The 112,181-nt window shown below is 63.5% G+C and carries 113 protein-coding genes, 2 tRNA genes and 6 pseudogenes (2 of these 121 cut by a window edge); 46 read left to right on the top strand and 75 right to left on the bottom strand.

Annotation, left to right across the window (positions count from 1 at the left end; translation table 11 throughout):
* A protein-coding gene (gpt, locus tag HAP54_RS29050) for a xanthine phosphoribosyltransferase (protein WP_166306300.1) crosses the window boundary here: on the bottom strand, positions 1-465 show its 5' portion. It extends 63 nt beyond the left edge of the window; 465 of the gene's 528 nt are visible here — the first part of the coding sequence; the start codon lies at positions 463-465; its stop codon lies beyond the left edge, outside the window.
* A gap of 6 nt (positions 466-471) precedes the next feature.
* A complete protein-coding gene (locus tag HAP54_RS29045; RefSeq protein WP_166306297.1) occupies positions 472-1,224 on the bottom strand; it encodes a competence/damage-inducible protein A in 753 nt (250 codons plus the stop codon).
* A 225-nt stretch (positions 1,225-1,449) separates the two neighbouring features.
* On the opposite strand from HAP54_RS29045, the gene HAP54_RS29040 reads away from it, so the two are divergent.
* The 7 genes from HAP54_RS29040 to HAP54_RS29010 all read left to right on the top strand — a co-directional run bounded on the left by HAP54_RS29040 (position 1,450) and on the right by HAP54_RS29010 (position 8,121).
* Positions 1,450-2,868, top strand: a complete 1,419-nt coding sequence (locus HAP54_RS29040) for a circularly permuted type 2 ATP-grasp protein (RefSeq protein WP_166306294.1) — start codon at positions 1,450-1,452, stop codon at positions 2,866-2,868.
* 176 nt (positions 2,869-3,044) lie between these two features.
* The gene (locus HAP54_RS29035) at positions 3,045-3,986 is read left to right on the top strand and encodes an alpha-E domain-containing protein (protein ID WP_166306291.1); all 942 of its coding nucleotides are present in this window, start codon (positions 3,045-3,047) and stop codon (positions 3,984-3,986) included.
* Between the two features lie 161 nt (positions 3,987-4,147).
* Positions 4,148-4,990: a transglutaminase family protein gene (locus HAP54_RS29030; RefSeq protein ID WP_166306288.1), complete on the top strand. Its 843-nt coding sequence runs from the start codon at positions 4,148-4,150 to the stop codon at positions 4,988-4,990.
* A 189-nt stretch (positions 4,991-5,179) separates the two neighbouring features.
* Entirely contained in the window at positions 5,180-5,590 is a 411-nt protein-coding gene (locus HAP54_RS29025; RefSeq protein WP_166306285.1) for a carboxymuconolactone decarboxylase family protein, read from the top strand.
* A gap of 155 nt (positions 5,591-5,745) precedes the next feature.
* Positions 5,746-7,080 (top strand): IS1182 family transposase, encoded by a 1,335-nt coding sequence (locus HAP54_RS29020; RefSeq protein ID WP_166202952.1) that lies wholly within the window; start codon positions 5,746-5,748, stop codon positions 7,078-7,080.
* Between the two features lie 152 nt (positions 7,081-7,232).
* Positions 7,233-7,451 carry a hypothetical protein gene (locus tag HAP54_RS29015; RefSeq protein WP_166306282.1) on the top strand — a complete coding sequence of 73 codons (219 nt, stop codon included), beginning with the start codon at positions 7,233-7,235 and terminating at the stop codon, positions 7,449-7,451.
* Positions 7,452-7,827: 376 nt separating this feature from the next.
* Positions 7,828-8,121, top strand: coding sequence for a GYD domain-containing protein (locus tag HAP54_RS29010; protein WP_029081559.1), 294 nt, complete (start codon positions 7,828-7,830; stop codon positions 8,119-8,121).
* 134 nt (positions 8,122-8,255) lie between these two features.
* Here the strand turns inward: HAP54_RS29010 and HAP54_RS29005 are convergent, their stop codons facing one another.
* Together HAP54_RS29005 and HAP54_RS29000 are read right to left on the bottom strand one after the other, a co-directional pair.
* The gene (locus tag HAP54_RS29005) at positions 8,256-9,230 is read right to left on the bottom strand and encodes an ABC transporter substrate-binding protein (protein ID WP_312022847.1); all 975 of its coding nucleotides are present in this window, start codon (positions 9,228-9,230) and stop codon (positions 8,256-8,258) included.
* Positions 9,231-9,378: 148 nt separating this feature from the next.
* Positions 9,379-9,690: pseudogene (locus HAP54_RS29000) on the bottom strand (ABC transporter substrate-binding protein); the annotation flags it as partial.
* A gap of 464 nt (positions 9,691-10,154) precedes the next feature.
* On the opposite strand from HAP54_RS29000, the gene HAP54_RS28995 reads away from it, so the two are divergent.
* Positions 10,155-10,916 (top strand): proteasome-type protease, encoded by a 762-nt coding sequence (locus tag HAP54_RS28995; protein WP_166306279.1) that lies wholly within the window; start codon positions 10,155-10,157, stop codon positions 10,914-10,916.
* A gap of 12 nt (positions 10,917-10,928) precedes the next feature.
* Complete coding sequence (locus HAP54_RS28990; protein WP_166306276.1) at positions 10,929-11,690, top strand: SDR family oxidoreductase; 762 nt, start codon at positions 10,929-10,931, stop codon at positions 11,688-11,690.
* Positions 11,691-12,010: 320 nt separating this feature from the next.
* Here HAP54_RS28990 and HAP54_RS28985 read toward each other — a convergent pair whose 3' ends face one another.
* From HAP54_RS28985 to HAP54_RS28975, 3 genes are all read right to left on the bottom strand, one after another.
* Positions 12,011-13,234 (bottom strand): MFS transporter, encoded by a 1,224-nt coding sequence (locus HAP54_RS28985; RefSeq protein WP_166306273.1) that lies wholly within the window; start codon positions 13,232-13,234, stop codon positions 12,011-12,013.
* Between the two features lie 501 nt (positions 13,235-13,735).
* A complete protein-coding gene (locus HAP54_RS28980) occupies positions 13,736-15,079 on the bottom strand; it encodes an IS1380-like element ISBdi2 family transposase (protein ID WP_166306270.1) in 1,344 nt (447 codons plus the stop codon).
* A 220-nt stretch (positions 15,080-15,299) separates the two neighbouring features.
* On the bottom strand, positions 15,300-16,139 hold the full coding sequence (locus HAP54_RS28975) for a peptidoglycan-binding domain-containing protein (RefSeq protein WP_175619501.1): 840 nt from the start codon (positions 16,137-16,139) through the stop codon (positions 15,300-15,302).
* Between the two features lie 334 nt (positions 16,140-16,473).
* Between HAP54_RS28975 and HAP54_RS28970 the strand changes: the two are divergent.
* Positions 16,474-17,726, top strand: a pseudogene (locus HAP54_RS28970) (NupC/NupG family nucleoside CNT transporter).
* A 244-nt stretch (positions 17,727-17,970) separates the two neighbouring features.
* Here HAP54_RS28970 and HAP54_RS28965 read toward each other — a convergent pair.
* Together HAP54_RS28965 and HAP54_RS28960 are read right to left on the bottom strand one after the other, a co-directional pair.
* Positions 17,971-18,546 carry a cupin domain-containing protein gene (locus HAP54_RS28965; protein WP_166306267.1) on the bottom strand — a complete coding sequence of 192 codons (576 nt, stop codon included), beginning with the start codon at positions 18,544-18,546 and terminating at the stop codon, positions 17,971-17,973.
* A gap of 112 nt (positions 18,547-18,658) precedes the next feature.
* Positions 18,659-18,949 (bottom strand): usg protein, encoded by a 291-nt coding sequence (locus HAP54_RS28960; protein WP_166306264.1) that lies wholly within the window; start codon positions 18,947-18,949, stop codon positions 18,659-18,661.
* Positions 18,950-19,330: 381 nt separating this feature from the next.
* Between HAP54_RS28960 and groES the strand changes: the two genes are divergently transcribed.
* Positions 19,331-19,645 carry a co-chaperone GroES gene (gene groES, locus HAP54_RS28955; RefSeq protein ID WP_029081568.1) on the top strand — a complete coding sequence of 105 codons (315 nt, stop codon included), beginning with the start codon at positions 19,331-19,333 and terminating at the stop codon, positions 19,643-19,645.
* A gap of 58 nt (positions 19,646-19,703) precedes the next feature.
* Entirely contained in the window at positions 19,704-21,344 is a 1,641-nt protein-coding gene (gene groL, locus HAP54_RS28950) for a chaperonin GroEL (protein WP_029081569.1), read from the top strand.
* A gap of 81 nt (positions 21,345-21,425) precedes the next feature.
* On the opposite strand, the gene HAP54_RS28945 is transcribed toward groL, so the two are convergent.
* The 5 genes from HAP54_RS28945 to HAP54_RS28925 all read right to left on the bottom strand — a co-directional run bounded on the left by HAP54_RS28945 (position 21,426) and on the right by HAP54_RS28925 (position 27,720).
* Entirely contained in the window at positions 21,426-24,785 is a 3,360-nt protein-coding gene (locus tag HAP54_RS28945; protein WP_166306261.1) for an adenylate/guanylate cyclase domain-containing protein, read from the bottom strand.
* A 247-nt stretch (positions 24,786-25,032) separates the two neighbouring features.
* Positions 25,033-26,196, bottom strand: coding sequence for a slipin family protein (locus tag HAP54_RS28940; RefSeq protein ID WP_166306258.1), 1,164 nt, complete (start codon positions 26,194-26,196; stop codon positions 25,033-25,035).
* A 337-nt stretch (positions 26,197-26,533) separates the two neighbouring features.
* Positions 26,534-26,599 (bottom strand) — tRNA-Arg (locus tag HAP54_RS28935).
* Between the two features lie 3 nt (positions 26,600-26,602).
* A tRNA-Phe gene (locus HAP54_RS28930) sits at positions 26,603-26,673 on the bottom strand.
* 207 nt (positions 26,674-26,880) lie between these two features.
* On the bottom strand, positions 26,881-27,720 hold the full coding sequence (locus HAP54_RS28925) for a LysR family transcriptional regulator (RefSeq protein WP_166306255.1): 840 nt from the start codon (positions 27,718-27,720) through the stop codon (positions 26,881-26,883).
* 128 nt (positions 27,721-27,848) lie between these two features.
* On the opposite strand from HAP54_RS28925, the gene HAP54_RS28920 reads away from it, so the two are divergent.
* The 5 genes from HAP54_RS28920 to HAP54_RS28900 all read left to right on the top strand — a co-directional run bounded on the left by HAP54_RS28920 (position 27,849) and on the right by HAP54_RS28900 (position 30,624).
* Positions 27,849-28,442, top strand: coding sequence for a cysteine hydrolase family protein (locus HAP54_RS28920; RefSeq protein WP_166306252.1), 594 nt, complete (start codon positions 27,849-27,851; stop codon positions 28,440-28,442).
* A 10-nt stretch (positions 28,443-28,452) separates the two neighbouring features.
* Positions 28,453-29,082 carry a glutathione binding-like protein gene (locus HAP54_RS28915; protein ID WP_166306249.1) on the top strand — a complete coding sequence of 210 codons (630 nt, stop codon included), beginning with the start codon at positions 28,453-28,455 and terminating at the stop codon, positions 29,080-29,082.
* A gap of 441 nt (positions 29,083-29,523) precedes the next feature.
* The gene (locus HAP54_RS28910; protein ID WP_224741746.1) at positions 29,524-29,955 is read left to right on the top strand and encodes a phasin family protein; all 432 of its coding nucleotides are present in this window, start codon (positions 29,524-29,526) and stop codon (positions 29,953-29,955) included.
* A gap of 217 nt (positions 29,956-30,172) precedes the next feature.
* Positions 30,173-30,385 (top strand): hypothetical protein, encoded by a 213-nt coding sequence (locus HAP54_RS28905; RefSeq protein ID WP_166206734.1) that lies wholly within the window; start codon positions 30,173-30,175, stop codon positions 30,383-30,385.
* 41 nt (positions 30,386-30,426) lie between these two features.
* A complete protein-coding gene (locus tag HAP54_RS28900; RefSeq protein ID WP_166306246.1) occupies positions 30,427-30,624 on the top strand; it encodes a hypothetical protein in 198 nt (65 codons plus the stop codon).
* A gap of 16 nt (positions 30,625-30,640) precedes the next feature.
* On the opposite strand, the gene HAP54_RS28895 is transcribed toward HAP54_RS28900, so the two are convergent.
* The 8 genes from HAP54_RS28895 to HAP54_RS28860 form a co-directional block, all read right to left on the bottom strand.
* Complete coding sequence (locus HAP54_RS28895) at positions 30,641-31,420, bottom strand: Crp/Fnr family transcriptional regulator (protein ID WP_166306243.1); 780 nt, start codon at positions 31,418-31,420, stop codon at positions 30,641-30,643.
* 318 nt (positions 31,421-31,738) lie between these two features.
* Positions 31,739-33,235 (bottom strand): AMP nucleosidase, encoded by a 1,497-nt coding sequence (locus tag HAP54_RS28890; protein WP_166306240.1) that lies wholly within the window; start codon positions 33,233-33,235, stop codon positions 31,739-31,741.
* A 160-nt stretch (positions 33,236-33,395) separates the two neighbouring features.
* Entirely contained in the window at positions 33,396-34,523 is a 1,128-nt protein-coding gene (locus tag HAP54_RS28885; RefSeq protein WP_224741747.1) for a tlde1 domain-containing protein, read from the bottom strand.
* Between the two features lie 424 nt (positions 34,524-34,947).
* Positions 34,948-35,643 (bottom strand): DUF899 family protein, encoded by a 696-nt coding sequence (locus HAP54_RS28880; protein WP_166306237.1) that lies wholly within the window; start codon positions 35,641-35,643, stop codon positions 34,948-34,950.
* Between the two features lie 76 nt (positions 35,644-35,719).
* Complete coding sequence (locus HAP54_RS28875) at positions 35,720-37,222, bottom strand: glycosyltransferase family 39 protein (RefSeq protein ID WP_166306234.1); 1,503 nt, start codon at positions 37,220-37,222, stop codon at positions 35,720-35,722.
* 7 nt (positions 37,223-37,229) lie between these two features.
* The gene (locus HAP54_RS28870) at positions 37,230-38,363 is read right to left on the bottom strand and encodes a glycosyltransferase (RefSeq protein ID WP_166306231.1); all 1,134 of its coding nucleotides are present in this window, start codon (positions 38,361-38,363) and stop codon (positions 37,230-37,232) included.
* A 251-nt stretch (positions 38,364-38,614) separates the two neighbouring features.
* Positions 38,615-38,821, bottom strand: a complete 207-nt coding sequence (locus HAP54_RS28865; protein ID WP_166306228.1) for a hypothetical protein — start codon at positions 38,819-38,821, stop codon at positions 38,615-38,617.
* A gap of 67 nt (positions 38,822-38,888) precedes the next feature.
* Positions 38,889-39,260 carry a hypothetical protein gene (locus tag HAP54_RS28860; RefSeq protein WP_166306225.1) on the bottom strand — a complete coding sequence of 124 codons (372 nt, stop codon included), beginning with the start codon at positions 39,258-39,260 and terminating at the stop codon, positions 38,889-38,891.
* Between the two features lie 141 nt (positions 39,261-39,401).
* Here HAP54_RS28860 and HAP54_RS28855 point away from each other — a divergent pair, with 141 nt between their 5' ends.
* The 4 genes from HAP54_RS28855 to dapD all read left to right on the top strand — a co-directional run bounded on the left by HAP54_RS28855 (position 39,402) and on the right by dapD (position 43,318).
* Positions 39,402-40,229, top strand: coding sequence for a DUF72 domain-containing protein (locus tag HAP54_RS28855; RefSeq protein WP_166306222.1), 828 nt, complete (start codon positions 39,402-39,404; stop codon positions 40,227-40,229).
* A gap of 9 nt (positions 40,230-40,238) precedes the next feature.
* Positions 40,239-40,700, top strand: coding sequence for a DUF488 family protein (locus HAP54_RS28850; protein ID WP_166306219.1), 462 nt, complete (start codon positions 40,239-40,241; stop codon positions 40,698-40,700).
* A gap of 61 nt (positions 40,701-40,761) precedes the next feature.
* Positions 40,762-42,111: an IS701 family transposase gene (locus tag HAP54_RS28845; protein WP_166295887.1), complete on the top strand. Its 1,350-nt coding sequence runs from the start codon at positions 40,762-40,764 to the stop codon at positions 42,109-42,111.
* A gap of 235 nt (positions 42,112-42,346) precedes the next feature.
* Entirely contained in the window at positions 42,347-43,318 is a 972-nt protein-coding gene (gene dapD, locus HAP54_RS28840) for a 2,3,4,5-tetrahydropyridine-2,6-dicarboxylate N-succinyltransferase (protein ID WP_166306216.1), read from the top strand.
* A gap of 139 nt (positions 43,319-43,457) precedes the next feature.
* On the opposite strand, the pseudogene HAP54_RS28835 reads toward dapD, so the two are convergent.
* The 3 genes and pseudogenes from HAP54_RS28835 to HAP54_RS28825 form a co-directional block, all read right to left on the bottom strand.
* Positions 43,458-44,389: pseudogene (locus HAP54_RS28835) on the bottom strand (PhzF family phenazine biosynthesis protein).
* A 99-nt stretch (positions 44,390-44,488) separates the two neighbouring features.
* Positions 44,489-45,388 (bottom strand): amidohydrolase family protein, encoded by a 900-nt coding sequence (locus HAP54_RS28830; protein ID WP_166306213.1) that lies wholly within the window; start codon positions 45,386-45,388, stop codon positions 44,489-44,491.
* A 15-nt stretch (positions 45,389-45,403) separates the two neighbouring features.
* On the bottom strand, positions 45,404-46,009 hold the full coding sequence (locus HAP54_RS28825) for an MFS transporter (protein ID WP_312022848.1): 606 nt from the start codon (positions 46,007-46,009) through the stop codon (positions 45,404-45,406).
* 79 nt (positions 46,010-46,088) lie between these two features.
* On the opposite strand from HAP54_RS28825, the pseudogene HAP54_RS28820 reads away from it, so the two are divergent.
* Positions 46,089-47,154: pseudogene (locus HAP54_RS28820) on the top strand (IS630 family transposase).
* A 15-nt stretch (positions 47,155-47,169) separates the two neighbouring features.
* Here HAP54_RS28820 and HAP54_RS28815 read toward each other — a convergent pair.
* From HAP54_RS28815 to HAP54_RS28785, 7 genes and pseudogenes are all read right to left on the bottom strand, one after another.
* Positions 47,170-47,769: pseudogene (locus HAP54_RS28815) on the bottom strand (MFS transporter); the annotation flags it as partial.
* Between the two features lie 46 nt (positions 47,770-47,815).
* Positions 47,816-48,544, bottom strand: a complete 729-nt coding sequence (locus tag HAP54_RS28810; RefSeq protein ID WP_166306210.1) for a GntR family transcriptional regulator — start codon at positions 48,542-48,544, stop codon at positions 47,816-47,818.
* A gap of 75 nt (positions 48,545-48,619) precedes the next feature.
* Positions 48,620-49,936 carry an adenylate/guanylate cyclase domain-containing protein gene (locus tag HAP54_RS28805; protein WP_166306208.1) on the bottom strand — a complete coding sequence of 439 codons (1,317 nt, stop codon included), beginning with the start codon at positions 49,934-49,936 and terminating at the stop codon, positions 48,620-48,622.
* Between the two features lie 127 nt (positions 49,937-50,063).
* Entirely contained in the window at positions 50,064-51,227 is a 1,164-nt protein-coding gene (locus HAP54_RS28800; protein ID WP_166306205.1) for an ABC transporter permease, read from the bottom strand.
* Between the two features lie 6 nt (positions 51,228-51,233).
* Entirely contained in the window at positions 51,234-52,193 is a 960-nt protein-coding gene (locus HAP54_RS28795; RefSeq protein WP_166306202.1) for an ABC transporter ATP-binding protein, read from the bottom strand.
* Positions 52,190-52,975 (bottom strand): HlyD family secretion protein, encoded by a 786-nt coding sequence (locus HAP54_RS28790; RefSeq protein ID WP_166306199.1) that lies wholly within the window; start codon positions 52,973-52,975, stop codon positions 52,190-52,192. The genes HAP54_RS28795 and HAP54_RS28790 overlap by 4 nt, the downstream gene beginning before the upstream one ends.
* Complete coding sequence (locus tag HAP54_RS28785) at positions 52,972-53,697, bottom strand: TetR/AcrR family transcriptional regulator (RefSeq protein ID WP_414646150.1); 726 nt, start codon at positions 53,695-53,697, stop codon at positions 52,972-52,974. The genes HAP54_RS28790 and HAP54_RS28785 overlap by 4 nt, the downstream gene beginning before the upstream one ends.
* A 415-nt stretch (positions 53,698-54,112) precedes the next feature.
* On the opposite strand from HAP54_RS28785, the gene HAP54_RS28780 reads away from it, so the two are divergent.
* Positions 54,113-54,772 (top strand): DUF4239 domain-containing protein, encoded by a 660-nt coding sequence (locus tag HAP54_RS28780; protein ID WP_224741750.1) that lies wholly within the window; start codon positions 54,113-54,115, stop codon positions 54,770-54,772.
* A gap of 240 nt (positions 54,773-55,012) precedes the next feature.
* Here HAP54_RS28780 and HAP54_RS28775 read toward each other — a convergent pair whose 3' ends face one another.
* The gene (locus HAP54_RS28775) at positions 55,013-55,423 is read right to left on the bottom strand and encodes a DUF2000 family protein (protein WP_166306196.1); all 411 of its coding nucleotides are present in this window, start codon (positions 55,421-55,423) and stop codon (positions 55,013-55,015) included.
* Between the two features lie 497 nt (positions 55,424-55,920).
* Between HAP54_RS28775 and HAP54_RS28770 the strand changes: the two genes are divergently transcribed.
* Positions 55,921-56,610 carry an alpha/beta hydrolase family protein gene (locus HAP54_RS28770; RefSeq protein ID WP_248114435.1) on the top strand — a complete coding sequence of 230 codons (690 nt, stop codon included), beginning with the start codon at positions 55,921-55,923 and terminating at the stop codon, positions 56,608-56,610.
* A gap of 250 nt (positions 56,611-56,860) precedes the next feature.
* Positions 56,861-57,337 (top strand): tetratricopeptide repeat protein, encoded by a 477-nt coding sequence (locus tag HAP54_RS28765; protein WP_166306193.1) that lies wholly within the window; start codon positions 56,861-56,863, stop codon positions 57,335-57,337.
* A 208-nt stretch (positions 57,338-57,545) separates the two neighbouring features.
* Here HAP54_RS28765 and HAP54_RS28760 read toward each other — a convergent pair whose 3' ends face one another.
* Positions 57,546-57,884: a DUF4189 domain-containing protein gene (locus tag HAP54_RS28760; protein ID WP_224742035.1), complete on the bottom strand. Its 339-nt coding sequence runs from the start codon at positions 57,882-57,884 to the stop codon at positions 57,546-57,548.
* Between the two features lie 213 nt (positions 57,885-58,097).
* On the bottom strand, positions 58,098-59,432 hold the full coding sequence (locus HAP54_RS28755) for an IS1182 family transposase (RefSeq protein ID WP_166202952.1): 1,335 nt from the start codon (positions 59,430-59,432) through the stop codon (positions 58,098-58,100).
* A 134-nt stretch (positions 59,433-59,566) separates the two neighbouring features.
* Between HAP54_RS28755 and HAP54_RS28750 the strand changes: the two genes are divergently transcribed.
* From HAP54_RS28750 to HAP54_RS28740, 3 genes are read left to right on the top strand one after another with little or no spacing between them, the layout of a single operon-like run.
* The gene (locus HAP54_RS28750) at positions 59,567-61,003 is read left to right on the top strand and encodes an IS701 family transposase (RefSeq protein ID WP_166307160.1); all 1,437 of its coding nucleotides are present in this window, start codon (positions 59,567-59,569) and stop codon (positions 61,001-61,003) included.
* Positions 61,004-61,028: 25 nt separating this feature from the next.
* On the top strand, positions 61,029-62,033 hold the full coding sequence (locus HAP54_RS28745) for a recombinase family protein (protein WP_166306187.1): 1,005 nt from the start codon (positions 61,029-61,031) through the stop codon (positions 62,031-62,033).
* Positions 62,006-63,289, top strand: coding sequence for an IS256 family transposase (locus HAP54_RS28740; protein ID WP_166298302.1), 1,284 nt, complete (start codon positions 62,006-62,008; stop codon positions 63,287-63,289). The genes HAP54_RS28745 and HAP54_RS28740 overlap by 28 nt, the downstream gene beginning before the upstream one ends.
* 348 nt (positions 63,290-63,637) lie before the next feature.
* Here the strand turns inward: HAP54_RS28740 and HAP54_RS28735 are convergent, their stop codons facing one another.
* The 16 genes from HAP54_RS28735 to HAP54_RS28660 form a co-directional block, all read right to left on the bottom strand.
* Positions 63,638-64,615, bottom strand: coding sequence for an acyltransferase family protein (locus HAP54_RS28735; protein WP_166306185.1), 978 nt, complete (start codon positions 64,613-64,615; stop codon positions 63,638-63,640).
* A 176-nt stretch (positions 64,616-64,791) separates the two neighbouring features.
* Positions 64,792-65,166: a Gfo/Idh/MocA family protein gene (locus HAP54_RS28730; protein WP_175619499.1), complete on the bottom strand. Its 375-nt coding sequence runs from the start codon at positions 65,164-65,166 to the stop codon at positions 64,792-64,794.
* Positions 65,167-66,009: 843 nt separating this feature from the next.
* Positions 66,010-66,831, bottom strand: coding sequence for an urease accessory protein UreD (locus HAP54_RS28725; protein ID WP_224741754.1), 822 nt, complete (start codon positions 66,829-66,831; stop codon positions 66,010-66,012).
* Positions 66,828-67,478 carry an urease accessory protein UreG gene (gene ureG / locus HAP54_RS28720; RefSeq protein WP_166306182.1) on the bottom strand — a complete coding sequence of 217 codons (651 nt, stop codon included), beginning with the start codon at positions 67,476-67,478 and terminating at the stop codon, positions 66,828-66,830. Before ureG ends, HAP54_RS28725 begins: the two co-directional genes overlap by 4 nt.
* Positions 67,475-69,181 (bottom strand): urease subunit alpha, encoded by a 1,707-nt coding sequence (gene ureC / locus HAP54_RS28715; protein WP_166306179.1) that lies wholly within the window; start codon positions 69,179-69,181, stop codon positions 67,475-67,477. Before ureC ends, ureG begins: the two co-directional genes overlap by 4 nt.
* 2 nt (positions 69,182-69,183) lie before the next feature.
* On the bottom strand, positions 69,184-69,882 hold the full coding sequence (gene ureB / locus HAP54_RS28710; protein ID WP_166306176.1) for an urease subunit beta: 699 nt from the start codon (positions 69,880-69,882) through the stop codon (positions 69,184-69,186).
* 16 nt (positions 69,883-69,898) lie between these two features.
* Positions 69,899-70,579, bottom strand: coding sequence for an urease accessory protein UreF (locus HAP54_RS28705; protein ID WP_224741755.1), 681 nt, complete (start codon positions 70,577-70,579; stop codon positions 69,899-69,901).
* Positions 70,566-71,036: an urease accessory protein UreE gene (gene ureE / locus HAP54_RS28700; RefSeq protein WP_166306173.1), complete on the bottom strand. Its 471-nt coding sequence runs from the start codon at positions 71,034-71,036 to the stop codon at positions 70,566-70,568. Before ureE ends, HAP54_RS28705 begins: the two co-directional genes overlap by 14 nt.
* A 16-nt stretch (positions 71,037-71,052) precedes the next feature.
* Positions 71,053-71,355, bottom strand: coding sequence for a putative quinol monooxygenase (locus tag HAP54_RS28695; RefSeq protein ID WP_029082582.1), 303 nt, complete (start codon positions 71,353-71,355; stop codon positions 71,053-71,055).
* A complete protein-coding gene (locus tag HAP54_RS28690) occupies positions 71,355-72,869 on the bottom strand; it encodes an amidase (protein WP_166306170.1) in 1,515 nt (504 codons plus the stop codon). Before HAP54_RS28690 ends, HAP54_RS28695 begins: the two co-directional genes overlap by 1 nt.
* Positions 72,870-72,956: 87 nt before the next feature.
* Positions 72,957-73,658 carry an ABC transporter ATP-binding protein gene (locus HAP54_RS28685; protein WP_166306167.1) on the bottom strand — a complete coding sequence of 234 codons (702 nt, stop codon included), beginning with the start codon at positions 73,656-73,658 and terminating at the stop codon, positions 72,957-72,959.
* Positions 73,655-74,383: an ATP-binding cassette domain-containing protein gene (locus tag HAP54_RS28680; RefSeq protein WP_166306164.1), complete on the bottom strand. Its 729-nt coding sequence runs from the start codon at positions 74,381-74,383 to the stop codon at positions 73,655-73,657. The genes HAP54_RS28685 and HAP54_RS28680 overlap by 4 nt, the downstream gene beginning before the upstream one ends.
* Before the next feature lie 2 nt (positions 74,384-74,385).
* A complete protein-coding gene (locus HAP54_RS28675; protein ID WP_166306161.1) occupies positions 74,386-75,450 on the bottom strand; it encodes a branched-chain amino acid ABC transporter permease in 1,065 nt (354 codons plus the stop codon).
* Positions 75,450-76,316 carry a branched-chain amino acid ABC transporter permease gene (locus HAP54_RS28670; protein ID WP_166306158.1) on the bottom strand — a complete coding sequence of 289 codons (867 nt, stop codon included), beginning with the start codon at positions 76,314-76,316 and terminating at the stop codon, positions 75,450-75,452. The genes HAP54_RS28675 and HAP54_RS28670 overlap by 1 nt, the downstream gene beginning before the upstream one ends.
* Positions 76,317-76,373: 57 nt before the next feature.
* Positions 76,374-77,624: an ABC transporter substrate-binding protein gene (locus HAP54_RS28665; RefSeq protein ID WP_166306155.1), complete on the bottom strand. Its 1,251-nt coding sequence runs from the start codon at positions 77,622-77,624 to the stop codon at positions 76,374-76,376.
* 54 nt (positions 77,625-77,678) lie between these two features.
* A complete protein-coding gene (locus HAP54_RS28660; protein WP_166306152.1) occupies positions 77,679-78,728 on the bottom strand; it encodes a substrate-binding domain-containing protein in 1,050 nt (349 codons plus the stop codon).
* A 231-nt stretch (positions 78,729-78,959) separates the two neighbouring features.
* On the opposite strand from HAP54_RS28660, the gene HAP54_RS28655 reads away from it, so the two are divergent.
* Positions 78,960-79,433 (top strand): MarR family transcriptional regulator, encoded by a 474-nt coding sequence (locus tag HAP54_RS28655; protein ID WP_175619497.1) that lies wholly within the window; start codon positions 78,960-78,962, stop codon positions 79,431-79,433.
* On the opposite strand, the gene HAP54_RS28650 is transcribed toward HAP54_RS28655, so the two are convergent.
* Positions 79,420-79,701, bottom strand: coding sequence for an ATP-binding cassette domain-containing protein (locus HAP54_RS28650; RefSeq protein ID WP_166306149.1), 282 nt, complete (start codon positions 79,699-79,701; stop codon positions 79,420-79,422). The two genes, HAP54_RS28655 and HAP54_RS28650, sit on opposite strands and share 14 nt — an antisense overlap.
* Before the next feature lie 581 nt (positions 79,702-80,282).
* Between HAP54_RS28650 and HAP54_RS28645 the strand changes: the two genes are divergently transcribed.
* Positions 80,283-80,486 (top strand): hypothetical protein, encoded by a 204-nt coding sequence (locus tag HAP54_RS28645; protein ID WP_166308511.1) that lies wholly within the window; start codon positions 80,283-80,285, stop codon positions 80,484-80,486.
* An 11-nt stretch (positions 80,487-80,497) separates the two neighbouring features.
* Here HAP54_RS28645 and HAP54_RS28640 read toward each other — a convergent pair whose 3' ends face one another.
* Positions 80,498-81,886 carry a tyrosine-type recombinase/integrase gene (locus HAP54_RS28640; protein WP_166306146.1) on the bottom strand — a complete coding sequence of 463 codons (1,389 nt, stop codon included), beginning with the start codon at positions 81,884-81,886 and terminating at the stop codon, positions 80,498-80,500.
* A gap of 274 nt (positions 81,887-82,160) precedes the next feature.
* On the opposite strand from HAP54_RS28640, the gene HAP54_RS28635 reads away from it, so the two are divergent.
* Both HAP54_RS28635 and HAP54_RS28630 read left to right on the top strand, forming a co-directional pair.
* Positions 82,161-82,385: a hypothetical protein gene (locus tag HAP54_RS28635; RefSeq protein WP_166306143.1), complete on the top strand. Its 225-nt coding sequence runs from the start codon at positions 82,161-82,163 to the stop codon at positions 82,383-82,385.
* A 33-nt stretch (positions 82,386-82,418) separates the two neighbouring features.
* Positions 82,419-82,817: a hypothetical protein gene (locus HAP54_RS28630; RefSeq protein WP_166306140.1), complete on the top strand. Its 399-nt coding sequence runs from the start codon at positions 82,419-82,421 to the stop codon at positions 82,815-82,817.
* Between the two features lie 59 nt (positions 82,818-82,876).
* On the opposite strand, the gene HAP54_RS28625 is transcribed toward HAP54_RS28630, so the two are convergent.
* Entirely contained in the window at positions 82,877-83,035 is a 159-nt protein-coding gene (locus HAP54_RS28625; protein ID WP_166306137.1) for a hypothetical protein, read from the bottom strand.
* Positions 83,032-83,493: a group III truncated hemoglobin gene (locus HAP54_RS28620; RefSeq protein ID WP_166306134.1), complete on the bottom strand. Its 462-nt coding sequence runs from the start codon at positions 83,491-83,493 to the stop codon at positions 83,032-83,034. Before HAP54_RS28620 ends, HAP54_RS28625 begins: the two co-directional genes overlap by 4 nt.
* A gap of 84 nt (positions 83,494-83,577) precedes the next feature.
* Here HAP54_RS28620 and HAP54_RS28615 point away from each other — a divergent pair, with 84 nt between their 5' ends.
* Together HAP54_RS28615 and HAP54_RS28610 are read left to right on the top strand one after the other, a co-directional pair.
* Positions 83,578-84,003 carry an RrF2 family transcriptional regulator gene (locus tag HAP54_RS28615; RefSeq protein WP_166306131.1) on the top strand — a complete coding sequence of 142 codons (426 nt, stop codon included), beginning with the start codon at positions 83,578-83,580 and terminating at the stop codon, positions 84,001-84,003.
* Entirely contained in the window at positions 84,000-84,290 is a 291-nt protein-coding gene (locus tag HAP54_RS28610) for a DUF6522 family protein (protein ID WP_166306128.1), read from the top strand. The genes HAP54_RS28615 and HAP54_RS28610 overlap by 4 nt, the downstream gene beginning before the upstream one ends.
* Positions 84,291-84,383: 93 nt before the next feature.
* On the opposite strand, the gene HAP54_RS28605 is transcribed toward HAP54_RS28610, so the two are convergent.
* Positions 84,384-85,055 carry an SET domain-containing protein gene (locus tag HAP54_RS28605; protein ID WP_166306125.1) on the bottom strand — a complete coding sequence of 224 codons (672 nt, stop codon included), beginning with the start codon at positions 85,053-85,055 and terminating at the stop codon, positions 84,384-84,386.
* A 193-nt stretch (positions 85,056-85,248) separates the two neighbouring features.
* Here HAP54_RS28605 and HAP54_RS28600 point away from each other — a divergent pair.
* Positions 85,249-85,820 (top strand): annotated as a pseudogene (locus HAP54_RS28600) (hypothetical protein).
* Positions 85,821-85,842: 22 nt separating this feature from the next.
* On the opposite strand, the gene HAP54_RS28595 reads toward HAP54_RS28600, so the two are convergent.
* Positions 85,843-86,565, bottom strand: coding sequence for a TetR/AcrR family transcriptional regulator (locus HAP54_RS28595; RefSeq protein ID WP_166306122.1), 723 nt, complete (start codon positions 86,563-86,565; stop codon positions 85,843-85,845).
* A 112-nt stretch (positions 86,566-86,677) separates the two neighbouring features.
* Between HAP54_RS28595 and HAP54_RS28590 the strand changes: the two genes are divergently transcribed.
* The 4 genes from HAP54_RS28590 to HAP54_RS28575 all read left to right on the top strand — a co-directional run bounded on the left by HAP54_RS28590 (position 86,678) and on the right by HAP54_RS28575 (position 90,067).
* Positions 86,678-88,081, top strand: coding sequence for a carotenoid oxygenase family protein (locus HAP54_RS28590; RefSeq protein ID WP_166306119.1), 1,404 nt, complete (start codon positions 86,678-86,680; stop codon positions 88,079-88,081).
* A gap of 322 nt (positions 88,082-88,403) precedes the next feature.
* Positions 88,404-88,979 carry a hypothetical protein gene (locus HAP54_RS28585; protein ID WP_166306116.1) on the top strand — a complete coding sequence of 192 codons (576 nt, stop codon included), beginning with the start codon at positions 88,404-88,406 and terminating at the stop codon, positions 88,977-88,979.
* A gap of 57 nt (positions 88,980-89,036) precedes the next feature.
* Positions 89,037-89,591, top strand: a complete 555-nt coding sequence (locus tag HAP54_RS28580; protein ID WP_166306113.1) for an inner membrane-spanning protein YciB — start codon at positions 89,037-89,039, stop codon at positions 89,589-89,591.
* 179 nt (positions 89,592-89,770) lie between these two features.
* Complete coding sequence (locus tag HAP54_RS28575; RefSeq protein ID WP_029085432.1) at positions 89,771-90,067, top strand: hypothetical protein; 297 nt, start codon at positions 89,771-89,773, stop codon at positions 90,065-90,067.
* Positions 90,068-90,147: 80 nt separating this feature from the next.
* Here HAP54_RS28575 and HAP54_RS28570 read toward each other — a convergent pair whose 3' ends face one another.
* The 4 genes from HAP54_RS28570 to HAP54_RS28555 all read right to left on the bottom strand — a co-directional run bounded on the left by HAP54_RS28570 (position 90,148) and on the right by HAP54_RS28555 (position 93,795).
* On the bottom strand, positions 90,148-90,729 hold the full coding sequence (locus tag HAP54_RS28570; protein WP_166306110.1) for a hypothetical protein: 582 nt from the start codon (positions 90,727-90,729) through the stop codon (positions 90,148-90,150).
* A 25-nt stretch (positions 90,730-90,754) separates the two neighbouring features.
* Positions 90,755-91,288, bottom strand: coding sequence for a hypothetical protein (locus HAP54_RS28565; RefSeq protein ID WP_166306107.1), 534 nt, complete (start codon positions 91,286-91,288; stop codon positions 90,755-90,757).
* Positions 91,289-91,455: 167 nt separating this feature from the next.
* On the bottom strand, positions 91,456-92,130 hold the full coding sequence (locus HAP54_RS28560; protein WP_166306104.1) for a DUF429 domain-containing protein: 675 nt from the start codon (positions 92,128-92,130) through the stop codon (positions 91,456-91,458).
* A gap of 9 nt (positions 92,131-92,139) precedes the next feature.
* On the bottom strand, positions 92,140-93,795 hold the full coding sequence (locus tag HAP54_RS28555; protein ID WP_166306101.1) for a fumarate hydratase: 1,656 nt from the start codon (positions 93,793-93,795) through the stop codon (positions 92,140-92,142).
* Positions 93,796-94,028: 233 nt separating this feature from the next.
* Between HAP54_RS28555 and HAP54_RS28550 the strand changes: the two genes are divergently transcribed.
* Both HAP54_RS28550 and HAP54_RS28545 read left to right on the top strand, forming a co-directional pair.
* Complete coding sequence (locus HAP54_RS28550) at positions 94,029-94,343, top strand: Kazal-type serine protease inhibitor family protein (RefSeq protein ID WP_166306098.1); 315 nt, start codon at positions 94,029-94,031, stop codon at positions 94,341-94,343.
* Positions 94,344-94,715: 372 nt separating this feature from the next.
* Positions 94,716-95,177 (top strand): hypothetical protein, encoded by a 462-nt coding sequence (locus tag HAP54_RS28545; RefSeq protein WP_166306095.1) that lies wholly within the window; start codon positions 94,716-94,718, stop codon positions 95,175-95,177.
* 4 nt (positions 95,178-95,181) lie between these two features.
* Here the strand turns inward: HAP54_RS28545 and HAP54_RS28540 are convergent, their stop codons facing one another.
* Both HAP54_RS28540 and HAP54_RS28535 read right to left on the bottom strand, forming a co-directional pair.
* Positions 95,182-95,622 (bottom strand): SRPBCC family protein, encoded by a 441-nt coding sequence (locus HAP54_RS28540; RefSeq protein ID WP_166306092.1) that lies wholly within the window; start codon positions 95,620-95,622, stop codon positions 95,182-95,184.
* Positions 95,622-95,948 carry an ArsR/SmtB family transcription factor gene (locus tag HAP54_RS28535; protein WP_029085424.1) on the bottom strand — a complete coding sequence of 109 codons (327 nt, stop codon included), beginning with the start codon at positions 95,946-95,948 and terminating at the stop codon, positions 95,622-95,624. Before HAP54_RS28535 ends, HAP54_RS28540 begins: the two co-directional genes overlap by 1 nt.
* A gap of 150 nt (positions 95,949-96,098) precedes the next feature.
* Between HAP54_RS28535 and HAP54_RS28530 the strand changes: the two genes are divergently transcribed.
* Together HAP54_RS28530 and HAP54_RS28525 are read left to right on the top strand one after the other, a co-directional pair.
* Positions 96,099-96,773 carry a methyltransferase family protein gene (locus HAP54_RS28530; RefSeq protein ID WP_166306089.1) on the top strand — a complete coding sequence of 225 codons (675 nt, stop codon included), beginning with the start codon at positions 96,099-96,101 and terminating at the stop codon, positions 96,771-96,773.
* A gap of 9 nt (positions 96,774-96,782) precedes the next feature.
* Positions 96,783-97,142 carry a GFA family protein gene (locus HAP54_RS28525; RefSeq protein WP_166306086.1) on the top strand — a complete coding sequence of 120 codons (360 nt, stop codon included), beginning with the start codon at positions 96,783-96,785 and terminating at the stop codon, positions 97,140-97,142.
* Positions 97,143-97,193: 51 nt separating this feature from the next.
* Here the strand turns inward: HAP54_RS28525 and HAP54_RS28520 are convergent, their stop codons facing one another.
* A complete protein-coding gene (locus tag HAP54_RS28520; protein WP_166207212.1) occupies positions 97,194-97,901 on the bottom strand; it encodes a glutathione S-transferase in 708 nt (235 codons plus the stop codon).
* Between the two features lie 154 nt (positions 97,902-98,055).
* On the opposite strand from HAP54_RS28520, the gene HAP54_RS28515 reads away from it, so the two are divergent.
* Entirely contained in the window at positions 98,056-98,451 is a 396-nt protein-coding gene (locus HAP54_RS28515; protein ID WP_166306083.1) for a DUF3606 domain-containing protein, read from the top strand.
* A 60-nt stretch (positions 98,452-98,511) separates the two neighbouring features.
* Here HAP54_RS28515 and HAP54_RS28510 read toward each other — a convergent pair whose 3' ends face one another.
* The 8 genes from HAP54_RS28510 to flgC all read right to left on the bottom strand — a co-directional run bounded on the left by HAP54_RS28510 (position 98,512) and on the right by flgC (position 106,376).
* Positions 98,512-99,189: a lectin gene (locus tag HAP54_RS28510; RefSeq protein WP_166306080.1), complete on the bottom strand. Its 678-nt coding sequence runs from the start codon at positions 99,187-99,189 to the stop codon at positions 98,512-98,514.
* A 151-nt stretch (positions 99,190-99,340) separates the two neighbouring features.
* Complete coding sequence (locus HAP54_RS28505; RefSeq protein WP_166306077.1) at positions 99,341-100,303, bottom strand: Tim44 domain-containing protein; 963 nt, start codon at positions 100,301-100,303, stop codon at positions 99,341-99,343.
* Between the two features lie 312 nt (positions 100,304-100,615).
* Positions 100,616-103,192, bottom strand: coding sequence for a cell cycle histidine kinase CckA (gene cckA / locus HAP54_RS28500; protein ID WP_166308508.1), 2,577 nt, complete (start codon positions 103,190-103,192; stop codon positions 100,616-100,618).
* A 140-nt stretch (positions 103,193-103,332) separates the two neighbouring features.
* Entirely contained in the window at positions 103,333-104,406 is a 1,074-nt protein-coding gene (gene flhB / locus HAP54_RS28495) for a flagellar biosynthesis protein FlhB (RefSeq protein ID WP_166306074.1), read from the bottom strand.
* A 9-nt stretch (positions 104,407-104,415) separates the two neighbouring features.
* On the bottom strand, positions 104,416-105,186 hold the full coding sequence (gene fliR, locus HAP54_RS28490) for a flagellar biosynthetic protein FliR (protein ID WP_166306071.1): 771 nt from the start codon (positions 105,184-105,186) through the stop codon (positions 104,416-104,418).
* Positions 105,187-105,204: 18 nt separating this feature from the next.
* The gene (fliQ, locus tag HAP54_RS28485; RefSeq protein WP_024580945.1) at positions 105,205-105,468 is read right to left on the bottom strand and encodes a flagellar biosynthesis protein FliQ; all 264 of its coding nucleotides are present in this window, start codon (positions 105,466-105,468) and stop codon (positions 105,205-105,207) included.
* A gap of 135 nt (positions 105,469-105,603) precedes the next feature.
* Positions 105,604-105,924, bottom strand: coding sequence for a flagellar hook-basal body complex protein FliE (gene fliE, locus HAP54_RS28480; protein WP_029085414.1), 321 nt, complete (start codon positions 105,922-105,924; stop codon positions 105,604-105,606).
* 26 nt (positions 105,925-105,950) lie between these two features.
* Entirely contained in the window at positions 105,951-106,376 is a 426-nt protein-coding gene (flgC, locus tag HAP54_RS28475) for a flagellar basal body rod protein FlgC (RefSeq protein WP_166306068.1), read from the bottom strand.
* A 186-nt stretch (positions 106,377-106,562) separates the two neighbouring features.
* On the opposite strand from flgC, the gene HAP54_RS28470 reads away from it, so the two are divergent.
* Positions 106,563-108,035, top strand: coding sequence for an IS701 family transposase (locus tag HAP54_RS28470; protein ID WP_224741992.1), 1,473 nt, complete (start codon positions 106,563-106,565; stop codon positions 108,033-108,035).
* A gap of 105 nt (positions 108,036-108,140) precedes the next feature.
* On the opposite strand, the gene HAP54_RS28465 is transcribed toward HAP54_RS28470, so the two are convergent.
* From HAP54_RS28465 to flgB, 3 genes are all read right to left on the bottom strand, one after another.
* Positions 108,141-109,484: an IS1380-like element ISBdi2 family transposase gene (locus tag HAP54_RS28465; protein WP_166204320.1), complete on the bottom strand. Its 1,344-nt coding sequence runs from the start codon at positions 109,482-109,484 to the stop codon at positions 108,141-108,143.
* A 153-nt stretch (positions 109,485-109,637) separates the two neighbouring features.
* Positions 109,638-110,738 carry an IS1182 family transposase gene (locus HAP54_RS28460; RefSeq protein WP_166306065.1) on the bottom strand — a complete coding sequence of 367 codons (1,101 nt, stop codon included), beginning with the start codon at positions 110,736-110,738 and terminating at the stop codon, positions 109,638-109,640.
* A gap of 57 nt (positions 110,739-110,795) precedes the next feature.
* Entirely contained in the window at positions 110,796-111,206 is a 411-nt protein-coding gene (gene flgB, locus HAP54_RS28455) for a flagellar basal body rod protein FlgB (RefSeq protein WP_166306062.1), read from the bottom strand.
* Between the two features lie 369 nt (positions 111,207-111,575).
* Between flgB and HAP54_RS28450 the strand changes: the two genes are divergently transcribed.
* Positions 111,576-112,181, top strand: partial view of a flagellar biosynthetic protein FliO gene (locus tag HAP54_RS28450; RefSeq protein WP_166308505.1) — the 5' portion only. 336 nt of this gene lie beyond the right edge of the window; the window shows 606 of its 942 coding nt (coding positions 1-606); the start codon lies at positions 111,576-111,578; its stop codon lies off the right edge, out of view.

Here is a 112,181-nt window from a genome sequence, read left to right as displayed (position 1 = left end):
CCAGGTGTCCTGCGAAACCTCGGTGATGTAAGTGTCGACCAGCGGCCGTCCTTTCGGCTTGGCGTAGACGGTTGCGAAATGCGCGTCGGGCAGCATCTCGCGCACCAGCTTGCCGGTCTTGCCGGTGTCGACGAGGTCGTCGACGATCAGAAGCCCCTTGCCGGTCCCGCCGCCGAGCTTGGCGGTCTGCTCGGAAATGCCCTTGAGCACTTTCAGGTCGCCCTGCTTGTCATGGTCGTAGCTGGCGACGCAGACCGTGTCGATGATCCGCAGCCCGAGTTCGCGCGCCACGATCGCGGCCGGCACCAGCCCGCCGCGGGTGATGGCGATCACCGCATGGAACGGGCCAACCTCGTTGAGGCGCCAGGTCAGCGCCCGGCAATCCCGGTGGAATTGATCCCACGAGACCGGGAACGGTCTGCCGGCCCGCTCCTGCGCACTCGGTTCAGAATTTCGCTCGACCATATCGCTTCAACCTGCCGGCTTTTTCTGCGCGGCCTGCACCTGCTTCAGCATTTCCTTCACCGCGGCCATCGCCGCGGCGAGCTTCTCCGGATCGCGCGAGCGCACCACCAGATTGGTGTTCGGCTTCTGGTTCTCATCCTGGAACGGATAGCTGCCGATGATGGTGTCGGGATGGGCCTCCGCGATCGCCCGCAGCGGACCACCGATATCGCCTTCCCGCGCGTCGGCGCGGACCGAATCCGACAGCATCCGCTGGCCGGATTTCAAGGTCGGCGCCACGATGTCCATCATCGCCTGCATGATGGTGGGGATGCCGGCCATCACGATGACATTGCCGAGCTTGAAGCCCGGCGCCAGGATGGTCGCGCTCTGGATCAGCTCGGCGCCGTCGGGCACGCGGGCCATCCGGAGCCGCGCCTCGTTGAGGTCCTGCTCACTCCAGCGCTCCCTGAACCGCGCCACCACGTCAGGATGATGGTGGATCTCGACCCCGAACGCCTTCGCCACGCTGTCGGCGGTGATGTCGTCATGGGTCGGCCCGATGCCGCCGGTGGTGAACACGTAAGCGTATCTATGCCGCAGCGCATCAAGGGCTGCGATGATGTCGGCCTCGTCGTCGGCGACGACGCGGACCTCCTTGAGGTCGATGCCGATATTGGTCAGGTATTCGGCGATGAAGCCGATGTTCTTGTCCTTGGTCCGGCCGGACAGGATCTCGTCGCCGATCACCAATATCCCCGCCGTGACGATCTCGCTCATGGTCTCATTCCCTAACTTGATCCCCTGACATTGCCGACCCAATGCCTTGATGTCACGAGGTTTTGCCGCCGAATTAAGCAGACCTCAGCCGGTTTTTCGGGCAGGCCTTCCGTCTCTCCCTTAGCAAATGCCATAAGCCAATGCATATCGCGCTGGCCCGCCCCTTGCTACCATCCCATCAAGTCATGCACTGTGTCACATGGCTTTGGAGGGCAGTCGGGATATATGGCAGTCGCGTTCGATGAGATGAACGGCCTTGGCGAGGACCTTCGCCCGGCCTACCAGGAGCTTTCCCGCTGGCTCAAAGAGACGCCGCCGGATGCGCTCGAACATCGACGCCAGGAAGCGGAGCTGCTGTTCCGCCGGATCGGCATCACCTTCGCGGTCTATGGCGATACCGAAGCCCAGGAGCGGCTGATCCCGTTCGACGTCATTCCGCGCATCATGTCCGCGAACGAATGGACGCTGCTGGAGAAAGGCCTCAAGCAGCGCGTGCTCGCGCTCAACATGTTCCTCAAGGACATCTATCACGGCCGCGACATCCTGCGCGCCAACGTCATCCCCGAGGATTTGATCTTCCAGAACCCGGTGTTCCGTCCGGAGATGAACGGCCAGGACGTGCCGCACGACATCTACGTGCACATCGCCGGCATCGACATCATCCGCACCGATCCCGACAACTTCATCGTGCTGGAGGACAATGCACGCACGCCGTCCGGCGTCTCCTACATGCTGGAAAACCGCGAGATCATGATGCGGCTGTTTCCGGACCTGTTTGCGCGGCACCGCGTAGCGCCAGTGGAGCGCTATCCGGATGAGCTGCTGTCGGCACTGCGCTCGGTGGCGCCGCACAGCGCGTCCGCCGAGCCGACGGTGGCGCTGATGACGCCCGGCGTCTACAACTCCGCCTATTACGAGCACTCGTTCCTCGCCGACAAGCTCGGCATCGAGCTGGTCGAGGGGCGCGACCTCATCGTCAAGAACGACGAGGTGTTCATGCGCACCACCGAGGGGCTGAAGCGGGTCGACGTGATCTACCGCCGCGTCGACGACGATTTCCTCGACCCCCTCACCTTCCGCCCGGATTCCGCGCTCGGCGTTCCCGGGCTGATGTCGGCCTATGCGGCCGGCAACATCACGCTCGCCAACGCGGTCGGCACCGGCATCGCCGACGACAAGGCGATCTATTCCTACATGCCCGACATCGTGAAGTTCTACCTCAGCGAGGAGCCGATCCTGAAGAACGTGCAGACCTGGCGCTGCCGCGAAGCGCAGGATCTGTCCTATGTGCTCGACAACCTCGCCGACCTCGTCGTCAAGGAGGTGCACGGCTCCGGCGGCTACGGCATGCTGATCGGCCCGGCCGCCACCAAGGCCACGATCGAGGCGTTCCGCGACAAGCTCAAGCGCGAGCCCGAAGGCTTCATCGCCCAGCCGACGCTGGCGCTGTCGACCTGCCCGACCTGCACCGACAAGGGCCTGGCGCCGCGCCATGTCGACCTCCGCCCGTTCGTGCTGACCGGCAGCAGCCAGACCACCATCGTGCCCGGCGGGCTGACCCGCGTCGCGCTGAAGGAAGGCTCGCTCGTGGTCAATTCGAGCCAGGGCGGCGGCACCAAGGACACCTGGATTCTGAGTGAGTGATTTGAAGCCCAACGCGCTGCGCAAGCCCTCCCTCCCCCTGCAAGGGAGAGGGTCGGGGTGGGGGTCGGCCACTTGCGCCGAACGGAGAGAAGACCCCCACCCGCCGCTGCGCGCCGACCTTCCCCTTTTAGGGGGAGGTGAATTCAGAACATTTTTCGTCTTGTAGGGACTATCGCATGCTGTCGCGCACCGCCGAAAATCTGTTCTGGCTCGCCCGTTACGTCGAACGTGCCGAATATCTGGCGCGCACGATCGACGCCACGCTACGCGTCACCGCGCTGCCCGCGGCCTATATCGGCAAGACCAATGAATGGGATTCCGCGCTGCTCACCGCCGGCGTCGGCGCGAGCTTCTACGATCACTACCCGGAAGCCAACCAGCAGAACGTCGTCGAATATCTTTCCTTCTCGTCGGAGAACCCCTCCTCGATCAAGAACTGCATCGAGGCGGCGCGGCTGAATTCACGCTCGGTGCGCACCGCCCTGACCTCGGAAATGTGGGACACCATCAATTCGGCCTGGATCGAGTTGCAGGCGGTGTGGGGCGGGACCGGCAGCCGCGAGGAACTGGCCAAATTCCTGCGCTTCGTGCAGGAGACCTCGCTGCGCTTCGACGGCTCGGCCTACCGCACCATGCTGCGCAACGACGCCTACTGGTTCTCGCGGCTCGGGGTGCATCTCGAGCGCGCCGACAACACCGCGCGCATCCTCGACGTGAAGTATCACATGCTGCTGCCCGAAGAGGAGCATGTCGGCGGCCCGCTGGATTACTACCAGTGGACCTCGATCCTGCGCTCGGTGTCGGCAACGACCGCCTATCACTGGGTCTACCGGGAAACCCTGAAACCCTGGCTGATCGCCGACCTTCTGATCCTCAACGACACGCTGCCGCGGTCGCTCGCCAGCTGCTACAGCAACCTCGTGCGCAATCTGGACCAGATCGGCGTCGCCTATGGCCGCCAGGGCGCCGCCCAGCGCCACGCCCGCGGCATCAGGAACCGGCTCGAGCACAGCCATATGGACGATATCTTCCAGCACGGCGTGCACGAATTCATCCAGGAATTCATCGCGGACAACTCACGGCTCGGTGAGATCGTCACCAAGCAGTACCTGATTTGACCGGTTTTGACGCAAAATCCCGTCATGACCGGGCTTGACCCGGCCATCCACGTCTTGCTTTGAAGGACGATAAGGGCGAAAGACGGACGCCCGGGACATCTGGCGAGGACGCGCTTCGCGCTTTTGCCCTGATATAACGATCCCAACTGTGTTGGTCGACCATGCGCCTGCGGATAGCCCACACCACCACCTATCGCTACGAGCCGGCGGCCTCGGGCGTGATCCAGATCCTGCGCATGACGCCGGGCAGCCATGACGGCCAATATGTCGCGGATTGGCAGATCGACGTCTCGACCGATTCCCGGCTCGACACCCATGAGGACGCTTTCGGCAACGTTACCCATGTGCTGACCCACGGCTCGATCAGCGACCTCACCATCCATTGCGAAGGCCTGGTCGAGACCCAGGACACCGGCGGCGTGCTGCGCGGCAGCGACGAGCGGTTTCCGCCGAGCCTGTTCCTGCGGCCCACGCCGCTGACCGACCTCAACCCGGCCATGACCGCCTCCGTGCGCGAGCTGCGCGCCGAGGCCGGCGCCGACGTGCTCGGCTTCCTGCACGCGCTGATGGTGCAGATCTACGAGCACATGACGTTTGACGAGGATCCGACCAACAGCGCCACCTCGGCCTCCGAGGCGTTCGCGCTGAAGCGCGGCGTCTGCCAGGATTACGCGCATATCCTGATCGCGTGCGCACGCGCCGGCGGCGTGCCGGCGCGGTTCGTCTCCGGCCACTTCCTGCGCTCCGACGGCATGGTCAACCAGCAGGCCGGTCATGCCTGGGCCGAGGCGTTCGTGCCCAATCTCGGCTGGGTCGGCTTCGACGCCGCCAACGGCATCTGCACCACCGACGCCCATGCCCGCGTCGCGATCGGCCTCGACTATCTCGGCGCCGCCCCGGTCCGCGGCACCCGCTATGGCGGCGGCAGCGAGACGCTGACAGTCGCGGTCAAGGTCGATCAGGCCGGGCGCCCCGGACAGTGGCAGAGCCAGACGCAGTCGTAGACTGCCTCCTCGCCATCGTCATTCCGGGGCTCGCGAAGCGAGAGACCGGAATCCATCGCGCCCCCGGCTGTGCGGAGAAATGGATTCCGGGCTCGCGCCAAGAGGCGCGCCCTCAGGTGCGCAATTGCGCACCGGGGAATGACGATGGTGATATGATCGCGGCTCCAATCCGAACCAGCGAGACAAGCCATGGCAACCGTAAAACTGCTTTCCGATGACGAACTCTCGCCGGAAGCACGCGCTGTGTTCGAGGATATCCGCACGATTCGGAAGTCGGACTTCGTCAACAATTTCTGGCGCGCGCTCGCGCATGATCCCAAGACGCTGCGGCGGACCTGGGAGAGCATCAAGGAGGTGATGGCACCGGGCGCGCTCGATCCAAAGGTCAAGGAGATGCTTTACGTTGCAGTCTCGGTGGCCCATGGCTGCAGCTACTGCATTCACTCGCACACCGCGAGCGCCCGTGCCAAGGGCATGACCGAGGCAGAATATCTGGAAATGCTCGCGATCGTCGGCATGGCCGCCGAGACCAACCGGCTGGTCACGGCGCTCGGCGTGCCGGTGGACGAGGCGTTCCTCGTCGATGCGCGGGATGCGTAGGGTGAGCAGGGCGCACAGCGCCGCCTGCTCGCTCCTGGAGCGGTTCTGCGTCCCAGGTTCTGCTATTTGGTGTTCGAGCCGCGACGATGCAATACTAGGAGCTTGTCTGGATAGTCGCTGTTCAAATCTGGTCGGGTCTGATTCAACATTGGGCGATGAGCAAGTATTTTCGGCCTTGGAACATCGATCAGACGCTGCTTCTGCCGCCGAATGTGCAGGACTTCGTGCCGAAAGGCCATGTCTCGCGGTTTATGGTTGATCTGGTGCGGGAGAGCCTCGATCTCAGGGAGATCATGGGCAGCTATGTGAGCGGGCTTGGGCAGCCGCCGTTTGATCCGCGGATGATGGTGGCGCTGCTGCTGCATAGCTATGCGAGTGGGCTGTATTCGTCGCGTCGGATTGCCAAGGCCTGCCGGGAGCGGAACGATTTTGTGATGATCGTGGCGCTGGATGCGCCGGATTTTCGGACGATCAGCGACTTTCGCAAGCGACATTTGAAGGCGCTCGGCGCGCTATTCGTGCAGGTTCTGAAGTTGTGCGAGACGGCCGGGCTGGTCAAGCTCGGTCATGTCGCGCTGGATGGTACGAAGATCAAGGCGAACGCGTCGAAACACAAGGCGATGAGTTATGAGCGCATGAAGAAGCGCGAGGCGGAATTGAAGGCCGAGGTCGCTCGCATGCTGGCGGCCGCCGAGGCGGCGGATGCCTCGGAGGATGAGACTTTCGGCAACAGCGACGAACTGCCGGACTGGACCGTCGACAAGCAGAAACGGCTGGCGAAGATCCAGCAAGCGATGGCGGCGCTGGAAGCGGACGCCAAACTGGCGGCGGAGGAAGAGCGCCGCATCGAGGCCGAAAAGGAACAGCAGCGCCAGGCCGAAGGCCGCAAGAAGCCGGGCAAACCGGCGGCGCTGCCATCGGAGGAACCCAATCCCAAGGCGCAACGCAACTTCACCGATCCGGAAAGCCGCATCATGAAGTCGAAGGATGGCTTCGTTCAGGCCTATAATGCCCAGGCGGCCGTCGATGCACATGCCCAGATCATTGTCGCGCAAGAACTGACCCAGCACGGCAGCGATCAGGGCCAGTTGGTGCCCCTGATCGAGGCCATCGAGAGCAATCTTGGCCGCAAGCCGCGGCAGGCCTCAGCGGATTCCGGCTACTGCAGCGAAGCCAATCTCGAAGCGCTCGACACACGCAGCATCGATGGCTATGTCGCGCCCGGACGCGCCAAGCACCCGACAGTAGCGAACGGAAAAGTCGGCGGCCCGCTGACACAGGCCATGCGAAAGAAGATCGACGATGGCGGCTTCGAAACACCCTACCGATTGCGAAAGCAAGTGGTGGAGCCGGTGTTCGGCCAGATCAAACAGGCAAGAGGCTTCCGCCAGTTCCTGTTGCGGGGCATCGAGAAAGTGCGCGCCGAGTGGACAATGATCTGCACCGTCCATAACCTCCTCAAGCTGTTCAACCTCGCAAACGCAGCCTGAGCCTGCTACTCTACAACAAATGCCCGTCACGAAAACATATCTGGACGGGCTCCTAGGCCAGCTCGCTTTTGGCGCCTGCGTCGGCGGCCGGATCGCTGGGATCGATCGAAGGGATCCGTGGAAACAGCGCCGCGATAGCGGTATAAGAGAGCATGGCAAATGGTCAGGTTGTCCTCGTAACAACTGAGCCGTTGGACGGCGGCCCGCCTATTCGCTCGGTCTTCTTCGTGGCTGAAGGAGATGCGGCAAAGGCCACGGCAATTATTGCGGAAATGATGGCCCCGAATGAAAGGGTCGAAGCGTGGGGCCAGCTTCCCGAAGCAGCTGTCAAAGCGCTCGGATTGAAACCGGGTGATTACACCCACACCTGACTTACACCAGATGGCAGCCCGGCACGCGAAGGCTTTCTGCGGCTCTTATGCGTGCGCAGAGGTGTGACCTCGACGCAGCGTCTCTCCTACGCGAATTCCAGGTGATCGCCGAACCCCGTCACGGCGTTTGCGATCACAACGCGGGGAGCCGTCTTTCTCCAGCAAATGACATGGCGTAATCTGCAGCGAGCTGCTCTTTGAGACGGGACGGGCCGACGTCGCCGTCGGATGGAACAGGCAGCGGTCAGGCCGTCGGCAGGCATCGCAGTCTGAAAGCAGCGCCTGCCTTATGGGGCGTTCCCTCAACTTCAACAAGAAGCACGTTGGCCTGCCGCGCGCGGCAGACAAGGGCAGTGCGTAACCCTTGGAGGACGACATGGCGACATTCATAGTGAGGATCGACTGGACCGACCAGGGAATTCGTAATGTCAAGGAAGCGCCCAAGCGCAGCCGAGCAGCGAAAGAACTCGCCAAGACTCTCGGTGTCGAGATCAAGGAGGTCTATCTCACCTCCGGCGAGCATGACATCCTTCTCCTCGCCGAAGCGCCTCTCGGCGACAACATCACGAAACTCGCGCTCGCACTCAGTTCTCAGGGAAACATACGGACCTGCACCTCACGGGCCTGGCCCGAGGCCGAGTGGACCAAGCTGATATCCGAGCTTCCGTAGCGGCTTCGGATGTCCGGTCGAGCTCTGCGCGGCCTGATTGACGGGTGCCGTCACTATGTGACACCCGGCGATCGGCGCGAGCACTCAGCGTCTGCGCAGGGCGACTCACGTCGTCGCCAGCGGGGCAGCACGCATTATTTGTCCAGCCAGACGTCCTCGAAGCGCAGATTGTTGTACTGGCTGTTGTCGTGCGGGCGAAAGTTCCTAACGTAGGGCTGCCAGCAATTGCCGGCCGATGAGTGCAGGATCACCGGCCGCGCGGCGTCTTCGACCAGCACGCGCTCGATGTCGAACACGATCTTGCGGCGCTTGTCCTTGTCGACCTCGCGCGATTGCGCGGCCAGCAACTTGTCGACCTCGGCATTGCAATACTGGGTGTAGTTGCGCTCCGAGTTGCAGGAGTAGCTCTCGACCAGGTTGCCGTCGGGATCGTCGACGCTGACGCCGGTGACATTGAGGCCGATCGTGTAATCCTTGCGCTGCAGCCGCGAGTACCAGCGCGGCGTATCCAGGATGTCGAGCTCGGCGACGATATAGATATTCTTGAGCTGGTCGGCGAGGATCACGGCCGGGTCGCGATAGGTCGGCAGATTGCGGGTCTGGATATTGATCGAGAGCGGCTTGGCGTCGCTGTAGCCGAGCTTCTGCATGATCGCCTGCGCGTCCGCGAGGTTCTTCTCGGTGTCGGGACCGTAGCCCATCAGCGTCGACAGCACGTCTGCCGGCATGCCCCACTCGCCTTCGGGCTTGGCCTGCATCGCCCCGCCGAGCCGACCGGTGCTCTCGGACAGGATGCTGTTGAACGCCTTGCGGTCGAGTGCCAGCGACATCGCCTTGCGGATCTCGGGATTGTCGAACGGCGGATTGACGCGGTTGACCAAGAGATTGATCTGCAGATTGGTCGAGGTCATCTCGCAGATCGCGTTCGGCGCCCGCGCCTTGACGTCCTTCATCAGGGGAATGCTGACGTCGGACGGAAAGGTGATGTCATAGTCGCTGGTCGCGTATGCCAGCATGCGCGTGGCCCGGCTGTCGATCGATCGCACCGTGATCTCGTCGAGATACGGCCGGTCCTTCTTGACGTAATCGGGGTTGCGGACGAGACGGATTGAGTCTCCACGCCGGAATTCGACAAACTTGAACGGCCCGGTGCCGACGGGCTTGGGTGCGCATCACCTGCTGCGGCACATGGCAGGGATAGACCACCGAGAAGGCACTGGCGAGCAGCGCCAGCAGGCCGGGCTGCGGCTCGGTCAGCTCGAAGGTCGCATCGTCGCCGTTGACGCTGACATCCCTGAGCTTCGTGTACCAGACCTTGCGTGGGTTACGCTTGAAGTCCTGGGTCTCCGCCTTGCCGATCAGCATCCGCCAGGTGCATTGCACATCCTTCGCCGTGAACGGCTGGCCATCGTGCCACTTCACGCCGTGATGCAGCTTGAAAGTGAGCTTTGTGTTGGTCGAATCCCACGACCAGCTGTCGGCGAGATCAGGGATCACGGTGTCGATCGATTCGTGCACCTTGGCGGGATCGAACACCACGAGGTTGTTGAAGACTGCCGCGAAAGGCATCACCGAGGCGATGGTCGACTCTTCAAGCAGCGAGGTCGAGGGCGGATTGTCGTTGTGATAGAGCCGCAAGGTGCCGCCCTTCTTCTGCGCCGATGCCGGGCTCGCAGCCATTGCCACGATCCCCAAGGCCACGATGCCTGCGGCCAGTTTGAACGACATTCTCGTCTCCCGGAATTTCTTGTTGTTGTCGGTTGCAGGCAGTCGAGCACAACGCCAGGAGCCTCGCAATGACAGGGGATGCCGATCATTGCCGGCTGCGCGCGGCGCAGAACGAGGTTGGCGCCCGGGCATCTCCGAACGGCCTGCGGGCGGAACAGCCCCATACGGGCCATTCGCCGCGGCAGGCCACCCGCCCCTTTTTGACCGGTCGCCGCATGTCCCGCGGCGGGGAATTGGGGTTGGATGCGACCTCGAAATTGGCTACTAGTTCTGCGCCGAGAAATTCGGATCGTTGGGGACTGGAAATGACCTATTGCTGCGGAATTCTGGTGCGAGACGGCCTCGTCATGATCGCCGATACCCGCACCAATGCCGGCCTCGACAATGTCTCGACCTTCCGCAAGCTGCACATCTTCTCAAAACCCGGCGAGCGCATCATGGCGATCGCCAGCGCCGGCAATCTGGCGATCAGCCAGTCGGTGCTGTCGACCCTGACCGAGGGCATGGAAGATCCGCACACCGGCGAGCTCGAGACGCTGATGAACGCGCCGACCATGTTCCAGGCTGCGCAGCGGATCGGCCGCGCCATCCGCTCGGTGCACGCCACCGAGGGCGACGCGCTGCGCTCCGAGGATATCTCCTTCGACGTGTCGTTCCTGTTCGGCGGCCAGATCAAGGGCTCGCGGATGCGCCTGTTCATGGTCTACACCGCCGGCAACTTCATCGAGTGCACCACCGACACGCCCTATTTGCAGATCGGCGAGCACAAATACGGCAAGCCGGTGCTCGACCGCGCCATGCATTACGACGTCGAGCTCTACGAGGCGCTGAAGACCGGGCTGATCTCGATGGATTCGACGATGCGCTCCAACCTCGGCGTCGGCCTGCCGATCGACGTGCTGGTGGTGCGCACCGACGCCTGCGAGGCCGACCTCAACCACCGCATCGAGGCCGGCGAGCCCTATTTCCACGACCTGCGCTCGCGCTGGTCGGCGGCGCTGCGCGCGGCGCACCAGAACATTCCACGCCCACCCTACAAGAACGAAACCGAAGCAAAAACCAAATAAGAGGAAACTCGGATGACTGAGGCAACCAGCAAGATCGCACTCGTCACCGGCGCCGGCACCGGCGTCGGACGCGCGGCATCGCTCGCCTTGATGAACGCAGGCTACACCGTGGTGCTCGCCGGGCGCCGCATCGAGATGCTGGAAGAGACCAGCAAGCTCGGCCCCGCCGGCAAGAGCCTGTGCGTGTCGGCCGACATGGCCAATCCGGCCGCGATCGCGGCGCTGTTCGACAAGGTGAAGGCGACCTACGGCCGGCTCGACGTTCTCTTCAACAACGCCGGCATGGGCGCACCACCGGTGAATTTCGAGGATCTGCCGCTCGAGCAGTGGCAGGCCGTGGTCAACACCAATCTCACCGCGCCGTTCCTGTGCACCCAGCACGCCTTCCGCATCATGAAGGACCAGAAGCCGCGCGGCGGCCGCATCATCAACAACGGCTCGATCTCGGCACATGCGCCGCGACCGTTCTCGGCGGCCTACACCTCGACCAAGCACGCCATCACCGGCCTCACCAAGGCTTCCAACCTCGACGGCCGGATGTATGACATCGCGGTCGGCCAGGTCGATATCGGCAATGCCGCGACCCCGATGACCGACCGCATGGTCAACGGCCCCGGCGTGCTGCAGCCCGACGGCACCACCAAGCACGAGCCGCGCATGGACGCCAAGGCGGTCGGCGACGCCGTCGCCTACATGGCCGGCCTGCCGCTCGACGCCAACGTGCTGTTCATGACTGTCATGGCGACCAAGATGCCGTTCGTCGGCCGGGGCTGATCTTCTCCTTCCCCCGCTTGCGGCAAGACTATCACGACGGCATGGCCGGCCTTGTCCCGGCCATGCCGTCGCGTGGGGCGCGCTGCCAAAATATCGAAAACAACCCCATGCAAAGTAGCCGTCGGCTGCCGGCCTTCGGCACGGCAACTTGACACGTCGGGCAAATCAGCGGCACTCTTCCATTATTCCGAAATCGTGCAGGGAGTCTCCACGAGGACGGTCAGGGACGGCTCGCGGAGAGTCCCCCTCATCCGGATCGCATTTCGCTTCGCTGCATGCGCTTCAATCTCTCCCGCAAGCGGGGCGAGGTATGAAGGCCCCTACTCCAGCTTCTCCACATCCCGCAGCGTCGGAAACAGCTTCATCCAGAGCAGCGCGACCGCAACGGTGGCGACGCCGCCGAGCACGGCGGACGGCACCGCGCCGAGCAGTGCCGCGGTGACGCCGCTCTCGAACTGGCCGAGCTGGTTCGACGCATTGATGAACAGGAAATTGACCGCGCCGACGCGGCCGCGCATCTCGTCGGGGGTCGCAAGCTGCACCAGCGAGAAGCGGATCACGACGCTGATCGTATCGGCGGCGCCGAGCACTGCGAGCGCCAGCGCCGACATCCACATCCAGTGCGATAGCGCGAACACCACCGTCGCCACGCCGAACACGATCACCGCCTGGAACATGCGCATGCCGACGCGGCGGTTGATGGTGTGCCGCGCCAGCACCATCGTCATCAACAGCGCACCGACCGCAGGTGCGGCGCGCAGGATGCCGAGGCCGAGCGGGCCGGTCTGCAGGATGTCGCGCGCATAGATCGGCAGCAGCGCGGTGACGCCGCCGAACAGTACCGCGAACAAATCGAGCGAGATGGTACCGAGGATCGCCGGATTGCTGCGCACGAAGGTGACGCCGGCAAACAGGTCGTCCGACGATCCGCCGTTCTTCGGCGCCGCCTGCTGCAGCCGGCCGATGCCGCCGGTGAGCAGCGCGCCGAACAGCCAGAACACCATCATCACCGCATAAGGCGCGCTCGGCATCAGCGCATAGGCGAAGCCGCCGAGCGCGGGTCCGGTGATGGTCGCGACCTGGGCCGCGCCGCTCGAGATCGCGGTCGCCCGCTGCAGCGAGCCCTGCGGCGCGATCAGCGGCAGCAGCGCGGCGGTCGCCGGGCTCTCGAACGCGCCGGCAATGCCGAGCACGAAGGTCGCAGCGAAGATCTGGATCTCGGAGATGGTGCCGGCGAAGGTGCTTCCGGCGAGAAACAGTGCGGTCAGCGCTTCCGCGATCTGGCAGGCCTGCACCACGCGCTTGCGCTCGAAGCGGTCTGCGGCGTGGCCGGCGACGAACACCAGCAGTGCCGTCGGCAGGAACTGCACCAGTCCGACCATGCCGAGGTCGAACGCGCTGCCGGTCAGCTCATAGATTTGCCAGCCGATCGCGACCGCGCCGATCTGGCTCGAGAATCGCGACAGGCTGCGCGACGACAAAAAGAACAGGAACGGTCTGTGGCCGAGCAGATCGCGGGCGCCGGCCGGCGTGGCGGTGAGCATGGATGATTGCGTGGCTGAGCCCCTGCAACTTGTCAATGGAGACGAGGTAAGAGCTATTCCGTTCCGATAAGATCGGAACGGGCTCTAGATTCTTGCTTTGACGCGTTTTCTTCATGCGAACCGGTGTCCACTTCGCTTGAAAACGCTCTTAGAGCGCCGAGCGCGAGGGGCCGTAGCGAGGTCAGATCCTCTCCGCTGGCGGCCCTTCACGTCTCAAAAGAACGCGCGGGAAAGTACCCAAGATCATTTGAATGCGAGCGGCGGCCGCACGTGTGGCTGATGTCTCTTCTAGCCGGAGCGATAGAGCGCGTCCCGGGTTAGTAGGTCATGTTTAGCCCGTCCTATTCGTGAGAGTGCTTTTTTTAGTCCGATTGATGTGGCCGCACATCTGCTCTGACGAGGCGCGCGGGATTGCCTTCGGCTTTTCACCGCCAGACGACCGGTACTTTGCAACGCGCTTGAGGTGTAGGTTGGGCGAACGGGGGGCGGACGCCCCGCCGGTCAAGGACCGAGCGGCAGCAGCGCGCCTGGCAAGCCGCGGATCAGGTCGGCTTCGGGACATGCCGCGGCAAACGCAAGGCGAATGCGGCTCGTGGTCTCGACGACACGGGCAGCGAGTTTCAAGAGACGAAGACGCAGCGTCGCGAACTCGGCTGTGGCCAATTCCCGGGCTTTGGGAATCGCGTCGCGCACGGTCAGCATCAGCCAATAAGCGGCGGTGTGGAGAACGAGGCGGACTTGATTGGCGAGCGCCGAACGGCAGCTGGTGCGATCGGAGGCGAGCTGTGTCTTATGCAGCTTGATCAGATTCTCGGCTTGGCCGCGTGCGCAATACAGGCTGTCGTAGATCCACTCGGCCGAGCCGACATCGAGGCTGGTGACGACGAAACGGATGTCGAGGCCGAGCATCGTCGCCTCAATACGGGCGACGGTACGCCGTTCGCGATCCCAGGACTTGGCCTTGTGGCGCGTCTCGGTATAGCCACGCAGAACCGGCAGGTTCTCGATGGCGCGTCGCGTGCGGATGTCGTCGGCGGCCTCGTCGAGTTTTCTGGCGAGCGGCTTGGTGCCGGACAGACCGAAGATGTAGTCGATGCCGTTGGTCTCGCACCACGCCATTGCCTCCGGCCGGGCATAGTGCCCGTCGCCACGGAACGTAATTCGCCTGTTGTGCCACCGCGTCCGGATATGCCGTATCAGGCGGCGCAGATGGGCACGCACCTCGACGCCGCCCGGCGTCTTGCCGGGCCGCAACACGACCGCCACGGGCCGGCTCTTCTCCGTGTCGTAGACGTGGATCGGCAGGAAGCAGCGTTCGTCATAATGAGCGTTGAACAGCGAGAGCTGCTGATGGCCGTGGACGACATCGCAGGTATCATCGATGTCGAGCGTGACGGATGCCGGCTCGCGCGGGTAGCTATCCATCCATGCGTCGACCAAAGTGTAGGTCAGTCGGATCACGTCGCGCAGGCGCGGAGCATTCTCCAGCCGCGACAGCGTCGGTTGGGAACACAGATCGCGACCCGTGTCCGGCAGCCGTCCGCAGGCCAGCTTGAATGCGGGATCGGACCGCAGATGATCGAGGTCGTCGGCGTCCTCGTAGCCGCAGCAGATCGCGAACATGCGCGCGCGGAACATATCGACAAGGCTGTGCACGACCCGCGTCGGATCGCGCCGATCCGGGAACACCCGGGCCAAATTGTCGGCCAAGCCGAGACGCCGCTCGGCCATCGCCAGAAGCATCACGCCCCCGTTCGAGGTCAGCCGACCGCCATCGAAGGCAGCTGTGACTTTCTTGGCGTGAACGGCTGGAAACGAGAAGGGCAGAATCGTATCATCGGTCATGGCGGGCCTGGCGTTCGCGGTTGAGGTGATGGGGTTGGCTTTGCAACCGAATCCTACGCCGCATCAGCGCTTTACACCACGCTCGCCAGCCTCTCAGGCGCACTCTGACGAATAAGACGGGTTAGCACAGCGGACACGTGAACATCACCCGCGACGCTCCGCTCACAGCCGAGGGCGCGGCGCAGGCGCGGGGATAGGTGGGCCGGCGCGTCGCGGACCGCTAAAACGCCAACCGCTGTAGCACGGAAGCCACGAAAAGGATGCCACCTTCGTTCGGCTGTCCCTGAGCGGCGCCGTTGACGGGCGCCAAGGAATTGATGTTTTTGTCCGCGTCGGAGACGGCCAGTGTGCCGGTGAGAACCTCAGCGCGGTCGCCAGGCTTGAGCGCCACACCGGCGAGGCAGCCGAGAATATCGTCGAGGGAAACCTCGTTCGAGAACTTCAGGGCTCCGACCTGGATGCAGTTGACTGGCGTACCCAAGGTATTCGTAAACTTCACAGGTTTAGAAGTGAGAAAGTTTTCGCTGTTGCCGTCGGGATCGGTCAGCTCCAGCCTGAAGCTAAATATGCTATCCGCATTCGTCTGTAGTTTGAGGCTGAACTTCCAGACGCGGTCCGTCGGTTTGGGCGCGGGCGGCGGAGGCGTCGGACGGGGAGGCGTCGGAGGCGGAGGCGTCGGAGGGGGAGGCGTCGGACCGGGAGGCGTCGGACCGGGATTCGGGCCTTTTCCGGCCATTGCCTTGTCGAGTGCAGCGATGGTCTGGATGCCGACGACACGGTCCGGAACTGTCTGGCCAGGGCCGAGGATCGGCTTGGGACGATGAGCGCTCTTGAAAGCGAACACCGCCTTCGCCGTCGACTCTCCGTAAACGCCGGCCGCATCGGAGATGGTGAAACCCAGCGACCGCAGCGCGGTCTGGATTCGCCCGACCGCGTCCTCCGTGCCGGGAAAATTCGGCGTCTTGTCCTTGAAGATATTAAACTGATGATTGACGGCGCAGTCGGCTAGACGCTTTTTGCCCGGACCTTCCTTTGTGAACAGTTCGGATGAGAGCGGCATGATGCTGTCCTCCGGCGTCGCGAGCGGATGCAAGGTCGCCGATCGTCGCCTGTAACACACGTCTGGCTTCCTGTCCTTGCGGTATGGTTGCGCACAGCGCCGCCATCGAGTTCGGCTGGCAGGGAAACGACGAAATGGAGCCAGCCGAAGGTGACGGTTGGGCCGAACTAAAGGATGACGGCTCACTCGAACGGGAGATCTGCCTCCTCAACGGCGACGACATCGCACTCATCGCACGTCGAGCAAAGACTTCTTCACCAGCCTGCCAAGCGCGCAACAGCATTGCGCTGCGCGAGGCCCCTGCCATAATCCCGCGCGGGTTCCTGGGGGCATCATGCTGCAGTTGCAATCGGCGTTCGGCGTGGTGGCGTTGCTCGTGATCGCCTGGGCGTTGAGCGAGAATCGGAGCGTCGTGTCGCTGCGGCAGGCAGCGATCGGGCTCATCGTCACGGTCGCGACCGCACTGGTGCTGATCAAGGTGCCGCTGGTGACGCAAGCCTTCGGCGCGATCAACGATGCCGTCGGCACCATCGCGGCGGCGACGCGCGCCGGCACCGCCTTCGTGTTCGGTTATGTCGGCGGCGGTTCGGCGCCGTTCGATCCCAAGACGCCGGGTTCGGATTTCATCCTCGCCTTCCAGGCGCTGCCGATCGTGCTCGTCATGAGCGTGCTGACGACGCTGTTGTTCTATTGGCGCGTGCTGCCGCCGGTGGTGCGCGGCATGGCCTGGCTGCTGGAGCGTACGCTCGGCGTCGGCGGCGCGGTCGGGCTCTCGACCGCCGCTAATATCTTCCTCGGCATGGTGGAAGCGCCGCTCTTCATCCGCCCCTATCTGGCGCAACTCAGCCGCAGCGAATTGTTTCTGGTGATGACCGGCGGCATGGCCGGGATCGCCGGCACCGTGCTGGTGCTGTATGCGACGCTGCTCGCACCGCTGATCCCTGACGCGGCCGCGCATTTCGTCATTGCCTCGGTGCTGGGCGCGCCGGCCGCAATTTTAGTCAGCCTGATCATGGTGCCGGAAACGTCTGACAGGCACACCGGCGGATCGCTCGATGAGCCCGATGTCCAGGTGTCATCGACAATGGACGCCATCGTGAAGGGCACCGCCGCCGGCCTCGAGCTCCTGATGAACATCATCGCGATGCTGCTGGTGCTGGTCGCGCTGGTCTATCTCGCGAACGCGATCATCGGCCTGCTGCCGGAGGTCGGCGGCGCGAAGATCTCGCTGCAACGCTTGCTCGGTTACGTCATGGCGCCCGTGTGCTGGCTGATCTGCCGTGGCCGCAGGCGATCACGGCAGGAAGCCTGATGGGCACCAAGACCGTGCTGAACGAGCTGATCGCCTATGTCGACCTGTCGAAGCTCGGTCCCGACGCGCTCGATCCGCGCTCGCGGCTGATCATGCTATACGCGATGTGCGGTTTCGCCAACTTCGCGAGCCTCGGCATCATGATCGGCGGCCTCGGCATCATGGCACCCGAGCGGCGCGACGAGATCAACGCGCTCGGGCTGAAGTCGATCGTCTCGGGCACGCTGACGACGTGCCTGATGGGGGCGATTGTCGGGATGATGACACAGCCGTAGCCCGGATGAAGCGAAGCGCAATCCGGGGCCATGCTGATCGTTTGCGCGAATCCCGGATTTCGCTTCGCTCCATCCGGGCTACAAGACCGATGGCCGCCACTTACAAAATCGTCATGCCCGGGCACAGCCGTCCGAAGGACGGCGTCGCTTCCGCTCGCCTATGACCCGGGCATCCATCGCTCGTGAAAGACTCTTGCGAAGCAGGATGGATGGCCGGGTCAAGCCCGGCCATGACAGGCGAGGCCTACGCCTTCAACTCCACCGTCTTGAATTCGGCCGGCAGGATCACCTCCAGCAGTTCGACGTCGTCTGAGTAATCCAGGATCATGTGCCGGATGCGCGGCGGCTGGGTCCAGGCGCTGCCCTGCTGCATCAGCGTCTCGCCCTCGCCTTCCATGTAGGTTTTCACCCAGCCCTTGAGCACATAGACCATCTGGAAGTCGACGTCGTGGAAGTGCAGCTTCGACACCTCGTCGGGATTGCACGGCCCCTGCAGCCGGATGACGTGCGCCTGGGCGAGGCCATGCGAGGCGGCGGCGATGCCGAGGTCGCGGTACTTGGCGTAGGTGCGCAGCCCATCGGCCTTGAAGTCCTCTTCGCGGTGATGGCTGATGGCGACGCGCTGCTTCGGCCGTGCCTTGCTCGCCGCCTTTGTTGCAGTCTTTGTCGCGGTCTTGGGCGCGCTCTTCTTCGCCGCCGGGACGCGGCCCTTGGACTTGATGGTCTTGCGCGCGGACGACTTGGCGCCGGCTCCGAGCCCCGTCCATTTCTTCTTTACCGCGGTCTTGGCTGCGGATCGTGATGCCGTCTTCTTGGCCATTGTTCGCCTCCCGTCTTTTTCTGACGGTGAGAGGCTAACACAAGTCGCGCGGCGCTGGTGGGCAAAGGCGCAAGCTGCGCCCTGCCCGCAAGCTCCAAGTCCAAGGCCTATGTCAATGCAGCCGGAACACGCCGTCGACGGCGCGCAATTCGGCCGGCTTGACCAGCTTGGAATGCGCCACCGTCACCGAGAACAGCGGGCCCTCGAGCTTCGCCTGCCAGAAGGCGAGGAAATCCTGCAGCACCGGAAATCTCGGAAACAGGTCGTAGTTCTGCCAGACATAGGTTTGCAGCAACGAGCGATGATCCGGCATCCGATAGAGGATTTGCGCCGTCGTCAGCCCGTACCCCAGCAACTGCTTCCGGAAATCGTCGGAAGCAACCCCACCAACTCGCGAGACCATGCCAACCTCCTGTGACGGAGCGCATTCACCTGGCGGCCGGATCCCAACCGGACCACCGGCAATGGATGCGCTCACATGAGAGAAATGTGACGCACGCGACTAACCAATCTCAAGCCCAAATGTTTAATAGGTTGTTGAAATTTCTTGCGTTGGCAGCAGCTTACCGCATCTGCTAATAGCCTCGGCGACCCCGCGGGCCGGCATTAAGGATGCCGAAATGATCGTGGCAGCCGTCATTCGCGAGTGCCAATTTTTCTGCTAGAGGCACTTGCCCGCCGCCCAGGCTTGGCCTATCTCCTGCGCAGCTGGCTTGGCACTCGCCGGGCTGGACTGCTAACACTCCAAAAATCTACAGCATCCACAAAAGTTTAGGAGGACTGCATGAAATTCCGTCCGCTTCACGACCGCGTCGTGGTCAAGCGTATCGACGCCGAAGAGAAGACTGCTGGCGGCATCATCATTCCGGACAGTGCCAAGGAAAAGCCCTCCCAGGGCGAAATCATCGCCGTTGGCCCGGGTGGCCGCGACGAGGCTGGCAAGCTGATCCCGATCGACATCAAGGTCGGCGACCGCGTCCTGTTCGGCAAGTGGTCCGGCACCGAGGTCAAGATCGACGGTGAAGACCTGCTGATCATGAAGGAAAGCGACATCATGGGCGTCCTCGACGTCCCCGCTTCCAAGAAGAAGGCGGCCTAAGCGCCTCCTCTCTCCCGAAGATTCCTCCAGGGTAAAACCATTCCAAGGAAAAATTCAGATGGCAGCTAAAGAAGTCAAATTCGGCGTTGATGCGCGTGACAAGATGCTTCGCGGCGTCGACATCCTCGCTAACGCCGTCAAGGTGACGCTCGGCCCCAAGGGCCGCAACGTCGTGCTCGAGAAGTCGTTCGGCGCTCCCCGCATCACCAAGGACGGCGTCACCGTCGCCAAGGAGATCGAGCTCGAGGACAAGTTCGAGAACATGGGCGCGCAGATGGTGCGCGAAGTCGCCTCCAAGTCCGCTGACGCGGCCGGCGACGGCACCACCACCGCAACCGTGCTCGCGGCTGCGATCGTTCGTGAAGGCGCCAAGTCGGTTGCCGCCGGCATGAACCCGATGGACCTGAAGCGCGGCATCGACCTGGCTGTGGAAGCCGTTGTCGCTGACCTCGTCAAGAACTCCAAGAAGGTCACCTCCAACGAGGAGATCGCTCAGGTCGGCACCATCTCGGCCAACGGCGATGCCGAGATCGGCAAGTTCCTCTCCGACGCCATGAAGAAGGTCGGCAACGAGGGCGTGATCACGGTCGAGGAAGCCAAGTCGCTCGAGACCGAGCTCGACGTCGTCGAGGGCATGCAGTTCGACCGCGGCTATATCTCGCCCTACTTCGTCACCAACGCAGACAAGATGCGCGTTGAGATGGACGACGCCTACATCCTCATCAACGAGAAGAAGCTCTCCTCGCTGAACGAGTTGCTGCCGCTGCTCGAGGCCGTGGTGCAGACCGGCAAGCCGCTGATCATCGTTGCTGAAGACGTCGAAGGCGAAGCCCTCGCCACCCTCGTCGTCAACCGCCTGCGCGGCGGCCTGAAGGTCGCGGCCGTCAAGGCTCCAGGCTTCGGCGATCGCCGTAAGGCCATGCTGCAGGACATCGCGATCCTGACCGGCGGCCAGGCCATCTCGGAAGACCTCGGCATCAAGCTCGAGAACGTCACGCTCGCCATGCTCGGTCGCGCCAAGAAGGTGATGATCGACAAGGAGAACACCACGATCGTCAACGGCGCCGGCAAGAAGGCCGACATCGACGCCCGCGTTGCCCAGATCAAGGCGCAGATCGAGGAGACCACCTCGGACTACGACCGTGAGAAGCTGCAGGAGCGTCTCGCCAAGCTCGCAGGCGGCGTCGCGGTGATCCGCGTCGGCGGCGCGACCGAGGTCGAGGTGAAGGAGCGCAAGGATCGCGTTGATGACGCGATGCATGCGACCCGCGCGGCTGTCGAGGAAGGCATCGTCCCGGGCGGCGGCGTCGCCCTGCTCCGTGCCTCCGAGCAGCTCAAGGGCCTGCGCACCAAGAACGACGACCAGAAGACCGGCGTCGAGATCGTGCGCAAGGCGCTGTCGGCTCCGGCTCGCCAGATCGCGATCAACGCCGGTGAAGACGGTTCGGTCATCGTCGGCAAGATCCTGGAGAACAAGGCCTACAATTACGGCTTCGACTCCCAGACCGGCGACTATGCCGACCTCGTCAAGAAGGGCATCATCGACCCGACCAAGGTCGTCCGCACCGCGATCCAGAACGCTGCCTCGGTTGCCGCGCTGCTGATCACCACGGAAGCGATGGTTGCCGAGCTGCCGAAGAAGAACGCCGGCGGCCCCGCGATGCCTCCGGGCGGCGGCATGGGCGGCATGGACTTCTAAGTCCAGCCTCTCAGGGCACTGCAAGACATGCGAAACCCCGGCAGCGATGCCGGGGTTTTGTTTTATCTCCACCGACGTCCGTCAGGATGCACGAGGACGACGGACCGGCCAATCCATCTGACTGAGCAGTTCGTCGGCCTCCTTGATCTCGGCGAGATTCTGCCCCGCATCGAAGCGGGCGCGCGCCGGGGCAAGCACCTCCGGCACCGCATCCACCCGGCCATTGCCGGCGCATAGACGTGCAAGTCCCAGCGCGCTGCGCAGCTCGAAGGTCTTGGTCTGTTGCCCTCGGGCAATCTCGAGGGCGCGGTGGAACGCATCCTCGGCGCCGGAAATGTCAGGGGTGTCGCGACGCGACAGCAGCTCACCCCGCACGCGGCATAGCTCGGCATCCAGCCAGTGCTGCCCGGACTGCTCGGTCGCGTCGATCAGCTCATTGATGATGTCGAGCCCCGCCTCAACATGCCCGGCCTTTGCACTCGCCACGGCAATCTGCAATCCCCAGAACGGCTCACAGAGGTAGCAGTCGTTCTCGTGAAGCAACGTCCAGCCACGCTGCATCTCCGCGAGACCTGCCGCCCGGTCGCCAGCGCGCCACTTCGCCAGACCATTGAGATAGGTGCCGGCGGCAACATACAGCGGCATCGTGTGGTCTTGCGCCAGACCCAGGGCAAGGATCGTCTCGGTCTGCCGCAACCTGCTGCCGCACAGCCCGTCGAAAACCGCCTTGTGAACCAGCGCATTGGCACGGGCGAGCGCGCGCTGCTCCCCGGCGACGCTCACCGCTGCGCCCGCGAGCTGCCGGGCTCGATCGATCTCGCCAAGCGGCCAAAGCACCAAGGCCAGAAATCTCATGATGACGAACGGCAGGTCGAGCGTCGACGCCTTGAAGGTTGCCGGATCCGGCTCGGTCGTATAGGCCGCAAACGCCTGCTCGAGATGGATGCGGGCGTTGAGGTAATCGCCCGCGAACCAGGAGGTCACCCCGCTGCTCCATCGCGCGACGATCGTCGCCACCGGCGATTCCGGATGCCGTTCCGCCGCGCCCATGATCGCCTCCTCCAACTCCCGCATCGGCGCGAGCTCGCCGTGGGTCAAGCAGGCGTTGAAAAGGCCCGACTGGATCGGCGCCAGTTCGATTGGATCATCGATACCAGAGGCGAACTGCCGGGCGCGTGTCCAAGCGGCCACCGTCTCGGGGGCGCTGTGCCCAAGACTGCCTCGCAGCGCGCGGCCGTACGCTATTTGCAGATGGAGCCGGCCGATCATCCGACCCGGCTCGTCGGGCAGTTCATCGGCGATTGCGACCGCCTTGCCGAGATGTGCGATCGCCTCGCAATAGGCCGAGCGCTTCAGCGCCTGCTGACCCGCCTTGCGCCACCACGCCAGCGCGGTGTCGCCGAGCCCTGCTTCGGTGAAATGGTACGCAACGACTTCCGGCTCGATCTCGGCGATCTCGGCAAACTTGTCGCGCAGCACGTCGCCAATATGCTTGTGGAGCAATTGCCGGCGGCTCTTGAGCAAGCTCTCGTAAGCCGCTTCCTGAACCAACGCATGCTTGAAGCTGTAGCTTGCATCCGGCGGCGTGCCCCGGCGCAACAGCAACTCGGCCTCTTCGAGCTGGGCAAGCGCCGCGCCAAGGGTCAGATCATCGCGCCCGGCCACGCTGCGCAGCAGCGCATATGAGAACTCGCGGCCGATCGCTGCACCGATCTGCGCCACCTCCTTGACCGGCGCCAGCCGGTCGAGCCGGGCCATCAGCGAGTCCTGCAGCGTCGCCGGGATCGCAAGCGGCGGCAGTGGATTGTCGAGGCGATAGCGCCCGGCATTCTCGACGAGCAGCCCCGACTCCATGATCATCTTGGTCAGTTCCTCGACGAACAGCGGGACGCCGTCCGTCCGCTCGATGATCTGCGTCATCATTTCGCCGGGCAGCAACCGACCGACGGTCACCTGCTCGATCAGCGCGCGCGTGTCCTGCCGGTCGAGGCGATCGAGCCGCAGCAGGCTGACATTTGCGAGCCCAGCCCACGGCGGCTCGAACTCGGGCCTGAACGTCATGAGCATGAGGATCGGCAGCCCTCTGATCCGGTCGACCGCGAGGTCGAGCAGTTCGAGCGATGTGGCGTCCGCCCAATGCACGTCTTCGCAGACGACAAGCACCGGCTGCTGCCTGGCGAGGCCCTCGAGCTGGTCGAGCAGCGCTGCGAATGTCTGCCGCCGCTGCTGCGCCGGGATGAGGTCGAGCGGCGGATAGCGGTCGCCGGTTGGAATCGACAGCAGCGCCGCGATCAGCGGCGTCACGCTGGCCACCTGCTGCGTCCCGAGCGCCAGCATGGCTTCGAGCTTGTCCAGCTTCTGCTCCGGCAGATCTTCCGACCTGATGCCGGCGGCGCGCTCGAGCTGGGCGGCGAAGGGATGCAGCGCGCTGTTGGTGTGATAGGGCGAGCATTGATACCGCACACGGCGATGCGTCCCGGGCGGGAGGCTGTCGGAGAGCATCGCCACGATGCGCGACTTGCCGATGCCCGCTTCGCCCAATATCAGCACGGCCTGCCCTTGGCCCTGCCACGCCAGTTGCTGGCGCGACAGCGCAAATTCGATCTCCGCCTTGCGGCCGACGAAGCCGATCGAGCGCGCGGTGCGCACCGCCTCGAAACGGCTTTCCGATGCCAGTTCGCCTTCGACAGCCCACACCGCGATCGGCTCGGCGATGCCCTTGACCTCGCGGCGACCGAGGTTGCGAAGCGTGAACAGATTGCCGAGCAGCCGGCGTGTCGAGGCAGCCACGACGACCACACCAGGCTCCGCCAAGCCCTGCAGCCGTGCGGCGATGTTCGGCGCATCGCCGACCAACGCCTGCTCCTCCGACGCGCCGCCGGAGACGAGGTCGCCGACCACGACGAGCCCGCTTGCGATCGCGACCCGTACCGCGACTCCCTCGTTCGCGCGGATCTCGAGCCCGCCGATTGCGGTGATGACGTCGAGGCCGGCGCGCACCGCGCGCTCCGCGTCATCCTCGTGGGCACGGGGATAGCCGAAATAAGCGAGGATTCCATCGCCGATAAATCTGGCAACGACGCCATCGTATGTCGCGATCACCCGCGCACAGGCCGCGCGATAGGCGCGGATCACTTCCCACATGTCCTCGGGATCGAGACGCGCCGACAAGGCCGTCGAGCCGACCAGGTCGCAGAACATCACGGTAAGGTGGCGGCGCTCGGCATCGTGCGGTGAAACCGGCGCGGCGATCAGTTCGGCTTGAGTGAAATCGGCGATCGCACGCAGCATCTTGCGGCGATGGCCGAGCAGGACCCCGAGCCTGTCGAAGTCTTCATCCGTCAACTCGGGAAGAACATCGACGTCGATCCCGTTCTCGGCAAAACGCAGCGCGTATTGCCCAAGCCCCAGCTTCTCGAGCCATTCCGCAATCTGTTGCATTGGCACCACCGACGGGTTGACGGCTGGCCGAATTCCGGACCACGGAGAGCGCACGTTATCGCAATCTGTCCGGAGTGGCACCTTCTGTTTGCGGAAGTTCGCACGGAGCAGGACATGCGAATTGTGCCATGTTGTGCCTTGGCGGTGCCCCGTTACAGCGGGCCTGCACGCTAACAAACATTCGCAAGAATGCCGGCGGTCCGCTCCGGCGGAAAAACGAAGCGCCGCCCGTGGGCGGCCCCTCTTCTTACGCGCTCTCGGGCGCCTTGAGGCGGACCAGCTTGGTCAGCAGGGCATCGAGGCCCTCGCCGTCGCCGGCATGCAGGTCGATGCGGCCGACCTTCTCGACCAGACGCTCGAGCGACTCCAGCTCCTTGAGCCGCAGCAGCAGAGGGTTCTCCTCCATCAGCTTGGCAGTGTTCAGGAGCGAACGCGTCGCCGCGGTCTCCTCCTGGCGGCGGATCAGGTTGGCCTTCGCCACCCGCTCCGCCTCCACCACCTTGTTGACGAGCTCGCGGATCTCGCCGGGCAGGATCACGTCCTTCACGCCGAGCTCGGTGACCTCGACGCCGGACTCCGCGACACGGCCGCGGACATAGTCGCGAAGCTCATCGTCGAGCGCCGCCTTCGCAGACAGCACCTCGTCCAGCGTGCGGCCGGCCACCGCCTCGCGGATCGCGAACTGCACCAAACGATACAGCCACGCATCCACGTCGGGCACTGTGGCCACGACCCGCGCGGGATCGACGATCCGGCGGAACGCGGTCAGCGTCACGCGCAGCGCGATGCGATCCTTGGTCAGCATCTCCTGCGCCGTGATCTCGACCGCCTGGGGACGCAGGTCGAGGCGCTTGACCTCGATCTTGCGGCCCGCGATCCAGAACGCGTGCCGGCCGGGCGCGAGCCGCTCGACCAGCTTGCCCTCGACCGTGAGCAGGCCGGCCTCGTGGTTCTCGACCACAGCCTCGGTGATGACGCCGGCCCGGTTGGGCTGGATCATCGCCAGATGCCGCGCGGTCACCCGGGGATCGTCAGCCACGTCGATGCGCTCGACATCGACCGAGGTTGCGACCTTCCAGTAGACGCGCGTCTGCCAGGGCGTCATCAGCTGCACGGGACGGCCGTCGAGGCTGACGATCGCGACCTCGTTCGCCTTGGTCTCGACCGCCTCGAACAGCGCTTCGGCGAGATCAGGGCGCGCGGCCTTGATCACCGCGAAGCGATCCGCGGGGAATTCGGTCCGCACGACGCTGAACAGCTCGGCCTTGAGCTGATGCAGAGGATCGAACAGGCGGTGACGTCCGGGCGCGAGCACCTGCTCCAGCCGGCCGTCGCGCGTCAGCAACGCACGCTCGCCATCCTTCACCGTCAACTTGGTCGTCAGGAAATGCCAGGTCTTGTTCAGAGTCATGACACGCCTCCATCGTTGCTTTCGGGCCCATGGGCCGGAGAGCGGGTTTCATTTTGCAAAGGACGTGAGGACGCGAACGCGGCTTCCTGTCAGCCAGGCGGGCCGTGGCTTAAAGCCTGCGCGATGACGGGCGCACGCGCGCGTTCGCGCGACAAATGTCGCGCGGCCGAGCGGAGCCACCCGGCATCAGCGCAAGCGGTATCCACCGCGGCGCAAAGCCGGTCTCACAGTGTCTAGGTTCGGACGAAGAGCCTTGCGGCAAGACGGCCGGACTGCGACTGAAGCGCGCGTCCGGTCCCCTTCAGAGGAATCAGCTTTTCAGGCTGAAACGGAGCGCTGGAGCGGGATTTGAACCCGCGACACGATGATTAGAAGTCACCTGCTCTACCCATCTGAGCTATCCTTTGTGAGAAGATCGGATTCGAACCGATACCTTCGGGATTTCATCCCCGATGCTCGCCCATGAGCTTCATCTCGTGGCCTTCATCTCAGCGGAACACGACACCGCAGGGCGGCACGCGCCAGTCGGAATCTGAGAGAGCCCGAACCCATGGCCGAAGCGAAGGAGCGGGCTAATAGACGAAGCACGTCCGGGTTGCAAGGGGGCTCGGCGAGATTTTTTTTCAAGACGAGACGGCGCGGTAACGCGCGCACCGCAACACGCTCCACCATTCCGAGGCCGTCTTACCCGTTGTGCGCGACGTCCTGAAAGCAGCCGCGCAGCCAGTCGATGGTGACGCGCGTCGCCGCATCGCGCTTGAGATGGCTCTGCACCAGCAGCCAGACATCGCGCCGCTTCGGCAGCAGCGTGGCGCGCAGCCGGCGGTCGGTCAGCAAGTCCACACAACTATGTTCCGGCAACACGCCGACCGCTTGATGCGACTGGATCAGCTTGTGGATGATCCGGACATTGTCGGTCACGCAGCGCGCGCGAAGTCGCTTTGCGCGCAGGAACTGCATTTCCGGAATTGCTCCGAGCTCATCTGGATAGGCGCACGTCACCGCTTCCCCCGCTGTTGTCGCGACTGGCTCGAAGAAATACAGCCTGACCTCCGCGAGCTTCGAGATCGCAAAATCGCCCTTGTCCGGCTTGCGCAGCCGGATCGCGAGATCGGCTTCCCAGCGCGAGAATTTGACGTTGTCACTCGAGGTCAGGAATTGCAGCGTGAGGCCTGGATTGGCGCGCAGCAATTTGCTGGTACGTGGCGCCAGCACTTCCTCCGCGATCGCGTTGGTGGAGGCGATGCGCAGCCGGCCGACCGGGCCGGGCAGGCTTTCGCCGATCCGGCCGATCTCCTCGGCATGCGCCGCCATCGCCTGGACATGGGCGAGCACCATGTCGCACTGCCGGGTCGGCCTGCGGACGCCGTCGGCGGCCTCGAACAGGCGAACGCCAAGCGCACGCTCGATCCGCGTCAGCCTGCGGCCGACCGTGGTCTCGTCGATGCGCAGCCGCGCGCTGGCGCCGGCATAGGTGCCCTCGTCCCTGACGGCTGCGATGATGCGAAGATCGTCCCAGTTCATCGCATCAGGCTACAGCGTGAGCCGGCCGCCTGCAATAACGCAGCCACCGGCTGCAATATCCCTGCATTACGGCAGGCAGCTCCACCGCTATATTTTCGAGGAGCACATCTCGTGGAGATCTCAGGATCATGACAGCAGCCAAAACCCTGATGCAGCTTGCCGGCATCGACCTCACCCCGCCCCGCCTCGCGGACAGCTGCCTGGTGCTGATCGATATCCAGAACGAATATCTCGCCGGTCCGCTGGCCCTGCCCGGCGCCAACCCGGCGATCGCACGCGCCGCCGCATTGCTCGCCCGCGCGCGCGAGAGCGGCGCCGCGATCTTCCACATCGCGCACCGCGGAAAGCCGGGAAGCCTGTTCGACCGAGGCGCGGAGCGTGGCGCCATCGTCGCGCCGCTGGCGCCGCGGCCGGGCGAGGCCGTGATCGAGAAGGAATTGCCGAACGCCTTCGCCGGCACCGACCTCAACGCGCAGCTTGCCGCGACCGGCCGCAAGGAGCTCGTGCTCGCCGGCTTCATGACGCATATGTGCGTGAGCTCGACGGCCCGCGCCGCGCTCGATCTCGGCTTCCGCACCACCATCGATGCCGACAGCTGCGCCACCCGCGACCTGCCTGACGGCGTCGGCGGCACCATTGCGGCAAAGCTCATTCACGACGTCGCGCTCGCCGAACTGTCCGACCGCTTCGCGATCATCGCCCGCGGCAACGCCCTCGCCTGAGACATCAGCCATGCTGCAGCTCTATTTCTGGCCGATGGCCTGCTCACTCGCCAGCCGGATCGCGCTGATGGAGGCCGGCATCGAGGCGCGCTACCACATGGTCCATCTCTGGACCAAGAAGGTGCTGGAGAACGACGGCGACTTCCGCACCGTCTCGCCGAAGGGCGCGGTGCCCGTGCTGGTGCTCGAGAACGGCGAGCGGCTCACCGAGAGCGCAGCGGTGCTGCAATATGTCGCGGACCTCAAGCCCGAACTCGGCCTGGCGCCGCCGCCCGGCCATCCGGACCGCTATCGCCTGCAGGAATGGCTGAGCTTCATCGGCACCAAGCTCCACAAGGGATTTTTGTTCCCGACCTTCTGGTACAAGGACGATGCGGCCTTGGCCAAACCGCGCGAACGGATCGGACAGAACGTCGCAATCGTAGCCGCGCATCTCGCCGGCCGTGAATACCTCGTCGGCGAACGTTTCACGGTCGCGGACGCGCATCTGGCCTGGGCATTGACGCTGCTCCGCCCCGCCGGCGTCGATGTCGCGCAATGGCCCGATCTCGCCGGCTATCTCGCACGAATGCAGGCGCGGCCGCAGGTCAAGGCCGCGATCGGCATCGAGACGCAATTGTGGAAGACAGTGACGGCGTGATCGCAGCGGGCACGAACCTCCAGACCCTCCGCTGGAGGGGGTAGAGGCGCTGCCGTGAGAAACGCGAAGGCCGCAACGCCCGGCGATGCCGGCGTTTTTGTATTGGGGCAAACCACCTGGGACCCTTCCACAGCGCGCTCATGGGGATGCTTTGCGCGACCTCACGCTGAAGCAGGTGTCTTCTGCCGCTCACGATATAACATTATGCACAGCCCCCCGTAAACATACGTTGGTGGGAGTTCACAATCTTAAAAAAATTCTTCGCGAGAGTCGCAAACCGAACCGACAGTCGCGCTTTCGTTCCGCACAGTAGCGTCGGGACGCGATCGAAGCTCACCCAAAATCTGAATTGAACACGGAGCGTCAGCTCTCGTGACGCGAGCGAGCGTTGCGAGCAACGCTTTCGCTTGAGAAGGGGACTGCATCTTGAGTGAAGGTGAAATGAAAGTCACAGTGAACGATACGAATGTCTTCGGAATGCCGTTGTTGAGCTTTCCGAAGATCGGCTTGCCCGGCGTGATCGGCGATCTTGCCGACCAGGGCTTCTCCCACGCGCGGGCCGCCTCCGGACGGATGACCGAGGTGCTGGGCGAAACGTATTCGTGCAATGCGCGAGGCGCGGCCGACTACGCGCTCAAGGTGATCGAAATCTCCCACGCCAATGCCGCCTCAGCGCTCGATTTCTTCGCCCATCTTCTCGGCAGCAAGTCAGCGGCCGATGTCCTGACCTTGTCCACTGAGCAGGCCCGCAAGGCCTTCGACACGGCATCGGACCAGAACAGGGAATTGTGGGCGCTTGGCCAGAAGCTTGCCGCGGAGACAAGTGAGCCGGTCAGGAAGCACTTCGCCAAGGTTCTCCACCAAGCCGGCTAAAAGAGCGGCACTTAATTCACGTCGAGGATTCGTTTGAGGAGGGATCCGGCCGGTTGGAATAAGCCCAGCGACGAGCATGCAGCCCCCACTGCCCGATGCTCTGTCAAACGCCGTAGGTGCGCGATGCCCCCCAAATAGCCGCACCGACAAATGGGCGCAATCCAACCGGCCGGTGCTTTTCTGCAAAGAGCAAGAAGCAATATCGAGGGAGGCTCACATGGGCATGCTCATGGTCAAATGTCCGCAAACCGGACACGCGATTTCCACCGGCATCCGGACTGATCGCGAGAGCTTTAGACGCAGCGCGGTGTTCTTCTCGCGCACCAATTGCCCATTCTGCCGCACCGATCACGCCTGGTTCGCGCGGGACGCCTGGGTCGATGAGCCGAGCATCCGCGTGCGGCGCCGCGGCGCCGGCTCACCGGCCTGAACGACGACACAGACCATTGATGATCGCGATGGAGGGACGCCATGGCGCGCATGCAGATCGCAACGGAAACATCCACCTGGCTGCTGCAGGCCAAGGACTTTCTCGACGAAGCTCGACGGCTGAAGCCGGGACCGGAGCGCAATGAATTGCGCCAGACGGCGAAGGTGCTGCGCGAGATTGCGAAGCTCGAGACGGCATCCGCCCCTGCACAGAAGCTTGATCGGCGGCGGAGACGCTGATCGCGCCGCACCGCGCTCACAGCGCGTCGTCCGTTTCGATTTCGGAGATCCGCGGATTGTCGGTTAGGGCTGCCGCGCGAGATCGGGCCTTATTGTCCGAGAAGATCTCCTCGGCTTCGAGACGCATGACGCGATGGCACTCGCACGCCGCCGCCGAGAGCCGCGACCTGTCGATCTCGATCCGGCCTCGTTGATCGGACCTGATCGCGCCGCGCGTGCGCAGATTGCGCATCAAGAGGGTCACGGTCGTTCGTCGCACGCCGAGGATTTGCGACAGCGCCTGCTGGGTCAGCGGCAGGACGTCGCTGTCGACGCGATCGCGGAGCTGGAGCAGCCAGCGCGCCATCCGGGCCTCGACCGGGTGCAGCGCATTGCAGGCGGAGCCGAGCTGGAACTGGATCAGCATCGACCTGATGTGCTTTTGCATCGCCTGCCGGATCGCAGCACTGCGTCCGAAAGCGGCATGAAAGCGCGGCGCGGAAATCCGCGAGGCGGTGCCCACCGCACGAACGACTGCGGTAATACCCGACGGGGACGACCCGAGCACCGAAAGACTGCCCACTGCCCCTTCGCGCCCGACCACGCCGGTCGCAACCGTGCTCCCGTCTGCCATGTCGATCATCAGCGTGATCGCCCCGCTATGAGGGAAGAAGACGTAGTCGATCTCGTCACCGGCTCGCGCCAGGACTGCATCCTGATCGAGCGCGACCGTTTCGAGCTCGGGACCCAGCAGATCCAGGTCCGCTGCCGGCAGTGTTGCGAGAAGGCGATTACCATTTCCGCCGGAAGCACTCACTGGCGGGGCCCCAAAGTGAAGCGACACCCAACCAACTCACTCAGACAGGCTCTCAAAAATAAACTCCAAACGCTTGACCGCAAGGCGGAATTTTCTGCGGACAGTACACCGAGAAGTTAGATGCAAATGCGCCGCCGGACGCAACAGCAAAATGCGCACGGTCGAACCGTAGAACTGCGGAACCCAAAGTTCCAATTTCCGGGCGCGGAAAATGCTACCTTCGATTCCGCGGCGTCAGGCAGCCAGCTGGCGAAATACGTGCAGGAGCCGCGATCTGAAGGCCGAGATAGAGCGTCGTCTGCGGCTTGGCGAACGGAGCTATTGAAACGCGACTTCGGCAAAGCTGCGCAGCTTGCGCGAATGCAGCCGCTCGGATTCCTGGTCCTTCAACCTTTCGAGCGCCTTGAGGCCGATCTGAAGATGCTGGCCGACACGCTGGCGATAGAACTCGCTGGCCATGCCGGCGAGCTTGATCTCGCCATGCAGCGGCTTGTCGGACACGCACAGCAGCGTGCCGTAAGGTACGCGGAAACGATAGCCATTGGCGGCGATCGTCGCCGATTCCATATCAAGCGCGATGGAGCGCGATTGCGACATCCGCCGGATCACCTGCGGTCCGCTGATCTCCCAATTGCGATTGTCGACGCTCGCGACCGTGCCGGTGCGCATCAGCCGCTTGAGCTCGAAGCCAGTGAGCCCAGTCACCTCGCCGACCGCCTCCTCGAGCGCCACCTGCATCTCCGCAAGCGCGGGGATCGGCACCCACAGCGGCAGCTCGTGATCGAGCACGTGGTCCTCGCGGACATAGCCGTGGGCCAGCACGTAGTCGCCGAGCCGCTGCGTGTTCCGCAGCCCCGCGCAATGCCCGATCATCAGCCAGGCATGCGGCCGCAGCACCGCGACATGATCGGTGATGTTGCGCGCATTGGACGGCCCGATCCCGATATTGATCAGGGTGATGCCGCGATAGCCGGGTTCGACCAGATGAAATGCCGGCATCTGCGGCACGCGCTCCGATGCCGTCCCGCTCACACCGCCGCCTGCCAGCGCGTTGTGCGTGATCACATTGCCGGGCGCGACAAAGGCCTCGAGGCCTGCCTCGCCCGCGGCGAGACGCTGCAGGCTCGATTGCGCGAAGGCGTCGACATAGAACTGGTAGTTGGTGAAGATCACGAAGTTCTGGAAATGCTCGGGGTCGGTGCCGGTGTAGTGATAGAGCCGCCGCAGCGAATAATCGACCCGTGCCGCGCGGAACAGCGCCAGCGGCTCCGGCGTGCCCGGCGTCAGATCGAACGTCCCGTCGGCGATCGCATCGTCCATCGCGGCGAGATCGGGCGTATCGAACACGTCGCGCAGCGATCGCGTGAACGCCGAGCTGTCGGCGATGCTCAGCGCCGCCTCGATATTGATGTCGCGCCGGTAGGCGAAATGGATCGGGATCGGCTCGCTGGACTCACCGATCTCGACCGCTACGCCGTGGTTCTTGATCAGGAGCCCGATCTGCTCGGTGAGATAGGTCCGGAAAATATCCGGCCGCGTGATGCTGGTCTCGTGGATGCCGGGCCCCGCGACGAAACCGTAGGCGAGCCGGGAATCGAGCCGCGCATGCGACGAGGTCGTGATGCGGACGAAGGGGTAATGCGCGCGCACCCGCGTCGTGAACGGCACGCCGTTGACATAGGCCTCGAAGCGGCTGCGCAGGAAGGCGGTGTTGCGCTCGTAGATCTCTTCGAGGCGGGCAACCGCCGCACCGGCCTCGACGAACGCTTCGGTCGTGATGGATGGCGGGGTTTCGATGGGAGGTGTGGGAGACATGTCGCCTTGCGCCAGACTCGCTCTGGATCAGAGCAGTATAGCGACAATGGCCTCCAGTTCCAGATGGAGGTGGGAGCGCGCCGCGGCGGCCGAGACCGGCTCCGGCGCCACGCGTAGCCGCCCCTGCCCCTTCGGCTGCTCCGGCACGAGCGGAATGCGCCTACTGAACCCTCGCGAGCACCGCGAGGCGGCGGATGCCCTTGTTGCGATAGGCGTCGAGGAACGCGTAGTAGTCCTTGAACGAGACGCAGCCGTTGGAGTCACCGTTCGGGCCGAGCATGAAGGTGTGCGCGAGCAGGCCGTCGCGGTTGAAGATCTTGCCCTCGCCGCCGATCGGATTGAGCCGCAGCGCCGGCACGCCGTGGAAGAGCGCCTCGCGCGGCTTGAGCTCGTAAATGTGCGGCGGCGTCACGCCGACCATCTTCAGATGCGAGGATCTGGGATCGTCGAGCCTGGAGCCGAGGCCCGAATGCGCCTCGAGGCGCGTGCCGTCCGGCAGATACACGGTCCTGGCCGAGATGTCGTAGACCGCAGTCTGGCGGTCATAGGGCGGCGAGCCGCCGAGCATTGGATTCTGGTCCAGCGTCGAGGGGATGCTGCCGGTCACATTGGCATCGGCGGATGCGAAGGAGAGCAGACCGCCGCTCGCCTCGCGCTTGCCCCACAGCTTCTCGACCATGGTCTGCCGCTCGCTCGATGCGATCGACAGCACCGCGGCCTTGGCCCGCGCGGCCATGTCGCGGACGCCGCCGGATTTCGCAGCCTGCTTGGCTTCGGCGGGCTTCGCTTCCTTGGGCTGAACCGTTGCGGAGGGATCGTTGAGCGCCACCTGCAGATTGGCGGCGGCTTCCTTCCTGGCGGTCTCGACCGACTTCGGCGCCGGCAGTGGCTTCGATGTCTCGGCGAGCTTGGCCGAGGCAACGGCCCTCGCCGCTTCGGCGACCTTGGGCGCAGCCGCCTGCTTGATCGGGTCGATCTGCGGCGTGGCGTCGGCCAAGGCGCTGGACGGCACGCTGGAGGCCACGCCCTCGGGCGAGGCGGCAGCAAACCGATCGTTAAACATAAGCGAAGGTGCCGACTTCGCGACCTCGCTCTTGGCGGGAGCCGCCGGTGCGGGCGTCAGGGACGCGAACACCTCGTTGAACGCCGGCGCCGGACGTGCGGCGACCGCCGCGGGCCGCTTCACCACCGGCGCATCGAACGCCGCATTGCCCACTGATGGGTAGACGCCCGCCGCGAAGATGTTGGCGTAGACGGTCCAGGCGCAGCCAAGCACCAGCCCCGCCACCGCGGCGCTGCCGAGGAAATGCTGTGGGAGGATTTTTCGGGAAGCTTTCTTGCGGCTTGGCGCCCCAAGAACATACGCACTCGCACTCGTACCCATACGCCCGACGCTCAAAACAGGTCCACCTTTGTCCCTCACTCGACGGCAGGTCGAACGGATGTTCGGCTCAACGTCGCGCGGGGGCACAGACGGCCATTAAGGCGACTTTTAGTTAAATGCGACTTAACCGGATGCGATCCCCTGCAACGCGGGAAGTGCCTGTGGCATCGGGCTTTTTTAAGATGGCAATGGACCGCCAAAGCGGCTTTTCTGTCCCATCATGGGACATTCCGGCACGCAGTTCCACCTGCTGCATGCCGCAATCAATGAGGGGAGAATTTCCTTGCCGATCACCCCGGATTCGCGCGGGGATTGAGCAAGAATCTCCTCAGTAGCTGAGCTTCGGATACCAGTCCTTGCCGCGCCCTTCGGGCGTGGTGTCGAGCACGGCCCACAGCGGATCCATGTCCGGCGCGCCGCGCGGATCCTGGCCGGGATCGACGGTGCCCGCCCCCATTTCGCCGGCCCAGAAATGACGGATCGTGCCGTTGTGGCGCGTGAAGACATTGTAGCCGGGCACGTCGCCGTCATCCCTGCTGACATAGTCGCGCGTGTAGTCACCCGACGCATCGGAATAGACCTTGTGGCGCGTCCAGCCGCGCGCCCGCTTCGCCTCGATCAGCCGCGCGATCGGCGAGCGCGCCACGAACACGAACGCCACGCGCTGCTCGATATCGGGCAGCTTCGCTTCCCACGTGGCCATGAACGACGTGCACATCGGACACGGCTTCTCGCGCTGCGGGCCGAACATGTAGCTGTAGATGATCAGCGTCTGCTTGCTGCCGAACAGATCGCCGAGCGACGCCACGCCGGCCTCGCCGGTGAACTCGTAGGCCCTTGTCACCTCGCCGCCCGGCGGCAATGCGCGGCGCAGCTCGGCCACGCGCTCGATATGCCGGCGCAGCTCGATCTCCTCGACGAGCAACGCCTGGCGCGCGCGGCGATATTCGGCGCTCTCATTGGGAAGGCGCCTGGCATTGGTCTTGGCGAGCTCGGCAGCGGGCTTCAGGACGGAACTGGTCATGTCGGGACCTCGTGTGGTTGACGGGTACCTGGAAGACGAACCGGAACCGGACGATCCGACATTCGACTTCGATGATTTACTGCAGTTCCGGCGGCGGCGAACGGTCGAGGACGTCGCCCTTGGGACCTTCCAGCAGATCGAGCGCATAGGTCTCGACAACCAGCGGCCCACGCATGCGTTTGGCCTCGGCGATGGTTTCGACACGGGCGAAATTGTCGCGCACCGAAGCCGGCATCGTCTGTTCGAGTTCATGCACATACAGCAGCTTGCCGGACAGCTGGGCCGGGCTCGGCTCAGGCATGTTGACCCAGCGAATGCGCTGGCCCTGCTGCGCCACGCAGCTGCCCTTGGGGAGATAGAAGGCAAGCCAGCCGACGGTGCCGTAGTCCGGCGCCAGCACGCAGGTCGCACCGTGACGCACGCGCGCCGCCTCGATCTCGTCGGCGAGCTCCTGCCAGCCGACACCGACGCTGCGCACGGTGGCGTCCCGACGATAGCCGGAAAGCATGCCGGTATTCGCCTGCACGATCAGCAGCGCGAACAGCACGATGCCGACCGGCGCGGCCCAGCGGCGGCAGAAATCGATCGTGCGCTGCTCGCGCGGCGCCCACTGCACCTGGATCGCGGCGACCGCGGCCGCCACTGCAAAGGCGGGATAAACAGGCGCGAACCAGTTGGCCTCGACCCGCGCATGCAGCGCGTGCCAGGTGAAGTAGACGACGATGGTCCAGAACATCGTGTTGATCAGCACGCGCGCGCCCATCGCGCCGGCGCGGCGCCGAGAGAGCGCGTAAAGGCCCATCACGCCGAGTATGAAGACCAGCGGCGTCGCGAACGCGAACTGCGTCGGGATCAGCTCGGCGATATAGGTCGGCCGGAAATCCTCGATCCGGGCGCGGCCCATCTGCTTGATGAAGGATACCCATTGGTGATCGGCATTCCAGCGGATGACCGGCGCAAACAGGCAGGCCGCTACCAGTCCGCCGAGATAGAGCCAAGGCGAGAAAAACCAGCGCCGCAGCTTCGGCACCGTCGCAAGCCAGATCAGGATCGCGGGACCAAAGAACAGCGCCGTATATTTCGACAACAGCGCCAGACCTGCGCTGGCGCCGACCGCCAGCCACCAGGCGCCGCGGCCGGTCTCCAGCACCTTGGCGAGCGAGAACAGCAACAGGCTTGCAGCAACCAGCAGCGGCGCATCCGGCGTCACGATCAGCGTGCCGACGGCCGCCATCAGCGTGACGTTGAGCAGGATCGTCGCGCTCGCGGCGATGCGCTGGCCGCCGAACAGCAGCTCGGCCGCCCGGTAGATCGCCCAGCTCATCGGCAGCGCGAGCAGGATCGACACCAGCCGCACCCCGAACGGCGTGTCGCCCGCGATCATGGTGCCGAGCCGGATCACGATCGCCACCATCGGCGGATGGTCGTAATAGCCGCCGGCGAGCGACTTCGACCACATCCAGTAATAGGCTTCGTCGAAGGTCAGCGGCGTCCATGCGGCGGCGGCCAGCCGCAGCGCCACGAGCGCGCACACCGCAAGGGCGGTGTTCCGGGCGAGCCGCGCCTCGTTCGCGCTCATGCCACCGTCATCGCTTGCGCCAGACGAACAGCCCGGACATCGCGTAGTTCCACACCACGCCCATCAGCGCGCCGGCCGCGCCCGCAAGCCACCAGATCGGCTCCTGGTCGTAGACCGAGAACGCGACGCCGACATTGGCGAGCAGGCCGACACTGCAGACCAGATAGAACAGCAACAGGCCGCGCAGGATGCCGAACCCCTTCAGCCGCTGGTCGCGGTAGGTCAGGAAGTTGTTGAGGATGAAGTTGCTGGTCATCGCGACGATCGCGCCGGCAGCCTGGGCCTCCGGGAATGGCGCCTTGAACAGCTCCAGCGAGATGAACAGCACGCTGAGATGCACCAGCAGGCCGAGCCCGCCGACGGCTGCGAACAGAATGAAGCGCAGCGAGATCAGATCATTGGTCAGCTTCGCCAGCACCAGGCCAAGGAAGTCGAGCGCGACCATCGAGTCAAGCTTGCTCTCGCCATGCTGGCGGGCGCCGAACGTGAAGGGAATTTCGACCGTACGCAGCTTGCCCTCCGCGGTCGCCACCACGTCGAGCAGGATCTTGAAGCCCTGGATCGACAGCTGCGGCGCAATCTGCTCGAAACGGTCGCGGCGGATCATGAAGAAGCCGCTCATGGGGTCGGCGATCTCGACCTTCAACGTGCGGCGCGCGATCTCGGTGGCGAAGGCGCTGGCGCCGGCGCGCTGCTTGTTGAAGCCGTCGGCCTTGTAGCCCTCGATATAGCGGCTGCCGACCACGAGCTCGGCCTCGCCGCTCTGCAGCAGCGCCACCATCTTCGGCAGCTGGGTCTCGTCATGTTGCAGGTCGGCATCCATCACGGCAGCGTAAGGCGCGCTCGATGCCAGGATGCCCTCGATGCAGGCGCCAGACAGGCCACGCCGGCCGATTCGGCGGATGCAGCGCACGCGGGAATCCTTCCGCGCCAGCTCGCGCACCACGTCCCAGGTTCCATCGGGCGAATTGTCATCGACGAAGATGACTTCCCACGACACGTCCTTCAGGATCGCGTCGAGCCGGCGGTACAGCACCGTGACATTGGCGCGTTCGTTGAAGGTCGGGACGACCACCGAAAGCTGCGGCAGACGTGCGGCCTGCGACAAGGTTTCGGGGCCCGGCTTGATGGCTTCATTCATGAGCGCCAGCGTATAGCGGCAGCCTCTCCCCCTGCCAAGGCGGGCCGAACCGAACGCTGTCTCGGGAAGCGGGAAAACGGGGCCAAAATACCCCTGAAAACACCAACGACCACGAACAAGGGGGGCGCGCGTACATCCGGCGCAGCCGACATTGTCGTGGTCGTCCCAGCGCCGGAGCCCTTACAAGCTGCAACGTCGCCGTTCCAGGCTAAATGGGAAGCCCCCGGGCGGTCCGCAAGAGGCGCAGGGCGCTAGTCGTTCGGGACGTCCCGGATAACGGGGCCGCGGGGCGCCGGGGCCGCCGGCGCAGCTTCCGCGGCAGGAGCAGCCCGCGCCGCCGCCGCGGGCTGGGCGGGATTGCGGATCTGGCTCGGCGACGGCCCATAGATGAACGCCGCCGCCAACACGATGACCGCGACCACCGCGCCCAAAAAGCCTGCCGTCGATTGTGAGTTCATGCCGCCGATCCCCTCGCCTGCGCGGATTGATATCAAAAATCGACCGCCCGCAACAGGATTTGGGAACCTATTTCGCCGCGGCCTTGCGCCGGACGAAGGCGGTCACGATGTCCTTCTGCGCAAGCTCGATCGCGCGGTTGGCGGTCGTCAGCTGCGTATCGGCATCCTGCTTCGGAAATTGCAGCGACAGAAAGTCGATCAGCGACACCCGGAAGTTCTGCCGCTCCGAGGGACAAACACTGGCGATCAGCGAGGTGAATTCCTGGTCGGACATCGTCTTGTTGCTGTCGCGGGGATATTCGCGGGCGAGACAATTCCAGTAGGCGTCGCGGCCGGTGATCGCGAGCTTGTGCGCATCGTCGACCTCGTCGGCCACTGCAGCGGACGATATGGCAGCTGACGACGTAATCAAGAGGACGGCCGCAACCAGCATGCGCATTGTTGTTCTCCCGTTTTTTTACATCCTAGCCGACACCAGCAAGCACGATAAGCACCGCCGCGCAAACCTGGCAAACTGGCCAATCACGATTATTTTGACTACTCTTGCCCCCCGTTCCCATCCTTCACGATGAGTGCAGTCGTGGCCAAAGCTCCCACCAAGGCGACCAAGACAGACGCAGGCAACATCTATATCGGCATCGGCGGCTGGACCTTCGAGCCGTGGCGCGGGGTGTTCTATCCGGAGAAGCTCACGCAGGCGAAGGAGCTGTCCTACGCCGCCTCGAAGCTGACCTCGATCGAGATCAACGGCACCTATTACGGATCGCAGAAGCCGGAGAGCTTTCGCAAATGGGCCAGCGAGGTGCCCGACGGCTTCATCTTCTCGCTGAAGGGACCGCGCTTTGCCACCAACCGCCGCGTGCTCGCCGAGGCCGGCGATTCGGTGAAGCGGTTCTATGATTCGGGCGTGCTGGAATTGAAGGACCGGCTCGGGCCGGTGCTTTGGCAGTTCGCGCCGACCAAGAAGTTCGACGGCGCCGATTTCGGCAAGTTCCTCGAACTGTTGCCGCGCAAGCTCGACGGCCGCGCGCTGCGCCACGTCGTCGAGGTGCGCCACGACAGCTTCTGCGTGCCCGAGTTCATCGCATTGCTGCGCCAGTTCGAGGTGCCCGTGGTGTTCGCCGAGCACGGCAAATATCCAGCGATTGCCGATCTCGCCAGCGACTTCGTCTATGCCCGGCTGCAGAAGGGCAATGACGAATTGAAGACCTGCTATCCGCCGAAGCAGCTCGACGCATGGGCCAAGCGGTTCCAGGACTGGGCCGGCGGCGGCGAGCCGGACGACCTGCCGAAGGTCGACAAGACCAAGCCGAACAAGGCCCCGCGCGACGTGTTCGCCTACGTGATCCACGAGGGCAAGATCCGCGCGCCGGCGGGCGCGATGGAATTGATCGAACGGGTGAAGTGAGGAGCGGCGATGGCGAAGGCATCGAGGCTGTTCACCATCGGCTACGAGCAGACGCCGTCGAAGGCGGTGCTCGACGAGCTCCAGCACGCCGGCGTCAAGCTATTGGTCGACGTCCGCGCGGTCGCTTCCTCGCGCCGCCCCGGCTTCTCCAAGAGCCAGCTCGCCGCGGGCCTCGATGAGCGCGGCATCGCCTATGTCCATCTGCGCGGCCTCGGCACGCCGAAGAGCGGCCGCGAGGCGGCGCGCAGCGGGCAATATGCGCTGCTGCACAAGATCTATTCGGCGCACCTCAAGACGGTGCAGGCCAAGGAGGAGCTCGACGAGCTGTCGTCGCTGGTCAAGAAATCCGGCCCGGTCTGCATCCTCTGCTACGAGCGCGACCACGAGCATTGTCACCGCCGCTGGATCGCCGAGATCATCGAGGAGCGCGACGGGGTCAAGATCGAGAACTTGGCCGCACCGCAAGTCTAGCACTACTTTGGCAGATTGTTAGATTCGGGCGTTTGATTAGGATTCCCGAATCGATTTTTCAATGATTCATGGGTGGTCGGCTCTTGGAGGGCTGACCATGGCGGAATGGGAAGACGAACTCGAACGCTGGCTGAAGCCTTTTCTGGATCGGTTGGGTCATAAGACCCGACAGCGGATGTGTCCGCTGTACGTTGCGGGATTAATCGGTCCCGGCGATCGCAAGAGCGTTCAGCCGATGGCGGAACGCGTTGCATCGGGCAACTACGATCAGCTGCACCATTTCATCGCCGATGGTGTCTGGAGCGCGACACCGCTGGAATCTGAACTGTTAAACCAAGCCGACCGGCTTGTCGGCGGCAAGGATGCGGTGCTCGTTATTGACGACACGGCAATGCCGAAGAAGGGCGAACGCTCGGTTGGCGTCGCGCCTCAATATGCGTCCTCCCTTGGCAAAACGGCAAATTGCCAAACGCTGGTGTCGCTGACACTCGCGCGCGGCGAAGTGCCGGTAATGGTCGCGCTGCGTCTCTTTCTGCCCGAGATCTGGACGAGCAACGTGTCTCGTCTAAAGCGCGCTCGCGTGCCGGTCGAACACCGAACGGCACGGTCCAAGCCGGAAATTGCTTTGGCGGAGATTGACCGCGCGATGGCAGCCAACGTGCGTTTTGGATGTGTGCTGGCGGATGCAGGATACGGGCTCAGCGCACCGTTTCGACAAGGGCTAACAGAACGCGGGCTGGCCTGGGCTGTCGGCATCCCGCGGCACCTCAAGGTGTACCCGGTTAATGTCCAGCTCATTTGGCCGGTTACCAAAGTCCGCGGGAAACCACGAAAGCACCACGTACCAGATATCTTATCGATTGCGGCAGAACAAATGTTGGCCAGCGCGAAATGGAAAACCCTGAGTTGGCGCAGCGGGACGAAAGGTCGGCTGAAAGCCCGATTTGCTGCTCTCCGTGTCCGCACCGCCGACGGCCCTCCGCAGCGGATTTGGGATAAGGGTCAGCAGCATCTCCCGGGCGACGAAGCTTGGCTCATCGGCGAGCAACGCGCCTCGGGGGAGAAGAAATACTATCTCGCCAACCTCCCTGCGGCGACGGATCTGCGCACACTGGCCGCCACCATTAAGGCAAGATGGATTTGTGAACAGGCGCATCAGCAGTTGAAGGAAGAGCTTGGACTTGATCACTTCGAAGGGCGATCATGGCAGGGTCTTCATCGCCACGCCCTGATGACAATGATTGCCTACGCCTTCCTGCAACATCGTCGCCTCGCACACGCGGGGCGGAAAAAAAAGAATCAACGGACCTCCGCCTCAGCCAACCATGCCCGCCGTACGTCACGCTATCGTCAATCTCATCCTTCGGTCACCGTCTCAAAGGTGTCCATACTGCCGAAAACAAATCCTTGAAAAACAGTGGCGCAAACACATTCTGCCAAAGTAGTGCTAGGACGCGGACTCACTATGCCGCAGCCATAGCCTAGTTGACGCGAGTTGAACGAAGGCAAGTGGACATCACCCGTCGACTCCCCCGCTGAATCCGTCGAAATGAACCCGAAGCGGACGTGTTTGAGAATGCAGAAGTTGCTAATTCCAGGAGAACTCGCGTATGACTGTGTGCAGGGTCGTAGTGTGAGCAATTCAAATGGCGATGGAGCTGAAGGGCGCGAGAGGCGAGGGATTTGCGACGATTGCCGCTGACGGTCGCGTGTTAGATTCCTGGTTTCTTCAGCTGCGCCTGATTGTGGAGGCCGACAAGGCGGCAACGGTACGGCTGACGACGGACGAGATCAACAGATCGTTGGGTGAGTCGGCGGACGGATATGCGCGACACGACGACGTCCGCAATGTCGATATCGTTCCAATCCGTACGGAAATCGACTCCCTTGCATCTGCGCCGACTGATGTGCACGACGCATATCTTCGACTCCATCTCCTGAGCCACCGGCTCGTCCAGCCGAACTGCCTGAACCTTGACGGAATTTTCGGTCTGTTACCTAACGTTGCCTGGACGACCCTCGGTCCCTGTGAATGCTCTCGTGTACCGGAAGCACGAATGTTGGCACGAAAGCGTGCCCTCGCATTTGAGGTGACAGGCGTGGATAAGTTTCCGCGCATGACTGACTATGTGACGCCTGCGGACGTGAGAATTGCCGATGCGGATCGCGTAAGGCTCGGAGCCTACCTGGCGCCGGGCACGACCGTCATGCATGAAGGCTTTTGCAATTTTAATGCAGGTACGCTCGGTCCCTGCATGGTCGAAGGCCGGATAAGCGCCGGTGTGGTTGTGGGACGTGGCAGCGACGTTGGTGGCGGAGCGTCGATCATGGGCACTCTGTCCGGAGGAGGGAAAGAGAGGATTACAGTTGGTGAGCGCTGCCTGATCGGAGCCAACGCCGGTATCGGCATTTCATTGGGTGACGATTGTATCGTCGAAGCGGGCTGTTATGTCACGGCAGGCGCGCGCATCCTTTTGGAAGATGGCCGAGTACTGAAAGCCAAAGAACTCTCAGGCCAGAAGGGTCTTCTTTTTCGTCGTAATTCGCAGAGCGGCGCTCTTGAGGCAACCAGACGCACCCAAAATTGGGACGGCCTCAACTCGCAACTTCACAGCTAGGCAGCTCACTCGAAGACGTCGTCGGCGACATGTGGCGCGTCAACGATGTCGCCTTCCGGCCCCTCGCGTGATTTGCTGCTGCACAAACGCGGCCGTTATCGGAGCAAGCGGACATCATGAGAACTTGTGAGTACGCGCCCTAGCTTCGGCTCTCACCCTCCTCCCCCGCGACGCTGATCGTCCCCTCCATCATCTTCACGCAGCCGCCGCCGACATGCACGGACGTGATTGCGCCGCCCTGCTTGCGGACCCGCGTCAGCACAACAGGCTCGGCCGGCCCATGTCGACACCCTGCCCGATCCGCAGCCGCAACTCGCCGTCACGCGCGGGATCGATATCGGCGAGCAGCGCCGCGCAGGCCGCGGTCGCGCTGCCGGTGGCGGGATCCTCGGACAGGCCGCTGGCGCCAGGGTGGAACATGCGCGCCTGCAGGTCGAGCGGCTGCTCGCTCGCCGGCACGTCGCTTGTGTAGAAATAGACCGCGTCGCTGCCGATCCGCGGCAACACCCTGGCAAACGCCGCAGCATCAGGCCGGGCGCGCTTGATGGCCGCACGCGAGGCGATCTCGACCACCAGGAACGGCAGGCCGACCGAGACGACCTGCGGCGCATGCCGATTGGTCTTCACGTCGTCCGCCGACAGCGACAGGCAGGCGGCGGCATCCGCCGCGCTCACCTCGTTCGTGCGTTGCAAGGCTTGCGGCGCCGTCAGCTCGGCGCCGATCACCCGGCCGCCGTCGGACAGGATCTCGACCGGCACGAGACCCGCCTTCTCCTCGAACCGCAATCGCGGCGGCGCCTTCGCCGCCTGGCTCGCCAGCACGAAGGCGGTGCCGACATTGGGATGGCCCGCGAACGGAATTTCCGAGCGCACCGTGAAGATGCGAACCTGGGCGTCGTTGTCCCTGTCCTGCGGCGGCAAGACGAAGGTCGTCTCGGAATAGTTGAACTCGGTCGCGATCGCCTGCATTTGCGCCGTCGACAGCCCGCCGGCGTCGAGCACCACGCCGAGCGGGTTGCCGCCGAAGGCGCGGTCGGTGAAAACGTCGACGGTGATATGGCGCCGCTGCATCTGCTGGTCCCTGTGCTCCCGGTCACTCGCGACCGATGGCGCCATCGTAGCACAGAAGCAACGACGCCCTTCAGAGCACTCGGTGCAATCACGCGCGGGCTAGAAGCGAAACAGCTCGCGCGGTGACGCGAGCACGCGCGCGCGCTCATCGGCATCGGTGACGAGCTCGTCGAGGAATTTGCGGTTCTTCGCGTAGCTCTGCGTCGCCTCGAATTGCGTGTGCGGCCAGTCGCTGCCCCACAGCAGCCGGTCGACGCCGTAGGCCGTGCGCAACAGCGGATAGGCCTGTTTCGCAAATGCCTCGCCGGCCGCGCCGTTGCGATAAGGCGCCGAAATCTTCACCCAGACATTTCGCGTCGCGCCAAGCTTGAGGACCGACTGGAATCCGGGATCGTCGATGCCGAGTTTTGGATCGGGCAAGGCGAAGTGATCGAGCACAACTTTCACGCCATGGTCGAGCAGCCTTGGCGCGAGCATCGCGAGATCGCTCGCGTTGCGCTGGATCTCGATCTGCCAGTCGAGCGTCCTGATCTGTGGCAGCAGCGCCGTCCAGTCCGACGACGTCAGATCGGGAAGCTGCTGGCCGACCAGATTGAGACGGATGCCGACCACGCCGGCGCGGTCGAGCGCGCGAAGCTCATCCGCCGCGACGCCGGGATCGACCACGGCGATGCCGCGCAGCCGGCCGTTGGTCGCCTTCAGGCATTCGACCAGATAGCAATTGTCGGTGCCGAGAAAGCTCGGCTGCACCAGCACACCATTGGTGATGCCGTTCTGGTCGAGCTGCTGCAGATAGAGGCCGAGCGGCGCGTCGTAATCGGGCGCATAGCGCCGTCCCGGCGCGAGCTTCAGGGCGCGATGGAAGACATGGGCATGGGTATCGATCGCTGATTGCGGCACCTCAGCCCTCACCCTGCTCGCCAGTCCGCCTGCTGCCACAGCGCCAATCAATCCCGCGGCAAACCGGCGCCGCGTCACCCCATGTTCGCGTGATGTCATCATCGTCCCTCATCATCACGCGCGCGTGGCGGCGACCTGCTCGAAGACCTTGCCACGGGTCTCCGGCAACATCAGCACAGCGACCAGCACCAGCGAATAGGCGAAGGCCGCATCGATCCCGATCGCCGCACCAAGGCCGATGTGATCGCTGAGATAGCCGACCAGGAACGGGAACGCCGCAGAGACGATGCGGCCGAAATTGTAGCAGAAGCCGACGCCGGTGCCGCGCACTCCGGCCGGATAGAGCTCGCTGAACAGCGCCGCCATGCTGGCGGGAATGCCCGCCGAGAAGAAGCCGAGCGGGAACCCGAGCACCAGCATCTGCGAATTGGAGAGCGGCGCGAAGATGTAGACCAGCACCGTCACCACGCAGGCCGCGGCGAACAGCGTCACATTGGCGCGCCGCCCGATCCGGTCGCTGATGATCCCTGACACCACGCAGCCGCAGAAGAACGCGACGATGATCACGGCAAGATACGCGCTGGAGCCGAGCACCGAGAGATGCCGCACCTCGCGCAGATAGGTCGGCAGGAACGTCGTCAGCGCCGCATAGCCGCCATGGGCGCCGATGCCGAACAGGCCGCCGATCAAGGTCGCACGCAGCACGTCGCGGTGAAAGATTCCGGCGAGTGTGGCGAAGAACGGAGGCTCGGCCTAGTACCTACTGTTCTTAAAGCGTGAGTCGTGATTCAAGGTCGGGATGATACCCGAAGCAAGAGAAGTCCACCTTTCGAGGAAAGATCGCAAGGTGCTTGAGGCGTGTTGCCGCTCCCCGGTGACGTTGCAGCGCGATTTGAAGCGGGCGCGGATAGTTCTGTTGGCGGCGGATGGACGCAGCACTCGGTCGATCGCCAAGGAAGTTGGGGTCCAGCCGCGGATTGTCAGCCTTTGGCGGCATCGCTATGCCGACCAAGGCCTTGAAGGGCTGCAAGACAAGCCGCGACCGGGCAAGCAGCCAATCTATACGAAGGCCACCGACAAGCGGATTCTGAAGCTGCTGGACAAGCCGCCGCCGGACGGGTTCGCACGCTGGACCGGGCCCCTGCTGGCCGGGGCGCTGGGCGATGTTGACGTCCAATATGTCTGGCGGTTCCTGCGCAGCCACAAGATTGACCTCGCGGCTCGTAAGTCCTGGTGTGAGAGCAACGACCCGAACTTTACGGCCAAAGCCGCCGATGTTGTCGGCCTCTATGTCGCCCCGCCCGCGAAGGCCATTGTGCTGTGCGTGGACGAGAAGCCCTCGATCCAGGCTTTGGAGCGAGCGCAGGGTTATCTGAAGTTGCCCAATGGCCGCGCCTTGACCGGCCAGAGCCACGATTACAAGCGGCATGGCACCACAACATTGTTTGCGGCGCTCGAAGTCGCCACCGGAAAGATCATCGCGGCGCATTCAAAACGCCGACGCCGCGTCGAGTTTCTCGACTTCATGAACAGCGTCACCGCGGCTTTTCCGAACCGGAAGCTTCACGTCATCCTCCGACAACCTCAACACCCACAAGAAGAACGAGCATTGGCTCAAGGCCCACCCCAACGTGCAATTTCATTTCACGCCGACAAGTGCGTCTTGGCTCAATCAGGTCGAGGTATGGTTTTCGATCTTGCAGGGGCAGTCGCTCAGCGGCACCTCCTTCACAAGCCTCACGCAGCTTCAGGAGCACATCGATGCCTACGTCAACGCATACAACGACAGAGCCGAGCCCTTCGTCTGGACCAAGAAAAAGGTCCGTCAACGCCGTTTCAAAGGCCGCCGTATCACTCAGCTCTGATTCTGGGTACTAGCGCGACGCGGCACGCGGCGGCTCCTTCAATCCGCGGCGGATGTACAGAATCAGCAGCGCCGGGATCAGGCCGACGGCGAACAGGATGCGCCAGGCGATATCGGCCGGCGCGTAAGTGAAGACCAGCGCCGACAGCAGCACCGCGGCGCCCCAGCCGACCGCCCAGGCGCTCTGCACGGCGCCGAGCGCCTTGCCGCGATGCTCGGCGCGAATGATCTCCGCCATCAGCACCGCGCCGCAGGCCCATTCGGCGCCGAAGCCGATGCCCTGGATCGCCTTCAGCACCAGCAGCTGGGGGTAGCTTGTCGCGAAGGCGCAGGCGAAGGTCGCCAGCGCAAAGGTCGCGACCGTGATCTGCAGCGCCTTCACCCGGCCGAAGCGGTCGCCGAGCGCACCGCCGAGCCAGCCGCCGAACGCGCCGAAGAACAGCGTGACCGAGCCAAGCAGGCCGGCGTCGGCCTTGTTGATCCCGAAGGCTGCAATCAGCGCCGGAATAGCGAGGCTGAACATCTGGACGTCGAGCGCATCGAGCCCCCAACCGCCAAAGCTTGCCCAGAAGGTGCGCCGTTCGAGCGGCGAGCATTCGCTGTACCAGTTTGCCATCATTCCACCCTGTGATTTGTTGTGTTGTTGTGTGTTGTTGCCGCGCTCACCTGATCTCGGCGTGGTAGCGGAAGCGGTCCGCCGGCCCGCGCGAGCGGCGCCATTCGATCGGCCGCCGTTCCAGATCGAAGGCGAGGCGCTCGATCACGATCAGCGGCGCGTTGACCTCGAGCCGCAGCAGGCGCGATTGCATCTCGGTCGCGATCTCGACGGTGAGGACTTCATCGGCCGAGACCACGACCTGGCCGCAGCGGTCCTCGTAGAGCGGATACAGCAAGTCGCCGAACTCGGAAGTCGCGAGCGCAAGGATCGCCTCGAAGCGCGATCTCTGCAGCCAGATCTCCTCGGCCAACAGCGGCACGTCATCGATCAGCCGCAGGCGCGACAGGCTGATCACGGGCTCGCCTGCGGGAATGCGCAGCGCCGACGCCACCGCCGAGGTCGCCGGCATCGCCTTCCGGCGCAGGATGCGGCTCTGCGGCACGCGGCGCTCGCCGCTTTCGGACTGGAAGCGGAAGAAGCGGAACAGCGAGGAATTAAACCGCGCGCGGCGCACGAAGGTGCCGCGGCCCTGCTGGCGCTCCAGCACGCCGTCGTTGACCAGCTGATCGATCGCCTTGCGCACGGTACCGATCGCGACGCCGTAATGCGCGCCGAGCTCGGCCTCCGACGGGATCAGGTCCCCCGGGCGCCATTCATTGCGGTTGATGCGCGCGGCGAGATCGCCGCGGAGACGCTGGTAGCGCGGCAGGCGGTCATCGAGGGATGAATTCATATAGTCATCTATATGAGTATATGACTAGAGGTCAATCACTACTTTGATACCTCCATCTATTTCCGATAGTGGCGCCTACCCCAGCTGCCAGACGGGCACCGGGTGCTCGTAACCCCTGACCGGGATCTCGCCGCGCGAGACGGCGTCCTTGCATTCCTCGCCGAGCGCGTCGCGCACCGCGGACGAGATCAAAAACTGCGAGCCGAGCTCCTTGTTGAGCGCTTCGAGCCGGGCGGCGAAATTCACGGTGTCGCCGATCACGGTGTATTCCTTGCGCCGCGGCGAGCCGATATTGCCGGCCACCACCTCGCCGATATGGATGCCGATCCCGATGCGCAGCGGCCAGCTCGACGCTGCGTTGGACCGTTCATTGGCCGCGAGCATTTCGCGCGCCGCGGCGACCGCCTGATGCACGGCATCGCCGGCCTCGAACGGTGCGCCGAACAGCGCGAGAAAGCCGTCGCCCAAACACTTGTTCACGATGCCGCCATGGCGATCGAGGATCTCGACCAGCACGGCAAAGGCGCCGTCGAGCCTGTCAACCACCTCCTGCGGCGAGCGCGTGCGTGCGCCGGCGGTGAAGCTGCGGAAATCGACGAACATCACGGCGACGCGCCGGATGTCGCTCCCGGTCGAGGCGCCTTCCGTCATCAGACGTTCGACCACCTGCGGCGAGACGTGCTGGCCGAACAGGTTGGTGATGCGGTCGCGCGCGGTGGCAGCCATGATGCTGGCGCCGAACTGAAGCCGCAGTTGCCGGCCGACGGCGCCGGCAAGGATGCCCGAGACCAGAATCACGACGCTGCGGGCGGCGTGGTAGAAGAAATCCGGCGCGGGATCGAGCGTTCCCTCGGGGCGATAATACATCGCCATCCAGAACAGCTGCGAGGCCGCGACGAGGCCGGTGAACGCCGACAGCCAGAAATCGAGCCGCAAGGTCGAGGCGATGATGAAAATGAAATAGACCAGCGGAGCGACCCAGCCGAGCGCCGCGACCGGGCCCATGCTGTCGATGTGCAGCGCAAGCGCGACGGTGGGCATCGACGTCTCGATCAGGGCGCCGACATAGCGCCTGAACACCGGCAGGTCGCGGTCCTGCTTCATGTGCCTGGTGATCGCGCCATGCACCCACAATTCGAACAGGATGAACGGCGCGATGACGGAATAGAGATAAGACGGCTTGAAATTGCCGTGCCACACCCGGACCAGCGCTTCAGGGGCAATTAGGTAGATCGTACACGTGATCACCGAGAATCCTGCGGCAATGGCGATCAGCACCTTGATGCGGAGCAGCTCGGTGGTCATCACCTCGCGCATCAGGGCGTGTTGGAAGTCCGTTGCGACGGTCGCGCCGCCCTCCGCGCTGTCCTTATTACCCCAGAACCCGGCCATTTCCCCTCGCCCGTCATTCCGGGGCGCGAAGCGAACCCGGAATCTCGAGATTCCCCGATGCGCAATTGCGCATCTGCGGTTCGATGCTTCGAGGCGCCCCGGAATGAATTGTCACGTCCATTCTGCCTCAATCGAGCGTGCGGCGGAAGCGCGTCACGGCCACCGTCATGGCGAACAGCATCAGGGCGGCCAGCGCGATGGTGTCGTATTGCAGGTTCTGCATGGCGGCGCCCTTCAGCATGATGGCGCGGACGATGCGGACGAAATGGGTCAGCGGCAGCCCCTCGCCGATATATTGCGCCCAGACCGGCATGCCCGCGAACGGAAACATGAAACCGGACAAAAGGATGCTCGGCAGGAAGAACATCATCGAGAGCTGCATCGCCTGCAGCTGGTTCTGCACGATGGTCGAGAATGTGTAGCCGATCGACAGATTGGTGGTGATGAACAGCGTGGTCAGCAGTGCCAGCAGCGTGAGGCTGCCGAGGATCGGCACGCCGAACAGCACGATGCCGATGGCGATGATCAGCGTGGCCTGGATGAAGCCGACCAGCACATAGGGGATGATCTTGCCGAACATCACCTCGACCGGCTTGATCGGCATCGACAGCAGGCTCTCCATGGTGCCGCGCTCGATTTCACGCGTCACCGACAGCGCGGTGAAGATCAGCATGGTCATGGTCAGGATGGTCCCGACCAGGCCGGGCACGATGTTGAGGCGCGAGTCCGCCGCCGGGTTGTAGCGGGCATGGGCGCGGATCTCGAACGGCATCTCCGGCGGATCGCCGATGTGCAGGTCGTGCGCCAGCGCCGACTGCACCAGCGGCCCGAGCGCGCCGAGCGCAGAGCCCGACGCCACCGGGTCGGTGGCGTCGGCCGCGACCAGCAGCGCCGGCTTGTCGCCGCGCCGCACCGCGCGCTCGAAGCCGCGCGGGATCTCGACGCCGAACAGCACCTTGCCGGATTGCAAGAGATCGTCGAACTCCGCGACGGTGTGGACCTCGCGGGTGAAATGGAAATAGGCGGTGTTCTGCATGGCCTTCAGGATCGAACGCCCGAGATCGCTGTCCTCCTGGGTCAGCACCGCCGTCGGCAGGTTGCGCGGCGTGGTGTTGATGGCGTAGCCGAACAGCGTCAGCTGCATCACCGGCAGCATGATGATCATGGCGAACGAGACGCGATCGCGGCGAAGCTGGATGAATTCCTTGACCAGCATCGCGTAGCTGCGCCGCCAGAAGCCGAATGCAGGCTCCCTGGTCTCGTCATTGTGGATCGTGTCCGTTGCGCTCATCGGAACCTATCCTTGAAAATTGTCCTTGGAGCGACCCATCAGGTCGATGAAGACGTCTTCGAGCGACGGCTCGCTCGCCTGCCAGCGCCACTTCAGATTGTCGCGGTAGGGCGCGATGGCGGCCTCGAGCGCGGCCTTGTCGCGGCCGGAGACGTGCAGGCTGGTGCCGAACGGCGCCACCATGTCGACGCCGGGCTTGCCCGTGAGCTCGGTCATCAGCCCGTTGAAATCCTCGCCCGTCACCGTCCAGGTCGACAGCGCGGAGGCTGCGATCACCTCGTCCACGGTGCCGTGCGCCAGCAGATGGCCATAGGCGATATAGGCGATCTCGTGACAGCGCTCGGCCTCGTCCATGTAATGGGTCGAGACCAACACGGTCAGGCCGTCGGCGGCGAGCGCGTGGATCTCGTTCCAGAAATCGCGCCGCGCCTTGGGATCGACGCCAGCGGTCGGCTCGTCCAGCAGCAGCAATTGCGGATTGGGCAGCGTGCAGGCGCCGAGCGCAAGCCGCTGCTTCCAGCCGCCGGAGAGATTGGCGGCAAGCTGCTCCTCCCGGCCCTTGAGGCCGATGCGCGCGATCATGTCGCGCGCGGCGCCGCGCGCATCCGGCATGCCATAGAGTCGCGCCACGAATTCCAGGTTCTCGCGCACCGACAGATCCTGATACAGGCTGAAGCGCTGCGTCATGTAGCCAACCTTGCGCTTGATCTTGTCGGCATCGCGCCTGATATCGTAGCCGAGGCAGGTGCCCTCGCCGCTGTCGGGCGTCAACAGGCCGCACAGGATGCGGATGGTCGTGGTCTTGCCGCTGCCGTTGGGACCGAGGAAGCCGTAGATCGAGCCGCGCTTGACCTGCATCGACAGGTCATGGACCACCTCGCGCCCGCTGAACGATTTGCTCAGGCCCTTCACATCGATCGCGATGCCGGATGCGTTGGGCCGCGCGCTGGTCGGGCCGCTATTCATCTGCGGTCCGCCAACGGCGTCTTGGGATTGAGGTAGATGCTGATCGGCTGGCCGACGCGCAGCACATCGGGCCGGCTCGGCCGCGCCTGGATCAGATAGACTAGCTTGTTGCGCTCATCGAGGCTGTAGATCACCGGCGGCGTGTACTCCGCCGTGGTGGCGATGAAATAGATCTTTGCGGTGAGATCGGCGGCGCAATTGTCGCAGGTCACTCTCACCTGGTCGCCGAGTGCGAGCTTCGGCAACTCAGCCTCCGGCACGAAGAAGCGCAGCTTCATGTTGCCGGGCGGCATGATCGACAGCACCGGCCGCTGCGCCTGCACCATCTCGCCTTCGCGGAAATAGATCTGCTGGATCGCGCCTGCGATCGGCGCAAAGCCCTTGCGGCGGTCGAGCCGCGTCTGCGAGCTCACGACGCGGGCCTCCGCGACGCGCAGCGCCGAGAGCGCGGAATCCAGATTGGCCTGGGTGCCGGCGCCGGTGCCGCGCAGCGAGGCCGCGCGGTCATAGCTCTGCTGCGCGTTCGCCAGTGTCGCATTGTTCTGGTTGAGATCGGCGCGCTGCAGATCGTCGTCGACCGAATAAAGCTGATCGCCGGGCTTGACCTCGTCGCCCTCGCGGACGTTGAGCTTGATCACGCGGCCGGACTCGTCCGGGCTGACGAAGATCATGTCGGCCTCGACCCAGCCCTGGAAGCCGGGATCCCGCTTTTCCTGACAACCGGCCAGCGCCGCCGCCAGCGCGACCACGGTCAGAAGCTTCATCATGCGCGACGAGGTCATGTTGTCCTCCGTTCGCCGAAGATCAGATCGAGATGAACCTTGAACATCGCGAGCCCGTCGAGCGGCGCGTGCCGGGCAAACAGGCTCTGCCAGATCACTGCGACGATCGCGGGCGCCACGACCAGTTGCGGGAATTGCCCGAGCTCCCGGTGCTTGATCTCGCCGCGCGTGATCGCGAGTTGGACCAGCGCCTTCATGCCGGCGAGGCCCTTCGACACCACCTCGCGGAAATAGAAATCGGCGATCGCCGGGAAGCGCGGTCCCTCCGAGACGATGAGCCGGATGATGTCGCCGCGCCGGGTCGAGACGATCTCGCGGATGAAGGTCTCGGCAAATCCCTCCACCGCGTCGCGCACCGGGCCGGTGATCGCCGGCAGCGCTGTCATGCGGCTGATCAGCGGCACCAGCGCGGTGCGGATCAGCTCCTCGAACATCGATTCCTTGTCCTTGAAGTAGAGATAGAGCGTGCCCTTGGCGACGCCCGCCCGTTTGGCGACGTCGTCGAGCCGGGTCGCGGCAAAGCCGCGGGCGATGAACTCGTCCATTGCCGCCTCGACGATCGCCGCCCGCCGCTCCGCCGATTTCTCGGCACGGTTCGCGGCCGGCTTCGGCTCGGGCAGCTTGGCCGAGACCACCTTCGGGACCCTCGCCGCGGCGGCCCGGATCGTGGTCCGGCGCCTGGCAGACGAGGTGCGGGTCGATGTTTTCGTGCGCTTGGTCACGCTCGTATTATGACTGACTGGTCAGTCATTGTCAATATGATGGAAGAAGACGTCCCGTGACATTAAGTGTTCCTACCCGCCGGCAGGTCGTCAGGACGCGCCTGAACCCCATCTCTCGCCGTCATTGTTCGGTGTCATCACCCGCGCATGCGGGTGATCCAGTATTCCTGAGACGTCAGTGCTTGAGTCGAGAGGCCGCGGCGTACCGGATCGCCCGGTCCCGTCTACGCCAAGGCTTCGACGAGGCCACGAATCCCCGGCACGCCGAAGCTTTAGCGAAGGCGGCAAGCCGGGCGATGACAGTGCGGGTGGGGACGCAGTTTTACGTTCTCGCGGGTGCAGCGGGAGCTGATACAAGCGATCGGCGGGGGAAACACCAATGAGCGATTGGTTACACAACCTTTCTGTGCCGTGGATGGCCTTCATCGTCTTCGGCTTCACCTATCTTCTTGCCATTCTTGTTTTCGCAGGCGTTGCGATCCTATCGACCAAGGCGCGAGCACCGTCATTCAAATCGATCTCGCCCGGCATGTTGCCGGTGCTCGGCATCATCTTCGGCCTGTTTGTCGCCTTCACCGCGGCACAGGTCTGGAATGACAGTGATCGCGCCACCGCGGCGGTGAGCCGCGAAGCCAGTTCGCTGCGGGCAGTCATCCTGCTCGCTGGCGGCTTGCCGCCGGAGCAGGAGGCGCGCCTGCGCGACCTCGTTCGCGACTACGTCGAGGAAACTGTCGCCGTGGAATGGCCGATGATGGCGCGCCAGACGGCTTCACTCAAGGCGGCACCTCCCGCACTGACCGCGGCGTTGCGGCTTGTCGTATCCATGCCCGCGCAAAGCCCTGGCCAGCAGACGACGCAGCACGAGATCATCACCGCGCTGAATTCGGCGCTTGATGCGCGACGACAACGGATCATCGTCAGTCAGTCGGAAGCAACTCGGTCAAGTGGTGGTGCCTCTACCTTCAGGCCGTCTGCGAGTTGCTGGTCATTGCCCTTGTTCACTGCGACAATCGGCTGGGATCGGCCATCGCGATGGGACTGTTCGCGACGGGGGTGGCCACATCGGCTCTGCTGATTGCCGCGCATGATCGGCCATTCACGGGTCAGATATCGATTGCGCCGACGCCGTTGCTGCAAATCATGCCCGACAAGGAGGCGAGCCGATAATCGCCGGCCTGCACCGGTAGATCCGTAGGATGGAGCGGCTTGTTCGCCGTAGCTCGCAGAGCGAAGGCGGAAGCGATACCCATCATTCGCGCCGCGGACATGATTGATGGGTTTCGCTACGCTCTACCGATGCTACGCCCGCAGCCCGCTACGTGTGAAACTTCAGCCCATCGAGGATCTTGTCGACCACCTTGCGCTCGGCGCGAAAGGCAAGGCCGACCAGGTTGAGCTCGGCGCGTGCGACCGCCTTCACCACCTCGCGGTTGGCGGCATCATGCGTGGTCCTGAACATGTCCTCGGTGTAGAGCGCCGGCCGCACGTCACGCGCCAGCGCGCGCTCCAGCGCTCGCGACAGCTGCGCACGGTCGGCGCCGTAGATCAGGATCGGCTGGCCGATCAGGGACAGATATCTGGTCCCCGAGCCGTCCTCGTAATTCTCGCCGATACAGTCGGGAAACGAAGCCGCGATGCCCCCCGCCAGAAATGACGCCACGTTGAGCTTCTGCCAGACTTCCAGGTCGGTGCGGATCACGACCGCGATCTTAGTGTCGAATTGCATCGCGGGAGTTTAGCGGCAACACGCCGGTTCAGACCAGTCCCGGCGATGCAAACCTTGCCTTCATATTCGCAGCAGCCGGACGCTGCTTTCTCCTCGCTGCATCGCGCGGCTCCATGATAAGGCTCGCTCGCGGCCCCTGCCCTGAGGGTTTGACATGCGAATTTTGCTCGCGCTGCTGCTGTCGTTCGTCACCGTCGCGCATGCCGAGGACCGCGGCCTGCTGCCCGGCCTGATCGCCGCGCCGCTGCTGTTGCCCGTCAACATCTCCGGCAAGGACCTGACGCTCGACGCTTACGTCATTCGCCCGGATCGGCCCGGCCGGTTTCCGCTGGTGATCATGACGCATGGCACGCCGGGCGGCGGCGAAGGCTTCTTCGACAAGATCACACGACGCACGCCGATCAGCTTCAACCTCGCCGCTGTCGCACTGGCGCAGCGCGGCTACGCGACGCTCTCCATCATGCGCCGCGGCTTCGGACGATGCGGCGATCTCAGCGGTGCGCAACGAGCCCTGGGTCGACGGCGATCACATCCTGCTGCTCGGACACTCCACCGGCGGGCTGACCATGCTCGCCGCCGCGCAGCGCAATCCGGCCGGGGTCGTGGGCATCGTGAACTTTGACGGCGGTTACCACTCAACGGTCAAGCCAGGCGAACCTTGTGCGCCTGAGCGTCTCGTCGAAACCGTGGCGGCGCTCAGCCGCGCTGTGCGCGTGCCCGCGCTCTGGCTCTATGCCGAAAACGACCAGTTTTACGGTCCCGATCTGGCGCGCCAGATGTTCGCCGCCTACACGGCCGGCGGCGCGCCGGCCCGACTGCAGATATTGCCGCCCTTTGGCAAAAACGGCCACGACCTCGTCACCGAGGGCGCGGCCAGCAGATGGCTGCCGATCGTCGAGCCGTTCCTGGCCGAACTGAAGCTGCCGAGCGCGGTTGCGATCGATCTGCCGGAGCCCGCCGCGCTTCCTGCACCGCCCGGTCTTTCGCCGGGCAGCCAGAAGATGTTTGCCCGCTACACCAGCTATCGCAGCGATGCCAAGGCCTTTGCCGTCGACGACAAGGGCGGCTGCGGCTCCAGCAACGGCCGGACGGTCGCCGAAGCGCGCGACAATGCCATCGCGGAGTGCTCCAACAAGGACAGCGCGTGCCATGTCTATGCCGTTGGACAGCACGTTGGCGAGAACTGAACGGCGCTGGATGCTCCAGCACCAAATCCCTGAACCTGCCTTTCCCCGCCCGCGACAAACGGGCGGGCATGCGGCTTCGCGATGCCCGAACCCTGTCATTCGGACCTCATCGATGGCGAAACGCCGTTCGTCAAAGTCTTCCGCCTGGATGATCGGCGCCGCCCTCGCCCTGGCTTGCCCAGCGGCGCATGCGCGCGCTGAGACCGCGCTGGATACGAGATGCACCGGAAAGCCTGACGTCGCTTGGGACGTGCAAGTCGCGGGATGTACCGAGGCAATCGCGTCAGGCAAGTTCACCGGCAAGGATCTCGCAAAAGCCCTCACCTCCCGCGCCCAGGCCTATGCGCAGACCGGCGATCTCGACCGCAGCCTCGCCGATATCGAACAGGTGATCCGGCTCGATCCGAGCGATGCCTTTGCGGTCGGGGCGCGCGGCGACATCTATCTGGTGCGGAAGGATTACGACCATGCGCTGGCCGACTACAGCAAGGCGGCCGCGCTCGCGCCCGACTTCGATCTCGCCTTGATCGGCCGTGGCATCGTGTTTCTCGCAACCGGCAAATACGACAATGCGGTCGCCGAATTCGATTCAGCGCTCCGGCTGCAACCGGCCTCCGCCGCGGCGCTGTACTGGCGCGGCATCACCAAACGCCAGCAGGGCGATGTTGCGGCCGGCGAGGCAGACATCGCGGCGGCGAAGAAGATCGACCCGCACGTCGACCGCTAGAACGCGATGAGTCGGGTCGAATAGCGACCGCGACGGGGCTGCGCTCCCTCTCCCCGTTCTTTACGGGGAGAGGGTCGGGGTGAGGGGCTGTCTCCGCGCATTCGGTGATGGCTGCGTTTGCGGAGACTCCCCCTCACCCGGAACGCATCCAGCGATGCGTTCCGACCTCTCCCCGCACGCGGGGCAAGGTGATGCGGAGTCCGTTGGTCTACCCCTTGGCGTCGCAGGCCCAGGCGCGGATCACGCATTCCTTGCCGCCAAATTCGTAGCACTTCTTGGTCGCGGCATTCAGTGAGCTCGAGATCTTCGGCGCCACCGCATAGCCGTGCGCGCCGCAGGGATTTTTCATGTCGATCGCGAGCGCGGCACAGGCGCGCTTCATGGTCACGGTGGTGCAGTCGCCCTTGCACTGCTTCAGCGCCGCGCCCTCCGCCGGATAGTCATAGGCCTGGCCATAGGCACCGCATTTGCCGACCGCGAACGCGCCGGCCGCGTGAGCCTTGGGGACAATATTGTCCACGGTGAAACGCGTGGCGCCAATCAGCAATGTCAGGACAAGAATCGTCAGCGCGCGACGCTGCGCGGCGGCGGTCGAAATGATCAAGCGGAAATCCCCCAGAACCCGGCGCGGACTCTACGCGGGGGTCGTTTCCAGATGGTGAATGACGGGTTGAGAGCGAGTCCAATCCACTCGTCGTCCCGGCCTAGGAGCCCGTCCAGATATGTTTTCGTGACGGGCATTTGTTGTAGAGTAGCAGGCTCAGGCTGCGTTTGCGAGGTTGAACAGCTTGAGGAGGTTATGGACGGTGCAGATCATTGTCCACTCGGCGCGCACTTTCTCGATGCCCCGCAACAGGAACTGGCGGAAGCCTCTTGCCTGTTTGATCTGCCCGAACACCGGCTCCACCACTTGCTTTCGCAATCGGTAGGGTGTTTCGAAGCCGCCATCGTCGATCTTCTTTCGCATGGCCTGTGTCAGCGGGCCGCCGACTTTTCCGTTCGCTACTGTCGGGTGCTTGGCGCGTCCGGGCGCGACATAGCCATCGATGCTGCGTGTGTCGAGCGCTTCGAGATTGGCTTCGCTGCAGTAGCCGGAATCCGCTGAGGCCTGCCGCGGCTTGCGGCCAAGATTGCTCTCGATGGCCTCGATCAGGGGCACCAACTGGCCCTGATCGCTGCCGTGCTGGGTCAGTTCTTGCGCGACAATGATCTGGGCATGTGCATCGACGGCCGCCTGGGCATTATAGGCCTGAACGAAGCCATCCTTCGACTTCATGATGCGGCTTTCCGGATCGGTGAAGTTGCGTTGCGCCTTGGGATTGGGTTCCTCCGATGGCAGCGCCGCCGGTTTGCCCGGCTTCTTGCGGCCTTCGGCCTGGCGCTGCTGTTCCTTTTCGGCCTCGATGCGGCGCTCTTCCTCCGCCGCCAGTTTGGCGTCCGCTTCCAGCGCCGCCATCGCTTGCTGGATCTTCGCCAGCCGTTTCTGCTTGTCGACGGTCCAGTCCGGCAGTTCGTCGCTGTTGCCGAAAGTCTCATCCTCCGAGGCATCCGCCGCCTCGGCGGCCGCCAGCATGCGAGCGACCTCGGCCTTCAATTCCGCCTCGCGCTTCTTCATGCGCTCATAACTCATCGCCTTGTGTTTCGACGCGTTCGCCTTGATCTTCGTACCATCCAGCGCGACATGACCGAGCTTGACCAGCCCGGCCGTCTCGCACAACTTCAGAACCTGCACGAATAGCGCGCCGAGCGCCTTCAAATGTCGCTTGCGAAAGTCGCTGATCGTCCGAAAATCCGGCGCATCCAGCGCCACGATCATCACAAAATCGTTCCGCTCCCGGCAGGCCTTGGCAATCCGACGCGACGAATACAGCCCACTCGCATAGCTATGCAGCAGCAGCGCCACCATCATCCGCGGATCAAACGGCGGCTGCCCAAGCCCGCTCACATAGCTGCCCATGATCTCCCTGAGATCGAGGCTCTCCCGCACCAGATCAACCATAAACCGCGAGACATGGCCTTTCGGCACGAAGTCCTGCACATTCGGCGGCAGAAGCAGCGTCTGATCGATGTTCCAAGGCCGAAAATACTTGCTCATCGCCCAATGTTGAATCAGACCCGACCAGATTTGAACAGCGACTATCCAGACAAGCTCCTAGTCTGACTGAGTCACAAAACCGCCGGCCAGAATCAGCGATGGATGAAGCACGGACCATCAGTCGAGAGGCCGACATGAGCGGGCGTGGCACCAAGACGAGCGAGAAGCGATTTGCGACGTATTTGGAAGGGCTTGCCAGTGTCATCGGTCATGCTGATCGGAAGGCGCCGCTGCGCGACTATTGCGTCGGCCTGATGGCCTGTGGCGGTCGCAAGAGCGTGGAGTCGATGGCGGCGGTGACAGCTCCGGAACGGACGGCCGCCCAGCATCAATCGCTGCTGCATTTCGTCGGCAGCGGCGCCTGGTCGGATGAGAAGGTGCTGGGCAAGGTACGTGAGATGGTCCTGCCGGCGATTGAACGCCAGGGCCCCATCGAAGCCTGGATCATCGACGATACCGGATTTCCCAAGCAGGGCCGACATTCAGTTGGAGTTGCACGGCAATATTGCGGGCAGCTCGGCAAGCAGGATAATTGTCAGGTGGCGGTGTCACTGTCGATTGCCAACCACCACGCCAGCCTGCCTGTCGCTTATCGCCTTTATCTTCCGAAGGAATGGACTGAGGACTGCGATCGGCGGCGCAAGGTGGGCATTCCTGCCGAAGTTGGCTTCCGGACCAAGCCGGAGATCGCGCTGGAGCAGTTGCGGTGGGCCTGCGCGAGCGGCCTTCCACGCGGTGTCGTACTGATGGACGCGGGCTATGGCAATAACAGCGACCTGCGCACGGAGATCACGGCGCTGGGATTGACCTATGTGGCGGGTCTTCTGTCGAGCACAACGGTATGGGCGCCCGGTACCGGTCCCTTGCCGCCGAAGCCATGGTCGGGCCGCGGCCGTCCACCGAAACTGATGCGCCGCAACCGTCAGCATCAGCCGGCCGCCGTCAAGGCGCTCGCGATCGGCCTGCCGGACAAAGCTTGGCGCACCATCACGTGGCGGCAAGGAACGAACGAAAAGCTGACCTCGCGCTTTGCCCGCGTGCGGGTCCGTGCCGCGCATCGTGATTATTGGCAAACCACCCGGCGATTGGAGGAATGGTTGCTGATCGAATGGCCAAAAGGCGAGGACCAGCCTACCAAATACTGGCTCTCGACATTGCCGGAGGATGTGGCATTCCGGACTCTCGTTGAGACGGCTAAATTGCGCTGGCGCATCGAACGCGACTATCAGGAACTCAAGCAGGAGGTCGGGCTCGGCCACTTCGAGGGACGCGGCTGGCGCGGCTTTCATCATCACGCAACAATGTGCATCGCAGCCTACGGATTCCTGATCTCCGAGCGGGAGACGATTCCCCCCTCAGGCACTCGGCACGCCCGGCCGATCCTGCTCGATCGCATTCCCGCAGATTACAGACCCCGCGGATTTGCCGCTGCGGACCCAACGTCACATTCCAAATTCGATCGCGACGATGCGACGGCGCCTCGAACATGGGCTCGTCCGAACGCTGTCGAGATGTCCTTGTTGTGCGATCAAGTTCGACCACTAGACAGATCATCGTTTGTGACGCAGTAGGACTAGGGGCTCTCCAAGAGTCACTTTGGCCCACGGAGAGCGAAAATTCATTCAATCCGACCGCGTTATTCTTGTTCCGGGGCCGGCCGATGAAGTAGCCCTAGTCCGGCGCATGTTCATATCTTTTGCATTCGACGGAAAGAATGAAATTCAAATAGCCAAAGAATTGAATGAGGAAGGGCACGTCAACGAATTCGGGAGGCCGTGGAATCGAACCACAATCTCGAACATGCTTTCAAACGAGAAGTACATCGGCAACAACATCTACAATCGCACTTCATTCAAGCTGAAAATCAAGGCGGTGAAGAACCCGCCGGAGATGTGGATACGATCAGTCAACGCGTTTGGGGCAGTGGTCGACGAGCACCTGTTTCAGGCTGTACAACGGAGGTTCGCCGAACTCACAAGACGCAAGTCTGACCAGCACATGCTTGAAAATCTCAGCCACCTTCTAAAGCTAAAAGGTCGCCTGAATAGCACGCTTATCAACAATGCAGAGTCGATGCCGACAACTCAAAGCTATAAGAAGCGCTTCGGCAGCCTCGCAAACGCTTACGAGTTGATTGGATATCGTCCGAGCAAATTTTCCAATGGATCTGCTAAGCGAGAGACTTCATTGAAGCGCCAACGCATTCTGCAAGTGCTTTTCGCGGAGATGCGTCGCCTGGATTTGACAGCCCGCTTCGACTTCAATGCCAGAGCATACGTCGTGAACGACAAATTTAGAGTTCAAATTTACATGCTCCGATGCCTCAAGACCGAACCTGGGCATTTGCAGTGGATTCTAAGGCAACGCCGACAAACCAGTATTGATCTAGCAGTTTCCATTCGCATGGACGCTGCTGAAGGCATCCACGATTTCGTGTTATCGCGTTCTGTTGATTTACCGGGCCGCCAAGCGGGCGAGCTATCGCTGAAAGTTGGTGACGGCGGGAATCGGGAAGGCGGCATATCGTGGGGGTGCTTGACGCCTCCACTTCTCCACCGAAGGAGCGATATGCCGTGGCCAAAGATAACATCATCAAGTTGATTCAGCCAGGAAACGTCGACGATCAACTCACCGAAATCTTGCGCAATGGGGCGCGTGCTCTGTTGGCCCAGGCGGTCGAGGCCGAGGTCGCGGACTTTCTCGGCAAGCATGCCGATTTGAAGACTGCGGACGGCCACCAGCGCGTCGTGCGCCACGGTCACCTGCCGGAACGCGAGGTTATGACCGGTATCGGTCCGGTCGGCGTCCGCCAGCCGCGTGTACGCGATCGCGAGGCGGAGGCTACCGATCCCGACCGCATCCGGTTCTCTCCGTCGATCCTGCCGCCCTACATGCGCCGCTCGAAATCGATCGAGACGCTGCTGCCGATCCTTTACCTGAAGGGTATCTCCACCGGCGACTTCTCCGAGGCTCTGGCGGCGCTGCTCGGCAAGGATGCTGCCGGGTTGTCGGCATCCGCCATCGGCCGTCTGAAGGACGGTTGGCTTGACGAACACACCGCGTGGCAGAGGCGCGATCTGTCGGCGAAGCGCTACGTCTACATCTGGGCCGATGGCATCCATCTCCAAGCACGCCTCGAAGACGAAAAGCAGTGCATCCTGGTGCTGATCGGCGCGACGCCGGAAGGCCGCAAGGAACTGGTCGGCTTCACCGATGGCGCCCGCGAGAGCGCGCAGGACTGGCGCGATCTGCTGCTCGACCTGAAGCGGCGCGGGCTCGGCGTGCCACCGCGGCTCACCATCGCCGACGGCGCGCTCGGGTTCTGGAAGGCCGCCGGCGAGGTCTGGCCGAAAACGCGCGAGCAGCGCTGCTGGGTACACAAGACCGCCAACGTGATCGCCAAGTTGCCGAAGAGCCAGCAGCCTAAAGCCAAACGCGCGTTGCAGGAGATCTGGATGGCCGAAACCAAGGCCGCCGCCGAGCTGGCGTTCGACGCCTTCATCGAGAGCTACACGCCCAAATACGAGAAGGCGGCCGACTGCCTGAGCAAGGATCGGGACACGCTACTGGCGTTCTACGACTTCCCGGCCGAACACTGGAAACACCTGCGGACCACCAATCCCATTGAAAGCACCTTCGCTACCGTGCGCCACCGCACGATCCGATCGAAGGGCTGCCTGTCCAACAGAACGGCGCTCGCGATGGTCTTCAAACTGCTTGAGGCCGCGCAGAAAAGCTGGCGTCGTCTCGATGGCCACAACCAGTTGCCAAAACTCGTTCTCGGTGTGACATTCAACGATGGGATCGAGGTCATCGCCAAACCGACTGACCGTCAGCCCATAACCGCCGCCGCCTGACCGGCCGCGCCGTCACCAAAATTTGGCGATAGCTCCAAGCGGGCACGCCCGTAGATGTAAGCCTTCTCGGTGGGGCCTGCTTTAAGACTGTAGAAGATCTGGCAAACGCATTAGCGGACGCTATCGGAAGAACTACGGAATAGCGATCGGCGCCTTCCTGTTTTTGCGCCTCTGTGAGAGCTGCCCGCGGCGGGTCAGTTTTGTGGAATGCCCTGGTAGCGGTAGCGACCGCAGGCCCTCGCAGCCATTCTGCAGAGGTATGGCCGGCACCTTCCATTCTAGCGGCCACAACCAGTGTATGGCAGAAGCGGCCGCACGAGGCCAAATGAGCGGTCGGCCAGGCACCGGCTAAGCCGCACGTGACTGTTGATTGCGCGGCTTACTGAGCCTGTGGCCGAATAAGATCATCGGCCTCTCGAAAAACCGCCACGATGCCAGCGCCAAAAAGCAAACGACGATCAGCGCGCCATATCGCATCGGTTCCTGAGACCAGAGCGGCGGAAGCGGCGGTCGAAGGTGGATGTATACGTAATAGAACACCAGCACATGGATCAAGTAGATCGAGTAAGACGCGTCTCCGAGCGCAACCAACACTTCACCAAAAACGGTCCTCGGCTTGAAGTTCGCCAATCCGATCAGCAGGCAGAACATCGGAAGCGGGTAAAAAGGTCGCGGGAGCAACCATAGCAGCATGAAGCCTGCGACAAGTGGCGCAACGACGCCTGCCCTGCCCGCTCGCGGATGAACTAGAAAAGCAAGGATCCCCGCAACGAAATACGGGTAGAAGCTGAAATACTGATGCAGGTACCACGGCAAGGATAGCGTGTGGTCTGCCATCGCACACAAGCTCAAAAACGCGATCAGTGCGTAGGTGCCGAGCCTCGGCACAATCAGGGCTGCCGCGAGATAGAACGCGACCTCATGCTGCAGACTCCAACCCACGTCATAAAAGGGATTGCCTTCGGTCGGCAGCAATGTGAGCGAATAGAAGAACGCGCCGATCGTCTGGTTCGGACCCCTGCCGAGGTATCTCGTCAAATACAAATAGACGATCGATGTCCCGATCCACAGCGGCCATATCCTGAAGAACCGCTGCGTCACAAAGCTTGAGATTGCAAACCGTGGCGACGTCACGACCATGCAGATGACGAAGCCGCTTATCGTGAAGAAGAAATGGACGCCGAGTTCACCATAATCACGGAGCAAGGGAATTGGATAAGCGGTATCCGGCGGGAACTGCATCGTGACGTGCCAGGAATGGAAATAAGCCACGCTGAGCGCGGCTAAAGCTCTTCCGACCTGCAACCCTACCAGTTTCTGGCTCATTAATGGGGCACTCTTCAACCTCTTTGATGACGCCGGCCTAATGCACTCACACCCAACCGGCTCAAGCGCGGCGTGAAGCGCAGCGCCATTTCCTCGCCGGTCTCGATCGATTCATAGAGGGCCGAGATCAGCTCCAGGCTCTTGCGCCCTTCCAGCCCGTCGACCAGCGCGGCGCGCTAGTTTTCCAGGCAATCGACCACATGATGATAGTAGGCCTGATGGCCGAAGCCGTAGACGTTCGGCGGGTTGACCGAGAATTTCTCCACGACGTCCTTGTCCGACGGCAGCTCTTCGACGAAGCGCCAGTGCCGGATCTGGTTGACCGCGAAACCGGAAATCTCGACGGTGCCTTTCTCGCCCAGGATCGACAGCGAACCCTCGAGATCGGTCGGACGCGCCGCAGTGGTCGCCTCGATGATCCCGAGCGCGCCATTGCGGAACTTCAGCGTTGCGACCGCGGTGTCCTCGGTTTCGATCTTGGCCAGCGCCGTTGCCGCCCGGGCATGCACGCTCACCACATCGCCGAAGAACAACCTCCAGAATATCGACATGATGGCTCCCTCGATGTGATTGCCACCCAGGAGATCGGAATGACGCTTGGCGATGCGCCCGCACCCGAGTAGGCCAAATCTGATCATGCAACAGGCCCTGTCTTGTCTCGCGGCCGACCGTTGCAGCCAACCGAACAGCCGAGGGAACAAGCGGCCTTGCGAGCCGCGCGGAAACGTCCATTACCCAGAAAACGTGGGATTAGGCAAGGCGTACAGGCACATCAGACTGAAGGGTCGGTCCCTCCCGCATTTTAGCAAATCGGCAGAATAGGCGTTGGAGCAAGACGTAGGGCTATATTCCGCTCGATCTCGATGCGGCGCTCTTCGACCTCAGGCGGTGAGACCTTTGGATCTGCGTCTTGCTAACCGTGCTAAAGGTCACGCTTAGGAAGGACCGCCTTGCGCCAACTGCGGTCCATCGACCATCCACTTCGACAACCACCAGCTTGCCAGCAGGTCGCGCCCACGCCCGTCTACTGCTGAAGGTGAAGCACCCGGTTCGACGTGCTCACATCGTTTGTCTCGGGATTTTCTTTGATCTCCCGGTGTACACGTTGTGCACACGCCGCCCTCTAACCAATTGAAAAGCTTAAACTCTCGCTCCACCAGCACTCACCTGTCCTGCAACTTACGGTTCACGCCCGCCGAACTCAGGTGGCCCGACCCACTTTGAGCGCCTGCTTAAGTTGGCTGTCGCAGGATTATTCTTGATCTCCCGGTGCACACGTCGTGCACACATAGCGGACGCCTGCAGGAAACAAGGCATCGGGTTCGAGTCACGGACCGCTATCGCTGTTTCGTAAGCCCAGCTTTTCTTATCAAAGGACAGCGACCCAACCGCCTTCAGGACGCCATCGAAGCCAGCAATGTTTGACGATAGATCGTCCGGATCGCGTCGAATGCTGTTCGTATCTGCCTGAGGTCCAGGGCCGCGAGGCGGACACCGAGCCCCGCGGCTCCCGGTAGCACACTGGCCGCAGCGTACAATCTCGAAGTCCGACCCAGAGCGGCAGTCAGCGATGCCTGAAGGCGCGCCAGATCATGCGAAGCGGTAAGCACCAGAATCGCTGATCCAAAGGCCCGATAACCACGAAAGATGTCGGGATCCGGACGGTGCAGGCGCATCCGGTCGATCATCGAGGGCTCGCCGCCCGATCTCCGCAGGCAGAACGTCGATTCCAGTTCACGGAAACCACGGGCTTCTCCACCGGGATCGTGCATCGTGAATGCATCGACGACCAGGGTGCAGCCCTCCTTCGCGCAGTCGAGTTCCACAGACTGGCACAGCGCGGCATCCGGAAACAGGATGCGCGGCTCAGGCAAATATTCCAGACTGGCGCCGCCTGCGACGTAAAGTCTGACTGTTTCCATGGAGCGGGCAGCCGGGTCCGCACGATGTACGGATGTCGCGCCCTGATTGGTCAGGCAGACGGCAGTGCCGGGACTGAGCACGAGACGTTGTGCGAGGCTGTCCTCACCGTGAACTGCCCCGCTTCCCGTCTGTACGATCACGCTGAGGCAGCCCGGCCGATCCGGATCGAGATAGAAGCTGCGTGTCAGAACAAACGGCCAGGCGAACAGGCGCCGGTCAATGACCGTACGATCGGCGCGGCGGACAAAGCTCAGGTCGAGCAGCAGATCGTCGCTTGTCGCTACCGGCCTCACGTTCTGAACAGAACCTCGCGCTCGAGAAGATCGACGATCGCATCGATTCCCTCGCCGCGGCGGCAATTGGTGAGCAGCACCGGACGATCACCGCGGACACTCAATGCCTCCCGATGCATGCGCTCCAGGTCCACTCCGACATGAGGGGCCAGATCGACCTTGTTGATGACAAGGAGGTCGGCACGGATGACCCCGGGGCCGCGCTTGCGCGGGATATCGTCGCCGCCGGCTACATCGATGACGAACATCCAGAAATCCGTCAGATCGCGCGAAAACGTCGAAGCGAGATTATCGCCGCCGCTTTCGAGCAGAATGAGCTCGACGCCCGGGAAGCGCCGCTCCAGTTCGTCCGCAGCCTCAATGTTGAGCGTCGGGTCCTCGCGAATGACGGTGTGAGGGCACGCGCCCGCCTCGACAGCCGATACGCGCGTCGGATCGATCAGCCCGGAGCGCCTGATCCGCTCGGCGTCCTCAGCCGTGACAAGGTCGTTGGTGATGACCGCAATATCGATGCCGCGCTTCAGGAGTGCCGGAATCAGGCGCTCGACCAACGCCGTCTTGCCCGAACCAACCGCCCCTCCGATCCCGACCCGCGCGGCGGCGATGCGCGCCGCGGCTGATACGCTCTTCAGTGCGATCCGGTTCATCGGAGCATGTACCGCCTTGCAAGCGGCACCTTCGTTGCTGGGGGGCACATCAGAAGCCTGCCATCGGCGCGAACTTCGAAGGTCTGCGGATCGACCTCCACGTGCGGCATGGCCGCGTTCCGCACCATGTCGGTCTTCCGCAGCTTCCGTACATTCCTGATCTGAACGAGATCGCGCGTCAGGCCATGCCTGCGCCCGACATCAGCGTCCAGGGCAAGCTTTGAGACGAAGTTGACACCCAGCCGTTGCGGCGCGGCGCCGAGTGCCCCCCACATGCGTTTCTGAATCATCGGTTCCGACAGGCCAAGGCTGCCGTTGCCGTCGCCCATGGCGGCCCAGACGACAAAGCCGTTCTTGATCACCATGTAGGGCTTGATGCCGAAAGACGCGCGCGGCCACAGCACCAGATCGGCCATCTTGCCGACCTCGACCGAGCCAACCAAATGGTCGATGCCAACAGCGATTGCCGGGTTGATGGTGAGCTTGGCGATGTAACGCTTGATGCGTTCATTGTCTGCGCCGGCTGTTTTCTCCTCGGGCAGACGGCCGATGCGGTCCTTCATCACGCTGGCAAGCTGCCAGCATTTGGCGACGTTCTCCGCAAGACGCCCCATGCCCTGCGTATCCGTGCCGAAGATCGAGATGGCGCCCATGTCGTGGAGAAAGTCTTCCGCGGCCATCGATTGGGCGCGCACCCGCGCTTCGCCGAACATCACATCCTCGGGCGCATTGTAGTTGAGCTGGTGACAGATCATCGTCATCGGCACCCCCTCCTCCATGCCATAGGAAATATAGGGGTTGGTCGGATTGGTGGACGACGGGATGACGTTGTCCCACGACACCACCTTGAGCAGATCCGGCGCATGGCCGCCGCCGGCGCCCTCCACGTGATACATGTGGATGGTGCGCCCGTCGACGGCGGCCATCGTATCCTCGCAGAAGCCGTACTCATTGATCGAATCGGTGTGGAGGTGGACCGCAAAATCGTTGCGATCGGCCGCCACGAGGCTCTGGTCAATCACGGCCGGCGCGGCGCCGAAATCCTCGTGAATCTTCACGGACATGCCGCCGGCGGCAACAGCCTCCTCGACGGCTTCGGGGTTGGAACCGCCGCGTCCAAACAACGCGTAGTTAAGGGGCGAGAACTCGATCGCCTGAAGGAAGCGTGCAAAGTGTGTGGCAGCCCCGCTGCCAACATCGAAGACCGGACCCGATCCGTTCCCTACCAATGTTGTTGTTCCGCCGGCGAGTGCATGGTCGGACTGCTCGGGCGAGATCAAGTGGGCGTGCGACTCGATCGCGCCGGCCGTGACAATGAACGGGCCGCCGGCGATCGGCGCGGTGGTGTGACCCACGACCATATCGGGATGCACGTCCGGCATCACGTCGGGATTGCCGGCCTTGCCGATGCCGACGATGCGACCGTCGCGGATGCCGATGTCGGCCTTCACGATACCGGTGACCGCATCGACGATCGTGGCATTCTTGATCACCACATCGAGGATCTTGTGCGATGACGTCCGATAACCATTGACGCCCTCGCCGTCGCGCAGGTTTTTTCCGGCGCCGACCAAGAGCTCATGTCCGTATGTGGCGTAGTCGTGCTCGATCTCAGCGAGCAGGCTGGTGTCGGCCAGCCGCACGAGATCGCCTTTGGTTGGACCGTAGAGTTCGCCATAGGCACGACGGGTCAGTATGGCCACGTTCAAGCTCCCTGATAGCCGCGAGCACGGGCGTGCTTGAGCGCATCATCGCGGGCGGACGGCACATCCAGCGGACCGTTGACGAGCCCGGCCTGTCCAAGCACGACCCGGTCACCCGAAATTGGTACCAGACGCACCGACTTGGTGACCCCCGGCTCGAAACGTACTCCGGCGCCGGCCAGCCGATCGATCTTCATGCCCCACGCCGCCGCGCGATCGAAACGCAAGGCACGATTGACCTCAAAGAAATGCGTGTGGCTGCGGACCTGGACATCGCGGTCGCCGGTATTGATCACCTCAATCGTGATAGCCGGCAGGTCTGCAAAGCTCTCGATGTTTTCGCCACCTGCGATGATCTCGCCGGGTACGAGGTCGTCGGCCGCAGGAGTGTTGCTGAGTGCGATTGGCTCGAACACCGCCATCACCTTGGTGCCTTCGGCAAACATGCATTCGATGTAGAGCATCGGGATCATCTGCGCGACGCCGGGCGCGACATCGTCCGTCGTCAGCAACCGCCCCGCCATATCACGGATTTCGGCATAAGGCAGGTCGCGCCGCGCCGCCGTCATCACCTCGTCGGTTATGTAGGCGACCGCCTCGGGGTGACTCAGTCTGATCCCGAGTGAGCGGTTGCGACGCGCCATCTGCGCGGCATTGAAGATCACGAGACGATCCATCTCGGTCGGCGACAGATTCATCATGGCGAAGTCACCTCATCTAGGTCGTAAACATGCGAACATCCCGAAGCGGTCCGCGCGAGACTGCAATATTGATGAACGGCGTGAAGCTCGCGGGCGACGCGTCCGCCGGCGGTGTCTCTGCGAGCAGCTCTGCGAGCAGACCGCGTGCCGCTGACTGGCTTCGCTGGGCTTCCACATGGCCGATGATGCCGAGCCGCACGGCTGCACCGACAAGGCCGGTCACCAGCGTCCAGCCCGAGACCAGTTCGGCTGCATCCAGGTTGAAATTCGCATCCCGACCGACGACGGCCTGTGCGACCGGCAAATGACCGAGCCGCGCGTCCGATGACACCAGGGTGCGGTACGCGACCGACAGCGGCCCATCGAGTTTGACCCAAACCCCGAGCAGCGCCCTGCCCGCTCGGCGCGACCCTTCCCGCATCTCGGCCGATGGTGTTCCCGCCTCGGCGAGGCGGTCGACCGCAGCAATCGCGTCACATCCTGCCGCGTGAAAGGCCTTGCGCAGCAGGACGCGCTCCATGGTGGCCCATCGCCGCGCCAGCTGATCGGCGATGATGCGGTCCAGCTCATTGCGATTGGAGAGCATGCCGTCCGCGGCGAGCCCTTCGAGCCCCCAGGAGAACGCGAAGCCGCCGGCCGGATACGCGCTGTCGCCGAGTTGCAGCAGTGCCAGCGCCTGCAATCTATCGAACAGCATCGCTCTCCACCACCTCGCCCGCCTGGAGCAGCGGCATGATGCGCGCGCGATACGCCTCGAGCGGACCATCCAGCAGCACGACGAGCCAGTCACCGTCGAAGCGGACCCGCCAATGCAGATTTCCGGCATTCCATCCGAGCTTGAGCGCCGTCGCCTGATCCGCGGGTTTCAAGCGCCAGGTCTCCTGCTCGCCGAAACGGGCAATGATGGCGCGATCGTGCGAGAGAAAAAGCAGCCCGCCATCGACCAACTCTTCGTCACGATCCAGGCTGACCGCGCAGTCGGTTCCGCGATCGGTCATCAGGCGAAAGCGCTTGCGACCGACGTCCGCAGGCGGCACGAACAGCAGTTCGATCCCACCGTGATGCTCGATATGATGGAGGCGACCCGCATAGGTCGGATCGTCGGATCTCCCGATGATGCCATGAAGCCGTAACGTCACGATGTTCTCCCGCAATTGATCCGGCGCCGGCTTACCGGACCGTCGCCGACACCTCCTTCGACGTCACAAGCATGACCTCGCCGTCCAGGATTGGCTTGGCGATGCCGAAGAAGGTTGCGACGGCTGCCGACCCGTTATGGCGATCCATCGCAGCCTTGTTGGCGAAGCGCTCGTAGGTCGTGAAGAGGCAGGGATCTTCCTCGCTTTGCGAGATGAAGAACCCGATGGTATCGGGCTCCCTGGCCGCGACATGAGCCGCGACGTCAAGAAGCGCGTCGCGCATCGTGACCTCACGCCCGGATTTCGTCCTGATGACGGCGGTGATCGTGATCATCAGAACTTTCTCCAATCGCCATCGGCCTCAAAGGCCCTGGCCGCCTGATAAATGGTCGCCTCGTTGTAGTCCTTGGCGATCAGCATCAGGCCGACCGGAAGGCCGTCTGAGAGGCCGCAGGGCAACGACATGGCCGGGTGGCCGGTGACATCGAACGGGCTGGTCGTGGCGGTCATCTCAAAGGCGCGCTGGACAATTTCGGACAACGGCGCATCCTTCGCCGGAATTGGCGTCGCGACACAGGGCAAGGTCGGCATCAGGAGCAGGTCGTACGAACCGAACATCGCATCATAGGCGGCCTTGGCGGCGATCGCGATGTTGCGGGACTTCGCGTAGTAGCGGCCGCGATAATGACTGACGCCCCACTGTCCGACCAGCATACAGAGCTTCAGCGTTTCCGACAGATCGTCGGCACGGTTGCGCCAGGCGGAATGCGCGTCCAGCAGGCCCACATCGTAGAGCCCCTTCCAGTTGAAGCCCATGCCGTTGCCGATCATCATCTGGACCAGGAAGCCTTCCAGCGTAATCGGATTCCAGGCGGCGAGCGCGTGCGCGTGTTCGGGAATCGAAACTTCCGACACGCTGGCGCCAAGTCCGGCGAAACGCTCGGCCCCGGCCTTCACTTTCGCGACGACGCCTTCCTGCATGTTTGACGCCGAAAAGCCCTCCTTGAGCACACCGATCTTCAGGCCCTTGACGCCCCGCCCGAGCATCTCGGTGTAGCTCGTGACCTTCGGCGCATATTGCCGCGGATCAAGCCCGTCGGGACCGGCCAGCACCTCCAGCAGCAGCGCATTGTCGGAGACGTTCGCCGTCATCGGGCCGGTGTGGTCGATCGTCGATTCGATCGGCATCACGCCGGTATAGGGCACGAGGCCGTGCGTCGCCTTCATGCCGTAGATGCCGCAATAGGACGCTGGGATGCGAATCGAGCCACCCTGGTCGCCGCCGATCGACATGTCGACTTCGCCGGCCGCAACCAGCGCCGCGCTGCCCGAAGATGAACCGCCGGCGGAATAGCCCATCTTGAGAGGGTTATGAACCGGCGCCGGATCGGAGGTGTGGCTGCCGCCCGAGAGGCAGAAATGTTCGCATACGGCCTTGCCGACGATGGTGCCGCCGGCATCGAGAATCCGCGTCACGATCGTCGCGTCGGCTGCGGGGATGAAGCCTTCGAGGGTCGTCGAGCCGTTCATCATGGGAACGCCTGCAAGCGCGACGTTGTCCTTCAGGACGACTGTCCGGCCGGCGAGCTTGCCGCTCGGCGCGCCCTTCACCTCAGTCTTGATCGCCCAGGCACCGTATTTGTTGTCCTTCGGACCCGGCTTCGAGCCGGGCATGCGGGGGTATTTGACCGGCGGCAACGGATTCGGCAGTTCGTCGACGATGTCATAGGCATCAAACATGCCGCCCATCAATGCGAGATACTCTCCGGCTTCTTCGACCGACATGTTCATGTGCAGGCTCGCCGCGAGTTCAGCGACATCCTCGGCATTCGGGCGTTTGATAGACATGAGTCATCCTTTCTTGTGCAGACAAGCTGGCAGAGAAGACAGAAATCACCGATCGCAGTGGCCGGCGCAGCTGCGCCGGAATTGGCCTTAACTCGGACTCATGGCGGCATCCCGTGCCATCAGGCTTTTCCGGTCGAGCTGTCCCGTGATCCGTCCCTTCTGGATGTTGAGGACCCGGTCGGACAGCGTGGTAATGAACTCGAGATTCTGCTCGACGACGATCAGCGACATGCTCCAACGCTTCTTCAGCGCGAGCAGCGTCTCGGTGATCTCTTCGATGATTGATGGCTGGATACCCTCCGTCGGCTCGTCGAGCAGAATGAGCCGCGGCTTGGTGCAGAGACAGCGCGCCAGCGCGAGCAACTGCTGCTCGCCACCGGACAAGGCACCGCCGCGCCGATCGAGCAGTCGCACCAGACGCGGAAAGTCTTCCAGCACCGTATCAATGATACCGCGGTCTTCCCTTGGCGCAGCAGCGAGGCCCATGCGCAGGTTCTCGTAGACGCTCAAATCGGGGAAAATCTCCCTGCCCTGCGGCACCAGGCCGATGCCGAGTCGGGATCGCTCGTGCGGCTTCAAATGGGTGATCGTCTTGCCCGCGAAGGCGACCGTGCCTCCGGTCGTCGGCAGGTGGCCCATCAACGCGCGCAGCGTCGTGGTCTTGCCCATGCCGTTGTGGCCGAGAATGCCGAGATACTCGCCGTCCTGCACTGTCATATCGATGCCGAACAGGATCGGAATCCGGCCGTACCCCGATTTCAGGTCCTTGACCTCGAGCAGCGCGCTCATGCCGCCACCTTCTTGCCGAGATAGACGTCGCGCACCCGTTGATCCGCCAGCACCTTGCCCACGGTATCTTCGACCAGGACGCGCCCCTGATGAAACACGGTCACCTTCTTGGCGATCTGCTTGATGAACTCCATGTCGTGCTCGACGACGATGATGGCGTGCGTCCGGTTGATCTCGCGGATGATCGCCGCGGTGTGAGCGGTCTCCTCGTCGGTCATGCCGGCGGCCGGCTCGTCCAGCAGGATCAAATCGGGTTCGGCGGCAAGCACCATGCCGATCTCAACCCACTGCCGCTGACCATGCGACAATGTCGCGACGATGCGATCGGCGTGATCGGTCAGACGGATCATCTCCAGCACGGAATTAACGGCCGGCGGCTGCGCGCGCGGCGTCGCCTTGCGGCGAACCGCAAGCCAGATGTTCTCGCGCACCGACAGGCCGTTGAAGACGTTCGGCACCTGGGTCTTGATGCCGATCCCCATACGGGCGATCTGGTGCGACAGCCTGCCGGCGATGGCCTCGCCCCGGAACGCGATCGCGCCCGAGGTCGGGGTCAGCTGGCCGGTGAGCATCTTGAAGAAGGTGCTCTTGCCTGCGCCGTTGGGGCCAATCAGACAACGCAGTTCCATCTCGTCCAGCGTGAAGCTGATGTCGTCATTGGCGACCACGCCGCCAAACCGCATCGTGAGATGCTCGGCCTTGAGCAGAGGTACGAGATCGGCCATGGCTATTCTGCTCCAGCCGGCTGCGGCGCCACCGGCGATGACGGCAGCGACTGGTCCGCGCGAGGTGCCGCAGGCTTCGGCTCGGGCACCAGCCTGAGCAGAAGATCACGCACCGTCGGCACCAGCCCCTTGGGCAGCAGCAGCACGAAGACGATCAGGACGGCGCCAAGGACGAGATTGGCGTTCAACGCCTGCTGCGAGCCGATATAGGCGACAATGTACTCGATCAGCACGCAGCCGACGATTGGGCCGAGCAAGGTGCCGAGCCCGCCCACGGTGATCCAGATGATGATCTCGGCCGAGAGCGACAGGCTGAAAATGGTCGGACCGACGAACGCGCCCCAATTGACGTAGAGCGCGCCGGCAAGTCCCGCGATCGCACCGCCCAGGATGAAGGTGAGCAGCTTGACCAGTCGCGGGTCATAACCGAGCAAGGAGGCGCGGACCTCGTTCTCGCGCACGGCCACGATGACGCGCCCGGCCGGCAGCGACAGCAGAAGACGCAACAGCAGGAAGACCGCGAGCAGCGCGCCAGCCGTCGCCCACCAGGATTGTTCGGGCGACAGCATCTCGCCCGGATGGAACGGCACGTTGAAGGTCGGCACCGCCGGAATGCCGTTGAAGCCACCGAGCAAGGCCTGGCCGATCCGGTAGCTGTCACCGGACGTCGAGTTGATGCAGTTGAACAGGATCAGGGTGACGGTCAGCGTGATCACGCCGAGATAAACGTCGGAGATGCGGCCAAAGAAGACAAAATAGCCGAGGATCGCCGCGAACAGCAGTGGAATGATAACCGCGAGCAGGATCGCCGGCGTCGAGTCCTGAAAATTGACGGCGGCGATCGCGTAGGCGTAACCGCCCAACCCGAAGAATGCGGTCTGCCCGAACGACAGGATGCCGCCAAATCCCCAGATGAAGGCAAGGCTGAGCGCCAGCACCGACATCGCCGCGAACAGCGTCAACTGCATCAGCGCGAACAGTTCGATCACCGAAGGAACCAGCGCGATCGCAATGATCGCAACCACGACTGCACCGGCCTGGGCCGCGAGACGAAAGCGCGGGGACATCACAGCGTCCCCTTGAAGAAGCGGCCGGAGATGCCCTGCGGCAGCAAGCGGATCAGCACGATCGCCACCGTGAACACCAGGACCTCGCCATAGACGGGGGTCGGGAAGTAGGCGCCGATCTGATTGACCGCACCGAACAGGCTCGCCGCCGACATCGTGCCCGACAGGATCGCCGCGCCGCCGCCGACCACCGTCATGAAGGTCTTGGCGACATAGGCGCCACCCATTCCGGGAGTGATGCCCGAGACCGGCGCCAGCAAGCCGCCGGCCAGGCCCGTGACCGCGGCGCCAACCGCGAAGGTGCTCATATAGACCCGCGCCGGGTTGACGCCCAGGGTTGCCGCCATCGCCGGGTTCTGCATCGTCGCGCGAGCGATCAGGCCCCACCTTGTGTAGCGCATGACGCCGTAGACCAGAGCCATCATGACGATCGCCATGCCCGCCAGGAACAGCGTGTAGTAGCTCGACTGATACGAGCCGATCGAGAAGCCACCAAGCGGGGTCGGCACGCCCTGCTGGGTATTGCCGTAGATCGTCGTGATGATGCCGATGATGGCAAGGCTCAGCCCCCAGGTCGCCAGCATCGAATCAACCAGGCGGCCGTAGAGAAAGCGGATGAGGCAACGTTCGATGATGAGGCCGACAACGCCGACAAACAGTGGCGCAACGATCAGAATCGCGATCCAGATGTTCACCCCGGCATTGGCCGAAATGACAGTCGCGTAGGCGCCGAGCATGATGAACTCGCCATGGGCAAGATTGATGATCTTCATCATGCCGAAGATGATCGCCAGTCCCAGGCACAGCAAAAACAGTGAGGCAATTCCGTTCAGAACGTCGAGCCCGAGTATGACGTAGATCGCCATTCGCAAGTCCTTCCGGCAGTCCAACGTGGTCCCGCCGAGCTGCGGGTCCCAGCGACTTCAGAGACTGATAATGTACTGCTTGATGTCGTTCGGGTTCTTGACCAGATCGCAGACGCTCGCGGTATCGGCAGGCTTGACGTCGGGGAAGCTCTCCAGCACCGACCATTTGCGGTCCTTCACCTCTGCGAGAAACGCGTTCCGGATCGTGTGATGGGTCGCCTTGTCGAGCGTGACCTTGCCGCTTGGTCCGTCGAACGCGACGGAATCCTCCAGCGCCGCGATCACCTTCATGCGGTCGATGCTGCCGGCCTTGCGCACACCGGCCGCCCAAAGCATGACGCCCTCGTAGGTACAGGCGGCGAGCTCGCTGATATAGGGCGTGTCGGAATGCGCCTTCTTGATCTTCTCGACGAAGCTCTTTGAGGCCGGCGTCGTCAGCTCCTCGAAATAGCCGTAGGCGCCGAGAATGGAATCGCTCTCGGCGGCGTCGAGCGTGGTCGGCTCGTTGACCAGGCCGAACGTGGTCGATGCGATCGGGATCTTCCCCTTCATGCCGGCCGACGTCCACTGCCGGTAGAACGCGGTATGGTTGCCGCCGACCAGCGCCGAGAGAATGAGGTCGGGTTTGGCGGCCTGGATCTTCGAGATCGTCGGGCCGAAGTTCGTGACGTCGAGCGGGAAGAAGTCGGTCGACAGCACTTCGCCGCCATTGTCCTTGACGTATTTGGTCATCCACTTCGCGGTGATCTGACCGTAATTGTAGTCGGCGGCAATGATGTAGGCCTTTTTGCCCGCCTTCTTCATCGCGGTCGGCACCAGCTTTTCCACGGTCTGCGCCGGCGTCGTCCCGGTGCAGAAGGTGTTGCGGTCGCAGACGCCGCCTTCATAGAGCACGTTGTAGAAGTACAGCACCTTGAAGCGATCGAAGGTCGGGCGCACCGCCTCGCGCGAGGCGGAGGTGATGCCGCCGTGGACCACATCGACCTTGTCCTTCACCGCAAGCTGCTGGGCAAATTGCGAATACATCTGGATATTCGACTGGGTGTCGTAGTGGATCACCTTCAGCGGCCGGCCGATCAGTCCACCACCCGCGTTGATCTCGTCCACGGCAAGCTGCAGAGCGTAGACCATCGGCGTACCGGAGGCCGCGATAGGACCGGACTGGTCGTGCAGGCTGCCGACGACGATCGGGTTTTCGGCGCCAAACGCTCCGGAACGGAAGACCGCGGGTGCCGAAACCAGCGTCGTCGTTGCAATGGCCGAGTGCTGCAGGAAGCGGCGACGGGAGAAAGTCGCGAGAGCCCCCAACTGGTTCTTGATACGGAAACTATTAAAAAGACAATATTTGAAAATGCAATCGCTTTATCGACGCGCGACGATCGAGAAGTCGTAGCCGTCGAGCTGGGCGATAAAGATCGGATGGCGGCTTCCGACCACCGGGCGGGCTTCATCGCCGCGCGCCGTGCGTTGCTGGATGGTTCGCCCGTAAAAGCGGGCCAGTTCCCGCGCATCGCAGCTGCCCGCCTCCTCGATCAGGGCCGCGAGCGAATAGATGCCCTCGTAACAGGACTCCCCATAGGCATTGGCCGGGGGCGGACTATCGCCAAACGCGGTGTGGTACCGCTCCAGGAATGCACCGTTGTTGCGCGAACGAATGGACGCGAAATAGCTCGAGGCTGCGTAAAGATTCTCGGTCTCGTCGCTCTCGAGCCCGTAGATAATGGTCTCGTCGATCGCGGAGCAGAACCGCAGCACGCTCGAACTCAGGCCTGCTGCACAGAACGCCCGATTGAAGGCGATGCAGTCCAACCCCAGGAAGAGCGGCACGACCACGTCCGAACGTGTGGCCTTGATGCGGTCGAGGATCTCGTCGAAGTCATGCAAGCCAACGGGCAGATAATGCTCTCCCGTCACAGTTCCGCCGAAGCGGGCGATCAGCGCGCGCGCAATCTTGAGTGACGAACGCGGCCAGACATAGTCGTTTCCGCAGAGGAAATAGCGGCGCGCGCGCTTTGATTCCGAGAGCCACTGGATCGCAGGCGCGAGCAGCTCGTCCGCAGTTTCGCCGGTCGTCATGACGCCGAACGTCGACGACAACCCTTCGAACTGCGGCGTGTAGATGAACGGGACACGACCACGGGCTGCGCTCACCACGAAGTCCCGCGCAAAACTGGGCAACATCCCGACAATGCCGTGGGCGCCATGAATTTCGATTGCGTCGCGCGCTGCCTGGCCTGCGCTCACGCCGCTCTCACCGGCATTGATGATGCGCAGCTCGACCGGCCGGCGCAGGATGCCCGACATCCGGTTGATTTCATCGACTGCCAGACGTCCGCACGCCTCAGCTGACGGCGCCCACAGTCCTGCGGCGCCGCTTTGTGGGATGAGCAGACATATCCGAACGCTACGCAAAAGTGGCCTCTCCGTACTTCCGACGGACATACCACTCACGAATCATGCCAACCGCGATCACGCCCCCAACGGAGCCGGTTTTGCGGCAGAAGCGACCAATCTCGCCCCCGGCTGCCGGTCTTTCCGGCGTTTGCCGCCCAGTCAGCCCATTCATTGGGCAAGCACAAAGCGGGTTTGCTTTGCGCCACCGCCAATTTATAGTCGAAGTGAAATGTTGAAATATCAAATAAATTGACCAAGGGACAACGAGTGAATCTACCCGACCTCATCCGGGGCGTGAATCGTCAGCTGGAGCAGGCGCTGGAAGCCCGGCTCAAGCCGAGGGACGTGTCTCTCCATCAGTATCGCGTGCTCGAGGCGCTGGCGGAGCGGAACGGTCTGCCGATGGGCGATCTGGCGACCCGTCTCTTCGTCGATGGTCCGACACTTACAAAGATCATCGACAGAATGGTCGCCACGGCCGAAGTCTATCGCGGCCCCGATCCACTTGACCGACGCAAGGTCCTGATTTTTCTCTCGCGCAGCGGCGCTGCGCGCTTCGACGAAGTTGGCACGCTCGGTACCTCTGTTCAGCAAGATATCCTCGACCGGCTGGGTGCATCAGAAGCCGCGACGTTGACCGCGCTGCTCTCGGAGCTGCTGGCCTGTCCTCTCCCGCTACATCCTCGCTCGACTCGCGGACGAGAGACGTTCACTTACGAATGACAGAGCATAATAATCGGAACGGCTCGTCCATCAGGAACACCGACGGTTGCCTGACGATGGCCTTGGCCAGTGCGACCCGCTGCCGCTCGCTGCCGGACAACGCGCTTGGCTTCTTGGCAGATGGTCGACCTTCAGAAACTGCGCCGACGACGAGATGAGCGCCTTGGTCTCGTCTTCCGACAATCCCGCATGCCTGAGGCTCATCTGAATATTGGCCAGCGCCGTCAGATGCGGGATAGAGCAGCGCCGACTGAAACACCATCGCCACAGAACGCCTGCCGCGCGGACCTTAGTCGCCTCCTCGCCGCTCTCAGTCACGTCCAAGATTGGCTCCAACAGCACCCTGCGACACGGTTTGTGGCATATCGCCGCCCCACCCCTGCAAGTTCGGTTGCGGCACATAGTTCATGGAAGACGCTTCTGCTTGCGCGCTATCCTCATGGCCTTCAGGAATGCGGCATCGGCCCCTTCCGTGTCGGGTTCGGCTAGCGCCAGCTTTATCGGCGATCCACCGAGCGCGCCATGCCAACCGTCGCGAGGTTTGCGGAACGCCACCCTACCGGAGAAGCAGAGGCGGAGCGGTGCAATCAGTCTTCCGCCGTCACCATCCGCCACAGGGTCTCGACCAGCACTTCATGCGAAAGGCGAGTCACCGGAAAATGATCCTTAGGCTCTTCTCCGATCTCACTGGCTCACAATAGTCCTCAGCTCTTTCAGCCGTCCCATAATACTCGAAGCTTTCTTTGCTTTCACTAGAACGACGAGCGGAAGCCATGATTGATTGAATTGACACCTTCTTCCTGCGGCAGGGACAGGGTGATCAGCCGAATACGGGAGGGATCGACGGCGATGATGGACGAGCCCCGCCACAAACGGAACCTGATTCCACTAAAAAAGGCCTTGGAGCGCGGCGGTTTCGGTCGAACCAAGGCCTACGAACTGATCAAGAGGGGGAAAATCGTCGCCTATAAAATGGAAGGCCAGACCATGGTCGATGCCAATTCCATCGACGCCTATCATATGACGCTTCCTCGCATTGAGCCGCGGACATAAGAAAAGGCGCTCTAAATTGACTGGTTCGCGAACCCCTCAGGGGATGCGATGATCGGCACAATCTTTCTTGGATCAGCAAAGCTATCGATGCGATCGGCCCAATGTTGCATCAGTTTGGTGCGCGAACCGATCAGCGCCAGCGGTCCGTGCCGCTTGTAGATCGCCCTTACTGAGTCGCTATCGAGATGCGCCAACTGCAATTCGATAATGTCGCCGTCCCAAACCTTGGCTTCATTGATCTCCTCATGGTGGCAGAGGGTCGAAAACGTAGTACGGAAGCCGTGGGCACAATGTTCCGTCTTGGTGTCGATGCCGAGCGCGCGCAGCCGATGACAGAGCGTTCTGCTGGACAGGGGCACATCCTTGGCGCAAGCGAATACGTAGCGCCGATTGCCCGTGATCTGCTGCACGCGCCGCAGGATCGCGAGGGATTGCCGTGACAGCGGCACGACATGGTCCCATCCGTTTTTCATCTTCGCCGCCGGGATGGTCCAACGCTTGCCGTCCCAATCGACCTCGGTCCACTCCATCTCATTGATCATGCCAGGGCGAGGGATCGTCAAGGCATCGAGCCGAAGAGCATCACCGACCACATCGCCAAATCTGGCGTTCTCCCATGACGGCATGATCAACCGGAAGAGACGAGCCACGTCCTGCAACTCAGTGACGCCGGGCCGAGGCGTCGAGACATTGACAGTGAGTTGCTTCTTGCAGGCACGGAACGGATTATATCCGTCGCCCTCAAGATCGGCGTAGTCGCAGACTTGTTCACCAATACTGTGGACCCGGTCTCGGGTCTCCAACCTCCCTTCAGCCTGCATTCGCCGGAAGAAGGCAAGCGTATCGGGGCGCTTGATATCTTGCCGGTGGAGCGCGCCGAAACGGTCCTTCAGATAGCCGGCCCACCGTTCGAGCAGCGCGAGTGTTTCGGGACTGCGCACAGTGATAAGCCTGCCACGCTTGATCTTCTCGGTCTTCTTTTCCGCAAGCCATTCATCGATCCATACGCCAAAAGGGCGCTCGGCGGCCTGGCGATGCCGCTCGAATTGTTTTTCGATGGAGGGATCGACGGGTCTGTCTTGTGCGAGCAACGCTTTTGCCGCGTCACGTTTCTGACGGGCCGTGGAGAGCGAGACGGTACCGTCGTTGCCATTTCCGTAAGGCCCGATGGAATAGGTCTTCTGCCGACCGTGAAAGCGATAGGCCATGCGCCAGAGCTTGGAGCCGGCCTTGCCGGGCCTGCTCGGGTCCGGCGTGATCAAGAGATAGAGACCGCCGCCGGTCACGTCGGAAATCTTGGTAGCGCTCCACTCGCCGCTCTCAAACTTCGGCCGGGCGGCGCGGCAATCGACGTCGGTCCTGATCTGCTCGGGGTTAGCGACCCCAGTTTTGCGTGCCATCTGCCACGGCCCCTCGTGTTCGGAATTTCGAAAATACCCGAGAACGTTTGTTCTCCCGATACCAACAAAAATACCAACAAATCGGATGGCTGGGAGCGGACGAGAACAAACAGTGACGAACACTGACGTACGAAGAATGGATTGTTTTTCAATGGGTTACATGCATCCGCCGAACAACATCGAACACGTTAGGACCGTCCTGAACAGGCCCCTTGCTTACGCCTGAGGTAATCGAATTGGCGGCGCGGGCCGGCTCATCTTCGGGGCACAGGAGATGACCATGCTGATGCTGTCCCTTATCCGCGCCTTCGCCGTCCTGATCCCGTGGCTGATCCATCTGGCCACCTGGCTCGTCGCGCGCTCGCTCAACCTGCCGCAGCCGCTCGTGCACGACACCGGCCTGTTCGTGTTCGCGCAGGTCTATGCGGTGGAGATGAGGGTCGGCAAGGCACTCTGCCCGTTCCGCCTGTGGCGCCAGCTGCAGTCCCTGTTCCGCTGACCAACCCGATCCCCAACCAGAGGAGAACCTGCCATGATCCATTCGTCCCAGCTCTTGCGCCGCGCCCTGCTCGCCGATGCCATCTTCAGCGGCGTATCCGCCGTCGCGATGGTGCTCGATGCCGGTGCGCTGGCGTCATTCTTCAATCTGCCCGAAGCGCTGCTGCGCGAGACCGGGCTGTTCCTGGTCGCCTACACCGCGCTGGTCGGCTGGCTCGGCACGCGCGCTTCGGTGCCGAAGGCGGTGGTGATGCTGGTGGTCATAGGCAACGCCGCCTGGACGCTCGCCAGCATCGCGCTGCTGCTCTCGGGCGCGGTGTCGCCGAACCTGCTCGGGACGATCATGATCCTCGCCCAGGCGATCGCCACCGGCGTGTTCGCCGAGTTGCAATATGTCGGGCTGCGCCGCAGTGGCGAGACTGTCGCGGCTTAAGCCGAATGGAAGACGTGACGAGCGGCCGTCGCGGCAAACGCGGCGGCCGCTCCCGGTCGTCAGCTCAGAGCTACTGCGACAATCATGCCAGCAAAGGTCAGCGCCAGGCCAATGATCAGCATCGGCACGAGGCTGTTGCCTGAAAACGGATTGGCCTGATCCTGTTGAAACCCCGTCCTGTCGATTGCACGCGCGATCGCTTTCGCCCTGTTCCTCATTGCACTGCTCCTGCTTCGTTTCGCCTGTAACGCTCGCCGACGCCGAGCATGACGCCTTGCCCGCTGGCGACGCCCATCTCGAGGCTAGCGGCGATGCGCCGCGCGCGATCGATGAAATGCTCCGCCGCCACGGACGGGCACAGCTCGGCTGCCGTTGCCTCAAACAGTTGGAGCCAGCGGTCGAAATGCACGGCATCGACCGGCAGCTTCATATGCTTGACCATCGGCGTACCGTGATAGCGCCCGGTCATCAGCGCGACCGAGGACCAGAACGCGCACATCTGCTCCAGATGCGGGTCCCAATCGCGGATCCTGGCGTCGAACACCGGCGCCAGCATCGGGTCGCGGCGCACCTTGGCGTAGAAGCCGTGCACGAGGCGCTCGATCATCGCCTCGGTGATCCCGGTTCGCTCGACGATCTGGGCCGTGATCTGCTCGCGCCGTTCTGCCCCTGTCATGACGGGCCTCCATAAATAGGTATTTCAAATACCCATTTAGCGGGCTATATCAGCCCTGCCAAGTTCTGTTTTCGAGGGCCTCCCATGCGCCTGACGTCGTTCACGGATTTTGCCCTGCGCGCGCTGATGCGGCTGGCCGGCGAGCCGGACCGGTCGTTCGCCACCAGCGAGATCGCGGCCGAATTCGGCATTTCCCGCAATCACCTCGCCAAGGTGGTGCGCGACCTCGCCGAGGCCGGCTTCATCACCACACAGCGCGGCGTCGGGGGCGGGTTTGCGCTGGCGCGGCCGCCGCAGGCGATCACCCTCGGCGAGGTGGTGCGCGCGCTGGAGGGCGACAGCGCACTGGTCGAATGCTTCAGGGACGACGGAGGAGCCTGCGTGCTGCTGCCGCGCTGCCGGCTCAAAGCCAAGCTGGCGGCGGCCCGCGAGGCCTTTATGCGCGAGCTCGACGGCAGCACGCTGGCGGATTGCACCTACTTTCCACGCCAGCCCGCGAGGGCGTCATGACAGGAATCGCATTCGCTGACGGTACGTTCGAGGTCGATGCCAACGTCGTCGCCGAGGGGCTTGGCATCGGCGTGCCGTTGCTGCAGGCCGAGATGCGATCGGGAAAGATCACGACGCTGTCGGAACGCGGGGTCGACGCCGATGCGGGCCGGCATCGGCTGACCTTCTTTTCGGAACACCGCCGCTTGCGCCTCGTCATCGACGAGCGCGGCACGATCATCCAACGCTCGACACTCGATTTCGGCGACGCCCCGCTGCCGGCATCGGCGCGCAAGCCCGGCGGCTAACAATTGTTGCACTCCGACGGACAAGCGGACATCGCGCGTGCCAAAAGAGACCACCAGCCATTTGGGGACACGGTCTCATTCCGGAGACCGGTGTCAGGCGTAGAGCGCCCGCGCGCCACCACGCTTCGAGGCGACGCCCTTCTTGCCTGCGGCCTTCATATAGGAATGGCCGTTCAGGTGCTTGCCATTCAGCTTGCCGTTCGCCTTGGCGCCGTTTGGCTTGACCTTTGGCGCGGCTTTTTCCTTGGCCTTCGCACTCTCCGCCGCAAGCTTCTCGGCCTTGCGCTGGGCCTTGCGCTCGGCCTTTTCCTTCAGCCGCAGCCGCTCCGCCCTCGCCTCCGCGCGCTTCTTCTTGCGCTTCTTCTCGCAGGCGTCGCACTTGCAGCCGATCGGCTTCAGATAGGCTTTGAAATAGTCGGTTCCATAATCGTAATTGATCTCGTCGCCCGGCTCGATGTTCTTGATCGCGCGGATGAACACCTTGCGCTTGCGTGGGCGGACGTCGGATTCCGCGTTCGGCCGGCAGGCATGGTTGATGTAGCGGGCGAGATTCTCGCGGATCGAGCCGTCGATGGTCCAGCGGTTGGTGAGCTCGAACAGATATTTGTTCTCGATCGCGTCCTCATCCTTCTTCTTCGAGTCGAGCAAGGGCCCGAAATAGCGGATGATCTTGTCGCCTTTCTTGATCGGCTTGGTGGCGAAAAGGCCGAGGCCGGTACGGGAACGGCCGACGCGATAGGGCTTGTTGGATGATATCGTGGGCATGACGATCGAGGTTACGGCACGCAAGGTGCACGCGACAAAAGTTGCGAAGCCGCCCTTCTAGGACGATTCCGCGCGTCTGTCAGGTGTTTCCCGCGTGTCTGTTGAACCTTCCCCAGATTGCGTATGTCAGAAACAAAGTAACGTGGATCGTAAGTCTCCCCTGATGAAATACCTTGCTTTTGCAACAGCCATTATGGCGCTTGCCAGCGCAAATCCTGGTCAGGCTGGCGCCGAAACGTTCAGCAGCAGCTACACCTCGACCGCACCGAAGGCCTGCCGCATGATCGGCAAGCCCAATGAGGAGGACGGCAGCGCCACGCGGGTCTGCCCGGGGAAATCCGGCCTGTGGTGCTGATCAATGAGGACGATCTGCGCGAAGTAGTCTCGGTCGGCCGAAATCGCGAGGCGGCAGCCAGGGAACCGGCGGCGCAAGCCTGGTTCGGCCCGTTCAGCTCGAGCGGCAACACCGTCGAATGGCGTGCGGCCGGCAGCAAGCCGTTTGCCATCATCCAGCGCTGGCTGATCGCCGACAACAGCGAGCAGGACAAGCGAGGCGGTCCCGTCTCGCGGGCGATGCTCGCTGTGACGCGGCTGCCGCCGGGCGAGGTCTGTCACGTCGCCTATGTCGACGTCGCGGCCAATCCCAACGCCAACGAGCTGGCGCGGCAGGCCGCCGAAGACTTCGCCCGCGATTTCAAATGCGGCGCGGATCAGGTGAAGACGATCGGCCAGAGCGGCCGCACCACGTCGCTGACAAAACGCTAGAACGCTACCGGGGCGACATCGGTTACGGCCGCGGCGGACGGCTTGAGGCCAACCGGAGCATCGCGATCAGCAACGTCTCCGGGGTCGTCCCCTCGGGTGACAGGTTCAGAATCTTGGAGAGCCGTCCGTCGAGCAGCAGCATGGTGAAGCCATGCACCAGCGACCAGGCCGAGGCGATCGCGGCAGCCTGCTCGAGCGAAAGCGAATCCCTGGAAATCTCCTCATGCCGGCTGGCACCGACGCCGCGGGCCAATCCTGCGAACGAGGCTTCGGACGATTCATGCAGCGATGGTCGCGAGTAATCCAGCCGTTCGCTGCGGAACATCAGCCCATACATGCCTGGATGCGCCTGCGCATAGGCGACGTAAGCCTTGGCGCTCGCCATTCCCTTCTCCGGCGGCGTCGCTGCGGACGCGTTCGCCGCCGCCATCGCTTCGCCGAACTGCCGGAAGCCGATCGCAGCGAGTTCACTGAGCAAACCGGTGAGATCGCCGAAATGATGCGTGGGTGCGGCATGCGACACCCCGGCCTCGCGCGCCACCGCGCGCAATGTCAGCCCCGGCAGCCCGTCGCGCTCCAGCACGCGCTCGGCGGCCTTCAGCAGCGCCTCATGCAGATCGCCGTGATGATACGGCGCGTCATTGGCCCGGCGCCGCGCCGACCGGTCAGCGGTTGCACGCGCGACCCTGCGGGTGCGCGTCAGTGCCGGACGAGCGGCCTTGTTTTCCTTGGATAATCTTGTCATGCGGCTCTTATATGTCGCAATTTTTACACTGTAAAGATTTTGCTTGACGATCGGCCGCATCACCCGTACCGATATCTTTACGATGTAAAGATCACAATGGAGGGAGATGCGGATGCTCGATCAGGTGACATCAAATGCCGTGCGAACCAATCTGGCGCCGATCCCATTCGAGGCCGATGCGCCGTTCCTGAAGATCACCGGCGAACTGCCGCGCGAGCTGAACGGCACGCTCTATCGCAACGGCCCCAATCCGCAGTTCGACGCGCCGGGCGCGCATTGGTTCGTCGGCGACGGCATGCTGCACGCCTTCCATCTCGAGAACGGCCGCGCCAGCTACCGCAATCGCTGGGTCCGCCCCCCGAAATGGCAGGCCGAGCACGACGCTGGCCGCGCCCTGTACGGCGGCTTCGGCCGCAAGCTGCCGGATGCGCCGGCGTCCGCACCGACCGATGGCGGCGTCGCCAACACCAACATCATCTTCCATGGCGGCCGCCTGCTCGCGCTCGAGGAAGGCCATCTGCCGACCGAGATCGAGCCGGACACGCTGAAGCGCACCGGCTATTGCGACTACAAGGGCGCGATCTCCGGCCCCTTCACCGCGCATCCCAAGATCGATCCGGTGACCGGCGAGCTGGTGTTCTTCGGCTACAACGCCGCTGGCCCCCTGACGCCCGCGCGGTCGTTCGGTTCGGTGAGTTCATCCGGCGTGGTGACCCGGTTCGAACGCTTTGAGGCGCCCTATGCCAGCATGGTGCACGACTTCATCGTCACCGAGAACCATGTGCTGTTTCCGATCCTGCCGATCACCGGCAGCATGCAGCGCGCGATGCGCGGCCAGGCGCCCTACGCCTGGGAGCCGGAGAAAGGCGCCTATGTCGGCGTGATGAAGCGCAGCGGCGCATCCAAGGACATCATCTGGTTCCGCGCCGAGACCTGCTACGTCTTCCACGTCATGAACGCGTGGGAGGACGGCAACCGCATCGTTGCCGACGTGATGCAGTTCGAGGAAGCGCCGCTGTTCAACCATCCCGATGGCTCGCCGACCGACCCGAGGAAGAACCGCGCGCGCTATTGCCGCTGGACCTTCGACCTCTCGGGCAACACCGACCGCTTCACGCAGACCTATCTCGACGACCTCACCGGCGAATTCCCCCGCGTCGACGATCGCCGCGCGGGGCTTGCCAGCAATCACGGCTGGTACGCCTGCGCCAATCCCGACCTGCCGATGTTCGGCGCGCTGTCGGGCATCGTGCATGTCGACGGCAGGGGCAAGCGGCTCGGCCACTATCTCCTGCCCGCCGGCGACACGATCTCCGAGCCCGTGTTCGTCGAGCGCGACTCCGACGCCGCCGAGGGCGACGGCTGGCTGCTCGCCGTGGTCTGGCGCGCCCGCGAAAACCGCAGCGACCTCGCCGTGTTCAACGCGCAAAATGTCGAGGCGGGCCCGACTGCGCTGGTCCATCTCGGTCACCGCGTGCCGGACGGATTCCACGGCAACTGGGTGGGTGCGGAGTAAGCCGCGCGCCCGAGAGCCTCCATTCCTCCACGCGTCATACCCGGGCTTGTCCCGGGCATCCAGGTCTTTGTCAGCTCCTTAATGAAAGACGTGGATGGCCGGGACATAGGCGAGCGGAAGCGACGCCGTCCTTCGGACGCTAAGCCCGGCCACGACGGCAGAAAGCGTGCGCCAAGCGGCACTACCAACACATCAAATTGAAAATACTCAAGTTTTCTCTACGACCTCACGATTTTGACACTGTAAAGATTTCGCTTGACGCCCCGCTCACCCACCTCTAGGGTATCTTTACGGTGTAAAGATTAGCCGGATGAGGCCTTCGATGACGATCTTCCTGATCCTCGCTCCCTACGGCGCCTTCGCCACGCTGATGCTGGTGGCCTCGGCCAATTTGAGCCTGCTCTGTGCCGCGCTGATCTGCCTTGCCGTCATCGCCTTCGATATCGCGCGCGGGCGCAGCATCAAGATCCTCGGCGTCGGTTCGGTGATCGTGTTCACCGCGGTCGGCTGCTATCTCTCCTTCGTCGATGCGACGCCGAGCAGCATCGCCGTGAAGATCGCCGTCGATGCCGGCATGCTGCTGGTGACGCTGTTCTCGATCCTGATCGGCCATCCCTTCACGCGGCAATACGCGCTCGAACAGGTCGCTGCCGAGATCGCGAAGCTGCCCGGCTTCACCCAGGCCAACTATCTGATCACAGGTGCCTGGGCTGCCGCGACGCTGCTGATGCTGATCGGCAACATCGCGGTGCTCTACGTGCCGGCCCTGCCGCTGTGGACGGGTCTCCTGATCGCCTTCGCCGCACGCAACGCCGCGGTGTGCTTCACCCGCTGGTATCCGCAATATCGCGCGGCCAAGTACGGCGCACCGCCGGCCCGCGCGCTGCCGTCGCACTGAACGCTGCTATAACAACACCAGACCAATCACCCGCCCGAGGAAACGGAAACCACGACGATGAAGAGCGTATTTGCCAGGCTTGCGAGCGACTTTCTCTCCACCATCGTTTTCCTGGTGGTCTATCTCGCCACCGACAATGTCCTGATCGCCACCGGCGTTGCGATCGCGGGCGCGATTGCGCAAGTGGTCTATGCGCACGTGAAGGGACAGGCGCTCGGCTACATGACCTGGGCAAGCCTCGCGCTGGTGATCGTGCTTGGCAGCGCCACGTTGCTCACCAACGATCCACGCTTCGTGCTGGCGAAGCCCGCGATCGGCCACATCGCGATCGGCGCGATCATGCTCAAGCGCGGCTGGATGCTGCGCTATCTGCCGCCGATCGTGACCGAGACCATTCCGGAATACGCCACCCTCGCCGGCTATGCCTGGGCTGTGCTGATGTTCGTGCTCGCCGCCGGCACCATCGCGATCGCAGCGACCGGCGACATGAAGCTGTGGGCGTTCTACGTGTCGGTAGTGCTGCTCGGCGCCAAGATCGTTGCCTTCGCGATCCAGTACGTCGCCTTCCGCTTCCTGGTCGGAAGCCGGCTGCGCGCCGCCGCCCGCGCCTGATCGCCGCAGCCGCGAACTAGGCGCGCGCGGCAAGATGAGCTATACCCGCGCACGCCCTGGAGCACCGGCTCTGACTGCGTCAGAGCCAATGCCCCAGGTTCTTGTTTGACGCGTTTTCTTCACGCGAACCGGTACCCACTTCGCTTGAAAACGCTTTTGCCATGAGGGGAGACATATCAATGGCGGTGGACGGAAACTGGAATCTGACGATGACGACGCCGATGGGCGAGCGCAAGGCGACGCTGTCGCTGGCGAGCTCGGGCGGCACGCTCACCGGCACGCAGGGCGCCGAGGGCAATTCCACTGAGATCTTCGACGGCTCCGTGAACGGCGACAACGTCACCTGGAAGGTTTCCATCACCAACCCGATGCCGCTGACGCTCGAATTCACCGGCAAGGTTTCCGGCGACGGCATCGCCGGCGAGATGGGCATCGGCCCGATGGGCAGCTTCCCGTTCACCGGCACGCGGGCGTAACGCCCGGTCCGCACTCAGCCCGGTTCAAACAAAATCCGAAGCGCGATAACGATCACCCCGATCTCATCGCGCTTTTGCTCTCAGCGACGCACGCTGGCGGGCTCGTTACGATAGGCCCTTTGAATGGTGCTGCGCTCGATCTCCGCGGCTGCCGCGGCCGCTTCGTCCGCCGATTTCCGTATATTGCCCATGTTCGCCACCGCCGCGGCCGCCATTGCGGGATGGATGCGTGACATCTCGAACTGCCGGCGCTCGAGCGTGGAAGCCACACGCTCCTGCATCGCGACGAGATACAGGTCCCGGATCTTGGGGTTATCCGCGAGGTTCTTGGCATAGTCCTCGGTGCGCCCCTTTGCGCCGTCCAGCCTCAGCTTGACGCGGGTCGCAGCGCCCTTTTCCTCCGGCGAGAGCTCGGCGGTGTAGCGGAACAACTCCTCGCTCTTCCTGCGGACGATCCAGACAACCTGCGCGTCGCCGATGTTGCGGACCACGTCCAGCGACTGGCTGCCGAAAACAAAGGGCGGCAGCTCCGCCTTCGCGAGGTCCTGCCGCGCCTGGGTGATCGGCACGGGATAGACCGTGCCATCCGCGGGGTTTGGAAAGATGTAGTACAGATAGCCCACGACGCAGGCCACGAGAAATGCACCGAAAGCAAACTTCATCGTCAACTCCCTTTATTGATTTCCATTAATCGTCGACGCGGAACACCAGGCCCGTCTCGAGCCCGGCGCGCTGCACTTGGCAAATCTTGTCCTTCCCGGGCCCGACGCGCTGGACGTCGAATTTGCGGCCTTCGAGGATCGCGGCGACCTGCTCCTGCACGGCCGGACGAAGCGGCTGCTGGAAGGCCGGCCGCCTGTAGGATTGCGACCCGTCATACGCCTCGCCGTTGCCGGCCGAAGGCATACGTATCTCGACCTTGGTCTGGTTCTCGCTGAAGGCCGTCAGCACTGCGGTGAAGCGCACGACTTCGCGGCCGCTGCTGTGAACCCGCCAGGTGACCTCGTAGCCCGGGATGCCTGACGGCGTCACATGGACCAGAATTCCGCACTGCTTGGCGTAGACCATGTCGGCAAGCTTGTCGTTGGACAGGCGCCGGTAGGCCTCGTTGACGCTCACGTCGTACACGCCGGGCGGCCGCTCGTTGTTGCAGCCGGCGAGGCCGAGCGCCGCGAACACAAGCGCCGCGCGTCCAATCCGCTGTACCGCCGAATGTGTCATGTCATCCACTCCCACCACCCTTGGATGAGCGCGGAGGGTCGACGACAAACGTTAAGGGTCCTTGGCTGAAATCGGTTGCTTTGCTCCCGCCCCACAACCTTGCGCGTGGCAGAACGTCGCAGTCGCCGCAGTGTGGTTAACAGCAGCGATACGGCGCGCGCTTGACGCTAGAACCAGATCTGCATCGGCACGCTGTGCGCATCCAATGGCGGCGTCCCTTCCGGAACGCTTCCGCAAGGCTCGCAAGCGGCGAGCGCCACCGCGCAGGCGTCCAGCACATCGTCGCGCTTGGCTCCGCTGCCGATCCGCGCCTCCGTGAGCCAGCGATCGATGTCGCGAAAGCCCACGCGCTTGAGCAGTGTGCAACGGAGTGCATCGCCCTCCTCCGACTTCTTGCGCGGCAGCGGCATGCCGCCGTTCAGCCGCAGGAACACCAGTTCGGGATGCACCTCGCGGATGTCGCGCGCAGCGTTGGCGCGCACGAACGCGTCGACCTCCATGATCTTGTTGCCGAGATGCCAGAGCTGACGCGAGACGCGGGTCTGGCCGCGGCGCAGCGCCTCGTCGTTCGCCTGACCGGGATCGCGAAACTCCTCCCACAGCCAGCGCCGTGCCCCGGTGAAGACGCGCGAGAAATGCGGACGCAGGCGCTCTCGGGCAAGACGGTCGCAGTCGCGCTCACCGTCATCGGTCATGCCGATCGGGATATCGATCCCGGCGCGATCGAACGGACGCACCAGCGCGTCCGCAATATCAGTGTGAAAGGAAATCGTGCGCCGGTCGCCGTCGATCCTGACCGCGACCCCGCCTTTGGAAAATCCGTCGAGGCCTGTTGCCCTCAATCCGGATCCTCAACCGAGGTTCAATTCCTTGAAGAAGTCGTTGCCCTTGTCATCGATGATGATGAAGGCCGGGAAGTCGACCACTTCGATGCGCCAGATCGCTTCCATGCCGAGCTCGGGATACTCGACCACCTCGACCTTCTTGATGCAGTGCTCGGCGAGGTTCGCCGCGGCACCGCCGATCGAACCGAGATAGAAGCCGCCGTGCTTCTTGCAGGCCTCGCGCACCGCGACCGCGCGGTTGCCCTTGGCGACCATCACCATCGAGCCGCCAGCCGCCTGGAACTGATCGACGAAGGAGTCCATGCGTCCCGCCGTGGTCGGGCCGAACGCGCCGGAGGCGTAGCCCTCGGGCGTCTTGGCCGGACCCGCGTAGTAGACCGGGTGGTTCTTGAAATAATCCGGCAGCGGCTCGCCCTTCTCCAGCCGCTCGCGCAGCTTGGCGTGGGCCGAATCGCGTGCCACGATCATGGTGCCGGTCATCGAGACGCGCGTCTTGGTCGGATATTGCGACAGCGTCGCCAGAATCTCCTTCATCGGCTTGTTGAGGTCGATCTTGACGACCTCGCCGCCGAGCGACTGCTCGACCGCAGGCAGATATTGCGCCGGGTTGTGCTCGAGCTCCTCGAGATAGACGCCGTCCCTGGTGATCTTGCCGAGCACCTGACGGTCCGCCGAGCAGGACACGCCGAGCCCGATCGGCAGCGAGGCGCCGTGGCGTGGCATGCGGATCACGCGCACATCGTGGCAGAAATATTTTCCGCCGAACTGCGCACCGACACCGAGCGACTGCGTCATCTTGAGGATTTCCTGCTCCATCTCGAGATCGCGGAACGCATTGCCGTCGGCCGAGCCGTGGGTCGGCAGCGCATCGAGATAGCGCGCCGAGGCGAGCTTCACCGTCTTCATGCAGAGCTCTGCCGAGGTGCCACCGATCACGATCGCAAGGTGGTACGGAGGGCACGCCGCGGTGCCGAGCGTCAGCACCTTCTCCTTCAGGAAGGCAAGGAGGCGATCCTTGGTCAGCACCGAGGGCGTCGCCTGGAACAGGAAGCTCTTGTTCGCCGAGCCGCCGCCCTTGGCCATGAACATGAACTTGTAGGCGTCGTCTCCTTCGGCGTAGATCTCGCACTGCGCCGGCATGTTGTTGGCGGTGTTCTTCTCCTCATACATCGACAGCGGCGCCACCTGCGAATAGCGCAGGTTGCGGCGCAGATAGGCGTCGCGGGCGCCTTCGGACAGCGCCGCCTCGTCGTCGCCGTCGCTGATGACGTTAAAGCCCTTCTTGCCCATGATGATCGCGGTGCCGGTGTCCTGGCACATCGGCAGCACGCCGCCGGCCGCGATGTTGGCGTTCTTCAGGAAGTCGAAGGCGACGAACTTGTCGTTGTCGCTGGCTTCCTTGTCCTCGAGGATCGAGCGCAGCTGCTTCAGATGGCCCGGCCGCAGATAGTGATTGATCTCGCCGAACGCGGCCTCGGAGAGCGCCCGCAGCGCCTCCCGCGACACCACCAGCATATCCTTGCCCAGGACCTTCTCCACCCGGACGCCTTCGCTCGTGACCTTCTTGTAGGGCGTGGTGTCCGTACCGAGCGGGAACAGCGGGGTGTGCTTGTAGGGCGGAACGGGCTTCTGCTGGTCGGGAAAGGCGGTGGGGGCGTTCATGAGCTGCTCGTTTGGGCTGCGCGTCGGTTCGAAAGGCCGGTGCTGGCCGCGGGGCCGCCGGCAATGTAGAGCCGTTCTAAGCCTTTTTCGGACAAAGGAAAGGGAAGCCGGCCGCCGTCCAGCCATGCGCTGAAACGGCAATCCGTGTGCTATCTTTCATCGCGCCGTAATCTCAGGTTGCGACAACGCCGGGCAAATGCCGAGACGGCCAACGAGGCCACAAGGAGGCCATCATGAAGACAGCGCTTTTCGTCTGGTTCGCGGCGCTGGCCCTGTTGATGGCGGTTCCGATTGACGCCAACGCAGCCCGCCTCGGCAAGACGTGCGGCGGCATTGCCGGCCTGCAATGCGGCGCCGGCAAGTTCTGCCAGTTCAAGCCAGGGACCTGCGGCCGCTTCGACCAGACCGGCACCTGCGCCTTCCGCCCGACGATCTGCAACAAGATTTTCCGGCCGGTCTGCGGCTGCGACGGCAAGACCTACGGCAATGATTGCGAGCGCCGGGCCGCCGGGGCGTCCAAGGCGCGGGATGGGAAGTGCGCGTCCTGAGGCAGGTGGCTAACCGTCGGTCTTTTCGGGGAACGGAAAGGCACTCGGACTGCCATCGGCAATTGATTGCAGGCGCGAGGCCGCCGGAGCGTCCAAGCACAACGGCAAGTGCAAGGCGCCTGGCTAGAGCATGATCCGGAAAAGTGCGAAGCGGTTTTCCGAAAAGATCATGCTCAAACAAAGAGCTAAAGCGCGATGACGATTCAACCTAATCTCGTCGCGCTTTAGGCAAACGGCGCCGGACGGCGATGTGTGACCGCTCCCGCGGTCACCGCACATATTGACGCGCTCCGCGGGAGCCTGCATGTACCTTCGCGTATTTTTGTACCGCGGGGGTATTTCGTGACAGCATCGTTGCGCCGACGCTTGCCTTTGAGCATCCGCTCCATTTTGCCGGCCGCGCTGTTGGCGCTGGCGACAGCCATCACTGCGGCGCCAGCTCATGCCGATCCCTGCCAAGACATCGCCAAGCAGCTCGCCGGCCAGATCGACGGGCTGAAGGTCAATTTCACGGCCGCCAACATCACCTACCTGACGCATCCGGCGGCCAAGGAATTGTCGCTCGGCTGCCGCGGCAAGGACTATTCGATCGAGCTCTATGCCAAGACCGATCGCAAGATGAGGCCGGAGTTCTTCAACCTGGTCGGCTCCGCCACGGCGCTGGTCTTCACCGTGCCGAAGGACGACGCCGTAACCGGCACCTCGCGCTGCCTGAAGCGCATGGGCATCCTGCGTGGCAACACCATCACGATGCGCTATCGCCGCCTCAATCTGGAATGCACGCGCAACCGGACCGACGCCTCGATCACCGTCCGCCGCGGCAACAACGAGTGAGCCGTCAGGCTTCGGCGGCGACGCGTCCGATCGCATCGACGATCTTGCCCCAGCCCGGGCTCATCATGTCGAAGGCGTAGCGGTTGCCGGGGAACACGAAACCGTCATGCACCATGCGGACCTGCGTGCCGCCCTCGACAGTCGTCAACGTCCAGGTGACGACCGAGTCGAGCTTCGAGCCGTATTCCGGATTGGTGTCGGCGCCGCCCTTCCAGGAGTAGCGCAGCAGGCGCGGCGGATCGCAGTCCAGCACCTCGCAATGCACGACGCCGTCCCAGTCGCCGATCGGCCTGGTGCGGAAATTGAACCGGTGTCCGACCACGGCAACGAAATCGTTCGGCATCAGCCATTTCACCAGCAAGTCGCTCGTGGTCAGCGTCCGCCAGATCCTGTCGGCGGCGTAAGGCAGCACCTTCTCGACGGTGATCGCGTGCGTCTCAGGCATCACTCACTCTCCTTCAACAATTTCTCCAGATTTGCGAAACGCTCGGCCCAGAACGTCTCGTAGTGCCCGAGCCAGTCGATCAGCGGGCCGAGCCCCTTCGGCGCGACGCGATAATGGATATGCCGACCCTCGCGCCGTTCGGCGACGAGCCCGGCATCGCGCAGCGCGCGCAGATGTTGCGACACCGCCGGCTGCGACACCTTTGAGCCCTGCACCAGTCCGGTCGCGGCCACCTCGCCTTCCCGTGCGATCCGCTCGAACACCGCCCGCCGCGTCGGGTCCGCGAGGGTCTTGAGCACATTGGTCAGCTGCATGGCGGCGGTCATGGATTTATATAAGCAATTACTTATATGTTTGTCAATGCAGAGGCAAACGACGCAGGAACGCCTCGCCTGCTCCGAAAGTTGATCGCTGCGGTCGCATGTCTGCCGCGAAAACAGTGCGATAATCGCGATCGGAATCGTGCGGAGCCGCCCATGATCGCAAAGCTCCTCCTGCAGAACACTTTCTTCGTCATCGCCATGGCCGCGCTGCTGTTTGCCTTCGCCGGCACGCCGCACTGGCCTGGCGCGTGGGCCTATCTGATCGCCTCGGCGCTGATCGGGCCGACCTGCGGGCTGTGGCTCGCCAGGGTCGATCCCGGGCTGCTGGCCGAGCGCATGCGTCTCACCGCGCGTGAAGGCCAGCCCACCGAGGACAAGCGCTTCATGCTGGTGTTCGTCGTCGTCGCGGTGCTGTGGTTCGTCGCGACGGGGCTCGACCGGCGCTTTGGCGGCGCCAATGCCGGCGTGCCGCTGATCGTGCTCGGCCTCGTGCTGTATCTGGTCTCGACCGTGCTGATCCTCTGGGTGTTCCGCACCAATTCGTTCGCCGCGCCGGTCGTAAAGGTGCAGACCGAGCGCCACCATCAGGTGATCTCGACCGGTCCCTACGCGCTGGTCCGCCATCCGATGTATACGAGCGTGATGCTGTTCTTCATCGGCGTGCCGCTGATGCTCGGCTCCTGGTGGGGTCTTGCCTTCGTGCCGGTGTTCTTCGTGATGTTTGCGATCCGCACCGGGATCGAGGAGCGGACGCTGGTGGCGGGTTTGTCAGGCTATGCCGATTATGCGGCACGGGTGCGCTATCGCCTCGTGCCCGGGCTGTGGTGAGGAACGATCATGGCGGAGAACAAGACCTATACCGGCGGCTGCCATTGCGGCCAGGTCCGCTTCGAATGCACCACCGATATGGCCATGGTGACCGCCTGCAACTGTTCGATCTGCACCAAGAAGGGCCTGCACTTCGTGTTCATGCCGCCAACGAGCTTCCAGCTTCGCGCCGGCGTCGAGAATTTGAAGGAATATCTGTTCAACCGCCATGCGATCCGCCACCAGCTTTGCGTCGATTGCGGCGTCGAGGTGTTCGCACGCGGCAACAAGCCTGACGGCACCGACATCGTGGCGCTCAATGTCAACTGCATCGACGGAATCGATCTGTCGAAGATCACGATGACGCCGGTGGATGGGCGGAACCGGTGACTGCGAAGCAGACATTCCGGGGCACGCGAAGCGAACCCGGAATGTCTGCACCTACAAATCCAGCGCCTTGTAACGCCGGAAGATCCCCTCCTCGTTGAACGGAATCCGCCGCTCGCTGGCCAGATACGCCTTGATGTTCGGCCGCTCGGCGACGCGATCGCGCAGCGCGATCAGGCGCGGGACCTTCTTTTCAAACGCCGCCATCCGCTTCGGAAACGCGTAGCGCAGGCCTTCCACGATCTGGAACAGCGAGAGGTCGACATAGGTCACGCGGCGGCCGGTGACGAACGCGCCGCCATTCGCCTGCACGAGGTCCTCGAAATAGCCGAGATATTTTGGCACTCGCGACGCCCAGAATTCTTCCGTGCGCTTTTTCGCCGGCGCCTTCTGGTCCTCGTAATACAGCGACGGGCCGAGCGGATGATGGGTGTCGTGGATCTCCAGCACGAAGTCCGTAATCGTCAGCTGCAGCTGGTGCAGCCAGAGCTTGCCACCTTCCGCCTTCGGGGCGAGGCCGTGGCGCGCGCCGAGATAGAGCAGGATGTTGGCGGTCTGCCCGATCACGAGGCTGCCGGCCTTGAGGAACGGCGGCGCAAACGGCGGCGTGCCCTTGTGCGCGTCCATCATCTTCATCATGGCGCCCGTGCCGCCCTTGCCGCGCGCGACGTCGGTGTAACCGGCGTCCGCATCCTCGAGCGCGAGGCGGACATATTCGCCGCGGCCCTGGATCATCGGCCAGTAGTAAAGCTGATAGTGCATGCACTTACCTCCAAAAACTTTCACCGCGTCGCTTCCCGTCAGCTCGATCGTAGCCGTGCAGAGCTCCGATCGTCCACCGCGGACAGGCTGCCTGTCCGAACCACGCAGAGACTGCTAAGGTTCCGACGTCGAATCTTCGATGAAGGATCATCTGATGGCGGACAACAAGAAGAAGCGGGGCGGCGCAGATCGCGCCCTGATCGCGTTGAGCGAATCCTACGAAGTTGCGTACTGGTCCAAGAAGTTCAAGGTCACGCCGGCGAAGCTCAAGGCCGCCGTCAAGAAGGTCGGGCATTCCGCCAAGAAGGTCGAGGCCTATTTCAAGGAGCAGCGGCACAAGGCCGCCGACCGCGCGCGGATCGCGATCAGCCAGCCCTACGAGGTTCGCTACTGGTCGAAGAAGTTCAAGGTGACCCCTGCCCGACTCAAGACCGCGGTCGCCGCAGTTGGACACTCCTCGAAGAAGGTGGAGGCCTATTTCTCGGCGAAGAAAAAAACCGCGAAGAAAAAGAAAACTGCAAAGAAGACCGTCAAGCGCAAGAAGGGTTAAGCGCTCTCGCAGATGAGCGGCGACGCAAGGCGACCGCCGCTTAAGTCTCCTTGTTTCCCCTCAATTCGCCGCGAAGCAGTACAGCAGGCCGTCGCCGCCGGTGCTCTTCAGATCGGCCTGCGAGCAGCCGCCGTCGGGGCCGCGCGAGGGATGCGACGTGTTCCAGGATTTTGACGGCTCGTCGTCGCGCAGGCCCTTGCGGTCGAAATGCCCGACCATGGCGGCGCCTTGCGTGCTGCTCGTCCAGTTCTTGCAGGTGCGGTCCTCACCGGCCGCAAACGCAGTCCCGTCCGCCTGCGATCCCGTCAGCACGTCGTGGCGGTTCGGCGTGTCGCCGGCACCGTTGACGACGTCGCCCTTCTCGGACAGGGCGGTCTGCTTGGTGAGATTGTTGCCGGCGCTGTGCAGGTCGGCGACGTCCTTGGCGACCACGACGCCCTTCACATTCTTCCACGGTCCCTTGCCGATGCGATCGCGCGCGTTCACCGCGACCTGGCCGTCGGCGGCCTGGGTCGAGAGATAGGCGCGCCATGTCTTCGGCGCGCCGAAGCCCGCGGCCTGCGCCAGCGTCTGGCAATGATTATCGGCACCGGCGAGGCCGCCGAGATTGCCGCCATTGCCAATGCCGTTGCTGGTCAAGAAGAAGCTGGTGTCGGCAGTCTGCGCCTGTGCCGGCGGCGCAGCCGTGACGACAAATGCAAGACAGACCGGAACCGCGATGCACGCAATGACCTTCATCTTAATCCTCCCGATGGTTGTTATGGTCCGCTGACATCACCCCGCAGCCCGTGCGGATATTCCGGCGCCGCGATGCGCCAATGAGGCGCGCAAAACAAAAGCGCCGCGGTTGATGCCGCGGCGCCTTGTACTTGTCATATCGGGCGACCGATCAGTTGGCCTGCTGGATCGCCGAGAGTTCCCAGTTGCCGCCGCGCTGGCGCACGAAGGTCCAGACTTCGGTGATCTCCTCCGGCTGCCCGTTGCCGCCGACCATCCGGCCGGTGCCGCGCTCAAGCATGGTGTCGACCAGCGTGTAACGCATCGCGACGGTGGCGTATTCGCTGTCGCCTTCGCGCCAGGCTTCGGCGAGGTCGCCCTGCAACAGCTTCACATTGGAAGTCTTGTTGGTGACGTTGCGCGCCTTGTTCTCCTCGAGATCCTTCGAGAAGTACGACACCATCTCCGGCGACGCGAGCGTGTGCAGCTTCGCAATGTCCTCGTTCGACCACGCGGCCTGGATCTCGCCGAGCAGCCGCTCGAACGTCTCATAGTCCGCCGGCGTGATCTCGACCGGCGCATTCGATCCGCCGCCGAGGCCAAAGCCGAAGCCCGAACGGGCGTTGCCCTGCGGGCCGGGGCCGACGTCGGGGCCGCCCGCGTACGCGGAGGCCGGCGTATTGCGGCGCTGCCACCACGACATCGCGAGCCGGACCACGAGCACGATCAAACCGATCTGCAGCAGGAGGCCGAGAATCGACGAGAGGCCGCCGAGACCCGAGAACAGGCCGCCGCCGAACAGCATGCCGAACAGGCCGGCGCCAAGGAAGCCCGCGGCCAGGCCGCCGAGCAGGCCACGGCCCATTCCGCCGCGGCCGAACAGGCCGCCGGAAGTCGCCGCCGCCGGCGACCCCATGTTCGGGCTGCCAGGCTGGCTGAAGGTACGGTTCATCGGCGCAACCGAGCCGGGCGCCGTGCTCGTCGAGGGCGGCGCGGAGAATGTCCGCGAGCCGCGCGAGCCGCCGCCGCCGACGCGAGCGTCAGCCGCCGAAACGGTCATCATCACAGGCAGCGCCAGCGCCATCGCGACGGCGATCGCCCGGACCATTCCACGCGTGCGTTGCGAGAAATTCATGTTGGTTTCCTCAAAGGATTCCCCGGCATGGGGAAACGCCCCTAACATGGGCAGGGCCTGATAAAAGTGAAGCGGGAAACGGGAACCGCGGCTGCGGCCCTCGGTCGCGGAGATGTGACACTATGGTCCTTGTGGACGCGACGGCGCGTCCTACCGCGAGATGGGGCTCAGGTTCAACCGCGACCGCACCGCAACATCGCCTCTCCCACGCGGGACACGAAGGCGCATCGAGGCTCGTCGCCTGGGTTGGCGCTTCTTATCTGACGCGTTTTCTTGACGCGAACCGGTGCCCACTTCGCTCGAAAGCGCGCTCTAATTCGCCGTCATGGTTTCCTTCACCGCGGCGACCAGCTGCGTCAGCGTGAACGGTTTGGGCAGGAACGCGAACTGCTGGTTCTCGGGCAGGCTCTTCTCGAAGGCGTCCTCGGCATAGCCTGAGACGAAGATGATCTTCAGCTCCGCATTGCGGCTGCGCATTTCCTTCAGCAGCGTCGGCCCGTCCATCTCCGGCATCACGACGTCGGACACGACGAGATCGACGGCGCCGTTGTTCTCCTCGAACGCCTCCAGCGCCTCGACGCCGTTGGCCGCCTCGATCACGCTGTAGCCGCGCGAGCGGAGACCGCGCGCATTCAGCGAGCGCAGGCCATCCTCGTCCTCGACCAGCAGGATGGTGCCCTGCCCGGTGAGATCGGGCTTCGGCTTGGCGGCTTCGGCGGCGGCATCCTTGGCCGCGCCGTTGCCGGTCTGCGCCTCCGGGGCGACCTCCTGCTCCTGGCGATGCCGCGGCAAATAGATCCGGAACGTGGTGCCCCCGCCCGGCACGGAATCGACATAGACGAAGCCGCCGGTCTGCTTGACGATGCCGTAGACCGTCGACAGGCCGAGGCCGGTGCCCTTGCCGACTTCCTTGGTCGAGAAGAACGGCTCGAAGATCTTGTCGATGATCTCGGGCGGAATGCCGGTGCCGGTGTCCGAAATCTCGATCTTCACATAGTCCGCCGCCGGCATGCCCTTGTTGGCGAGCTGGGCGGCTTCCTCGGTCGGCACATTGGCGGTGCGGATGATCAGCTTGCCGCCGTCGGGCATCGCGTCGCGCGCGTTGACCGCAAGATTGACCACCACCTGCTCGAATTGCGAAACGTCGACCTTCACCGGCCACAGATCGCGGCCGTGCACGAGGTCGAGCTTGACCTTCTCGCCGATCAGCCGGCGCAGCAGCATGGTGAGGTCACTCAGCGCATCGCCGAGATCGAGCACCTGCGGGCGCAGCGTCTGGCGGCGCGAGAACGCAAGCAGCTGCCGCACCAGCGTCGCGGCGCGGGTGGCGTTCTGCTTGATCTGCATGATGTCCTGGAACGACGGGTCGGTCGGCTTGTGCGCGTTCAGCAGGAAGTCGTTCGCCATCATGATGGCCGACAGCACGTTGTTGAAGTCGTGCGCGATGCCGCCGGCGAGCTGGCCGACCATCTCCATCTTCTGCGACTGGTTGATCTGGTTTTCCAGCGCGCGTCGCTCGGTGGTCTCGAGCATGTAGACGATCGCGGTCTCGGCGTCGCGTTCGTCCTTCTCGACGGTCGTCACGAAGAACTGGGCAAAGCGCTCCTTGGCGCCGTCGAGCATCACTTCGACCGGCGCGATATCGCCCTGGCCCTCGGCGGCCTGGTTGATCGCGGCGATCAGGAGGCCGCGGTCGCGCGGATTGACCGCGCGGAAGATCGACTTGGCCGCGCCGCCCTCGCCGTTCAGCCCCTGTGCCAGCTTGGCATAGCGCGCATTGGCACCGACCACATTGCCGCCGCGGTCGACGGTCGCAATCGCCATCGGTGTATGGTCGAAGAAGCGCATGAAGCGCACCTCGGCGGCGCGCTCTGGATCGGAATGCTCGTCGCGGGCGCGGCTGATCACCAGCGTGCGCGAGGCGCCCGCCGCGCCGTCGGCGCCGAAGGCGAGCTTGTGATAGAGCCGCACCGGCACGGTCTTGCCGCCGCGCATGCGCAGGTCGATGTCGAACACCTCGGTCTTGACCTCGCCCGGCACCGCCGCAATCGAGGTCAACAGCGCCGCGCCGTCGCCCGAGACGATGTCGGTCAGCTTCAGGCCGCCCGAACCGATCTCGGCCAGATCGTAGTCCAGCCAGTTGGCCAACGTGGCGTTGATATAAGCGATCTCGCCGGCCGGATTGACCGAGAAGAAACCGCACGGCGCGTGGTCGAGATATTCGATCGCGTGCCGCAGCTCCTGGAACACGTCCTCCTGGTCCTCGCGATCACGGGTGACGTCGGCGATCGACCACACCGCATATCTCGCGTCGCGCTTGCCCTCGCCGAGCGGGCGCACCCTGAGCCGCAGCCAGCGGCCTTGTTCACCACCTTGCCCGGCCTCGTGGCCGGCGACCCGGACCTCCTCCTGCTGCCGCCTGCCCTCGCGCGCCGCCTTCAAGAGGCGGAACACCGCCTCGGAGACGTCGGGGTTGCCAATGAAGACGCGCTCGACGGGGCGGACGTCCTGCGGCCCGGCCGCGCCGGTCAGCCTCAGATAGGCGGCGTTGGAATAGACCACGTGGCCGCGGGAGTCGGTGACCACGAGCCCTTCCTGGGCCTGGTCGGCGATCCGCGCCATCACGGGGTCGTCGGTGGCGCGGTCGGAGAAGCGGATGATGCCGGCGGCAAGCGCGAACAGGGTGAACAGGCCGACGGTGGCGAGCAGCGCCAGCACGCCGAGGATATAGGGCTGCGCCTGGGTACGGCCGATGGTCATCAGCCAGACCGCCACCGCGACGATGCCGACGGCGATCAGGACCACCAGCAGGATGCTGCCGCTGCGCCGCGCTGGCCCGTGGGCCACGAACGGCTCAGTCGCGGGTGGATCGTTGCTATCGGCGGTCATCTGGAGAGACATGGCTCGTCTGCATCACGAGGCGCCCGGCCGGCCGCCTCGTCCCTGAGTGCCTGAATCGGACCCGAAAACGCAAGTCCATCAGGCGGCAATTTCGCAAGTTACGCGCATTTCAAGCGGTTTTCCGCCCCTTACTGTCGCAGGCCGGACAGGCCGCGCTTCAGCCGCATCACGTAGCCGATGATTTCGGCAACCGCGTGATAGTGCTCGACCGGGATCTCCTGGTCGATCTCGACGGTCGCATAGAGCGCCCGGGCCAGCGGCACGTTCTCCACGATCGGAATATCGTGCTCCTTGGCGATCTCCCTGATCTTGAAGGCGAGGTTGTCGACGCCCTTGGCGACGCAGAGCGGCGCCGACATGCTGCGGTCGTAGGCCAGCGCCACCGAATAGTGGGTCGGGTTGGTGATGATCACCGAGGCCTTGGGAACCTGGGCCATCATGCGCTTCTTGGCGCGCTGGACCCGCAACTGCTTGATCCTGCCCTTGACGTGCGGGTCGCCTTCCGACTGCTTGAACTCCTCCTTCATCTCCTGCAGCGACATCTTGTGACGCTCGTACCAGGTCCGGTACTGGAAGAAGTAGTCGGCGATCGCGACCGCAGCGAGGATGGCGACCACCGCCGCCATCAGATGCACTGTCATGCTGGTGATGGCGGGCAGCAGCTCGGCGGGATCGACCCGCAGGAATGCTTCCATCCGCAACCGCTCGGGCCACAGCACCACGACCATCACGGCGCCGAGCGCGATCAGCTTGAACAGGCCCTTCAGGAAATTCGCCACCGCCTGCTTGCCGAACAGCCGCTTGAAGCCGGCGGCCGGCGAGATCTTGGAGAATTTCGGCTTCAGCTGCTCGCCCGACCACACCAGTTGGTGCTGGATCATGTTGCCCGCGACCGCGGCCAGCGCCAGCATCAGGAACGGCACCCCGATCGCGGCGACCACGGCGTAGCCAAGCGTCTGGGTCAGTTGAAGCAGCCCGGCGCCGTCGGTGCGGATCATCCACGAATTGGCGATCAGGTTGCGCAGCGGCATCAAGATGCCGCCGCCGATCGAGCCCGAGAAGGTCGACAGCACCAGCGTGGCACCGGCGATCACGAACCAGGTGTTGACCTCCTGGCTTTTGACGACGTCGCCTTTCTCAAGGGCTTCATCGAGACGTTTTTGCGTAGGGTCTTCTGTTTTGTCTTCGGTATCGTCGGCCATCGCTCTCCCCTAGTTCATCGGAGCAAGCTGGCGCATGACGCCGTTGAAGTAGTCGAAATAGGTATTCATCATCGCCGCGAGCACCACGCCGAAGATCAGGAAGCCGACCATGATCGAGAGCGGCACGCCGACGAAATAGACCTGCATCTGCGGCATCAGCCGCGCCAGCACGCCGAGCCCGATGTTGAAGACCAGGCCGAACACCAGGAACGGCGCCGAGAGCTGCAAGCCGATCTTGAAGGCGGCGGAGAACGCGGAGGTCGCAAGCGCGGCGACGTCGCCGGTCGGCATGATCTCGCCCGGCGAGAAGATGCGGTAGCTCTCGCTCAGCGCCGCGATGACGAGATAGTGGCTGTCGGTGGCGAACAGCAGGGTGAGGCCGAGGATGGTGAGGAAGTTGCCGACGATCTGGCCCTGCTGACCCTGGGTCGGGTCGACCGCGGTGACGAAGCCGAGGCCGAGCTGCTGCGCGATCACGGAGCCCGCGACATTGAGCGCCGACAGCGTCACCCGCGCGGTCGCGCCGAGCACGATGCCGATGATGAGTTCATGCACCATCAGGACGCCGAGCGAGGAGATCGACGTCAGGTCGACATGATAGGCGTTGCGATGCAGGGGGAGGATGATCAGCGTCAGCAGCAGCGCGATCGACAGCTTGACCCGTGCCGGGATGTTGCTCTCGCCGAAACCGGGCAGCAGCATCACCATCGCGCCCACGCGCGCAAAGACCAGCACGAAGATTGCGGCCAGCGCCGGCAGCAGGGAGACATCGATGCGCATGACCGCGGCATTAGTGCATCAACCGCCGATGATTCGCGACGAAATCCGCATCATGTGGCTGGCGAGCGAGTCGGCCATGAACGGTAATGCCAGCAGCAATGTGACGAAGATAGCGAGGATCTTCGGCACGAAGACCAGCGTCTGTTCCTGGATCTGGGTCAGCGCCTGGAACAGCGACACCACGACGCCGACCACGAGGCCGACCACCATGAGGGGCGACGACACGATCACGATGGTCCAGATCGCATCACGCGCGACGTCGAGGGTTTCAGGGCCGGTCATTGTTGTTCTCGCTTTCAGTTGTTTTCGTCATTCCGGGGCGCGAAGCGAACCCGGAATCTCGAGATCCCCCGATGTGCAATTGCACATCTGTGGCTCGATGCTTCGCATCGCCCCGGGATGACGTCGCAAGTGACATCAGATCGGCATCTTCATGATGTCTTCGTAGGCCTGGATGACGCGGTCGCGGACCGAGACCAGCGTCGACACCGCAACGTCGGTGTCGGCGACCGCCGTCACCACGTCCATCACATTCGCCTTGCCCGAGGCCATCGCCATGGTCTGTGCGTCGGATTTCTTGCCGGCCTCCAGCACGCTGCCGACGGAGTCCTTGAGCAGCGCGCTGAACGACGGGCCGGCGACGGCCTGCCCGCCCAGCCCGGCCTTCTCGGCGCCGCCGCGCTCCATCAGTTTCGCGAGACTGGCGTAGGCGTTGGCGGCGACTGTCGGTGTGGCCATGATGTACGTTCCCTGTTCTTGTTGCGTCAGGACTTGAGGATGTCGAGCGTGCGCTGGATCATCCGCCGCGTCGCGCTGATGATGCTGAGGTTGGCCTCGTAGGAGCGCTGGGCGTCGCGCATGTCGGTCATTTCGACCATCGGATTGACGTTCGGATATTTGACATTGCCGGAGGCATCCGCCGCCGGATTGCCCGGTTCCTGCTTGATGCGGAACGACGACCGGTCCGGCCGGATCCGGCCGAGGGTCACGACCTGGGCGTCGAGCGAGCGGTCGAGCGCGGACGAGAAGGTCGGCACCTTGCGGCGATAGGGATCGCCGCCCGCGGTCTGCGCCGTCGAATCGGCGTTGGCGATATTTTCCGAGATCACCCGCATCCGCCCGGCCTGCGCGCGCAGGCCTGATGTCGCGATGCTCATCGAGCGGGTGAAATCGCTTGTTCCATCTGCCATGGGATCCTCCTGCCGCCGTCAGGTGTCAGCTTGTTTTGAGCATGATCTCCGCGCAAACGCCTTGCGTTTGCGCGAGGGAAAACCGCTCCACACTTTTCCGGATCATGCTCTAGTCTGACTGAGTCACAAAACCGCCGGCCAGAATCAGCGATGGATGAAGCACGGACCATCAGTCGAGAGGCCGACATGAGCGGGCGTGGCACCAAGACGAGCGAGAAGCGATTTGCGACGTATTTGGAAGGGCTTGCCAGTGTCATCGGTCATGCTGATCGGAAGGCGCCGCTGCGCGACTATTGCGTCGGCCTGATGGCCTGTGGCGGTCGCAAGAGCGTGGAGTCGATGGCGGCGGTGACAGCTCCGGAACGGACGGCCGCCCAGCATCAATCGCTGCTGCATTTCGTCGGCAGCGGCGCCTGGTCGGATGAGAAGGTGCTGGGCAAGGTACGTGAGATGGTCCTGCCGGCGATTGAACGCCAGGGCCCCATCGAAGCCTGGATCATCGACGATACCGGATTTCCCAAGCAGGGCCGACATTCAGTTGGAGTTGCACGGCAATATTGCGGGCAGCTCGGCAAGCAGGATAATTGTCAGGTGGCGGTGTCACTGTCGATTGCCAACCACCACGCCAGCCTGCCTGTCGCTTATCGCCTTTATCTTCCGAAGGAATGGACTGAGGACTGCGATCGGCGGCGCAAGGTGGGCATTCCTGCCGAAGTTGGCTTCCGGACCAAGCCGGAGATCGCGCTGGAGCAGTTGCGGTGGGCCTGCGCGAGCGGCCTTCCACGCGGTGTCGTACTGATGGACGCGGGCTATGGCAATAACAGCGACCTGCGCACGGAGATCACGGCGCTGGGATTGACCTATGTGGCGGGTCTTCTGTCGAGCACAACGGTATGGGCGCCCGGTACCGGTCCCTTGCCGCCGAAGCCATGGTCGGGCCGCGGCCGTCCACCGAAACTGATGCGCCGCAACCGTCAGCATCAGCCGGCCGCCGTCAAGGCGCTCGCGATCGGCCTGCCGGACAAAGCTTGGCGCACCATCACGTGGCGGCAAGGAACGAACGAAAAGCTGACCTCGCGCTTTGCCCGCGTGCGGGTCCGTGCCGCGCATCGTGATTATTGGCAAACCACCCGGCGATTGGAGGAATGGTTGCTGATCGAATGGCCAAAAGGCGAGGACCAGCCTACCAAATACTGGCTCTCGACATTGCCGGAGGATGTGGCATTCCGGACTCTCGTTGAGACGGCTAAATTGCGCTGGCGCATCGAACGCGACTATCAGGAACTCAAGCAGGAGGTCGGGCTCGGCCACTTCGAGGGACGCGGCTGGCGCGGCTTTCATCATCACGCAACAATGTGCATCGCAGCCTACGGATTCCTGATCTCCGAGCGGGAGACGATTCCCCCCTCAGGCACTCGGCACGCCCGGCCGATCCTGCTCGATCGCATTCCCGCAGATTACAGACCCCGCGGATTTGCCGCTGCGGACCCAACGTCACATTCCAAATTCGATCGCGACGATGCGACGGCGCCTCGAACATGGGCTCGTCCGAACGCTGTCGAGATGTCCTTGTTGTGCGATCAAGTTCGACCACTAGCCCGTCCTATTCGTGAGAGTGCTTTTTTTAGTCCGATTGATGTGGCCGCACATCTGCTCTGACGAGGCGCGCGGGATTGCCTTCGGCTTTTCACCGCCTGACCGACCCGTACTTTGCAACGCGCTTGAGGTGTAGGTTGGGCGAACGGGGGGCGGACGCCCCGCCGGTCAAGGACCGAGAGGCAGCAGCGCGCCTGGCAAGCCGCGGATCAGGTCGGCTTCGGGACATGCCGCGGCAAACGCAAGGCGAATGCGGCTCGTGGTCTCGACGACACGGGCAGCGAGTTTCAAGAGACGAAGACGCAGCGTCGCGAACTCGGCTGTGGCCAATTCCCGGGCTTTGGGAATCGCGTCGCGCACGGTCAGCATCAGCCAATAAGCGGCGGTGTGGAGAACGAGGCGGACTTGATTGGCGAGCGCCGAACGGCAGCTGGTGCGATCGGAGGCGAGCTGTGTCTTATGCAGCTTGATCAGATTCTCGGCTTGGCCGCGCGCGCAATACAGGCTGTCGTAGATCCACTCGGCCGAGCCGACATCGAGGCTGGTGACGACGAAACGGATGTCGAGGCCGAGCATCGTCGCCTCAATACGGGCGACGGTACGCCGTTCGCGATCCCAGGACTTGGCCTTGTGGCGCGTCTCGGTATAGCCACGCAGAACCGGCAGGTTCTCGATGGCGCGTCGCGTGCGGATGTCGTCGGCGGCCTCGTCGAGTTTTCTGGCGAGCGGCTTGGTGCCGGACAGACCGAAGATGTAGTCGATGCCGTTGGTCTCGCACCACGCCATTGCCTCCGGCCGGGCATAGTGCCCGTCGCCACGGAACGTAATTCGCGTGTTGTGCCACCGCGTCCGGATATGCCGTATCAGGCGGCGCAGATGGGCACGCACCTCGACGCCGCCCGGCGTCTTGCCGGGCCGCAACACGACCGCCACGGGCCGGCTCTTCTCCGTGTCGTAGACGTGGATCGGCAGGAAGCAGCGTTCGTCATAATGAGCGTTGAACAGCGAGAGCTGCTGATGGCCGTGGACGACATCGCAGGTATCATCGATGTCGAGCGTGACGGATGCCGGCTCGCGCGGGTAGCTATCCATCCATGCGTCGACCAAAGTGTAGGTCAGTCGGATCACGTCGCGCAGGCGCGGAGCATTCTCCAGCCGCGACAGCGTCGGTTGGGAACACAGATCGCGACCCGTGTCCGGCAGCCGTCCGCAGGCCAGCTTGAATGCGGGATCGGACCGCAGATGATCGAGGTCGTCGGCGTCCTCGTAGCCGCAGCAGATCGCGAACATGCGCGCGCGGAACATATCGACAAGGCTGTGCACGACCCGCGTCGGATCGCGCCGATCCGGGAACACCCGGGCCAAATTGTCGGCCAAGCCGAGACGCCGCTCGGCCATCGCCAGAAGCATCACGCCCCCGTTCGAGGTCAGCCGACCGCCATCGAAGGCAGCTGTGACTTTCTTGGCGTGAACGGCTGGAAACGAGAAGGGCAGAATCGTATCATCGGTCATGGCGGGCCTGGCGTTCGCGGTTGAGGTGATGGGGTTGGCTTTGCAACCGAATCCTACGCCGCATCAGCGCTTTACACCACGCTCGCCAGCCTCTCAGGCGCACTCTGACGAATAAGACGGGCTAGACAGATCATCGTTTGTGACGCAGTAGGACTAGGAGCCCGTCCAGATATGTTTTCGTGACGGGGGCGCGACATAGCCATCGATGCTGCGTGTGTCGAGCGCTTCGAGATTGGCTTCGCTGCAGTAGCCGGAATCCGCTGAGGCCTGCCGCGGCTTGCGGCCAAGATTGCTCTCGATGGCCTCGATCAGGGGCACCAACTGGCCCTGATCGCTGCCGTGCTGGGTCAGTTCTTGCGCGACAATGATCTGGGCATGTGCATCGACGGCCGCCTGGGCATTATAGGCCTGAACGAAGCCATCCTTCGACTTCATGATGCGGCTTTCCGGATCGGTGAAGTTGCGTTGCGCCTTGGGATTGGGTTCCTCCGATGGCAGCGCCGCCGGTTTGCCCGGCTTCTTGCGGCCTTCGGCCTGGCGCTGCTGTTCCTTTTCGGCCTCGATGCGGCGCTCTTCCTCCGCCGCCAGTTTGGCGTCCGCTTCCAGCGCCGCCATCGCTTGCTGGATCTTCGCCAGCCGTTTCTGCTTGTCGACGGTCCAGTCCGGCAGTTCGTCGCTGTTGCCGAAAGTCTCATCCTCCGAGGCATCCGCCGCCTCGGCGGCCGCCAGCATGCGAGCGACCTCGGCCTTCAATTCCGCCTCGCGCTTCTTCATGCGCTCATAACTCATCGCCTTGTGTTTCGACGCGTTCGCCTTGATCTTCGTACCATCCAGCGCGACATGACCGAGCTTGACCAGCCCGGCCGTCTCGCGCAACTTCAGAACCTGCACGAATAGCGCGCCGAGCGCCTTCAAATGTCGCTTGCGAAAGTCGCTGATCGTCCGAAAATCCGGCGCATCCAGCGCCACGATCATCACAAAATCGTTCCGCTCCCGGCAGGCCTTGGCAATCCGACGCGACGAATACAGCCCACTCGCATAGCTATGCAGCAGCAGCGCCACCATCATCCGCGGATCAAACGGCGGCTGCCCAAGCCCGCTCACATAGCTGCCCATGATCTCCCTGAGATCGAGGCTCTCCCGCACCAGATCAACCATAAACCGCGAGACATGGCCTTTCGGCACGAAGTCCTGCACATTCGGCGGCAGAAGCAGCGTCTGATCGATGTTCCAAGGCCGAAAATACTTGCTCATCGCCCAATGTTGAATCAGACCCGACCAGATTTGAACAGCGACTATCCAGACAAGCTCCTAGCCCTTGCCGATCGCGGTTTTCAGCAGATGCAGGCTTTTGCTGTAGAGCGAGGTGACCGCCGCGTAGTCCATCTGGTTGGCGGACACTTTCAGCATCTGGTCCTCGAGATTGACCGCGTTGCCGGCCGGACGGGTCTGGAAGCCGCTCTTGCCCCGGTCGTTGTCGAAGGTATCAGGCGCGCCGGCCGCCGCCAGATGGGTGCCGCTGGTCTGCATCATCGGCAGCGTCCCCACGCCGCCGCCGACCGTGGCGCCGCCGCGGTCGAACTTCGGCTCGACCAGGTCGCGCGGCCGGAAGTTCGGCGTGTCGGAATTGGAAATGTTCTCGGCAAGGACGCGCTGGCGCTCCTGGTGCCACTGCATCTTGCTGCGCAGCGCCGACAGGATCGGGAGATCGTTCATGGACATCGCCGCGGCTCCGTTAACCTCTTGGACAACCCTTGGGCTCCCGAGGTAGGCAGAATTTGCCCGGTGTATGGTTAACGGGCGGTTAAAATGTTGGACTGATCCGTGGAGAACGCCGCAACTGAGGCCTGAGAGCGCATTTTCGCCACGAATGCTGCGTTAACCAGCACGGACCAAGACAGCGTGGGGCGCTGAGAAGTCGTTTTGGGACAAGCGATTCTTGGTTTATTAATAGAACAGCCGGCTGCAAGCCGCTGGGAATTAAGAAATAAGGCGAATCTCGGGCGCGATTCGCTGCGCAAACCGCACCTATCAATCCGCGCTCGTTGATGGCGAAAGCTGAGGAAGGCCACGATGGCCGGGGACTCCAATATGCAGGTCGTTACATTCGTCTTGGCATTCGTGGTCGTGCTGGCGCTGATCGGCGTCACCGCATGGCTCGTCCGCCGCTTCGCCGGAAACCGCCTCGGGGCCAACGCCAATCGGGGGCGGATGCCGCGGCTGGCGGTGATCGACGCTGCCGCGGTCGACGGCCGGCGCCGGCTGGTGCTGGTCCGCCGCGACAATATCGAACATCTGCTGATGATCGGCGGCCCCACCGATATCGTCGTCGAGCCGAACATCGTCCGCGCCATGCCCGGGCGTGATCAGATGTCGGCCCGCCCCGCGGTCGGCCCCGAAGCTGCGCTGCCGCGCGCCGCACCGCTTCCGGACGCGGCCTGGAACGAGAGCGAGGCCGCCCGCTCCGACACTTTCGAACTTCCCGAGCCCGAGCCGCCGCCACGTCAGGCGCGCCCCTCCTTCGCCGACGAGTTGCGCCGGCCCCCGTCGCCGGTCGCCGAGCGTCGCAGCGATCCGCTCACGGGCTTCACGCCCGAGCGTAGCGAGCCGCGGCCCGATCCGATGCCGCCGCGCCTGCCGCCGCGCTCCGAACCCGTGATCCCGCGTGTGCCGCGCGCAGCCGAACCGCCGAAGGCG

Source organism: Bradyrhizobium sp. 2S1 (genome assembly GCF_011516625.5).
Taxonomy (GTDB): domain Bacteria; phylum Pseudomonadota; class Alphaproteobacteria; order Rhizobiales; family Xanthobacteraceae; genus Bradyrhizobium; species Bradyrhizobium septentrionale.
This window is presented reverse-complemented; position numbering and strand designations above follow the sequence as displayed.

Bases quoted from the DNA above. Each gene is read 5' to 3' on its own strand.
- HAP54_RS28690 (WP_166306170.1), bottom strand. From the start codon at position 72,869: ATGTCTATCAAACGCCCGAATGCCGAGGATGTCGCTGAACTCGCGGCG.
- groL (WP_029081569.1), top strand. From the start codon at position 19,704: ATGGCAGCTAAAGAAGTCAAATTCGGCGTTGATGCGCGTGACAAGATG.
- HAP54_RS28570 (WP_166306110.1), bottom strand. From the start codon at position 90,729: ATGAAGTTTGCTTTCGGTGCATTTCTCGTGGCCTGCGTCGTGGGCTAT.
- HAP54_RS28580 (WP_166306113.1), top strand. From the start codon at position 89,037: ATGAAGAGCGTATTTGCCAGGCTTGCGAGCGACTTTCTCTCCACCATC.
- HAP54_RS28705 (WP_224741755.1), bottom strand. From the start codon at position 70,579: ATGCTGTTCGATAGATTGCAGGCGCTGGCACTGCTGCAACTCGGCGAC.
- HAP54_RS28575 (WP_029085432.1), top strand. From the start codon at position 89,771: ATGGCGGTGGACGGAAACTGGAATCTGACGATGACGACGCCGATGGGC.
- HAP54_RS28945 (WP_166306261.1), bottom strand. From the start codon at position 24,785: ATGCAACAGATTGCGGAATGGCTCGAGAAGCTGGGGCTTGGGCAATAC.
- HAP54_RS28810 (WP_166306210.1), bottom strand. From the start codon at position 48,544: ATGAATTCATCCCTCGATGACCGCCTGCCGCGCTACCAGCGTCTCCGC.
- ureB (WP_166306176.1), bottom strand. From the start codon at position 69,882: ATGATGAATCTGTCGCCGACCGAGATGGATCGTCTCGTGATCTTCAAT.
- HAP54_RS28875 (WP_166306234.1), bottom strand. From the start codon at position 37,222: ATGAGCGCGAACGAGGCGCGGCTCGCCCGGAACACCGCCCTTGCGGTG.
- HAP54_RS28965 (WP_166306267.1), bottom strand. From the start codon at position 18,546: ATGGCCAAGAAGACGGCATCACGATCCGCAGCCAAGACCGCGGTAAAG.
- HAP54_RS28975 (WP_175619501.1), bottom strand. From the start codon at position 16,139: ATGCCGCTCTCATCCGAACTGTTCACAAAGGAAGGTCCGGGCAAAAAG.
- HAP54_RS28585 (WP_166306116.1), top strand. From the start codon at position 88,404: ATGACGATCTTCCTGATCCTCGCTCCCTACGGCGCCTTCGCCACGCTG.
- HAP54_RS29030 (WP_166306288.1), top strand. From the start codon at position 4,148: ATGCGCCTGCGGATAGCCCACACCACCACCTATCGCTACGAGCCGGCG.
- HAP54_RS28940 (WP_166306258.1), bottom strand. From the start codon at position 26,196: ATGACTCTGAACAAGACCTGGCATTTCCTGACGACCAAGTTGACGGTG.
- HAP54_RS28515 (WP_166306083.1), top strand. From the start codon at position 98,056: ATGGCGGACAACAAGAAGAAGCGGGGCGGCGCAGATCGCGCCCTGATC.
- flhB (WP_166306074.1), bottom strand. From the start codon at position 104,406: ATGGCCGACGATACCGAAGACAAAACAGAAGACCCTACGCAAAAACGT.
- HAP54_RS28900 (WP_166306246.1), top strand. From the start codon at position 30,427: ATGGCGCGCATGCAGATCGCAACGGAAACATCCACCTGGCTGCTGCAG.
- HAP54_RS28595 (WP_166306122.1), bottom strand. From the start codon at position 86,565: ATGACAAGATTATCCAAGGAAAACAAGGCCGCTCGTCCGGCACTGACG.
- HAP54_RS28530 (WP_166306089.1), top strand. From the start codon at position 96,099: ATGATCGCAAAGCTCCTCCTGCAGAACACTTTCTTCGTCATCGCCATG.
- HAP54_RS28860 (WP_166306225.1), bottom strand. From the start codon at position 39,260: ATGCGCATGCTGGTTGCGGCCGTCCTCTTGATTACGTCGTCAGCTGCC.
- HAP54_RS28605 (WP_166306125.1), bottom strand. From the start codon at position 85,055: ATGCCCACGATATCATCCAACAAGCCCTATCGCGTCGGCCGTTCCCGT.
- HAP54_RS28780 (WP_224741750.1), top strand. From the start codon at position 54,113: ATGGCCTTCATCGTCTTCGGCTTCACCTATCTTCTTGCCATTCTTGTT.
- HAP54_RS28460 (WP_166306065.1), bottom strand. From the start codon at position 110,738: ATGAGCAAGTATTTTCGGCCTTGGAACATCGATCAGACGCTGCTTCTG.
- HAP54_RS28865 (WP_166306228.1), bottom strand. From the start codon at position 38,821: ATGAACTCACAATCGACGGCAGGCTTTTTGGGCGCGGTGGTCGCGGTC.
- HAP54_RS28590 (WP_166306119.1), top strand. From the start codon at position 86,678: ATGCTCGATCAGGTGACATCAAATGCCGTGCGAACCAATCTGGCGCCG.
- HAP54_RS28685 (WP_166306167.1), bottom strand. From the start codon at position 73,658: ATGAGCGCGCTGCTCGAGGTCAAGGACCTGAAATCGGGGTACGGCCGG.
- fliE (WP_029085414.1), bottom strand. From the start codon at position 105,924: ATGGCCACACCGACAGTCGCCGCCAACGCCTACGCCAGTCTCGCGAAA.
- HAP54_RS28795 (WP_166306202.1), bottom strand. From the start codon at position 52,193: ATGAATAGCGGCCCGACCAGCGCGCGGCCCAACGCATCCGGCATCGCG.
- fliR (WP_166306071.1), bottom strand. From the start codon at position 105,186: ATGCGCATCGATGTCTCCCTGCTGCCGGCGCTGGCCGCAATCTTCGTG.
- HAP54_RS28805 (WP_166306208.1), bottom strand. From the start codon at position 49,936: ATGGCCGGGTTCTGGGGTAATAAGGACAGCGCGGAGGGCGGCGCGACC.
- HAP54_RS28880 (WP_166306237.1), bottom strand. From the start codon at position 35,643: ATGACCAGTTCCGTCCTGAAGCCCGCTGCCGAGCTCGCCAAGACCAAT.
- HAP54_RS28910 (WP_224741746.1), top strand. From the start codon at position 29,524: ATGAAAGTCACAGTGAACGATACGAATGTCTTCGGAATGCCGTTGTTG.
- HAP54_RS28920 (WP_166306252.1), top strand. From the start codon at position 27,849: ATGACAGCAGCCAAAACCCTGATGCAGCTTGCCGGCATCGACCTCACC.
- HAP54_RS28995 (WP_166306279.1), top strand. From the start codon at position 10,155: ATGACCTATTGCTGCGGAATTCTGGTGCGAGACGGCCTCGTCATGATC.
- HAP54_RS28520 (WP_166207212.1), bottom strand. From the start codon at position 97,901: ATGCACTATCAGCTTTACTACTGGCCGATGATCCAGGGCCGCGGCGAA.
- HAP54_RS28730 (WP_175619499.1), bottom strand. From the start codon at position 65,166: ATGTCGATATTCTGGAGGTTGTTCTTCGGCGATGTGGTGAGCGTGCAT.
- HAP54_RS28830 (WP_166306213.1), bottom strand. From the start codon at position 45,388: ATGACATCACGCGAACATGGGGTGACGCGGCGCCGGTTTGCCGCGGGA.
- HAP54_RS28775 (WP_166306196.1), bottom strand. From the start codon at position 55,423: ATGCAATTCGACACTAAGATCGCGGTCGTGATCCGCACCGACCTGGAA.
- HAP54_RS28960 (WP_166306264.1), bottom strand. From the start codon at position 18,949: ATGGTCTCGCGAGTTGGTGGGGTTGCTTCCGACGATTTCCGGAAGCAG.
- HAP54_RS28845 (WP_166295887.1), top strand. From the start codon at position 40,762: ATGATTCATGGGTGGTCGGCTCTTGGAGGGCTGACCATGGCGGAATGG.
- HAP54_RS28635 (WP_166306143.1), top strand. From the start codon at position 82,161: ATGACCATGCTGATGCTGTCCCTTATCCGCGCCTTCGCCGTCCTGATC.
- flgC (WP_166306068.1), bottom strand. From the start codon at position 106,376: ATGGCAGATGGAACAAGCGATTTCACCCGCTCGATGAGCATCGCGACA.
- HAP54_RS28615 (WP_166306131.1), top strand. From the start codon at position 83,578: ATGCGCCTGACGTCGTTCACGGATTTTGCCCTGCGCGCGCTGATGCGG.
- HAP54_RS29035 (WP_166306291.1), top strand. From the start codon at position 3,045: ATGCTGTCGCGCACCGCCGAAAATCTGTTCTGGCTCGCCCGTTACGTC.
- ureG (WP_166306182.1), bottom strand. From the start codon at position 67,478: ATGAACCGGATCGCACTGAAGAGCGTATCAGCCGCGGCGCGCATCGCC.
- HAP54_RS28990 (WP_166306276.1), top strand. From the start codon at position 10,929: ATGACTGAGGCAACCAGCAAGATCGCACTCGTCACCGGCGCCGGCACC.
- groES (WP_029081568.1), top strand. From the start codon at position 19,331: ATGAAATTCCGTCCGCTTCACGACCGCGTCGTGGTCAAGCGTATCGAC.
- HAP54_RS29015 (WP_166306282.1), top strand. From the start codon at position 7,233: ATGGCAAATGGTCAGGTTGTCCTCGTAACAACTGAGCCGTTGGACGGC.
- cckA (WP_166308508.1), bottom strand. From the start codon at position 103,192: ATGACCGCCGATAGCAACGATCCACCCGCGACTGAGCCGTTCGTGGCC.
- HAP54_RS28535 (WP_029085424.1), bottom strand. From the start codon at position 95,948: ATGACCGCCGCCATGCAGCTGACCAATGTGCTCAAGACCCTCGCGGAC.
- HAP54_RS28505 (WP_166306077.1), bottom strand. From the start codon at position 100,303: ATGAATTTCTCGCAACGCACGCGTGGAATGGTCCGGGCGATCGCCGTC.
- HAP54_RS28985 (WP_166306273.1), bottom strand. From the start codon at position 13,234: ATGCTCACCGCCACGCCGGCCGGCGCCCGCGATCTGCTCGGCCACAGA.
- HAP54_RS28870 (WP_166306231.1), bottom strand. From the start codon at position 38,363: ATGAATGAAGCCATCAAGCCGGGCCCCGAAACCTTGTCGCAGGCCGCA.
- HAP54_RS28630 (WP_166306140.1), top strand. From the start codon at position 82,419: ATGATCCATTCGTCCCAGCTCTTGCGCCGCGCCCTGCTCGCCGATGCC.
- HAP54_RS28670 (WP_166306158.1), bottom strand. From the start codon at position 76,316: ATGGCGATCTACGTCATACTCGGGCTCGACGTTCTGAACGGAATTGCC.
- HAP54_RS28470 (WP_224741992.1), top strand. From the start codon at position 106,563: ATGAGCGGGCGTGGCACCAAGACGAGCGAGAAGCGATTTGCGACGTAT.
- HAP54_RS28620 (WP_166306134.1), bottom strand. From the start codon at position 83,493: ATGACAGGGGCAGAACGGCGCGAGCAGATCACGGCCCAGATCGTCGAG.
- dapD (WP_166306216.1), top strand. From the start codon at position 42,347: ATGGCGATGGAGCTGAAGGGCGCGAGAGGCGAGGGATTTGCGACGATT.
- HAP54_RS28750 (WP_166307160.1), top strand. From the start codon at position 59,567: ATGAGCGGGCGTGGCACCAAGACGAGCGAGAAGCGATTTGCGACGTAT.
- HAP54_RS29025 (WP_166306285.1), top strand. From the start codon at position 5,180: ATGGCAACCGTAAAACTGCTTTCCGATGACGAACTCTCGCCGGAAGCA.
- HAP54_RS28915 (WP_166306249.1), top strand. From the start codon at position 28,453: ATGCTGCAGCTCTATTTCTGGCCGATGGCCTGCTCACTCGCCAGCCGG.
- HAP54_RS28735 (WP_166306185.1), bottom strand. From the start codon at position 64,615: ATGAGCCAGAAACTGGTAGGGTTGCAGGTCGGAAGAGCTTTAGCCGCG.
- HAP54_RS28790 (WP_166306199.1), bottom strand. From the start codon at position 52,975: ATGACCTCGTCGCGCATGATGAAGCTTCTGACCGTGGTCGCGCTGGCG.
- HAP54_RS28625 (WP_166306137.1), bottom strand. From the start codon at position 83,035: ATGAGGAACAGGGCGAAAGCGATCGCGCGTGCAATCGACAGGACGGGG.
- HAP54_RS28555 (WP_166306101.1), bottom strand. From the start codon at position 93,795: ATGAACGCCCCCACCGCCTTTCCCGACCAGCAGAAGCCCGTTCCGCCC.
- HAP54_RS28645 (WP_166308511.1), top strand. From the start codon at position 80,283: ATGATGGACGAGCCCCGCCACAAACGGAACCTGATTCCACTAAAAAAG.
- HAP54_RS28905 (WP_166206734.1), top strand. From the start codon at position 30,173: ATGGGCATGCTCATGGTCAAATGTCCGCAAACCGGACACGCGATTTCC.
- HAP54_RS29040 (WP_166306294.1), top strand. From the start codon at position 1,450: ATGGCAGTCGCGTTCGATGAGATGAACGGCCTTGGCGAGGACCTTCGC.
- HAP54_RS29045 (WP_166306297.1), bottom strand. From the start codon at position 1,224: ATGAGCGAGATCGTCACGGCGGGGATATTGGTGATCGGCGACGAGATC.
- HAP54_RS28675 (WP_166306161.1), bottom strand. From the start codon at position 75,450: ATGTCCCCGCGCTTTCGTCTCGCGGCCCAGGCCGGTGCAGTCGTGGTT.
- HAP54_RS28465 (WP_166204320.1), bottom strand. From the start codon at position 109,484: ATGACCGATGATACGATTCTGCCCTTCTCGTTTCCAGCCGTTCACGCC.
- HAP54_RS28525 (WP_166306086.1), top strand. From the start codon at position 96,783: ATGGCGGAGAACAAGACCTATACCGGCGGCTGCCATTGCGGCCAGGTC.
- HAP54_RS29020 (WP_166202952.1), top strand. From the start codon at position 5,746: ATGAGCAAGTATTTTCGGCCTTGGAACATCGATCAGACGCTGCTTCTG.
- HAP54_RS28800 (WP_166306205.1), bottom strand. From the start codon at position 51,227: ATGAGCGCAACGGACACGATCCACAATGACGAGACCAGGGAGCCTGCA.
- HAP54_RS28680 (WP_166306164.1), bottom strand. From the start codon at position 74,383: ATGGCCGATCTCGTACCTCTGCTCAAGGCCGAGCATCTCACGATGCGG.
- HAP54_RS28925 (WP_166306255.1), bottom strand. From the start codon at position 27,720: ATGAACTGGGACGATCTTCGCATCATCGCAGCCGTCAGGGACGAGGGC.
- HAP54_RS28640 (WP_166306146.1), bottom strand. From the start codon at position 81,886: ATGGCACGCAAAACTGGGGTCGCTAACCCCGAGCAGATCAGGACCGAC.
- flgB (WP_166306062.1), bottom strand. From the start codon at position 111,206: ATGTCCATGAACGATCTCCCGATCCTGTCGGCGCTGCGCAGCAAGATG.
- HAP54_RS28980 (WP_166306270.1), bottom strand. From the start codon at position 15,079: ATGACCGATGATACGATTCTGCCCTTCTCGTTTCCAGCCGTTCACGCC.
- HAP54_RS28510 (WP_166306080.1), bottom strand. From the start codon at position 99,189: ATGAAGGTCATTGCGTGCATCGCGGTTCCGGTCTGTCTTGCATTTGTC.
- HAP54_RS28890 (WP_166306240.1), bottom strand. From the start codon at position 33,235: ATGTCTCCCACACCTCCCATCGAAACCCCGCCATCCATCACGACCGAA.
- HAP54_RS28610 (WP_166306128.1), top strand. From the start codon at position 84,000: ATGACAGGAATCGCATTCGCTGACGGTACGTTCGAGGTCGATGCCAAC.
- HAP54_RS28695 (WP_029082582.1), bottom strand. From the start codon at position 71,355: ATGATCACGATCACCGCCGTCATCAGGACGAAATCCGGGCGTGAGGTC.
- HAP54_RS28565 (WP_166306107.1), bottom strand. From the start codon at position 91,288: ATGACACATTCGGCGGTACAGCGGATTGGACGCGCGGCGCTTGTGTTC.
- HAP54_RS28540 (WP_166306092.1), bottom strand. From the start codon at position 95,622: ATGCCTGAGACGCACGCGATCACCGTCGAGAAGGTGCTGCCTTACGCC.
- HAP54_RS28550 (WP_166306098.1), top strand. From the start codon at position 94,029: ATGAAGACAGCGCTTTTCGTCTGGTTCGCGGCGCTGGCCCTGTTGATG.
- HAP54_RS28755 (WP_166202952.1), bottom strand. From the start codon at position 59,432: ATGAGCAAGTATTTTCGGCCTTGGAACATCGATCAGACGCTGCTTCTG.
- fliQ (WP_024580945.1), bottom strand. From the start codon at position 105,468: ATGACCGGCCCTGAAACCCTCGACGTCGCGCGTGATGCGATCTGGACC.
- HAP54_RS29010 (WP_029081559.1), top strand. From the start codon at position 7,828: ATGGCGACATTCATAGTGAGGATCGACTGGACCGACCAGGGAATTCGT.
- HAP54_RS28850 (WP_166306219.1), top strand. From the start codon at position 40,239: ATGGCGAAGGCATCGAGGCTGTTCACCATCGGCTACGAGCAGACGCCG.